The organism is Pseudomonas sp. (assembly GCF_035512415.1).
Classification (GTDB): domain Bacteria; phylum Pseudomonadota; class Gammaproteobacteria; order Pseudomonadales; family Pseudomonadaceae; genus Aquipseudomonas.
Genome location: NZ_DATKDZ010000025.1, coordinates 1 through 113,888 on the forward strand (window position 1 = coordinate 1; position 113,888 = coordinate 113,888).

Below are 113,888 nucleotides of genomic sequence, written 5' to 3' on the forward strand. Positions count from 1 at the left end.
TGGTGGATGAGGCGGTGCAGATCTACAACATGGAACGGCCCCACATGGCCCTGAAAAACAAAACGCCCGATGCTGTGCATCGGGCGTTTTGAGGTCTGTCGAGCTATCTGGAAAGGTGTAAACCTATTTCAGGACTAGACATCATCCCTGGCGACAGCCCTTCGGGGCATCGCTGCACAACCTCAGAAACGGCTCCCTGCCATTTCTCCTTACTTGACCACCTTCAGACTGGGTCGGCCACTTGGTCGCGGCGGCTCGCCATCCGGTGGGCTCCCATCATCGGGCTCTTCCAGCTCATCCTCCTCGGCCAACGACGCCTCCACCTCGAAGACCATGCCCTGGCCATTCTCCCGGGCATAGATCGCCAGCACCGCCGCGGAAGGGATATACAGGCTCTGAGGCACGCCGCCGAAGCGGCCCTCGAAGCTCACCGCATCGTTATCCATATGCAGATGGCGCACCGCACTGGGCGAGACATTCAGCACGATCTGCCCATCACTGGCAAAACCCGCAGGCACCTGTACCCCGGCAAACTCGGCATTGACCAGCAAGTGCGGGGTGCAGTCGTTATCAACAATCCACTCGTACAGAGCACGAACCAGATAGGGACGACTCGACTTCATCACTACTTCCTCGGTTAACGCATATCCCGTTCAACTGGCGACAGACTGAGCTGGAACGCCTCACGGACAAACTGACGGTCCATATAGTCAAGCAAAGGCTTGGCCGGCTTTGGCAACTCTATCCCCAGAATCGGCAAACGCCAAAGAATCGGCAGCAGGCAGCAATCCACCAGGCTCAATTCCTCACTGAGAAAATACGCCTTGTCGGCAAACAGCGGTGATACGCCCGTCAGGCTCTCACGCAGCTCCTTGCGCGCCAAGGCGCGGGCCGGCTCCTTGCTGCGCGGGTCGAGAATCAGATCGACCTGGGCACACCAGTCGCGCTGGATACGGTGGATCAGCAAACGGCTATTGGCCCTGGCCACCGGATACACCGGCAACAGCGGCGGGTGCGGGTAACGCTCGTCCAGGTACTCCATCACCACAGTCGACTCATACAGAGCCAGATCACGGTCGACCAGGGTCGGCAGGCTGGCGTAGGGGTTAACCTCCAGCAGCTTGGCCGGATAGCGGCCCTTTTCGACACTGATGATCTCGGCGAGCACACCCTTCTCGGCGAGCACGATACGTACGCGGTGGGAATAGTGGTCGGCGGGGTCGGAGTAACAGGCCAACCGATTGGTCACGCCCATGGCGGTCCTCCTCGCTTATAAAGTTATGTGAAGCAGAAAAAATTGCACGGAGCAATTTTTGACGTCGCTTGCAACGGCCCCGCAGGGGTAACCGCCAGGAATGAGGCGCAAAACCTGCGCGCCCAAAAGGGCGCGCAGGTCAACAGCGGAGACACTCGGTATTAATGCACGTCCTTCCAGTATTCGCGCTTGAGCAGGTAGGCGAACACGAAGAAGAAGGCAAGATACAGCAGAACGTAGGTGCCGATACGCTGGCTTTTCAATTTGACCGGATTGGCCGAGTACGCCAGGAAGGTCACCAGGTTCTTGATCTTCTCATCAAACTCTTCTTCGCTCAGCTTGCCCGTGTTCGGCTCAATGGCCAACTGGTCGCAGGCCTCGTGGGTGATCGGCGTGCCGGACAGCGGATCGAACAGCTTCTTGCCGTCCTCAACCACCTGTACCTGTTTGCAACCAATCACCTGCTTGCCCTGCAAGGCCACCAACACGTTCGGCATACCGACGTTGGGGAAGACCTTGTTGTTGGCACCCAGCGGACGCGCTGGATCGTCGTAGAAGGTACGCAGGTAGGTATACAGCCAGTCGTTACCACGTACACGTGCGACCAGGGTCAGATCAGGCGGCGCAGCACCGAACCACTGCTTGGCCTCACCAGCGGTCATGCCGATCTTCATGTGCTCACCGATATTGACGCCGGTGAACACCAGATTATCGAGCATCACCTCATGAGGGATACCGAGGTCATCGGCCACCCGCTCATAGCGCTGATACTGGGTCGCATGGCAACCCATGCAGTAATTGGCGAAGGTCCGCGCACCATCCTGCATCGCTGCTTTGTCGGACAGATCGATATCCACTTTATCCAGCGGATAGTTGCTGGCGGCACCCAAGGCCAAGGCCGGCATTGCGGCGATTACGAGTGCAGCAAATAGTTTTTTCATCAGCCAGTCACCCTTTCCGGAACCGGTTTGGTCTTCTCAAGCTTGGTATAGAACGGCATCAGCAGGAAATACGCGAAGTACAGGAAGGTACACACCTGCGACAGCAACGTACGACCCGGAGTCGGCGACAACACACCCAGCACACCCAGAATCACGAAGGACACGCAGAACACCAGCAGCCAGATCTTGCTCATCCAGCCCTTGTAGCGCATCGATTTGACCGGACTACGATCCAGCCAGGGCAGCACGAAGAGCACCGCAATAGCCGCGCCCATGGCGATTACGCCGAGGAGCTTGTCCGGCACCGCGCGCAGAATCGCGTAGAACGGCGTGAAGTACCAGACCGGAGCGATATGCTCAGGGGTCTTGAACGGGTTGGCCGCTTCGAAGTTCGGCTTCTCGAGGAAATAACCGCCCATTTCCGGGAAGAAGAACAGCACGAAGCAGAAGACAAACAGGAACACCACGACACCGACGATATCTTTCACGGTGTAGTACGGATGGAACGCAATGCCGTCGAGCGGAATGCCGTTCTCATCTTTCTTCTTCTTGATGTCCACGCCGTCGGGGTTGTTCGAACCGACTTCGTGCAGCGCCAGGATGTGCAGCACCACCAGACCGAGAATCACGATCGGCAGGGCCACAACGTGCAGGGCGAAGAAGCGGTTCAGGGTAATCCCGGAAATCAGGTAGTCACCACGAATCCACTGAGTCAGGTCCGCCCCGATCACCGGAATGGCACCGAATAGCGAGATGATCACCTGGGCACCCCAGTAGGACATCTGGCCCCACGGCAGCAGGTAGCCCATAAAGGCTTCGGCCATCAGCATCAGGTAGATCAGCATGCCGAAGATCCACACCAGCTCGCGTGGCTTCTGGTAGGAACCGTAGAGCAGACCGCGGAACATGTGCAGGTAGACCACCACGAAGAACGCCGAAGCGCCGGTGGAGTGCAGGTAGCGCAGGATCCAGCCGTACTCGACATCACGCATGATGTATTCGACCGAGGCGAACGCCTCTTCGGCCGAAGGCGTGTAGCTCATGGTCAGCCAGACGCCGGTGACGATCTGATTGACCAGAACCAGCAGGGCCAGGGAACCGAAAAAGTAGAAGAAGTTGAAGTTCTTTGGCGCGTAGTACTTGGACAGATGGTCTTCCCACATCTTGGTCGCGGGGAAGCGTGCATCGACCCATTCCATGAATTTACTCATCATGCTTGCTCCTGATCCACACCGACGATGATCACGTCATCCGACTCGTATGTGTGCGGTGGCACCGGCAAGTTCAAGGGTGCAGGCTGCGCCTTGTACACGCGGCCAGCGAGGTCATAGCGCGAGCCGTGGCAGGCACAGAAGTAACCCCCGACCCACTCCGTACCCAGATCAGCCGGTGCCACTTCCGGACGGAAGGAAGGCGAGCAGCCGAGGTGAGTGCACAGACCGACCAGCAGCAGAACTTCCGGCTTGATCGAACGGGTTTTCGGATCGACATAGCTTGGCTGATCGGAGGACTGGGAATCGAAATCCGCCAGCTGCGCTTCGATCTTGCCGAGGTTGCTGAGAATTTCCTCGGTACGGCGCACGATAAACACCGGCTGCCCCCGCCATTCGGCAACCATCTGCTGGCCTGGCTCGATCTTGCTGACGTTCACCTTCACAGGTGCCCCGGCAGCCTTAGCCTTGGCGCTTGGGAACCAGGACCCTACGAACGGGACCGCGGCACCCACCGCTCCTGCAGCGCCCACCACAGAGGTGGCCGCTACCAGAAAGCGACGCCGGCCTGCATTCACGCCGTCATTGCTCATTCAGTCGTCTCCCATCAGCTTTATGGCCTTTTAAGCAGGCCTATACTCGGTAAGTTTCAGATCGCACAAAAAGTTGCCGAATGGTAAAGAAAAGCCCCTTTACTGACAAGGTAATTACCCAGTCATAACAGACGCAACGCCTTGCAAATCACGGCACTCACCGCTGCGGCATGATGCCGCAGACTAAATCATCGCCCATAAAAAACGCCCAGCTCCGAAAGGAAACTGGGCGTTTTTGAACGCAGGTCGCGAATTAACGCTTGGAGTACTGCGGACGCTTACGCGCTTTACGCAGACCAACCTTCTTACGTTCAACTTCACGGGCGTCGCGAGTCACGAAGCCAGCTTTACGCAGCGCAGGACGCAACGCTTCGTCGTAGTCCATCAGGGCGCGGGTGATGCCGTGGCGGATTGCGCCAGCCTGGCCACTTACGCCGCCACCGATAACGGTAACGAAGATATCAAACTTCTCGGTCATCTCAACCAGTTCCAGCGGCTGACGAACTACCATGCGGGCAGTTTCGCGACCGAAGAAGCCGTCGAGGGTACGATTGTTGATGGAGATCTTGCCAGTACCAGCACGCAGGAAAACGCGAGCGGTAGCGGTCTTGCGACGGCCAGTGCCGTAATTTTGAGTCGCCGACATAATGAACTATTCCGTTAAAACTTCAGTTCTTGGGGCTGCTGAGCAGTGTGGGGGTGAGCAGCGCCCGCATACACTTTCAGCTTACGATACATGTCGCGACCCAGCGGGTTCTTAGGCAGCATGCCTTTAACCGCGGTCTCGATCACGCGCTCAGGGGCTTTAGCGATCAGCTTCTCGAAGTTGATCGACTTGATGCCGCCCGGGAAACCGGAGTGGGAGTAGTACATTTTGTCGGTGGTCTTGGCACCAGTTACACGGATCTGCTCAGCATTGATTACGACGATGTAGTCGCCGGTATCAACGTGCGGAGTGTACTCTGGCTTGTGCTTGCCACGCAGACGGCTCGCGATTTCGGTGGCCAGACGACCCAGGGTCTGACCAGCAGCGTCGACGACAAACCAGTCGCGCTTTACTGTTTCCGGTTTAGCAGTAAAAGTTTTCATTCTTTATAGCCTCAGGGGCCGCCCTGATAAATAAGACGGCGGATCTTACTGAATAGTGCTTACTTTGACAAGTCAAAGGCAGCCGAAAACAGGCGCTATCGGGGGCTCGGGTCAGCGCGTCCGTAATACGGCAAGATTCTTCGGCAGACGGCGCATCACTTCCACTGCAGAAAGAGGTGCGCAATTATGCAGATTGCCCAGATAATTTCAACCAGATTATGCCAATGAGTTTTTAAGGAGCACGTTATGGATTACCGCCAACTCGGCCGAACGGATCTCAAGGTCAGCGCCCTCTGCCTGGGCAGCATGACTTGGGGCGAGCAGAACAGCGCCAGCGAAGCCCACGCCCAGATCGAACGGGCCAAGGCCTATGGGGTGAATTTTCTCGACACGGCAGAGATGTACCCGGTACCGCCGCGGGCCGAAACCTATAGCAAGACTGAGCAGATCATCGGCGACTACTTCAAACAGCGCGGCGATCGCGCCGACTGGGTACTGGCCAGCAAGATCGCCGGCCCCGGCAATGGCATCGACTATATCCGCGGCGGCCAACCCAAGCACAACCGCGCCCATATAGTCGCGGCGCTGGATGCCAGCCTGAAACGCCTGCAGACCGACTGGATCGACCTCTACCAGCTGCACTGGCCGGAGCGCCCGACCAATTTCTTCGGCCAGCTCGGCTACCGCCACCGGGACAGTGAGTTCACCCCACTGGAAGACACCCTGGAAGTGCTCGACGAACAGGTCAAGGCCGGCAAGATCCGCCATATCGGCCTGTCCAACGAGACACCCTGGGGCACCATGAAATTCCTCCAACTGGCCGAACAGCGCGGCTGGCCGCGCATGGCCTCGATCCAGAACCCCTACAACCTGCTCAACCGCAGCTTCGAAGTGGGCCTGGCGGAAATCGCCATCCGCGAACAATGCGGGCTGCTGGCTTACTCACCCCTGGCCTTCGGCATGCTCAGCGGCAAGTACGAGAACGGCGCGCGCCCGGCCGGGGCCCGTATCAGCCTGTTCAGCCGCTTCGCGCGCTACACCAACCCGGAGTCGGAGTCGGCCTGCGCACGCTACGTCGCCCTGACCCGCGAGCACGGCCTCGACCCGGCGCAGATGGCCTTAGCCTTTGTCACCGCGCAACCCTTCGTCACCAGTAACATCATCGGCGCGACCAGCCTGGAGCAACTGGACAGCAACCTGGCCAGCAGCGAACTGAAACTGAGCGCAGAAGTGCTGGCCGGCATCGAAGCCATTCACCGCGAGCAACCCAACCCGGCCCCATAAGTTTCAGTCGAACAGGTCCGGCGTACTCGCCCTGGGTGCCGGCATATCGCCGCGGCGCGAAGCCAACCGATCCGCCAGACGGGTCGGCTCGGGCAAGCGGTAGCCGCGGCAGCAGGCCATCACCAGGTCAGCGGCACTGGCCAGGCTCACCCGATGCCCTGGCGAGACGATCAGCGGCCTGACCTTATCCTTGCTGCGCAGCACCCAGCCAACCTGCTCGCCCGCATGCAGGAGTGGAACCCGCGCGCCCTGCGTCGCGGGCAGCTCTTCATGCGTGCCCACGAGGATATTTTTGGCCACGCCAATGGTCGGTAGACCGGTCACCACGCCCAGATGCGAGGCAATGCCCAGCCGGCGCGGATGGGCGATACCCAAACCGTCGCAATAAATCAGATCCGGCACCTGCGGCAGATCACGCAATGCCTGGAACAAGGCCGGCAGTTCGCGAAAGGACAGCAGACCCGGCACATAGGGCATGCTGGTGGGAATGCGCGCCACACTGTGGGCGAGCAACTGCAGTGTATCGGCATCGAGCAACACGGCAGCCGCCAGGGTGATGCTGCCCTGCTCTTCGAAGCCGACATCGACACCGGCAATCAGACGCAGCGGCGCGAAGTCATCCTCCAGCACCACCTGCTGGGCCAGCGTGCGTTGCAGCAAGCGCGCCTGTTGCGCGGTTCCGTCCCAATCGGCAAATGGCGAAGTGTGCATCGGCGGCTCCAACCCAGATAGGGATCGGTAGACCGCCGCACAGAGTGACTGGTTCGCCGGAGCGCGCGCAGGCGAACCAGGAGAGGCTTACAGCGAGCGAGCGATGATCTCTTTCATGATTTCATTGGTGCCCGCATAGATGCGCTGCACCCGCGCATCGGCCCAGGCCCGGGCCACCGGGTATTCCCACATATAGCCGTAGCCACCGTGCAGCTGCACGCACTCATCCAGCACCTTGCATTGCAAGTCGGTACCCCAGTACTTGAGCATGGCCGCAGTCGGCACATCCAGTTTGCCCTGCAGATGCAGCTCCAGGCAGCGATCGAGAAAGACTCGGCCGATCTGAATTTCGGTGGCCATTTCCGCCAGCTTGAAGCGAGTGTTTTGGAAGTCCGCCACCGCCTTGCCGAACGCCTTGCGCTCGCGGGTGTAGTCCAGGGTCCACTTGAGCGCAGCCTCGGCAGAGGCCAACGCGCCAATACCGACGGTCAGACGCTCCTGGGGCAGCTCCTGCATCAGGTAGGCGAAGCCCATGCCAGCCTGGCCCAGCAGGTTTTCCTTGGGTACCCGCACATCCTGGAAGAACAGCTCGGAGGTGTCCTGGGCCTTCATGCCGACCTTCTCCAGGCGCTTGCCCTTGGCGAAGCCTGGCGTATTGGCCTCCACCAGAAACAGACTGGTGCCCTTGGCCCCGGCTTTCGGGTCGGTCTTGGCCACCACGATCACCAAGTCAGCGAGAAAGCCATTGGTAATAAAGGTCTTCGAGCCATTGATCACATACTCGTCACCATCCAGCACCGCGGTGGTTTTCACCCCCTGCAGGTCGGAGCCTGCGCCCGGCTCGGTCATGGCAATGGCAGTGACCATCTCGCCGCTGACCAGCTTGGGCAGGTAATGCTGCTTCTGCGCTTCGCTGCCGTAGTGGAGGATGTAGGGCGCGACGATGTCCGAGTGCAGGGAGAAGCCGATGCCGGTCAGCCCCAGGCGACCGACTTCCTCGATCACCACGGTGCTATAGAGAAAGTCCGCCGCCATGCCGCCGTATTCTTCCGGGAGATGCGAACAGAGCATGCCGGCCTCCCCCGCCTTGTTCCACAGGGCGCGATCGATATGGCCGTCCTTTTCCCACTGGGCATGAAAAGGCACGGCCTCCTGCTCGAGAAAGCGGCGCACGCTGTCGCGAAACTGTTCGTGTTCGGAGCTGAAAATCGTTCTGGGAATCATGTCGACACCTGCCTGCTTGGGCGATTTGAAAGTGGCCTCGACTTTAGCCAAGCAAACGCTTGGTCACACTGGACACAAGCGCCAATAAATAAGACGATCCAGCCAGCCCATGACCACTTAGCCTTTAATAAGAACAATAGCCATGCCTATTCAGTCAACCGCCCCCTTGCGCCGCGTCAGCATTCTCGCCACCGACGGCGTATTCGCCTCCACCCTGATGCAGGCCAAGGACTTCTTCCATATGGCCAGCCTGCGCTATGGCAAACAACAGGGCCTGGGCCTGACGCCGACCTTCGAGATCCACCTGGTCAGCCCCGACGGCCTGCCGGTAAACAGCTTCAGCAATGTGCGCATGCCAGTGGACGGCCCGCTGGACAGCGCCGACATCATCATCCTGCCGGCCTTCTGGGATGACTTCGACGCCCTCTGCCAGCGCCACCCTCAGGTACTCAGCTGGCTGCGGGAGCGCCACGCCGCCGGCAGCGCGATCTGCGGCGAAGCCACCGGGGTGTTCTGGATGGCCCAGGCCGGCCTGCTCGACGGCAAGGAGGCGACCACCTACTGGCGCTTCTTCAACGAATTTGCCGAGCGCTTCCCCAAGGTGCTGCTCAACCAGGAAAAACACCTGTCCGACGCCGACAACCTGTATTGCGCCGGCGGCACCACCTCGGCCTGCGACCTGTATATCTACCTGATCGAGCGCTTCTGCGGAGCCAGCGTGGCCCAGGGCGTGGCCCGCGACATCCTGTATGAAGTGCAGCGCAACTACGCCCCGGGGCGTATCGGCTTTGGCGGGCAGAAGCTGCACCACGACATGACCATCCTGCAGATCCAGCAATGGCTGGAAGATCACTTCGCCGACAAATTCCGCTTCGAGGATGTCGCCCGCGAGCACGGCATGAGCATCCGCAACTTTATGCGCCGGTTCCAGACCGCCACCGGCGACAAACCGCTGCACTACCTGCAGCGCCTGCGCATCGAAACCGCCAAGGGCCTGCTCAGCGCCACCCGCAAGAGCATCAAGACCATCAGCTATGAAGTGGGTTACGACGACGCCAGTTTCTTTGCCCGATTGTTTCGTCAGCACACGGAACTGTCACCCAACCAGTACCGTCGGCAGTTCCAGCACAAGGACGGCCATGCTTAAGGTGGGCCGAGGAGTCTGTCGGACTTAACACTGTCCTACTGCGGGAAAGCCGGACTTGGCCATTTTTGCTGCTCTTTCTCGTTAAATAGCTCGCTATTCGCCTCAAAAGACCAACAAAACTGACTCAACCCGGACTTCCCCTCGCTACGAACGGTCAAGCCCGACAGGCTCCCAGGGGTAACACTGGCCACACCTGCGGCGGCGCAACTCATCCTTGGATGGGTGGGTCGCAGCCGCCAGCGCTCTATGATCGCGGCAACCCTTGCGGGAATTCCTACAACAACAATCAGGTCATTGCCATGCGCCGCACGCTTATTGCCCTACTCGCCGCCTGCAGCTTCAGCGCTGTAGCCGCCGATAACTGGAAGCCCTTCCCCTACGACCAGAGCGCCTACGACTACTCGGGCGACAAACTGCGCCAGGCCTGGCCGCAGCTGACCCGCGGCTTTGGCAACGACTATCCCTTCCCGGACGCTGACTGGGTAGCCACCATGGCCACCCGCTACCCAGAGGTCCTGGAGAAAACCGTTGCGGCCAACACCGGTTTTACCGGCAAGCCGGAAGATGCGCAGCTCTATGCCGACAAACTGCAGGACGTCTGGCGACTGGTGTTCCGCGGCGACTTCGCCCAGGCCAAGCAACAGGGCCTGGCCCTAGGAAGCGGTGGACAGGTCCCGGCAATGTTCGCCCAGGTGATCTACGCCATGTTCCTGGTCCCCGAGCAGGAAGAAAAACACCGCCTGCTGGAAGAGGTCATCGACTACACCGACCAGGCCGGTGATCTGGCCAATGCCGATGTAGCCGCCCAGTTCGGCCGCATCTACGCCAAGGCTCGCCTGGGCGAAGAGCTCTCGGTGCCGGTGGTACTCAAACGCGGCTACACCACGCAGATCCCCAACGAACTGAAAGCCCTGCTGGCCAAGCAGCCGAAGCTGCCCTTCGCCCTGGCCCTGTATGGCGGCTACGAAGCGGGGGTCATCCGCAAGGTCGGCAAGCTCGTCGGGCGCATGACCTACGGGGTCAGTGCCGACAATATGGAGAAGTATTTCAGCCGCAGCTTCCAATCCCAGGACGACCTGCCCATCGGCCACTACGAGTATGCCAACGCCCTGACCTACGTATACGGCGACGAGCAACAAGCCAAGGCCCTGCAACACCTTGAGCGCGCCGTGGCGATCAAGCCGATCAGCGCCATGGAGGCCCTGGAAGTGATGCACGCGCAGAAGATGCTTATCCAGCACGAACAGAAACTGGCGCGGAACTGAGCCGGGCTAAAACGCTAAAAACCTCTACAGACCAAAACGCAAAAAGGCTGCCCGCGGGCAGCCTTTTTTGCTTAACACCGGCGCATCAGGGTTTGTGCGGGCGCGAGAGGAACTCGTGGGACTGCATCTCCAGCAGACGGCTAAGAGTGCGCTGGAATTCGAAAGTCAGGCGGCCGCCGGTGTAGAGGTCTTTCAGCTCTACTTCGGCGGAGATGATCAGCTTGACGTTGCGGTCGTAGAACTCGTCCACCAGATTGATAAAGCGCCGCGCCATATCTTCCTTGGCGGTGCTCATCTGCTCGACGTTGGCCAGCAGTACGGCGTGGAAGATCTTGCCCAGCTCGATATAGTCGTTCTGGCTACGCGGGCCGTCGCACAGCTCGCGGAACTCGAACCAGGCCACGTCGTCCCCCACCTTGCGCGCGGTGATGGCGCGGTTCTCGATCATCAGCGCCTCGTTCTCCTGCACCGTGCAATGCTCGGGCAGCAGGCTGCTGAAGCTCTTCTGCAGGCTTTCCTCGGCTGCCGCATCCAGCGGCCAGTGGAACAGCTCGGCCTGCTCCAGGGCGCGCAGGCGGTAGTCGATACCGCTGTCGACGTTGACGATCTCGGTGTGCGCTTTCAACAAGGCGATGGCGGGGAGAAAACGCGCGCGCTGCAGGCCGTCCTTGTACAAACCGTCCGGCACGATATTGGAGGTCGCCACCAGGCTGACGCCATTTTTGAACAGCTCTTCCAGCAGGGTGGCGAGAATCATCGCGTCGGTAATATCGCTGACGAAGAACTCGTCGAAGCAGATCACCCGCGCCTCATCGGCGAAACGCTTGCCGATAATGGTCAGGGGATTCTTTTCGCCCTTGAGGGTGCGCATTTCTTCGTGCACGCGCTTCATAAAGCGGTGGAAGTGAGTGCGCACCTTGCGCTCGAACGGCAGCGAATCAAAGAAGGTGTCCACCAGGTAGGTTTTGCCACGCCCTACCCCGCCCCAGAAATACAGGCCCTTGACCGGCCCCTGCGGCTTTCTGGCGAACAGCTTGCCAAACACGCCGGTCGTGCCCTTGTCCGCGGCAACCAGATCGTCGTACAGGCGCTGCAGATGACGCACGGCAGTTTCCTGAGCGGCATCATGGAAGAATTCGGGGCGTTTGAGGTCAGCCTGGTAGCGTTCTAAGGGGGTCATATTCGTTAGCCGGGCAAGTAAAACGGGGGCGTCACTTTAGCGACGCCCCCGCAGCTTGGCAATCGGCCAGCACGGCTGGCGGGCGGAAATCCGATTAATGCGCAGAGTCGTATCCCGGATGCAACCCGGGAAGCTTTAGCCAGACCGCCCCGGATTTCATCCGGGCTACATCACTCTTGCGGAGCTAGCGCCTCACGCAGGCGCTGGATTGCCGCCTGACAGGCGTTGCTGTCGGCGAATGCCGGGCTTTGCGCCACACACTCGTCATCCAGCCACACGCCAAAACCACCGTCCTGCTCGCGCACATCCAGCGCTTCGCCGAATTGCAGACGCTTGTTGACCATGCCGGCGGCCTTGCCATCGGCAAAGGATTTGGACAGCAGCAGCTGCTCGCCGGCCGCATCCAGCAGGCGGAAGCGGAAGCTGCCGTCGTCGTCACGGAAGCTGACAAAGCGCGCGCTTTTGCCGGCTTTCTTCTTCTCACCCGCCGTGTTGACGGCCTGGCTGCGAAAGGAGCGCAGGCCGACGGCCTCACGCAGCTCACCGAGAAAAGGCGTGGCGGTCTTGCGCGCCTTGGCGGCACCGGCCAGCAGGATGTCTTCCAGGTCCGCCGGCTTTTCGATCAGCGCGTGATAACGCTCGCGGGCCTCGCCCAGCTCGGCTTCCAGCAGGTTGCACAGCGCCTGCTTGGCTTCGCCCCAGGCCATACCGCCCTCCAGCGCAGCGCGGAAGTCCGCCTGCTGGGTGGGCGCGGCAAAGGCTTGATAAAGAGTGAACAGGTGCGAGTTGTCCGGGTCTTTCGGCTCGCCCGGCAGCTTGGAGTCGGTGACGATACGGGCGATGGCGTCCTTGAGCTGCTTGGCGCTGCCGAACAACGGGATGGTGTTGTCGTAGCTCTTGCTCATCTTGCGGCCATCAAGGCCGGGCAGAGTCGCCACATCTTCCTCGATTACCGCTTCGGGCAGGGTGAACAGCTCGCGGCCACTGCCGAACAGGTGGTTAAAACGCTGAGCGATGTCGCGGGCCATTTCCACGTGCTGGATCTGGTCGCGACCGACCGGCACCTTGTGCGCGTTGAACATCAGAATGTCCGCGGCCATCAGCACCGGGTAGCTGAACAGGCCCATGGTGATGCCGGCATCCGGGTCTTCGCCCTGCTCGACGTTCTTGTCCACCGAGGCCTTGTAGGCGTGGGCGCGGTTAAGCAGGCCCTTGCCGGCGACGCAGGTGAGCAGCCAGCACAGCTCAGGAATCTCGGGGATATCCGACTGGCGGTAGAAGGTCGCCTTGTCCACATCCAGACCGCAGGCCAGCCAGGTGGCGGCGATTTCCAGACGCGAACGCTGAATCCGCGCCGGCTCGTCGCACTTGATCAGCGCGTGGTAGTCGGCGAGGAAGTAGAACGAATCCGCATCGGCCGCGCGGCTGGCAACAATGGCCGGGCGAATCGCGCCCGCGTAGTTGCCCAGGTGCGGCGTGCCGGTGGTGGTGATGCCGGTAAGGATACGAGTGGTCATGGCTATCGCTTAAATCAGTTCGAAAGGCGCGGCAGCAGCAGATCTTTGAGGTCTGTTAACTTGCCGTGAAAAAAGTGCCCGCATTCTGCCACTTTCAACAGCTCATGGGCACGCCCGAGGTCCGCGGACCAGGCATAAACCGCCTGCGGGTCGATTACTTCGTCATCTTCGGGCTGAATCAGGATCAGCGGGCAGTTGCTGGCCGGGGGATTTTCTTCGGTCAGGCGATACACGGCCGGGGCCAGCATAAACAGTTTCTCTAGCCTCACGCCCTGGGCCTCCAGACGCCCGCCCAGGGCTGCGGCGACAAAACCGCCAAAGGAGAAACCCAGCAAGGTCAGCGGCAATTCGGGGTGCTGCGCACGCAGCCAGTTGGCCACGGCTTCGGCATCATCCACCTCACCGCTGGCCATATCATGGCTGCCAGCGCTGGTGCCGACGCCGCGGTAATTAAAACGCAACGTGGCCAGGCCACTGTCACGGGCAGTACGCTGCACGGTGGAGACCACCTTGTTGAGCATGGTGCCGCCCTGTACCGGGTTGGGGTGGCAGATCAGCGCCACGCTACGGGCGTCGGGGGTGTCCAGCCAAAGGGCTTCCAGTTGGCCGCAAGGGCCGTCGATAAATAGAGGGGTTTCGCGGGTGAGCAACAGTGAACTCCGTGACCTCGCAGTGGGTCGACTCGTCTAGCTGACAGCCTGCGCCGCACACATCGCCGCATCGCCACACACATCTCGGCATTGCATTGCGGTATACAGCGCAGGTTCGAGCCGTTAACGTAAAGCAAAGCCGTTTAGAGAGGAAGGACTCGTGGAACAGACGCTCACCGCCTGGTTGCTACCCGCCATTACCCTGGTAGCCGGGATCGCCATTGGCTTCCTGATTGCTCGCCTTGCGCCCAATGCTGCTCCAGGCCGCACCCAGCGCCAACTGGATGAAATCCAAGAACGCTTCGATGCCTACCAAAGCGAAGTGGTCACCCATTTCAACACCACCGCCAACCTGGTGAAGAAGCTCAGCCAGAGCCATCAGGACGTGCAGGCACACCTGTCCGAAGGTGCCAACAAGCTTGCCCTCGACGAACTGACCCGCCAACGCCTGCTCGCCTCGCTGCATGCAGAAGAAGGCAGCGAACGCCGCGAACGCCTGAAGCCGCCCGCCCACCAGGAAATGCCCAAGGACTACGCGCCGAAAAGCGCCGATGTACCGGGCATGCTGGATGAAAGCTACGGTTTGAAGAACAAGTAACAGCGCCGCGTTCGACTGCTCAGCCGAGCACACAACAAAAGCCCCGCCTCGTGCGGGGCTTTTGTTATTTACGCAGGCGATATATGCCGGCTGTAGGAGCCTCGCGGGCATGGCCCGCTCCTACGATCGATAATTTATTCTCAATAAAAAGCCCCGCACATGACGAGCATGGCGGGGCTTTTTAGTGCGCAGCAGATTTAGATCGCGCCGCGCTCGCGCAGCATGGCCAGCACCTGCTTGACGCCCTCTTCCACCGACAGGCTCTGGGTGTCGATCACCAGATCGGCATTCAGCGGCACGTCGTAGGGGAAGGAATCGCCCGGGATATTGTCGCCACCAGCTGCGTACAGGCCCTGCGGGTCACGCTCGGCGCAGACCTGCGGGGACGCCTGCACATACACGGTGAGCAGACGCTCGGCACCAATCAGCGCTTTGGCCTGCTCGCGACCTTCGGCATCCGGGGCAACGAAGGCCGCCAGGGTCAGCAAGCCGGCCTCGTTGAACTGCCGCGCGACATGGGCGGCGCGACGCCAGTTCTCGGTACGCCCGGAGCGATCCTGGGCCAGGCCCTTGTTCAGGTCATGACGCAGGTTCTGCCCATCCAGCACATAGACCGCACGGCCCATATCGAACAGCTTGCGTTCCACGGCATAGGCCAGGGTGCTCTTGCCCGCGCCGGACAGGCCGCTGAACAGCACGGTGGCCGGCTGCTGACCGAAGCGCGCTGCACGCTCTTCGGTGGACACGTGGGCCAGCTTGCCGTGATGGCCGTCGCCGCCCTGCGCACCCACTGGCTCGGCAATGATCATGCCTGCACCAACGGTGCCGTTGGTCAGGCGGTCGACGACGATAAAGGAGCCGGTGGTGCGGTTGTGCGCATAACCGTCCAGCGCAATCGGTGTATCCAGGGCGATACGCACCTGGCCGATTTCGTTGAGCTGCAGGCTGCTCGCCGGACCATGCTCCAGGGTGTTCACATCGACCCGGTGGGTGATGCTGGCAATCGAGCCTGGCACATAGCTGGTGGCGCGTTTGATGTCGTACTTCTTGCCCGGCAGCATCGGCTCTTCAGCCATCCACACCAGCATGGCGTCAAAGCTGTCGCTGATCTGCGGACGGTTGTCGGCGTGTACCAGCATGTCGCCGCGGGACACGTCGATCTCGTCTTCCAGGGTCAGGGTGATCGCCTGGCCCGGGCCGGCATGTTCCAGCTCGCCTTCATAGGTGACGATGGACTTGACCTTGCTGCCCTTGCCCGACGGCAAGGCAATCACTTCGTCGCCCTTGCGCACGATGCCGCTGGCCAGGGTGCCGGCGAAGCCGCGGAAGTTCAGGTTGGGACGGTTGACGTACTGTACCGGGAACCGCAGGTCGGTGAAGTTGCGGTCGCCGGCCACTTCCACGGTCTCGAGGATTTCCATCAGCGACTGGCCGGTGTACCAGGGCGAGCGCTCGCTGTGATTGACCACGTTGTCGCCCTTGAGCGCCGACATCGGCACGAAGTGCAGCGAGCTCGGCTTGAGCGCGATACCTTCGGCGAACTTCAGGTAATCGGCCTTGATCTGCTCGAATACGCCCTGATCGAAGTCCTTCAGGTCCATCTTGTTGATGGCCACAACGATGTGTTTGATGCCCAGCAGGCTGGCGATAAAGCTGTGGCGTTTGGTCTGGGTCTGCACGCCGTAACGGGCGTCGATCAAAATGATCGCTAGGTCACAGGTGGAGGCACCGGTGGCCATATTGCGGGTGTACTGCTCATGGCCGGGAGTATCGGCAATGATAAATTTGCGCTTGGCGGTGCTGAAATAGCGGTAGGCCACGTCGATGGTGATGCCTTGCTCGCGCTCGGCCTGCAGACCATCGACCAGCAGCGCCAGATCCACCTCTTCGCCGGTGGTACCGGACTTCTTCGAGTCACGGGTGATGGCTTCCAGATGATCTTCGTAGATCATCTTGGAGTCGTGCAGCAGGCGGCCAATCAGGGTGCTTTTGCCGTCGTCGACGTTGCCGCACGTCAGAAAGCGCAGCAGCTCTTTACGCTCGTGCTGGGCCAGGTAAGCGAGGATGTCTTCGCTGATCAGATCGGATTGGTGCGACATATTAAAAGTACCCCTGACGTTTTTTCTCTTCCATGGAACCTGCAGCATCATGGTCGATGACACGTCCCTGACGCTCGGACGTTCGAGTCAGCAGCATTTCCTGAATGATGTCAGTGAGGTTGGTGGCCGTGGACTCCACAGCACCGGTCAGCGGGTAGCAGCCGAGGGTACGGAAACGCACCATCTTCTTGGTGATACGGGCTTTTTCTTCGTCGGACAGGTGCTCGAGGATGCGATCGTCGTCGATCATGATCAACGTGCCGTTCTTCTCAATCACTTCACGCTCGGCAGCGAAGTACAGCGGCACGATCGGGATCTGCTCGAGATAGATGTACTGCCAGATGTCCAGCTCGGTCCAGTTGGACAGCGGGAACACACGGATCGACTCGCCCTTCTTGACCTTGCCGTTGTACACATTCCACAGCTCGGGACGCTGGTTCTTCGGGTCCCAGCGGTGCTTGCTGTCGCGGAACGAGTACACACGCTCCTTGGCACGGGATTTCTCTTCGTCGCGGCGCGCGCCACCAAAGGCGGCGTCGAAGCCGTACTTGTCCAGCGCCTGCTTGAGACCCTCGGTCTTCATCACGTCGGTGTGCTTGGCACTGCCGTAGGTGAAGGGGTTCATGTCCTGCGCCACGCCATCGGGGTTGATGTGGGTGATCAGGTCCAGGCCGTATTCTTTGACCATCTTCTCGCGGAAGCTGTACATCTCCTGAAACTTCCAGCGCGTGTCGACGTGCATCACCGGGAACGGCAGCTTGCCGGGAAAGAACGCCTTGCGTGCCAGATGCAGCATCACGGCGGAGTCTTTACCGATGGAATAGAGCATTACCGGGTTGTCGAATTCGGCGGCCACTTCACGAATGATGTGGATACTTTCCGCCTCCAGCTGTTTCAGGTGGGTCAGTTTATCGAGCATGGTTACTCACGGTTTGCAGTGTAATTGGGCCGGCAGGCCGTGGACGATGGCGCACTCTAGCACAGCGCTCCCTTCTATTCAGGAGCCCAGTTAGATCGAAAAGATCTAGCTTTATACCGGCAAAACAGGCCGAAGTGCCCCCTCAGATGGGGTTATCGCAGTCGATAAAGTGATGTTCCAGGGCGAAGTGACGCGCCAGATATTCACCCAGCGCCTGCACCCCATAACGCTCGGTGGCGTGGTGGCCGGCGGCGATAAAGCTGATGCCGTTCTCGCGAGCGCTGTGAAAGGTCTGTTCGGAGGCCTCGCCAGTCAGGTACAGATCGACACCGGCGGCGATGGCCTGATCGATATAGCCCTGGCCACCACCTGTGCACCAGCCGACGCGGCGGATCAGCCCTTCACCGGCGACCAGCAACGGCTCGCGGCCCAGCACCTGCTGCACACGGCCAGCAAAATCCTCGGCACTGACGGCCTCATCGAGGGAACCGATCAGGCCGACGGTGCGCGGGTTTTCCGGCTCCAGCGGACCTTCGACGGTGATGCCGAGCTGGCGCGCCAGCTGCACGTTGTTGCCAACATCCGGGTGCACATCCAGCGGCAGGTGATAGGCCAGCAGGCTGATGTCGTTGGCCAGCAGGGCCTGTAGACGGCGACGCTTCATCCCGGTAACGCAGGGATTTTCGCCTTTCCAGAAGTAACCGTGATGCACCAGCAGCACATCGGCCTCAGCCTCGACGGCCGCATCGACCAGCGCCTGGCTGGCGGTCACGCCACTGACGATACGCCGCACCTGCGGGCGGCCCTCGACCTGCAGGCCATTGGGGCAGTAATCGCTGATACGCGCTGCATTCAGATAACGGTCGGCTTCTGCCACCAGGGTTGCCAGAGCAATGGCCATATGAATTCCTTCTTGCGCGGATTAGGGGATCGCTGCTTTATTACCGACCACCCCCCTATAATGGCGCACCTTAAGGGGCCGGCCCGGCCCTCGCAACCCTCAGGATTCGATAGATGTTCAAGGCCCTGCGTTTTCTTGGCTGGCCCCTGCTGGCTGGCGTGCTTCTGGCGCTGCTGATCATGCAGTACTACCCGCAATGGGTGGGCCTGCCGAGCCAGGATGTGCACGTGCGCCAGGCCCCGATCTATAGCCGCATGCAGGAAGGCCCGGTGTCCTATGCCGAAGCCGTGGACATTGCCTCGCCCGCAGTGGCCAACCTCTACAGCACCAAATTCACTAACAAACCTGCCCTGCCACTGTTCGACGACCCACAGTTTCGCAAGTTCTTCGGCGATAACCTGCCCAAGCAGCGGCGCATGGAGTCCAGCCTGGGTTCGGCGGTGATCATGAGCCCGGAAGGCTACCTGCTGACCAACAACCACGTGGTGGCCGATGCCGACCAGATCGTGGTGGCGCTCAAGGATGGCCGCGAGACCCTGGCCCGGGTGATCGGTAACGACCCGGAAACCGATCTCGCGGTGCTCAAGATCGACCTGCCGCAGCTGCCGTCCATGACCCTGGGCCGCTCGGATAGCGTCAGAATCGGCGATGTCACCCTGGCCATCGGTAACCCCTTCGGCGTCGGCCAGACCGTGACCATGGGCATTATCAGCGCCACCGGACGCAACCAGCTGGGCCTCAATACCTACGAAGACTTTATCCAGACTGATGCGGCGATCAACCCCGGCAACTCCGGCGGTGCGCTGGTGGATGCCTACGGCAACCTGGTCGGCATCAACACCGCAATCTTCTCCAAATCCGGCGGCTCGCAAGGCATCGGCTTTGCCATTCCGGTAAAACTGGCGATGGATGTGATGCAGGCGATTATCGCGCACGGCCAGGTGATTCGTGGCTGGCTGGGCATCGAGGTGCAGCCGCTGACCCCGGAACTGGCCGAATCCTTCGGTCTGGTAGGCCGCCCCGGCATCGTCGTGGCCGGTATCTACCGCGATGGCCCGGCGCAGAAATCCGGCCTGCAACCGGGCGATCTGATCCTCAATATCGATGGCGAACCCGCCGGCGACGGCCGTCGCTCGATGAACCAGGTAGCCCGAACCAAGCCTGGCGAGAAGATTCGCATCGAGATCATGCGCAACGGCGAGCTGATGGAACTCACGGCCGAGATCGGCGTGCGCCCACCACCCGCCAACGGCAACTAATTCCCCCACACAAGCCGCTTAACGATAACTCTTCTCAATTTTAATGTTATGTTATTACATTGAAATCAATCGAGAGGAGTTCCGTCTTGCGCTCAGCCCTTGCACTCGCCGCCAGCCTGCTTGCCCCCAGCGCGCTGGCCGACACCCCGGTCCAGCTCACCGACAGCGTTATCACCGCACCGACCGAGGTTGCTGATGGCCCGGTACAGGGCTACCGCGCCACCCGCTCGGCCAGTGCCAGCAAGACCGACACGCCACTTCGCCAAATCCCCCAAGCCATCAGCGTGATACCCGCTGCCGTGCTGGAAGACCTTGGCAGCAGCGATGTCGAGCGCGCCCTGGATTTTGCCGGCGGGGTATCCAAACAAAATGACTTCGGCGGCCTGACCCTCTACGAATACAGCGTGCGCGGCTTCACCACCTCGGAGTTCTACAAGGACGGCTTCAGCGCCAACCGCGGCTACCCGAGCACCCCGGACGCCGCCAGCATCGAACGCATCGAGGTGCTCAAGGGCCCCGCCGCCAGCCTTTATGGCCGCGGCGATCCGGGCGGCACGGTGAATATCGTCAGCAAGAAGCCCCAGGCCGACAGCTTCGCCCGCCTGCAAACCAGCGCCGGCAGCTGGGACCGCTACCGCTCCAGCCTGGACCTCAACAGCCCGCTGGACGAACAAGGTGACCTGCTCGCTCGCCTCAACCTGGCCGTCGAAGACAACAACAGCTTCCGCGACCACGTCAGCAGCGAGCGCCTGTTCGCCGCGCCCTCGCTCAGTTGGCAGCTCAGCCCTGATACTCGCCTGCTGCTGGAAGCCGAAGTGGTGCGCCACCGTTCGGTATTCGACCGCGGCATAGTCGCACCGAACGACCGGCTGGGTAGCGTGTCGCGCTCGACCTTCCTCGGCGAGCCGAGCGACGGTGATATCACCAACGACAACAACCTGCTCCAGGCCAGCCTCGAGCATGCCCTCAACGATACCTGGCAACTGCGCCTGGCCAGCCACTTCAAGGAAGGCACGCTGGCCGGCGATGCCTCGGAAAACCAGGCCCTGGCGGACGATGGACGCACCCTGACGCGGCGTTTTCGCGAGCGCGAAACCACCTGGCACGACAGCATCACTCAGGTCGAACTGCGCGGCGACGTGCAGTTCGCCGGGTTGCAGCACCAGTTGCTGATCGGCAGCGAGTACGAAAACTACCGCAAGAACGAGCGGGTCACCGAAGTGCGCCCGCGTAGCGCCATCGATATCTACGACCCGGTCTATGGCCGCCCGCGCCCCACGGGTGCGCGTTCCGGCAGCGACAACCATGAGCAGGTGGAAAGCCATGCGCTCAACCTGCAGGACCAGATCGTCTTCACCGAGCGCCTGCGCGGCCTGATCGGCGTGCGATTCGAGCACTTCGACCAGTCGATCGACAACCGACTCAATGATGCACGCAGCGATCAGCGCCACGATGCGCTCACCCAGCGCGTTGGCCTGCTCTATCAGCTAACGCCTGCGGTCGGCCTGTTCGCCAATGCCTCCACCTCGTTCAGGCCGAACAACGGCCTGGATCGCAACAGCCGGCCGTTCGACCCGGAGCAAGGCGTCGGCTACGAGGCGGGCCTCAAGCTCGACCTGCTCGACGACCGCCTCAGCGCCACCCTGGCCGCCTTTCACCTGACCAAGGAAAACGTGCTGACCGCTGACCCTACCGATGCCAGTTATCAAACCGCCGCCGGGGAAGCACGCAGCCAGGGTTTCGATCTGCAGGTCAGCGGCCAGTTGACCGATGCGCTGCGGATGATCGGAGCCTTTGCCTTTATCGACGCCGAGGTCACCCAGGGCGACGACGCACTGCCTGCCGGCAGCCGCCTGCTCGGGGTAGCCCGGCAAAGCGGCAGCCTGCTCGGCGTTTATGAGTTTCAGGACGGCTGGCTGCGTGGCGCGGACCTGGGCGCGGCCTTCAGCTATGTCGGCGACCGTTCAGGCCAGGCGGGCAGCAATTTTGAGCTGCCGGCCTACCACACCGTCGACCTGCTCGCCCATTACGCCTTTAGCCCACGGGTAAAGGTCGGGGCCCACCTCAACAACCTGTTCGACGAGAAGTACTACGAGCGCTCCTACAGCAACCTCTGGGTCATGCCTGGCGAGCCGCGCAACCTGAGCTTCAACCTGACTGTCGACCTCTGATTTCCCTCAACCCAAGGATCCGCCATGAAGAAAGTCTTTCCGTTACTCGCCGCAGCCCTGTTTATCGGCCAGGTCGATGCCCACGGCCTGTGGACCGAACAACGCCGCGGCAATATCGAAACCATCTACGGCCATGGGGCCGAGGACAACGCCTTCAAGGCCGAGAAAATCAGCGGTGCCTGGGCCTACGACAGCCACAGCAGGATGATCCCGGTCACGGTCAAACGACTCGACGACCACGCTCGCCTGGAGCCCCTGAAATCGCCAGCGATTGTGGCTGTAGCCCTGGACAACGGCCCCTGGTCGTTGACCCCGGACAAGCAGTGGATCAACCAGGGCCGCAGTAAAGTGCCGAACTCGACCGAGTCGCTGCACACCTTCAAGTACAGCCTGGCGATTTACCGGGAAGGCGCGAAGCTGCCGGCGCTGGATCAGTTGAAGATGGTTATCCTGCCGGAAATCGACCCACTCCAGGTTGGCCCCGGCAAGCCACTACCGGTACGCGTGCTGATCGACGGCAAGCCAGCGGCGGGCATCGAGCTTGTAGGCGACTACCGCGGCGCACCGCACCAGGTCAGCGCCACCACCGACACCGAAGGCCGCGCCCAGGTGGTGGTGCGCAATGAAGGCCTGAATATCATCGCCGCCGAGGCCAGCTTGCCGGTGGTCAACGATGCGGATATCGAAACCCGCGGCCTGTTTACCTCGCTGACCTTTCTCGGCGAAGCGCACAGCGAGTAAAACGCGCAATAAAAAGCCAGCGCTGCTTACACAGCGCTGGCTTTTGCGTAGCCCGGATGCAATCCGGGGCAGATATTAGATTTCCGGATTGCATCCGGGGCTACGGCTACAGCCCTTGCAGAGCATCCAGCAGCGCCTGATTCTGCTCCGGCGTACCGATGGTGATGCGCAGGAACTGGGCAATGCGCGCCTGCTTGAAGTGGCGCACGATCACGCCCTGCTCACGCAAACCGGCCGCCAGGGTCGCCGCATCCTTGCCCGGATGGCGGGCGAATACGAAGTTTGCAGCAGACGGCAGCACCTCAAAGCCCAGCGTTTCCAGCCCAGCCACCACAGCCTCGCGGCTTTCGATCACCCGTTGGCAGGTCTGCTCGAAGTAGGCCTTGTCCTCGAACGCCGCCGCCGCGCCAGCAATTGCCATGCGATCAAGCGGGTAGGAGTTGAAGCTGTTCTTGATCCGCTCTAGCGCTTCGATCAGATCCGGGTGACCCACCGCGATACCAACCCGCAGCCCGGCAAGCGAGCGCGACTTGGACAGGGTCTGGCTGACCAGCAGATTGGGGTATTTATCCACCAGGCTGATCGCCGTCTCGCCGCCGAAATCGATATAGGCCTCGTCGACCAGTACCACGGTATCCGGGTTGGCCTTGAGCATGCGCTCGATGGCCTCAAGGGCCAGGGGACAGCCGGTCGGCGCATTGGGGTTGGGAAAGACGATGCCGCCGTTAGGCCGCGCGTAATCCTCGACGCGAATCTGGAACTGCTCGTCCAGGGCGATCTGCTCGCTGGCGATACCATAGAGGCCGCAGTACACCGGGTAGAAGCTGTAGCTGATATCCGGAAACAGCAGCGGTTGGTCATGCTGGAACAGGCCGTGGAAGGCGTGCGCCAGCACCTCGTCGGAGCCGTTGCCGACAAATACCTGGGCAGTCTGCACGCCGTAATAATCGGCCACCGCCTGCTTTAGGCGGTCGCTATTGGGGTCCGGGTACAGGCGCAGGTTGTCGCCCAACTCGGCCTGCATCGCGGCGATCGCCTTGGGCGAAGGACCATAGGGGTTTTCATTGGTGTTGAGCTTGACCATCTTGGCCAGTTTCGGCTGCTCACCCGGTACATAAGGCACCAGGTCTTTAACGAAGGGGCTCCAGAATTTGCTCATCTGCCCTTCTCTCCTCGAATTTGATCTTGGGTGAGGCGCGCGGGGCGCGCCCTGAAAATTCAGTTCTTGATGCGGTATTCGGCGCTGCGGGCGTGGGCGGTCAGCGACTCGCCGCGGGCCAGCACGCTGGCGACCTTACCCAACTCCGACGCACCTTCAGCCGAGCAATGGATGATCGACGAGCGTTTCTGGAAGTCATACACCCCCAGCGGCGAGGAATAGCGCGCAGTGCCGGAGGTCGGCAGCACATGGTTGGGACCTGCGCAGTAGTCGCCCAACGCCTCGGCGGTGTAACGGCCCATAAAGATCGCACCGGCGTGACGGATCAGCGGCAGGTACTGCTCGGGATTTTCCACCGACAGCTCCAGGTGTTCCGGAGCGATACGGTTGGCCACCTCAATGGCCTGGGCCATATCGGCGACCTGAATCAGCGCGCCGCGGGCTTCCAGGGAGGCGCGAATGATCTCGGCGCGTTCCATGGTCGGCAGCAACTTGGCAATGCTCTCGGCAACGCGATCGAGGAAGGCGGCATCCGGGCTAAGCAGAATCGACTGGGCGTCCTCGTCGTGCTCGGCCTGGGAGAACAGGTCCATGGCGATCCAGTCCGGATCGGTCTGACCATCGCACACCACCAGAATCTCTGAAGGCCCGGCGATCATATCGATGCCAACCTTGCCGAATACGTGGCGCTTGGCGGTGGCGACATAGATATTGCCGGGGCCGACGATCTTGTCCACCGGCGGCACGCTCTCGGTGCCGTAGGCCAATGCGGCCACGGCCTGGGCCCCACCGATGGTGAATACGCGGTCAACGCCGGCGATGCAGGCGGCAGCCAGCACCAGCTCGTTGATTTCGCCGCGCGGAGTCGGCACCACCATTACCACTTCGGGTACGCCGGCGACCTTGGCCGGGATGGCGTTCATCAGCACCGAAGACGGATAAGAGGCCTTGCCGCCCGGCACATAGAGGCCGGCGCGGTCTAGCGGCGTGACTTTCTGCCCCAGCACCGTGCCGTCGGCTTCGGTGTAGGTCCAGGAATCCTGCTTCTGCTTCTCGTGGTAGCTGCGCACGCGCTCGGCGGCCACTTCCAGGGCCTGGCGCTGCTCGGGGGTGATGCGAGTCAGGGCCAGTTCCAGGCGCTCGCGCGGCAGAATCAGGTCCGCCATGCAGGCGACATCCAGGCCATCAAACTGCTTGGTGAACTCGACCAGGGCGGCATCGCCGCGCTCGCGCACGGCCTTGATAATGTCCAGCACGCGATGATTGACCGCATCGTCCGAGACACTTTCCCAGCTCAGCAGATGATCCAGATGACGAGCAAAGTCCTGGTCGGCGGCGTCGAGTCGGCGGATAGCGATGGGAGCGGTCATAGCGGGCCTCTTAAATTGGCGAATGCTCAAGCGCCCGTAGAGTAACAACCACTCCGCGCGGGCACCTGAGAATTTTGGCTATAACGCGGATAGGCTAGGCCGCACAGGGGCGGCCATCAGACTCAGAGTGGGTGTCGCGACTCAACCGCTTCGCGCAGGGTGTCGATCAGCTCTTGGATGCGTGCGTGCTGCATCTTCATCGAGGCCTTGTTAACGATCAGCCGCGAACTGATATGGGCGATCAGCTCCTGGGCTTCCAGGCCGTTGGCGCGCAAGGTGTTACCGGTGTCGACCACATCGATGATCTTGTCGGACAGACCCACCAATGGCCCCAGTTCCATTGAGCCGTACAGCTTGATGATATCGACCTGACGGCCCTGCTCGGCGTAGTAACGCTTGGCCACGTTGACGAACTTGGTAGCCACGCGCAGGCGGCCTTTCGGCTCGGGCGCGCCGACCGCACCGGCGGTCATCAGCTTGCAGCGGGCAATACGCAGGTCCAGCGGCTCATACAGGCCCTGGCCGCCGTACTCCATCAGCACATCCTTGCCAGCCACGCCGAGGTCGGCCGCGCCGTGCTCGACATAGGTCGGCACGTCGGTGGCGCGCACGATCAGTAGACGCACGTCATCCAGAGTGGTGGGAATGATCAGCTTGCGGCTTTTATCCGGGTTCTCGGTCGGCACGATACCTGCCGCGGCAAGCAGCGGCAGGGTGTCGTCGAGAATGCGGCCTTTGGACAGCGCGATAGTCAGCATGGCATCAACCCGGAATACGGCGGATTTTGGCACCCAGCATCTGCAGTTTTTCTTCGATGCACTCGTAACCACGGTCGATGTGGTAAATGCGATCAATCAAGGTATCGCCCTCGGCCACCAGCGCCGAAATCACCAGGCTGGCCGAAGCACGCAGGTCGGTGGCCATGACTGGCGCGCCTTTGAGGGTCTCGACGCCAGTGACGATGGCGGTGTTGCCTTCGACCTGAATCTGCGCGCCCATGCGGATCATTTCATGCACGTGCATAAAGCGGTTTTCGAACACGGTTTCGATCACCGTGCCGGTGCCCTCGGCAATCGCATTGAGGGCGATAAACTGCGCCTGCATATCGGTGGGGAACGCCGGGTACGGAGCAGTACGCAGGTTGACGGCTTTCGGCCGCTTGCCGTGCATATTCAGCTCGATCCAGTCGTTGCCACAGGTGATTTCTGCACCGGCTTCCTGCAGTTTGGACAGCACCGCTTCCAGGGTGGTCGGATCGGTGTCCTTGACCTTGACCCGGCCGCCTGTAACAGCAGCAGCCACCAGGTAGGTGCCGGTTTCGATACGGTCAGGCATCACGCTGAAGCGCGCGCCGTGCAGGCGCTCAACGCCATCGATGGTGATGGTGTCGGTGCCGGCACCGCTGATTTTCGCGCCCATGGCGATCAGGCAGTTGGCCAGGTCGACCACTTCCGGCTCGCGCGCGGCGTTTTCCAGCACGCTGCGGCCTTTGGCCAGAGTCGCCGCCATCATGATGTTTTCGGTACCGGTCACACTGACGGTATCGAAGAAGAAGTGTGCGCCACGCAGACCGCCTTCCGGGGCCTTGGCCTTGATATAGCCGGCTTCGACATCGATGATCGCGCCCATGGCTTCGAGGCCACGGATGTGCAGGTCAACCGGACGCGAACCGATGGCGCAACCACCCGGCAGGGCCACTTCGGCATAACCGAAGCGCGCCACCATCGGGCCGAGCACCAGGATCGAGGCGCGCATGGTTTTCACCAGCTCATAGGGCGCAATCAGGGTCTTGATCGCCCGCGCATCGACTTCCACGCTGAGCTTTTCGTCGATCACCGGCTCAATGCCCATGCGCCCGAACAGCTCGATCATGGTGGTGATGTCGTGCAGGTGCGGCAGGTTGCAGATGGTGACGGGCGCATCACCCAGCAGGGTGGCGGCGAGAATCGGCAGAGCGGAGTTCTTCGCCCCGGAAATGCGGATTTCGCCGTCGAGGCGCACACCGCCGGTAATAATCAGTTTGTCCATGATTCTCTCGGTTTAGGAGCGCGCAGCCCAATCGGCACGGCTGAAAAATTTCATGCTCACGGCGTGGATACTGCCATCGGCAATCCAGGCGTTGAGGTGAGCGTAGATCTGCTGTTGACGTTTGACCGGGCTAAGGCCGGCCAACTCGTCGCTGATCAGGTTCAATTGGAAGTTGCAGCCTTCGCCTTCAACTTCCACCTGGGTATCCGGCAATTTAGCCTCCAGGAGGCTCTTCACTTCTAAGGCCTGCATGCTCAACCTCGATCAACGCATGGATTAACGACAGCAAAGCATGGGGCAGCCTGTCGAACGGATAGCGTGCACCGGGCAAAAGCCGGACTTTACCTCGCTCGCAGCGATCAAGTCCGACGGCAGCCAAGGCTCGCGGGTCGAGCATCATACAAAAAAGCCCATCCACTGCGAACCCCGAGCCGACCGAAACCCGCTCGCGCGGCCTCAGGATTCCAGCGGCAACACCTCAAGCAGGCCGCAAACACCGGCTATCTGCCGCATATCCTCGGACAGGCCGCGCACCACCAGGTTTTTGCCCGCGGCCTCGGCGTCGCGCATAAAGGCCAGCAACAGAGACAGGCCGACGCTGCTGGATTGGCTTACCGAGGCGCAGTCGATCACACAGCTTGCGCCCTGGCTCGCACCGATCAGGCGCGCACCCTGCTCACGCAGCGCCGGGGCGCTCTGGTAATCGAGCACGCCGTCGAGCCGCAGCACGCCGGGGCTCAACTCGCCAATAGCGGCCTGACTCACGACTCACCCGTGCCCTGACGGGCCTTGGCGACGGTATCGCTCCAGGTGTCGATGACCTTGTCCAGGTCATTGCCGTTGTTCTGCATGGACTGGGCGAACTGATCGCGGAACAGCTTGCCGACGTTGATGCCGTTGATGATCACGTTACGCATCTTCCAGGTGCCGTCCTGGCTGACCATGGTGTAGGACAGCGGGTAAACCGCGCCATTGCCGTCCTTGATCTCCATGTTCACCGCGGTACGCTGCGGATCCTGTTTGCCGCTGACCGGCAGCACGCGGATGTCCTGGTTGTTATATTCGAGCAGGGCATTGCCATAGAACTGCATCAGGCTGCGCTTGAAGTTTTCCTCGAAACGCAGCATCTGCTCGGGACTGGCCTGGCGCGAGAAGCGCACAGTCATCACGCCGCGGGAAATACCCTCGACATCCACCACCGGGCCGAGAATGCTGTTCAGGGCGTCGTAGAACGCCGCCGGATCGGTGCGGTATTGCTCCTTGTTGTCCTTGAGGTCGGCAAGCAGCTTGGTGGTGGTTTGCTGCACCACTTCATGGGCCGCCGGGGCCGCCAGGACGGACAGCGACATCAGGGTCAGACACAGGAACAGGCTGTTACGCAGTAACTTGATCATATTCACTACCTTTATCAATTGGCCTGATCTTTATTGACCGAGTTGAGCAGAAACTTGCCAATCAGGTCTTCCAATACAAGGGACGACTGGGTGTCGTGAATGGTTCCACCATCGCGCAGCAGCTCCTCTTCGCCCCCCACGCTGATGCCGATGTACTTCTCGCCGAGCAAGCCGGCGGTAAGGATCGAGGCCGTGGAGTCCAGCGGCAGGTTGTCCACATCCTCATCGAGCACCATGGTCACGCGCCCGGTGTAGCTCTCGCGATCCAGGTCGATGGCCGTTACCTTGCCAATGGTCACACCGGCCATGGTCACTTTCGACCTGACCGTAAGACCGGCAATATTCTCGAAGTTCGCATAGACCTTATAGGTGCCATCGCTGCTACCCACGGTCAGGCCACTGACGCGCAGGGCCAACAGTAACAAGGCCAACAACCCGGCCAACAGGAACAAGCCGACACCAACTTCCAGCGTGCGGTTCTGCATCAGAAATCTCCAAACATCAAAGCGGTCAGAATAAAGTCCAGCCCCAACACGGCCAGCGAGGCATACACCACGGTTTTGGTGGTGGCGCGGCTGATGCCTTCCGAAGTCGGCTCGCAGTCATAGCCCTGGAACACGGCAATCCAGGTCACGACAAAGGCGAAGACCATGCTCTTGATCACGCCATTGAGCACGTCTTCACGAAATGAAACGCTGCTTTGCATATTGGCCCAGAACGAGCCTTCGTATACCCCGAGCCAGTCGATGGCGACCATGGCCCCACCCCAGATACCAACCACGCTGAAAATCATCGCCAGCAAGGGCATCGAGATAAAACCGGCCCACAAGCGCGGCGCGACGATGTATTTGAGCGGGTCGACCCCGATCATCGCCAGGCTGGAGAGCTGCTCGGTGGATTTCATATTGCCGATTTCCGCAGTCAGGGCCGAACCGGCGCGCCCGGCGAACAGCAAGGCGGTGACCACCGGCCCCAGTTCCCGCAGCAGGGTCAGGGCAACCATCTGCCCCACTGCCTGCTCCGAACCGTATTTGGTCAGAATACTGAAGCCCTGCAGCGACAGCACCATGCCGATAAACAGCCCCGAGACGACGATGATCGCCAGGGACATCACCCCTACCGAATAGAGCTGTTTGACCAGCAACTGGAAGCCATTGCGCGAGCCGCCACCGAACAGCGCCCGCAGCAGGAACAGGGTGGAACGGCCCAGCGTGGCCACCACATCGATACCGGCCCGGCCGAACAGGCGAACCCGCTCGAGCACAGATGTCTTGCGCATCAGCGCCCCCCCAATAAATCGTCGCGGTAGTTGGCCGCCGGAAAGTGGAAGGGTACCGGCCCATCGGGGATACCCTGCATAAACTGGCGCACCCGCGGGTCATCGGAATTCATCAGCTCGTCCGGGGTGCCCTGCCCCAGCACCTGGGTGTCGCCCACTACATAGATGTAATCGGCAATGCTGGCGGTTTCCGCCAGATCGTGGGACACCACGATGCTGGTAATCCCCAGGGCATCGCTGAGCAGGCGGATCAGTCGCACCAGCACGCCCATGGCAATGGGGTCCTGGCCGACAAAGGGTTCGTCGTACATCAGAATCTGCGGATCCAGGGCGATGGCGCGGGCCAGGGCCACGCGACGCTTCATGCCGCCTGACAGCTCGTCCGGCATCAGGTCCAGAGCACCGCGCAGGCCTACCGCCTGCAGCTTCATCAAAACGATGTCACGGATCATTTCTTCGGGCAGCTGGGTATGCACCCGTAGCGGAAAGGCCACGTTCTCGAACACATCCAGGTCGGTGAACAGCGCGCCGCTCTGGAATAGCACGCCCATCTGCTTGCGCATATCGAACAGCTCGCTGCGCGACAGCGTGGGCAGGTTCACGCCATTGACCCAGACCTCGCCATCGCTCGGCCGCAGTTCGGCGGCAATCAGGCGCAGCAGGGTGGTCTTGCCACAACCGGACGGCCCCATGATGCCGACCACCTTGCCGCGCGGAATGCGAATATCGATATTGGTAAAAATATCCCGCTCGCCGCGCTTGAAGCTCAGGCTCTTCAGCTCTACGGCGTAAGGGTTCTCGGCGCTCATCTGGACTCCTTGCTCAACGCTTGCCTGACAGACGCAGCATCCCGGGAAAAGGGCACTACATCCGCCGAACGGACCGAAAATGGGCGCGAACTATACCACTAGGCTTTTCACCGCCCAAGATTGAACATGTGACGCCAGATAACAGTTTGCACAATCGCTTGAGCAGTTAGTCGCGCTGGAAGTGCTGGGCAGGCGCACCTTTCCCGCTATAATCCTCGACTTTTACTCAGCCGCCCTTAGAGACGCCATGAGCCAGCCCAACGAATTGATCCAATCCGCGCAGCGCACCATTCGCCTCGAACTCGAAGCGATCGAGGACCTGCTGCAGCGCATCAACGGCGATTTTGTCCGCGCCTGCGAGCTGATTCTGGGCAGCAAGGGCCGCGTAGTTGTGGTTGGCATGGGCAAATCCGGGCATGTCGGCAACAAGATTGCCGCCACCCTGGCCAGCACCGGCACCACCGCTTTCTTTGTCCATCCGGCCGAGGCCAGCCACGGCGATATGGGCATGATCACCCGCGACGACGTGGTGCTGGCCCTGTCCAACTCCGGCTCCACTGCGGAAATCGTCACCCTGCTGCCACTGATCAAACGCCTTGGCATCCGCCTGATCAGCATGACCGGCAACCCGGAATCGCCACTGGCCAAGGCCGCCGAAGTCAACCTGGACGCCCGCGTATCCCAGGAAGCCTGCCCGCTGAACCTGGCCCCGACGTCTTCCACGACAGTTTCTCTGGTCCTGGGCGACGCCCTGGCCATCGCCCTGCTGGAAGCCCGCGGCTTTACCGCCGAAGATTTTGCCTTTTCCCACCCCGGCGGTGCCTTGGGCCGCCGTCTGCTGCTGAAAGTGGAAAACGTGATGCACGCTGGCAGCGCCCTGCCCCGCGTGCAGCGCGGCACCTCGCTGCGTGACGCCCTGCTGGAAATGACCCAGAAAGGCCTGGGCATGACCGTGGTGGTGGAAAGCGACGGCCGCCTGGCCGGGGTCTTCACCGACGGCGACCTGCGCCGCACCCTGGATCGCGGCATCGACGTACGCCAGGCCCTGATCGACGAGGTGATGACCGCCCACGGCAAGACCGCCCGCGCCGAGATGCTCGCCGCCGAAGCCCTGAAAATCATGGAAGACCACAAGATCAGCGGCCTGGTGGTGGTCGACAGCAACGACCAGCCCGTCGGTGCGCTGAATATGCACGACCTGCTGCGCGCCGGAGTAATGTGATGACCGCCGAGATGCTAAACCCTGACCTGCAGCACCGCGCCCAAGGCGTGAAACTGGCAATTTTCGATGTCGACGGTGTGCTCACCGACGGCAAACTGTATTTCCTGGTCGACGGCAGTGAGTTCAAGACCTTCAATACCCTCGACGGTCACGGCATCAAGATGCTGATCAACTCCGGCGTGCGCACCGCCATCATCAGCGGGCGCAAGACCCCGGTGGTCGAACGCCGCGCGCAGAATCTGGGCATCCAGCATCTGTACCAGGGCCGCGAAGACAAGCTGGTGGTACTCGACGAGTTGCTCGGCGAACTCGGCCTGAGCTATGAACAAGTGGCCTACCTGGGCGATGACCTGCCGGACCTGCCGGTGATCCGCCGGGTCGGCCTGGGCATGGCTGTGGCCAGCGCCGACGCCTTCGTCCGTCAGCATGCCCATGGCGTAACCCAGGCACGGGGCGGCGAAGGTGCCGCACGCGAGTTCTGCGAACTGATCATGCGCGCCCAGGGCAGCCTCGAAGCCGCCCAAGCCGCCTACTTATAGAGCCCATCATGCCGCGTAAACTGCTCAACATTGCCCTGCTCGCCTGCGCCGCCGCGCTTCTGGCGGCGCTCGGCTACTGGAATATCAACCCCGCAAGCTTCTCCGACGGGGACAAACCGGGCACCGCGCAGAACACCATTGATTTCTACGCGACCAATATCACCACCGTGCAGTACATGCCCGACGGTTCGCTGCACTATGAGGTCACCGCGGACAAGACCGAGCATATCCTCAGCACCGACATCACCCTGCTCGACAACCCCAACATGCAGCTGTACCGCGGCGACGAGTTGCCGTGGAACATCAGCAGCGAGCGTGGCGAAGTCGCCCCCGCCGGCAAGGAAGTCGAATTGATCGACAAGGTGCGCATCGCCCGCACCGACGCCAAGGGCCGCCCGACCATTCTCACCACCAGCCGCCTGACCGTATTCCCCGATAAGGAATATGCGCAGACCGAGCAAGCCGTTAGAATCGACGCCGCCAATGGGGTGACCACGGCACAAGGAATGAAAGCGTACTTGAATGACGGCAGGATGCTCCTGCTGTCCAATGTAAGAGGTCAGCATGAGGCTCGTTAAAACCCTCCCCCTTCTTTTCGGTCTCAGCGCCGCGCTCGGAAGCATCAGCGCCTGGGCCCTGCCATCGGATCGCGAACAACCGATCCGGATTCAGGCCGACAGCGCCGAACTTGACGACAAGCAAGGTGTGGCCGTGTATCGCGGCACCGTGGTTATCACCCAGGGCACGCTGAAGATCACAGGCGACACCGTGACCATCACCCAGACTCCGGCGGGCGATATCGACGTGTTCACCGCCGTAGGCAAGCCTGCTTATTACGAGCAGCTGCCGGCCACCGACAAGCAGATCGTCAAGGCCTACGGCCTGACCATCCAGTACTTCGCCGCCAACGAGCGCATCGTGCTGATCGACCAGGCCAAGGTGATCCAGGAAGGCAACACCTTCGAAGGCGAGAAGATTGTCTATGACACTAAACGCCAGATCGTCAACGCCGGCCGCGCCACAGGTACCAATGTCACCGCGCCACGTCCGCGCATCGACATGGTGATCCAGCCCAAGAACAAACCAGCCGACCAGCAGGCGCAGTAACCATGGCCACATTGAAAGCCCAGCACCTGGCCAAGAGCTACAAAGGCCGCCAAGTCGTGCGCGACGTCAGCCTGAGCATCGACAGCGGGCAGATCGTTGGCCTGCTTGGCCCCAATGGCGCGGGCAAGACCACCTGCTTCTACATGATCGTTGGCCTGGTCCAGGCCGACCAGGGCCGCATCCTGATCGACGACCTCGATGTCAGCCACCAGCCCATGCACGGCCGCGCCCGCGCCGGCATCGGCTACCTGCCGCAGGAAGCCTCGATCTTCCGCAAGCTCAGCGTGGCCGACAACATCATGGCCATTCTTGAGACGCGAAAAGATCTAGATGGCAGCGCGCGGCGCAAGGAACTGGAAAGCCTGCTGCAGGAATTCCATATCAGCCATATCCGCGACAACCTCGGCATGAGCCTGTCCGGCGGCGAACGCCGGCGCGTGGAAATCGCCCGCGCCCTGGCGACCTCCCCCAAGTTCATCCTGCTCGACGAACCCTTTGCCGGCGTTGACCCGATCTCGGTCGGCGATATCAAACAGATCATCTACCACCTCAAGGCCAAGGGCATTGGCGTGCTGATCACCGATCACAACGTGCGCGAGACCCTGGACATCTGCGAAACCGCCTACATTGTCAGTGACGGCCAACTGATCGCCGAAGGCGATTCCGCCGCCATCCTGGCCAACCAGACGGTCAAAGAGGTGTACCTGGGGCATGAGTTCCGCCTGTAACAGGGGCTTTTCTCACGCAAACAAGCACCACCCCTAGGCAAACCCCTTAGAGTCAGGCATATAATTTGCTTCCTTGTGGCGCTTCCGCGCCCTGTAGTGGATTGCGCACAGACGCCGGTAAATAAGGTCTGCAATGAAACCATCGCTAGTCCTGAAGATGGGCCAGCAGCTGACGATGACACCGCAGCTGCAACAGGCCATTCGCCTACTCCAACTGTCGACCCTGGATCTGCAACAAGAGATCCAGGAGGCACTGGAATCCAATCCGATGCTCGAACGCCAGGAAGACGGCGAAGATTTCGACAACTCGGACCCCATGGCCGATGGCGCAGAAAGCGCCACTTCCAGCGAACAGCAAGAGTCCACTTTCCAGGAGCCCAACTACCAGGAAACCACGCAGACCGTGGACAACCTGGAAGAAGGCGATTGGGGCGAGCGCATTCCCAATGAGCTGCCCGTCGACACCGCCTGGGAAGACATCTACCAGACCAGCGCCAGCAGCCTGCCGAGCAACAGCAACGACGATGACGAGTGGGACTTCACCACCCGCACCTCCAGCGGCGAAAGCCTGCAGAGCCATATGCTCTGGCAGCTCAACCTTTCGCCCATGTCCGATAAGGACCGCCTGATCGCGGTGACCCTGATCGACTGCATCAACGAGCAGGGCTATCTGGAAGAAACCCTGGAAGAAGTGGTTGAAGCCTTCGACCCGGAGCTGGATATCGAGCTCGACGAAGTCGAGGCCGTGCTGCACCGCATCCAGCAGTTCGAGCCCGCCGGCATTGCCGCGCGCAACCTCGGCGAATGCCTGCTTCTGCAACTGCGCCAACTACCGGCCAAGACCCCGTGGCTGAGCGAAGCCCAGCGCCTGGCCAGCGACTACCTCGACCTGCTCGGCAGCCGCGACTACAGCCAGCTGATGCGCCGCATGAAGCTCAAGGAAGACGAGCTGCGCCAGGTCATCGAACTGATCCAGAGCCTCAACCCGCGCCCCGGCTCGCAGATCGAGTCGAGCGAGCCGGAATACGTGGTGCCCGACGTGATCGTGCGCAAGCACAACGAGCGCTGGCTGGTGGAGCTGAACCAGGAAGCCATGCCGCGCCTGCGGGTCAACGCGCAGTACGCCGGCTTCGTCAAACGCGCCGACTCCAGCGCCGACAACACCTTTATGCGCAACCAGCTGCAGGAAGCGCGCTGGTTTATCAAGAGCCTGCAAAGCCGCAACGAAACCCTGATGAAGGTCGCCACGCAGATCGTCGAGCACCAGCGCGGCTTCCTCGACTACGGCGACGAGGCGATGAAACCTCTGGTGCTGCACGATATCGCCGAGGCGGTGGGCATGCACGAGTCGACCATCTCGCGGGTTACCACACAGAAATTCATGCACACCCCGCGTGGCATTTACGAGCTGAAATACTTCTTCTCCAGCCACGTCAGCACCTCCGAGGGCGGCGAATGCTCGTCCACCGCGATCCGCGCCATCATCAAAAAACTGGTCGCCGCGGAAAATGCAAAAAAGCCGTTGAGTGACAGCAAGATCGCTGGTTTACTGGAGGCACAGGGCATTCAAGTAGCCCGCCGTACAGTCGCAAAGTACCGTGAATCCCTCGGGATAGCGCCATCTAGCGAGCGCAAGCGATTGATCTAGGCGGTATAAGAAGGAAGACCGTTCACACTGCACACAACAACACCCGGCCTCGCCTTTTCGCGCAAGCAGCCTCGCTGCAATACGCGGACGGCGACAGTGCCAGACTCGTTCTGCCAGGGTCTTCCACGCCACAGTGTTCCGGCGGCAGGCCTATTGCCTGCCTCTTACACACGGCAACAAGGAGAATGCGGTATGCAAGTCAACATCAGTGGACACCAGCTGGATGTGACCGACGCCCTGCGCGACTACATCGCCGAAAAACTCGGTCGATTAGAGCGCCACTTCGACAAAATCACCAATGTGCAAGTCACCATGGAGGTCGAGAAGCTCAAGCAGAAAATCGAAGCGACCCTGCACATTGCCGGCGGCGAAGTTGTCGCCAATGCGGTACACGAAGACATGTATGCAGCAATCGATTTACTCACCGACAAACTCGATCGCCAACTCATCAAGCACAAGGAAAAACAGCTCGACCGTCAACAGGGCGCACTGGCCCGCTGACCTCGTCTATCTCCTATGATCCGACTTGAAACTATCCTGACCCCCGGCCGTTCCCTCGTGAACGTGCCGGGCGGCAGCAAAAAACGTGTTCTCGAACAGATTGCCAACCTGGTGGCGCGCGAGCTGCCTGACCTGGACGGCCAAGACATCTTCGAAAGCCTGGTCGCCCGCGAAAAACTCGGCTCGACCGGTTTCGGTAATGGCATCGCCATTCCGCACTGTCGCCTGCCCGGCTGCAACGCGCCGATCAGCGCCTTGCTGAGGCTCAATGCCGCGGTGGACTTCGATGCCATCGACGGTGCCCCGGTCGATCTGCTGTTTGTTCTGCTGGTTCCCGAAGCCGCGACCGACGCCCACCTGGAGCTGCTGCGGCAGATCGCCAGCATGCTCGACCGCAGCGACGTGCGTGACCGCCTGCGCCAGGCTCAGAGCAATGAGTCCCTGTACCAGGTAGTGGTCGACGTGCAAAGCCAACTCAGTCGAGACTGAGCATGCGCCTGATCATCGTCAGCGGTCGCTCCGGCTCCGGCAAAAGCACCGCCCTCGATGTACTTGAGGACAACGGCTTCTATTGCATCGACAACCTGCCTGCCGGCCTGCTCCCGGAGCTGGCCGAGCGCGCCCTGCTACATACCGAGCTACTGCACCCGCAGGTGGCCGTGTCGATCGATGCGCGCAACCTGCCCAGCCACCTCAAGCGCTTCCCCGAGCTGCTCGAGGAAGTGCGTGCACGGCATATCAAATGCGATGTGATTTACCTGGATGCCGATGAAGAGACCCTGCTCAAGCGTTTCTCCGAGACCCGTCGACGCCACCCGCTGACCAACGAAAGCCGTTCGCTGGCCGAGGCGATTGCCGACGAAAGCCTGCTGCTGGGCCCGATCATCGACTTGGCCGACCTGAAGATCGACACCACCCACCTCAACCTCTACCAGTTGCGTGACAGCCTCAAACTACGTCTGCTCAACCAGCCGGAGCCAGGTACCGCCTTTCTTATCGAGTCCTTCGGCTTCAAGCGCGGCATGCCGGTGGATGCCGATCTGGTATTCGACGTGCGCTGCCTACCCAACCCCTACTGGAAGCCGGATCTGCGCGACTACTCCGGCCTTGATCAGCCGGTAGCCGACTACCTCTCGGCCCAGGCCGATGTCGAAGACATGTTCCAGGACATCCTCGCCTACCTGGTCAAGTGGCTGCCGCGCTTTGCCGCCAGCAACCGCGCCTACGTCACGGTGGCGATCGGCTGCACCGGTGGCCATCACCGCTCGGTGTATCTGGCCAACCGCCTCGGCGAAACCCTCAAACCCATTCTGAAGAACGTCCAGACTCGCCACCGCGACCTCAGTTAAGGAATTGCCGCGATGCCCGCCTGCGAAATCATCATCATCAACAAGCTTGGCCTGCATGCCCGTGCGGCGGCCAAGTTTGTTGGCGTCGCCGGCCGCTTCCCCTGCCAGGTCAAGATCGGCCGCGCGCCGGACAGCCTGGTGGACGGCAAAAGCATCATGGCCGTGATGATGCTCGCCGCCGGCAAAGGCACGCCCGTGCACCTGCATACCGAAGGAGAACAGGACGGCGAAGCACTTAACGCCCTGAGCGAGTTGATCAACAACTACTTCGACGAAGGCGAATAGTTCGAGACTGCAGGGTGGACATGGTGCAGCCTTGTCCACCCTGGCGGACAAAGATGCCCGCCCTACACCGATTAGCTACCCGCCACCGTCATCCGCTCGATCAGCACCGAGCCGGTACGGATATTACTGCGCAGCTCCAGATCATTACCCACCGCGACAATCTGCCTGAACATATCGCGCAGGTTGCCGGCGATGGTGACTTCCTGCACCGGGAACTGGATCTCTCCGTTCTCCACCCAGTAGCCGCCAGCGCCGCGGGAATAGTCGCCGGTGACCATATTCAGGCCTTGGCCCATCAACTCGGTGACCAGCAGGCCACGGCCCATACGCTTGAGCAGGGCCTTCTGATCTTCATCGCCATGGCTGACAAACAGGTTGTGCACGCCGCCGGCGTTGGCCGTACTGGGCATGCCCAGCTTGCGCCCGGAATAGGTGCCCAGCACATAGGAGAGCAACTCGCCGCGCTCGACAAAAGACTTGGCATAAGTCGCCAGGCCGTCGCCATCGAAGGCGGCGCTGCCCAGAGCACGCGGAATATGCGGACGCTCGTCGAGCTTTAGCCACTCGGGAAACAGCTGCTGCCCCAGGCTGTCTTCGAGGAAGGACGATTTGCGGTACAGGTTGCCGCCGGAAATCGCCGCCAGAAAGCTGCCAAACAGGCCGGTGGCCAGCTCGGCGGCAAACAGCACCGGCACTTCACAGGTGGGCACCGGGCGCGCGCCCAGGCGGCTCACCGCACGCTCGGCGGCACGCCGGCCGATGCTGGCGGCGTCGGCCAGCAGTTCGCCCTGGCGGTTGACGTCATACCAGTAGTCACGCTGCATCTGCCCGCCGTCTTCGGCAATCATCACGCAGCTCAGGCTGTGCCGGGTGCTGGCATAGCCACTGACAAAGCCATGGCTGTTGCCATAGACCCGGCAACCCTGGTGAGTATTGAGCGTGGTGCCGTCGGCATTCTTGATCCGCCCATCCGCAGCAAAAGCCGCCGCTTCGCAACTCAGGGCCTGCTCGATGGCCTGCTCCGGCGTAATCGACCAGGCGTGGTACAGATCCAGCTGCGGCAGTTCGCGAGCCATCAGCCCGGCATCGGCCAGACCGGCGCATTCGTCTTCGGAGGCATGCTTGGCAATCGCCAGGGCCGCCGCGACGGTTTCCCGGATCGCCGCCTCACCGCTGGCCGAGGTGCTGGCCGAACCCTTGCGCTGACCGACATAGAGGGTGATGCCGAAACCCTGATCGCGGTTGAACTCGACCGTTTCCACCTCACCCTGACGCACCGTGGTGGACAGGCCCTGCTCCACCGATACGGCCACTTCGCAGGCACTGGCCCCCTGCTTGCGGGCCTCGGCAATAATCTGCTCGACCTGGGCCTGCAATTGCGGCACGGCCTGGGGGCCAACGATATCTACTGCACTCATAAACACTCCTGAACGATAAGCTGCAGGCGCGGCCAGACAAGCCAGACGCTTACAGCTGGAAACTTGCTGCTATCATGTCGGCGTTTTCCACTGGACCGCCACCATGTCTGAATACCTTGACGACTTCTCCGGCGAGAAGAGCAAAACCCAGGTCAAGCGCGAGTTTCATGCGCTACAAGATCTGGGGCAACGCCTGACTACCCTGAAACTCGATCTGCTGAACAAGCTGCCATTGACTGACGAACTGCGCCGCGCGCTGGCCGAAGCGCCCAAGCACACCGCCAATGCAGCGAAAAAACGCCATGTGCAGTTTATCGGCCGGCTGATGCGTGATCAGGACATCGAATCCATCCTGACCTTGCTCGACCAGCTGGATGCCTCCACCCGCCAGTACAACGAACGCTTTCATAACCTGGAGCGCTGGCGCGACCGCTTGCTCAACGGCGACGACGACACCCTGGAAAAATTTGTCGGCGAATACCCCGACGCCGACCGCCAGCACCTGCGTCAGCTGATCCGCCAGGGCCAGCACGAACTGGCGCAGAACAAAGCGCCAGCCGCCTCACGCAAAATCTTCAAATACATCCGCGAACTGGATGAAACCCAGCGCGGCTTGCGCTAGGCAGCTACATCGCCGGGGCTGGAGCCCAACAGCTCCAGCCCGCAGCACCGCAGCCCCTCCGAGTTCAGCAACTCCACGCCACGCCTAGGCGTGATGCAGCCAGTACACAAAACCGCCCAGCACAGCAGTCAAAATCTCTACGAAACCCAGGGTGCCCAACCAGCGCACACTGCGTACGGTCCTGCGTGGGCGAACCCGCCCAAACGTAACCGCGATTACTGTCCAGCGCCCCAGCAAATAGCACAGCCACCCGAAGAGCCAATCTGACAACGCCCCCAGCAGTTCATCCACAATCTCAGCTACCCGTCCCACCCACCGTAATCGCATCGATCTTCAGGGTCGGCTGACCGACGCCGACCGGCACCGATTGGCCGTCCTTGCCGCAGGTGCCGACGCCGCTGTCCAGCGCCAGGTCGTTGCCGACCATCGACACCTTGCTCATGGCTTCCGGGCCATTGCCGATCAGGGTTGCGCCCTTGACCGGGGCGGTGATCTTGCCGTCCTCGATCAGGTAGGCCTCGCTGGTAGAAAAGACGAACTTGCCGCTGGTGATATCGACCTGACCGCCGCCGAGGTTGGCGCAGTAGATGCCCTTCTTCACCGAACGGATGATTTCTTCCGGATCGCTTTCGCCAGACAGCATGTAGGTGTTGGTCATACGCGGCATCGGCAGGTGCGCGTAGGACTCACGGCGACCGTTACCAGTGCAGGCCACGCCCATCAGGCGGGCATTCAGCTTGTCCTGCATATAACCCTTGAGCACGCCGTTTTCGATCAGCGTGGTGCACTGGGTCTGGGTGCCTTCATCGTCCATGCTCAGGGAACCGCGACGCTCGGCCAGGGTGCCGTCATCGACGATGGTGCACAGGCTGGAGGCCACCTGCTCGCCCATCCGCCCGCTGTAGGCCGAACTGCCCTTGCGGTTGAAGTCGCCTTCCAGGCCATGGCCAACCGCTTCGTGCAGCAGCACGCCGGACCAGCCTGCGCCCATCACCACCGGCATAGTGCCTGCCGGGGCCGGAATCGCTTCGAGGTTGACCAGCGCCTGGCGCAGGGCCTCACGGGCATAGCCCATGGCGCGCTCTTCGTTATTGCTGGTCTGTTCGAGGAAGTAGCGGTAGTCGGTACGCCCGCCGCCGCCATGGCTACCGCGCTCGCGGCGGCCGTTCTGCTCGACGATCACGCTGACATTGAAACGCACCAGCGGGCGGATATCCGCGCCCAGGCTGCCGTCAGTGGCGGCAACCAGCACCCGGTCCCAGACGCCGGCCAGGCTGACCGTGACCTGCTTGATCCGTGGATCGAGGGCGCGGGTGGCGACGTCGATACGCTTGAGCAGCTCGACCTTCTCCGCGCGGCCCATTACATCCAGCGGGTTGTCCTGGGCATAGAGCGGTTTGACCAGCTGACTGTTGAACGCTTGCACGCGGCCATGCTGCCCCGCCCGGGCAATCGAACGGGCGGCCTGCGCCGCCTGGCTCAGGGCCGTGGCGGTAATCGCATTGCTGTAGGCAAAACCGGTTTTCTCACCCGACTGGGCACGCACGCCCACGCCCTGATCCAGGTTGAAGCTGCCTTCCTTGACGATGCCATCCTCCAGCGCCCAGGTTTCCGAGACCTGGCTCTGGAAATACAGGTCGGCGGCATCGATACCCGGACCAGCCAGTTCGGCCAATACCCCGGGCAGCTGCTCAAGGGTCAAACCACCCGGACCCAACAGATGTTCACTGACGGACACCAACATCTCGCTCATAACGGCTTCATCTCGTTCATGACTGCTCCACGCCAGGCAGCCGGGGTTCGGCTGTGGCAAAAAATCGTTTGTGCCGGGCCACCGGCATGCGCCGGCGGATGGCGGCCTGTTCCGCGGCATCGCGCTCGGCCACGAGCACTGCCTGGCCCGCATCCTGCTCGGCCAGCACCCGGCCCCAGGGGTCGATGATCGCGGAATGGCCAAAGGTTTCCCGACCGCCCGGATGGCTGCCACCCTGCCCGGCCGCCAGCACATAGCACTGGGTTTCGATGGCGCGTGCGCGGGTCAGCACCTGCCAGTGCGCCGCCCCGGTCACCGCGGTAAAGGCCGCCGGTAGGCTGATCAACTCGGCCCCCGCCTCGCGCAGGGCGCTAAAGAGTTCGGGAAAGCGCAGGTCGTAACACACCGTCAGCCCCAGACGCCCCAGCGGCGTGTCCGCCACGACCACCTGCTCACCGTAAGCGAAGTCATCCGACTCACGGTAACAGCCATGACTGTCGCCGACCTCCACATCGAACAGGTGCAGCTTGTCGTAACGCGCCACCCGTTGGCCGTATTCGTCGATCAGCAGCGAACAGGCGCGGGGCTTGGCCGCAGGCTGGGCGTCCGGCGGCAGCGGCAGAGTCCCCGCCACAATCCACAGGCCCAGGTCGCGGGCGGTCTGATACAACCAGGGCAGTATCGGCCCCTCGCCCACCGCTTCACGGCGGCCAAGCTCGGCCAGGTCACTGCGCCCCATGGCGGCGAAGTTTTCCGGCAACACCGCCAGCCGTGCGCCTTTGGCCGCGGCCTGTTGCAATAACAGCCGGGCCTGGGCCAGGTTGGCCAGCACATCGGCCTGACTGACCATTTGAATGACGGCGAGACTCATAGCGCAGGGCTTCCGTAGACGGCTCGAGCCATCAGCTTACAAGCCATGGCCACAGACTGCACAGCCACACGACCAAAAACGCGCACTCACTGCGGCTTTTCAAAGGGTTTGTCGAAGCTGATCTGCGGGTCCTGCCAGGGGCCCTTGACGTCGTACTGCACGCTGGCAAAGCGCGCCACCCGGTCGCCCAGCAGCTTGTCGGCAATAAACAGCGCGCCGCCAATAGCCGGGGCCCCGACGATCAGGGCGGCCAGGGGCAGGTTATTGCTTACCGGCAGGGTAACCAGCAACTTGGCATCGACCCGTTCCTGGCGCATATCCAGGGTACCGTCCAGCTCCAGGTTGCTCGAAGGCCCGGTCAGGGTCAGCGGCTCGCGGGTGACAAACACCCCCTCGCTGGCGACCAGCAGCCCCTTGACCCGGTCATAGCTCAGGCCCTTGCCCAGCAGGTCGGAGAAATCCAGGCGCAGGCGGCGGCCAATCGAGTTGAAGTTGAGCAGACCGAATACCCGCAGCGCCGAGGCCGGGCCCTGCACTTCGGAAAACTGGCCCTTGCGCATGGCTACATCCATGCTGCCGGAGAAACGCTTCAGGCCGAACCAGGCCGGCGAACCCGGCCAGTTGCCGTCGACCTCCAGGCGAAAACTCTCGCTGCTGGCGGTCGGGGCATAGCCCCAGGCGATCAGTACATCGGCCAGATCCGCGCCGCCCAGACGGCCGTTGTACCAGCTTCTGCTGGCCCCCGGTGCGCCCTGCCAGCCACCCTGGCCGGTGAGATGCAGGCCTTTGAGATTGAGATCGAGGTCGCTGAACTTGACCCCCTCCCCGCTCGGACGAATTTTCAGCGACCAGGCACCCAGGGCCTCGATCCCCTGATAAACCGTGGCGATGCGCAGGTCGATCGGCGGGATCTGGCGCGGGTCGACGCCGGCCAGCGGGTCGGGCTTGTCTACCGTCACACTGGTTTCGGCCTTGGGCTCGGCGGCGGGCAGACGCAGGTAGTCGAGGTTGAGGGCCATCGGCACTGCGGCATCATCCGCCACATCGATCCGCCCCTTGATCCGCTCGCTGTCCAGGCTCACCACCCAGCTCTGGGCGACCCGCTGCAAGCGCAGCGCCAGAGAGTCGAGCTCGGTGCCGAAGCCGCTGAAGCGGCCAATCTGCAGCTGCGCATCGTTGAACAGCTGCTGCGCCTCTGCGGTCGGCAAGCGTTTGTAGGGCTGCAACACCGCCTGCCAGGCGTCCCAGTCCAGCTCCGTGACGCGGCCGCGCAAACGCACGCCCTTGCCACCCGGCAGGCTCGCCGGGCCGTCCGCCAGACGCAATTCACCACGCCCTTCGCTGATCTGCCCGAGCGGTGCGGCGAAAGACAGACTGGCCAGCTCGGCATAATCCAACCAGTAGCGCCGCTCGGGGCCACTGAGGGTCATCCGCCAATCGGCGTAGCTGGCCGCGCCAGCGGCCTTGCCGAAGGGCGCGGGCAGCTCGATGGCCAGGCCCTGCAGGTTGGAGTCGACCCGCAGCTGGCTGTCGGCTCCATCCAGGGACAGGCGCAAGCGATAAGGCAGGCTGCCGCTCAGCGGCACCGGCTGGGTCACGCCCAGCCAGGTGCTGAGCTCACTAACGCCGACCCGGCCCGCGGCCTCAATACGCGTCAGGGCACGGCCACCGCGGCCGTCGGCCAGGGCCTTGCCACGCACCGCATGGCCCAGCACCTGGGCGCGAATATCCGGGGCACTGAGGCCGCGAGCCGTGTCGTAGCGGAAGGCTCCCTGCACCTGGCTAAGCTGCAGCAGCGGGTTGCTCAGGTTGAGCTCGGCATTGCTGCTGGCAAAATCAACCACCACCGCGGGCTGCAGCCCTTTGCGCAGCGGCAGATCGAGCTGGAGCTTGCCGCTCAGATCGCCCGCGCCACTCCAGCCGGCGAAGATTTCGGCGGTGCCCAGCGGTGCCTCCTGGAGGATTTTCAGGGCGTCATCGACATTGCTGCTCAGCTCGCTGTTAAGCAGCAAGCGTATTGGCTGCCCGGGCAAGGCCGTGGCAATCAGGGCCTGGGCATTGCTCACCCGGCTATTGAGAATGCGCCCCTCGGCCAGCTCGACGCGCACCCCGCTGTCCTCGATATAGACTTCCCCGCGCCCTTCCCGCAGCGCCGGCCAGCCGGGCTGATAGGCCAGTTCGGCGTCGCGCACGGCAAAGAACAGACTGAGGCTGCGCGCGGCACGGTCCGCGCCCTTGTTCAGCGAGCCCTGGTACTGGAAGAAGCCTTCATCCACCCGGCCGCTGCGAATCGCGCTTTTCAGCCAGGTGTTCAGCTCGGGGCTCAGGCCTGGGGATCGGCTCGGCAGGTATTTCTCGGTAAAGCGCGCATCGCCATCACGCAGACCGACGCGCAGATCCATATAGTCTTCGGCCAAAGGATCGCGCATCAGGCGGATCAGGAAGTCGCCGGCAATCGCACCCTCTTCGCCCACCACTTGCAGATAGGGGCTGCGCAGGGTGAATGCCTGCTCATCGAGCTGCCAGGTGAGCCGCGCATTGGCGGTGCTGTAGCGCCAGGGCTGGGGGAACAGGGTTTCCAGATGCAGGGAGAAGTTTTCCGTGGCCATCCGCAGCTCGCCCTGGGCGAGGTCACCGCTGATGCTGCCATTGACGTTTTCCGCCGCCGGTGACGCCAGGTAGGCGGCAAAGCCGATACCTTCGAGATTGGCCGAGAACTGCAGACGGCCAGGCCCCTCGACCTGCGGCCGGTAATCAAGTTGCAGGTTACGTACCGCGCCCTTGGGATTGAGCTGCGCCAGCACGGCCAGGGCCTTTTCCGGCAGAGGGGCCAGCGCCGCCACCAGCGGCTGCAGGGGAGCCAGGTCGAGGTGGTCGGCACTGAGCAGCCATTGTTCTTGCAGCTCCGCACTGCTCGCCTGCTGGCTGAGGGCCACGCGCACCTCGCCCCAACGCTGCTCGCCCTGGCTGAAGGCGAGGTCATCGAACAGCACCTCGGAGCCCTCGGCGGTGCGGGTGAAGTAGGCGTTCAGGCTCAGGTTGTTCAGCGCCACCGACTCACGCGAGCCATAGCCCCCCTGCAACTGCGGCGCGTGCAGACGACTGACCGCACGCTGTACCGCCCCCTCGGCCCAGGACAACCAGACCTCGCCGCCGGCCTGCAAGCGCTCGAGCCGCCACTGCGCCAGCAGGCTGGCAGGCACCCAGGCCGCCCAGTCGCTCTGCGGCAGGCTCAGATACAGCTCGGCCTGGGCCTCGCGCCAGCGTTCAGGCTGCAGCCGGGTGCGGATCTGCAGAGCCAGCGGCTGGCCATCGGGCAGCAGCAGGCGACCGTCCAGGCGCTGGCTAAAGCTGCCGTTGCGCAGCGTCAGGTTGACGTAGGTCAGGGTGCGCGCCGGCTGCTCGAACGCCTGCAAGGTCACCTGGCTATTGAGCAGCGACAGCCGTTTGACCGCCTGCAGCTGGCGCAATAGCTGGGCTACGTCCAAGGGTACGGCCGTCTCGCGCGGAGCCAGGCCCTGCAGCTCCCAGCCACCCTCGGCATCCTGCTGGACCAGCAGTTTCAACCCCTCCAGCTCCAGACGCGCCACCCGCAGTTGCCGCGCCGCCAGGCTGGCCAGCACATCGGGCACCACCCGCACCTGATCGAGCTGCAGGGCTCCCTGGCCTTCGCCGACCTGCAGGTCATGGGCGATCAGCACCGGCGCAAAGCCCTGCCAGCGGCCTTCCAGGGTGCCGATGCGCACCGGCATGGCCAGCGCCGCGGAGGCCTTGTCTTCCACCTCCAGGCGGTATTCGGCGGCCAGGGGCAACAGCTCCCGGCCGAGACTGACATACAGCGCCGCCAGCACCAGGCCGAGCGCACAGAGCCCCAGCGTCCAGCGCAACAGGGTCATGGTCCAGCGAGCCAAGGCCTCCATTCAGCTTATACCCGGCCTAACAGATGAGGGTTCAGAGCAGCACCACATCGTATTGCTCCTGGGAGTACATGGTCTCGACCTGAAACTTGATGGTGCGACCGATAAAGGCCTCCAGATCGGCGACATTGCCCGACTCCTCGTCGAGCAGGCGGTCGACCACCTTCTGGTTGGCCAGCACCCGGTAGCCCTCGGCCTGGTAGGCCCGAGCTTCGCGCAGGATCTCGCGGAAGATTTCGTAGCAGATGGTTTCCGCGGTCTTCAGCTTGCCGCGGCCCTGGCAGGCACTGCAGGGCTCGCAGAGCACCTGCTCGATGCTTTCGCGGGTGCGCTTGCGGGTCATCTGTACCAGGCCCAGCTCGGTGATGCCGATGATATTGGTCTTGGCGTGGTCGCGTTCCAGCTGCTTTTCCAGGGTGCGCAGTACCTGGCGCTGGTGCTCCTCATCTTCCATGTCGATAAAGTCGATGATGATGATCCCACCCAGATTGCGCAGGCGCAGCTGGCGGGCGATGGCCGTGGCCGCCTCCAGATTGGTCTTGAAGATGGTTTCTTCCAGCGTACGGTGGCCGACGAAGGCCCCGGTGTTGACGTCGATAGTGCTCATCGCCTCGGCCGGATCGATGATCAGATAGCCGCCGGACTTGAGCGGCACCTTGCGTTCCAGGGCGCGCTGGATCTCGTCCTCGACGCCGTACAGGTCGAAGATCGGCCGCTCGCCGGGGTAGTGCTCGAGGCGGTCAGCGATTTCCGGCATCAGCTCAGCGACGAACTGGGTGATTTTCTGGAAGGTCTCCCGGGAGTCGACGCGGATCTTCTCGATCTTCGGGTTGACCAGGTCGCGCAGGGTGCGCAGCGCCAGGGACAGATCCTCGTAGATCACCAGCGGCGTCGGGCCGACCTTCATCTGCGTGGCGATCTGCTCCCACAGGCGGCGCAGGTAGCGGATATCGGCGAGGATCTCCTCGGCCCGAGCCCCATCGGCAGCGGTACGCAGGATAAAGCCGCCGGCTTCCTCGATGCCTTCGGCAGCCACACAGTCGGCCACCACCTGCTTGAGGCGCTCGCGCTCGGCTTCGTCCTCGATCTTCAGCGAGATGCCGACATGGGCGGTGCGCGGCATATACACCAGGTAGCGCGAGGGAATCGACAGCTGGGTGGTCAGGCGCGCGCCCTTGGTGCCGATCGGGTCCTTGGTCACCTGCACCACCAGGCTCTGGCCTTCGTGGACCAGGGCGCTGATGCTTTCCACCGCGCTGCCTTCACGGCTGGAGATTTCCGCGGCATGAATAAAAGCCGCGCGCTCCAGGCCGATATCGACGAAGGCCGCCTGCATCCCCGGCAATACCCGCACCACCTTGCCCTTGTAGATATTGCCGACGATGCCACGCTTCTGCGTACGCTCGACGTGCACTTCCTGCAGCACGCCGTTTTCCACCAGCGCCACACGCGATTCCATCGGCGTGATATTGATCAGAATTTCTTCGCTCATGGCTCTATCTCTTGTCCGGCGAAGCAGCAAGCCGGGGAACGCATACCTTCAGCACTCACCCGCGACCCGCAACCTCTTGACTGTGAACCGGCAACGACTGCCAGCACGGAATGGCAAATTCTTCGAGCAGCTCGGCGGTTTCGCAGAGGGGCAAGCCCACTACTGCCGAATAACTGCCCTGCAACTGGCTGACGAACACTGCCGCCAGCCCTTGAATCGCGTAACTGCCAGCCTTGTCCTGGGGCTCGCCGCTGGCCCAGTAGGCGGCAATTTCCTCGGCGCGCAACGGCCGAAAGCTCACCTGACTGCTGACCACCCGCACGGCAACCCGCGCAGGGCTAACCAGAGCCACGGCCGTCAGCACCTGATGGCTGCGCCCGGACAGAGCCCGCAGCGTCGCCTGGGCCTCGGCCGCATCGGCGGGCTTGCCCAGAATACGCCCATCCAGCACCACGGCCGTATCGGCACCGAGCACCACGGCATCCAGTGGCTGGCTCAACGCGGCCAGACCGGCCTGCGCTTTCGCCCGCGCCAGACGCTCTACATAGGCGACTGGCAGCTCATCTGGCAATGGATTTTCATCAATGGGGACGATTTGGCTGAGAAAGGGCACGCCAATCTGCGTCAACAATTCACGTCGACGCGGCGAACCGGATGCCAGATAGAGCGTGGCCATGCAGACTTCTCCCTGTCGGATAAGCGCAAGGCCCGCAGGCCCTGCTCAATTGACGCCAATGCGTCGCTGCAACCCCCGCAGGATCGCGCAGACCCAGGGCCAGAGCAACGCACTGACCAGTGCGGGGAATACGAATTCGAGGGTCGGCTGACGGTTGCCGGTCAGGGCATGCAGCCACAGTTGCACCAGTTGCGCCAGGCCGAATACCACCAGCAGCACCATGCTTTGCTGCCACATGGGGAACATGCGCAAGCGCTGATGCAGGGTCAGTACCAGAAAGGTGATCAGGGTCAGCACCAGGGCATTCTGCCCGAGTAGCGAACCATTCAGCACATCGGCCAGCAGCCCCAGGCACCAGGCCGTGGTCATCCCCACGCGATGGGGCAAGGCCAGCACCCAGAAGGTCAGAAACAGCGCCAGCCACAGCGGCCGCCCCATTTCCATAAAGCGCGGCATGCTGGAAACACTGAGCAGCAGGGCAAAGCCCAGGGTCAGCCAGACCACCCACAGATTGCTCGCCCGCGTCGACCTCATTGCTCAGCCTCCACTGCAGGGGCCGGCTCAGAGACCGGGGCCGCGGCTGGCGGCGTACCCGCCTGCTGGAGAATTTCCCGGTCCAGGGCTTCCTGGGCCTGCGCCGACTCGGTGGCGCGATCCTCCGGCGAACGCGGATCGGTAAACACCAGCAGCATATAGCGGCTGCGGTTGAGGCTGGCGGTGGGCATGGCGCGCACAATGGCGAAGGGCTGACCGGAATCGTGGATCACCTCGGTCACGGTGGCCACCGGATAACCCGCCGGAAAGCGCTGACCTAGGCCCGAGCTGACCAGCAGGTCGCCTTCCTTGATATCCGCGGTATCGGCCACGTGGCGCAGTTCCAGGCGTTCCGGGTTGCCGGTGCCGCTGGCAATGGCGCGCAAACCGTTGCGGTTGACCTGCACCGGAATGCTGTGGGTGGTGTCGGTAAGCAGCAGCACCCGCGAACTGTAGGGCAGCACTTCCACCACCTGACCCATCAGGCCACGGGCATCCAGCACCGGCTGGCCGAGCAGCACGCCGTCCTGCGCACCCTTGTCGATCAGGATGCGGTGGGTGAAGGGATTGGGGTCGATACCGATCAATTCGGTGGCCAGCACCTCGTCGTCGACCAGGGCGGAGGAGTTGAGCAGCTCGCGCAGACGCACGTTCTGCTCGGTCAGCGCGGCGAGCTTCTGCAGGCGGCGCTGCAGCCTCAGCTGCTCGGTCTTGAGTCGCTCGTTCTCGGCGGTCAGTTCGCTACGCGAACTCAGGCCCTGGGTAGCACTTTCCCACAGGGTTACCGGCAGACGGCCGAGCCAGTACACCGGCTCTACGATCAGGCCGAGCTGGGTACGCAAGGGTTTGAGCACGGCAAAGCGGGCATCCACCACCATCAGCGCAACCGCTAACACGGTGAACACCAGCAGGCGTACGCCGAGCGAAGGACCTTTGGTGAATAGCGGTTTGATGGCGAGTTCCTCGTAGCCACAAGCTTCAAGTTGCTGGCGACAAACCAAAGCCGAGCCGGGGTGTATTCAGCTTGCAGCTTGTCGCCTGGGGCTTACTCGCTGGACAGCAGGTCCATGGTGTGGCGATCCATCATTTCCAGAGCCTTGCCGCCACCACGGGCCACACAGGTCAGCGGGTCTTCGGCAACGATCACCGGCAAACCGGTTTCCTGGGCCAGCAGCTTGTCCAGGTCACGCAGCAATGCGCCACCGCCGGTCAGCACCAGGCCACGCTCGGCAATGTCGGACGCCAGTTCTGGCGGCGATTGCTCCAGGGCGCTTTTCACCGCCTGGACGATGGTCGCCAGGGATTCCTGCAGCGCTTCGAGCACTTCGTTGGAGTTCAGGGTAAAGCTGCGCGGTACGCCTTCGGCCAGATTACGGCCACGTACGTCGACTTCACGCAGTTCGCCACCGGCGTAAGCGGTGCCGATTTCCTGCTTGATCCGCTCAGCGGTGGATTCACCGATCAGCGAACCGTAGTTGCGGCGCACGTAGGTGATGATCGCTTCGTCGAAACGGTCGCCGCCAACCCGTACGGATTCTGCGTAAACCACACCGTTCAGGGAGATCAGCGCGATTTCAGTGGTACCACCACCGATATCGACGACCATCGAACCGCGTGCTTCTTCCACCGGCAGGCCGGCACCGATGGCAGCAGCCATTGGCTCTTCGATCAGGAACACTTCACGGGCACCGGCACCAAGGGCCGATTCGCGGATGGCGCGACGCTCCACCTGAGTGGATTTGCACGGCACGCAGATCAGCACGCGCGGCGACGGCTGCAGGAAGCTGTTTTCGTGAACCTTGTTGATAAAGTACTGAAGCATTTTCTCGCAGACGCTGAAGTCGGCGATTACACCGTCCTTCATCGGGCGGATAGCGGCGATGTTACCTGGGGTACGACCGAGCATGCGCTTGGCCTCGGTACCGACCGCCACCACGCTCTTCTGGTTGCCGTGGGTACGGATAGCGACGACCGACGGCTCGTTCAGCACGATGCCGCGTTCGCGAACATAAATCAGGGTATTGGCAGTGCCCAGATCGATCGAAAGATCACTGGAAAACATGCCACGCAGTTTTTTGAACATGGGATAAGGACCCTAGGCAACGCGTGGGTAAAAAAGTGCGGCAAACTCTAACAACGACAGGGATTTTGAGCAAGGCACCAATATGTTAGATTGGCTGTTTTTCCGGGCTTTAAGGCCCATCATCGCGGCCTTTGACTGCCAGCTTCCATTATCCGTTCCCTGCACCCGCATGCAGGTCAACTCGTGCAAATTTCCATAGGCAGCCACCCGATTGCGCTGCTTTGTAGAGGGAGAAACCTGATGGCGCTTGAACGCTCCGAAGTGGAAAAGATCGCCCATCTGGCCCGACTGGGCCTGAATGAGGCCGATATTCCGAGTACTACCGAGACGCTCAACACGATTCTCGGCCTGATTGACCAGATGCAAGCGGTCAATACCGATGGCATCGAACCCCTGGCTCACCCGCTGGAAGCCACCCAGCGCCTGCGCGCCGACCAGGTCACCGAAGTCAATCAGCGCGAGGCTTACCAGGCCATCGCCCCGGCCGTCGAGAACGGCCTGTATCTGGTTCCGAAAGTCATCGAGTAAGGGAAACCGCCTAGCCATGTATCAATTGACCCTGGCCGAGATCGCCCGCGGACTCGCCGACAAGCAATTTTCCGCCGAAGAACTGACCCGCGGCCTGCTGGCACGCATTCAGCAACTCGACCCGCAGCTCAACAGCTTTATCACCGTCACCGAAGCGTCCGCCATTGAGCAGGCCAAAGCCGCTGACGCCCGCCGCGCCAGTGGCGAGAGCGGTGCCCTGCTCGGCGCGCCCATCGGCCACAAGGACCTGTTCTGCACCCAGAACGTGCTGACCAGCTGCGGTTCGAAGATCCTCACCGGCTTTAACGCCCCGTATAACGCCACCGTGGTGGAGAAACTCGCCGCCGCCGGTGCCGTGACCTTGGGCAAGCTGAACATGGACGAGTTCGCCATGGGCTCGGCCAACGAGTCCAGCCACTACGGCCCGGTCAAGAACCCCTGGGATCTGACCCGCGTCCCCGGCGGCTCCTCCGGCGGTTCGGCCGCAGCCGTGGCAGCGCGCCTGCTGCCAGCGGCAACCGGCACCGACACTGGCGGCTCGATTCGCCAACCCGCTGCACTGACCAACCTCACCGGGATCAAGCCGACCTACGGCCGCGTGTCGCGCTGGGGCATGATCGCCTACGCCTCCAGCCTCGATCAGGGCGGCCCACTGGCCCGCACCGCCGAAGACTGCGCGCTAATGCTGCAGGCCATGGCCGGTTTCGATGCCAAGGACTCGACCTGCGTCGATCAGCCGGTCGATGACTACCTGGCCGCACTCAGCCGGCCGTTGAACGGCCTGCGCATCGGCCTACCGAAGGAATACTTCGGCGCGGGTCTGGACGCACGCATCGGTGAGAAGGTGATGGCTGTTGTAGAGGAGCTGAAAAAACTCGGCGCCACAGTTAAAGAAATCTCGCTGCCGAATATGCAGCACGCGATTCCCGCCTACTACGTAATCGCCCCGGCAGAAGCCAGCTCCAACCTGTCGCGCTTCGACGGTGTGCGCTTTGGCTACCGCTGCGAAAACCCGGTGAATCTGGAAGACCTGTACAAGCGCTCCCGCGGTGAAGGCTTTGGTGCCGAGGTTAAACGCCGCATTATGGTCGGCACCTACGCGCTGTCTGCCGGTTACTACGACGCCTACTACCTCAAGGCGCAGAAAATCCGCCGGCTGATCAAGAACGACTTCGTCGCTGCCTTCAATGACGTCGACGTGATTCTCGGCCCAACCACGCCAAACCTGGCCTGGAAACTGGGCGAGAAGAACAACGATCCGGTCGCCGCCTACCTGGAAGACATCTACACCATCACCGCCAACCTCGCCGGCATCCCCGGCCTGTCGATGCCTGCCGGCTTCGTCGATGGCTTGCCGGTCGGTGTGCAGCTGCTCGCTCCTTACTTCCAGGAAGGCCGCCTGCTCAACGTCGCCCACCAGTACCAACAGGTCACTGACTGGCACACACAAGCTCCGGCTGGATTCTGAGGACGACTGACATGCAATGGGAAACCGTGAACCGTGGTCTGCCTGGAAATTCACGCCCAGTTCAGCGCCAGCAAGTCACTGACTGGCATCAACCAGTCCTGAGCGGATTCTAAGGAGCACTGATATGCAATGGGAAACCGTAATCGGGCTGGAAATCCACGCCCAGCTCAGCACCCAATCGAAGATTTTCTCCTCCAGCGCCATCGCCTTCGGTGCCGAGCCCAACACCCAGGCCAGCCTGGTTGACCTCGGTATGCCCGGCACCCTGCCGGTGCTCAACGCCGAAGCCGTGCGCATGGCCTGCAAGTTCGGCCTGGCAATTGACGCCGAGATCGCGCCGAGTAACGTCTTCGCCCGTAAGAACTACTTCTACCCGGACCTGCCCAAGGGCTACCAGACCAGCCAGATGGATCACCCCATCGTCGGCAAGGGCTTCCTCGACATCACCCTGGAAGACGGCACCAGCAAGCGCATCGGCATCACCCGCGCCCATCTGGAAGAAGACGCCGGCAAGAGCCTGCACGAAGACTTCCACGGCATGAGCGGCATCGACCTTAACCGCGCCGGCACGCCGCTGCTGGAAATCGTCTCCGAGCCGGATATCCGTTCGGCCAAGGAAGCGGTGGCCTATGTCAAAGCCATCCACGCCCTGGTGCGTTATCTGGGCATCTGCGACGGCAACATGGCCGAAGGCTCGCTGCGCTGCGACTGCAACGTCTCGGTACGGCCAAAAGGCCAGGCCGAGTTCGGCACCCGCGCCGAGATCAAGAACGTCAACTCGTTTCGCTTTATCGAAAAAGCCATCAACCACGAAGTGCAGCGGCAGATCGAGCTGATTGAAGACGGCGGCAAGGTGGTGCAGGAAACCCGCCTGTACGACCCGAACAAGGACCAGACGCGCTCCATGCGCAGCAAGGAAGAAGCCAACGACTACCGTTACTTCCCCTGCCCGGATCTACTACCGGTGGTGATCGAGCAAAGCTTCCTCGATGAAATCCGCGCCAGCCTGCCGGAGCTGCCGGTCGAAAAGCGCGCGCGTTTTGAGCGTGAGTTCGGCCTGTCCACCTATGACGCCGACGTACTGGCCGCCAGCCGTGAGATGGCCAATTACTTCGAGGCGGTCAATGCCGTGTGTGGCGACGCCAAGCTGGCCGCCAACTGGGTGATGGGCGAGCTGTCCAGCCTGCTCAACAAGGACAACCTGGACATCGACCAGTCGCCGGTTTCCGCCGAGCAGTTGGGCGGGATGATCCTGCGCATCAAGGACAACACCATCAGCGGCAAGATCGCCAAGATGGTCTTCGAGGCCCTGGCCGCGGGTGAAGGCGCGACTGCTGACGAAGTGATCGAGAAGAAAGGCCTCAAGCAGGTCACCGACTCCGGTGCCATCGAAAGCATGCTGGACGAAGTGCTGGCAGCCAACGCCGAGCAGGTCGAACAGTACCGCGCCAGCGATGAAGCCAAGCGCGGCAAGATGTTCGGCTTCTTTGTCGGCCAGGCCATGAAGGCCTCTAAAGGCAAGGCCAACCCCGGCCAGGTGAACGAATTGCTGAAGAAGAAACTCGAAGGCTGAGCCTTCAAATAGCAACCAATCGACGCCGGGCTTGCCCGGCGTTCGTCGATCAGGAGGAACTACGAATGCCTACTCGTAGCCCGGATGCAATCCGGGAACCCTTGCCGCCCCGGATTGCATCCGGGCTACGGACACGCTCGCTGCTGCGCAACGGCCTGATCTTCAGCGCGCTGGCCTTGCTCGCCGGCTGCGCCAGCCCGAGCCGGGTCGACACCCAGGGTTACAGCGCCGAGGGCAAAGCGTCCTACTACGGTGCCAGACATCACGGCAGAAAGACCGCCAGCGGCGAACGTTTCAACCAGCATGGCCTGACCGCTGCCCATCGCAGCCTGCCCTTTGGCACCCGGGTGCGGGTGACCAACCTGCACAACGACAAACAGGTGGTGGTGCGCATCAACGACCGCGGCCCCCACGCCAGGGGGCGAATTATCGACCTGTCGCAAAAGGCCGCAGAGCAACTCGACATGCTCCGCGCTGGCGTAGTGCCGGTGCGGGTGCAACAACTGGCGGACTGACCCAGGACAACCGTTGGCACAAATAAACATACAGCCCCCACTGGCAGCCCAACTGGGGGTGATTAAACTAGCGCCACTTTTATGGAGCCCCTTGCAATGACCCTGATGACCTTTGTTTATCTGATCGCAGGCCTGGTGCTGCTGGTCGCCGGTGCCGAGGTTTTGGTGCGCGGTGCCGCCAAGCTGGCCGCCCAGTTTGGCATTCCACCGCTGATCATCGGCCTGACCGTGGTGGCCTTCGGCACCAGCGCGCCGGAAACCGCCGTCAGCGTACAAGCTGCATTGAACGGCAGCGGCGACCTGGCCATCGGCAACGTGATCGGCAGCAATATCGCCAACGTCCTGCTGATTCTCGGCCTGACCGCTGTGGTGGCACCGCTGATCGTCTCGCGCCAGCTGATCCGCCTGGATGTGCCAATCATGATCGGTGCCAGCCTGGTGGTGTATGCCCTGGCCTGGGACGGCAGCCTTAGCCGCCTCGACGGCGCGCTGCTGTTTGCCGGCGTGCTTGCCTACACCAGCTTCCTGATTATCAGCTCGCGCCGCGACAAGACCGCCAGCGAGGACGACGAATTCGCCAAGGAGTTCGGCCTTAATGAGCCGGCCAAACCCTACGCCTGGGTAATCAATCTGGGGCTGATCATTGCCGGCCTGGTGCTGCTGGTCAGCGGCTCCAACTTCCTGGTTGAGAGCGCCGTCACCATGGCCCGCGCACTGGGCATCTCAGAGCTGGTGATCGGCCTGACCGTGGTCGCGATCGGCACCTCGCTGCCGGAACTGGCCACCTCGATCATGGCTGCCATCAAAGGCGAGCGTGATATCGCCGTGGGCAATATCGTCGGCAGCAACATTTTCAACCTGCTCTGCGTACTGGGCCTGGCCTCGATGATCTCCCCGCAAGCCATCAGCGTGGCCGCCAACGCACTGGCCTTCGACTTCCCGGTAATGATCGCGGTGGCCGTGGCCTGCCTGCCGATCTTCTTCGCCGGCTACCGCATCAACCGCTGGGAAGGCCTGCTGTTCCTCGCCTATTACGTGGCCTACACGGTCTACCTGGTACTGTCGTCGACCGGCCGACCGTTCGCCGAAGTCTTTGGTGACGCCATGCTCGGCTACGCCCTGCCGCTGACCGCCGTGACCCTGGTAATCATCGCCGGCCGCGCCTGGCACAAGCAGCGTGGCCAGGAGGTTTAGCCTGTGAGTGACAGCCACGAGCAGGGCCTGAAAGTCCGCCGCGAAGTAATGGGCGATGCCTTTGTCGACCGCGCCCTGGGTAACGCCACCGACTTTACCCAGCCGCTGCAGGACTTCGTTAACGAGCACGCCTGGGGCGGCGTGTGGACCCGCGAAGGACTGGATCGCAAGACCCGCAGCCTGATCACCCTATCGGCGCTTACTGCGCTGAAATGCCCGCAGGAGCTGAAAGGCCATGTGCGTGGCGCGTTGAACAATGGCTGCAGCGTAGAAGAAATTCGCGAAACCCTGCTGCACTGCGCGGTGTATGCCGGCGTGCCGGCGGCCATCGATGCCTTTCGCGCGGCGCAGGAAGTGATCGACGACTACCAGCAAGCCTGAAGGCAACAAAATGAAGCCGGGCACTGCCCGGCTTTTTTATGCCCGCGGGATGGCTATATCCAGCCGCCCCACTGCAACAGCAATAGCCCAAGGTTGGTGGTAACCACCGCTACCAGGGTGGTGATCACGATGATCGCCGCCGCCAGTTCATGATTGGCACCCACCGCGCGGGCCATGACGAAGCTGGCCGCCGCCGTGGGGCTGGCGAAATACAGGAAGAGGATCGCCAGATCCGCCTCGCGAAAACCGTACAGCCAGGCACCAGAAGTGGCCAGTAGCGGCAACCAGACCATCTTCATCAGGCTCGCGCTAAGCGCCGTGCCGCTGCTCTGGCGCAACGAGGCCAGGCTGAGGGTGCCGCCGATGCAGATCAGCGCCAGCGGCAGGGTCATCTGCGCAAAGTACTCGGCCGAGGTCATCAGCCAGCCCGGCAACGGAATCCGCCAGTAGGCGAAGGGAATCGCCAGCAACACACCAATAATCAGCGGATTGACCAGGATGCTCTTGCCGATGGCCAGCGGCCCGGTCTTGGCACCGGGGCTGTAGATGGCCAGGACAATGGCCGAAAGCACGTTGTAGCAAAGGATCACCACCCCACCGAGCACAGCGCCCAAAGACAGGCCGTAGTCGCCATACAGACTGGTGGCCAGCGCCAGGCCGATGATGCCGTTGTTACCGCGAAACGCGCCCTGGGTGTAAATGCCGCGATCCTCGCGGGGGATGCGCCAGATCGCCCAGCCCCAGGCCAGGGTGAAGCAGACCAGGGTGGCAACCACAAAGAACAGCAGCAGCGCCGGTTGCAACGCCGCGCTCAGGTCTGCTTTGACGATGCCGAGAAACAGCAGGGTCGGCATGGTGCCGCGAAACACCAGGCTCGAGGCCGTGTTGATAAAAGCGGTGTCGATCCAGTGCAGGCGCTTGAGCACCACGCCGAGAAACAGCATGGCGAATACCGGTGCAGTGATGGCGAGGGTTTGCTGGACGACGGCAAGCATGGCAGCCCCTGGGCAGACGATTTGCTTAGGGGGCTAATAATAGCAAGAGAAGAGGTACGACAACCTAGCACTATCCGCGCGTAGCCGGATCTTCGTCGGAGATACGATTTCGGCTGCTGCGTAGGAGATGCCCCGTCGTCCAGACGCCGCGCTGTCGCGCAGCAAACTGGGGGCAATTGCGTCTTTCGGCTTGTAGGTATCTGTAGGAGCGGGCCATGCCCGCGATGCGTTTCGCGGGCATGGGCTAGGTGCCCCCGCCGCTCCTACATCCGCTACCGGCCTCAGCGGCGTACCGGGCGCTTCTGCAATTTGCGCTGCAGGGTGCGCCGGTGCATGCCCAGGGCGCGGGCCGTGGCGGAGATATTGCCTTCATGCTCGCTGAGCACGCGCTGGATATGCTCCCATTGCAAGCGGTCCACCGACATCGGGTTTTCCGGCACCAGGGTATCCAGGTCGGCATGCTGGGTCAGCAGCGCGGCCAGCACATCGTCGGCATCGGCCGGCTTGCACAGGTAGTTGCAGGCCCCGCGCTTGATCGCCTCCACCGCGGTGGCGATGCTCGAGTAGCCGGTGAGGATCACCACGCGCATCTCGGCGTCCAGCTCCAGCAGCTTGGGCAGCAGCACCAGGCCGGAGTCGCCTTCCATCTTCAGGTCCAGTACGGCGTAGTCCGGCATATCCTGCTCAGCCAGGGCCAGGCCTTCCTCGGCGGAGCTGGCGGTGGACACCCGCAGGCCGCGGCGGCTCATGGCGCGAGCCATGACGCGGGTAAAGGTCGGATCATCATCGACCAGCAGCAAATGCGGTTGTTCTTCGCCTTCGAACAGCACTTCATCGCTCATTCGGGTAGTTCCTTACGCTCGGCCATAGGCACGCGGCAACTTCAGCTCGGTGAGCGTGCCGCCTTCTTCGTGGTTATACAGTTTAACCGTGCCGCCGGCACGGGTGACGCTGGCCTGACTGAGAAACAGGCCCAGGCCGAAGCCCTTGCCCTTGGTGGTAAAAAACGGCCGCCCCAGCTGCTCGGCAATCGCCAGTGGCACGCCCGCACCGAAGTCGCGAATGCTCAGGCGCAGCCACTGGTGATCCCAGTCCAGGCGAATATCCAGCTTGTCCGGGCAGGCATCGGCGGCGTTGTTCAGCAGGTTGAGCAGCGCCTGGCTCAGGTCGGCCGGCGGCATCATCCGCGGCGGCGCGCCACGGCCCAGGCATTGATAGCGATAGCTGGCCTCGGGACGCATCAGGTGCCAGCGATTGAGGGTGGTTTCCAGCCACTCCACAGAAGACATGTCGACCACCGCCTGACGACGATCCGCCTCGGCGGCGCGTACCAGGTGTTGCAGGGTTTCCTTGCACAGCTTGACCTGCTCCTGCAGCACCGCCAGGTCCTCCTGCAGGGTCGGCTCCTGATGCTCGCGGCGCAGCTCCTTGATCAGCACGCTCATGGTCGCCAGCGGCGTGCCCAGCTCGTGGGCGGCACCGGCGGCCTGGGTCGCCACGGCGAGCAACTGCTGGTCGCGCAAGCCTTCCTCGCGGCGCTCGGCGCGCAGCTCTTCCTGATGGCGCAACTCCTCGGCCATCTTCGCGACGAAGAAGGTGATCAAGCCGGCGGCCAGGGCAAAGCTCAGCCACATGCCGTAGATCAGCAGAATTTCCCGCGGCCCCGCGGGTAGGTCCAGGGGGTGCGACCAGACCAGCAGAAAGGTGTAACCACCCAGCGCCAGGCCGGACAGGGTGATGGTGTACAGCCAGGGCAGAGTCGCCGCAGCGATGGTCAGGGGCACCAGGTAATAGGACACGAAGGGGTTGGTCGAGCCGCCCGAGTAGTACAACAGCAGGCTATGAATGATCAGGTCACAGGCCAGTTGCCCAGCGTATTCCAGCTCCGTCACCGGCCAGGGGCCACGCAGACGCACCGCCGTAAGGAGGCACACCACCAGGGAAATACCGAGGGTGACGCTCAGCTCCAGCCAGGGCAATGGCAGCGCCCCGGACTTGTAGGCCAGGCCCACGGAGCCGGCCTGGGCGGCCAGCACCAGAATACGGATCAGGGTCAGACGCCAGAGATTTTGCCGACTGGCCGACAGCAACTGCACAGGTGCGAGCATGGGCTCTCCAAAAAACGCTCAGTCAACAAGCCGCAGGAGTATAACCAAGCCACTGTGCGCCCAACTGCGGCAACACGCCGCAGCGGGGTAATCTGAAAAATAGGGGAACCCGCTTTAACCCGTTTAATCAGATAGCACCGTCTACCCTCTGGAAAGCCGCGCATAACCCATGCGCTCATCACATAAAGGAATCGTCATGCTGCCATTGTCCCGCCTCGCCACCGCCCTGCTGCTCAGCGCCACCACCCTGTTGAGCGCCACGGCCATGGCCGAAGAGGCCCGCTACAACCAGGTTTCCCTGCGCGCCGAGGTCAATCAGGAAATCGCCCACGACCTGATGCACGTCACCCTCTACAGCGAAGCCCAGGACAGCGACCCGGCCGCCCTCGCCGCCCAGATCAGCAAGACCCTCAACGCCAGCATCGCCCAGGCGCGCAAGGTCGAGGGTGTCAGCGTCACCTCCGGCAGCCGCCACAGCTATCCGGTCTACGACGACAAGGGCCAAAAAATCACTGCCTGGCGCGAACGCGCCGAACTGCGCCTGGAAAGCGCCGATTTCAGCGCCCTGTCCAAGCTCACCGGGGAAATGCTGCAGACCCTGAAAATGGGCGGGATGAACTTCAGCATCGCCACCCCAACCCGCAAGACCCACGAAGACGCCCTGCTCAAGGACGCCGTGGCAGCCTTTAAAGCTCGCGCCCAACTGGCCGCCGAAGCTCTCGGCGGCAATGGCTACAAGCTGGTCAGCCTGAGCCTCAACAGCGGCGGTTTCCAGCCACCGATGCCGATGCGCATGGAGCGAATGAAAGGCGCGGCGATGATGGATGCGGCGGTCACTCCCGAGATCGAAGCCGGCACCAGCCAGGTCACTATCAACGCCGATGGCGTAATCGAAGTGCAGATGCCCTGAGGACCAGCGCAACGTTTGCTGCGCGTCGGCCCCAGAGAGAAGCATCACCTGCTACAAACAGAAGCAGCGCCGTTATCCGACGATAGCGGCGCTTTGCCATATTTTCCCCGCATATTTATAGAAATGCGACAACAACATACGACTGCCTCGCCATTCCTGCTCTCTCCGCGCCATGCCCCTTGCCTACGGCATACACCCTGCATAGTTTCTCCCAAGGTCTCCACAAGAGACCCCTCAGGATCAAAACCACAATAACCATGAGGTCACTATGCGTAAGAACGCCGTCATCCAGGCTTTACTCACCGCTGGGCTGATCGCCAGCACCCCACTTGCCAGCGCCGCCGGCAATCTGGTGTTCTGCTCCGAAGGCAGCCCCGCCGGGTTCGACCCTGGCCTGTACACCACCGGCACCGATTTCGATGCAGCAGCAGAAACCGTATTCAACCGCCTGAGCCAGTTCGAGCGTGGCGGCACCGCAGTGATCCCCGGCCTCGCCGAAAAATGGGACATCAGCGAAGACGGCCTGAGCTACACCTTCCACCTGCGCCCAAAGGTGAAATTCCACACCACCGAATACTTCACGCCAAGCCGCGACTTCAACGCTGATGACGTGCTGTTCACCTTCCAGCGCATGCTCGATAAAGAGCACCCCTTCCGCAAAGCCTACCCGTCGGAGTTCCCCTATTTCACCGACATGGGCATGGACGCCAATATCGCCAAGGTCGAAAAACTCGACGACATGACAGTCCGGTTCAGCCTCAACGAGATCGACGCCGCCTTTATCCAGAACCTGGCGATGAGCTTTGCCTCGATCCAGTCCGCCGAGTACGCCGATAGCCTGCTCAAGGCCGGCAAGGCCGCCGATATCAACCAGAAGCCCATCGGCACCGGGCCGTTCGTGTTCAGCCGTTACCAGAAAGACGCGGTGATCCGCTTCAAGGGCAACAAGGAATATTGGCAACCGGATGAGGTGAAAATCGACAACCTGATCTTCGCCATCAACACCGACGCCTCGGTGCGCATGCAGAAGCTCAAGGCCGGCGAATGCCAGGTCACCCTGTTCCCGCGCCCGGCGGATCTGGACTCGCTGAAAAAAGACCCGAACCTCGACATGCCCGAGCAGGCCGGGTTCAACGTCGGCTATATCGCCTACAACGTCACCCACCCGCCGTTCGACCAGCTGGAAGTGCGCCAGGCGCTGGACATGGCGGTAAACAAGCAAGGGATCATCGACGCGGTGTACCAGAGCGCCGGTCAGCTGGCGGTCAACGGCATGCCGCCGACCCAGTGGTCCTATGACAACAGCATCAAGGACCCCGCCTACAACCCGGAAAAAGCCAAGGAACTGCTCAAGGCCGCCGGTATCAAGGAAGGCACCGAGATCACCCTGTGGGCCATGCCGGTACAACGCCCCTACAACCCCAACGCCAAGCTGATGGCCGAAATGCTGCAAAGCGACTGGGCCAAGGTCGGCATCAAGGCCAAGATCGTCAGCTACGAATGGGGCGAGTACCTCAAGCGCGCCAAGGCCGGCGAACACGACGCCATGCTGATCGGCTGGAGCGGCGACAACGGTGACCCGGACAACTGGCTGGGCACCCTCTACGGCTGCGACGCGGTGGACGGCAACAACTTCTCCAAGTGGTGCCATGCCGACTACGACAAGCTGGTGAAAGCCGCCAAGCGCGTCACCGACACCGCCGAGCGCACCGAGCTGTACAAGCAGGCTCAGGTGATTCTCAAGCGCGAAGTGCCGATCACCCCGATCGCCCACTCCACGGTCTACCAGCCGATGAGCAAGAAGGTCGAAGACTTCCGCATCAGCCCGTTCGCGCTGAACTCCTTCTACGGCGTCGGCGTCAAGTAACAGCGCGCCGCACTCCGCTTGGCGGCCGCTGTCCTGGCCCGCCAAGCGGACACCACCCGCATAACAGCGCCCGGCCATTGCAGCCGAGTGCACACGGGAGCACCCATTCCTATGCTGTCCTTTATCGCCCGCCGTTTGGGGCTGCTGATCCCCACCTTTTTCGGTGTCACTCTGCTGACCTTTGCGCTGATCCGCATGATCCCCGGCGACCCGGTGGAAGTGATGATGGGTGAGCGCCGCGTCGACCCGGTGATGCACGCCGAGGCCATGGAGCGCCTGGGCCTGAACAAGCCGCTCTACGCCCAGTATTTCGACTATATCGGCCAACTCGCCCAGGGTGACCTGGGCCAATCGCTGCGTACCCGCGAAAGCGTATGGAGCGAGTTCACCACCCTGTTCCCCGCCACCCTGGAATTGTCCCTCGCCGCCCTGCTGTTCGCCGGCACCCTGGGGCTGATCGCCGGGGTGATCGCCGCACTGAAACGGGGCTCGCTGTTCGACCATGGGGTGATGGGCATCTCGCTGGCCGGCTACTCTATGCCGATTTTCTGGTGGGGCCTGCTGCTGATCATGTTCTTCTCGGTATGGCTGGGCTGGACGCCAGTGTCCGGGCGTATCGACCTGCTCTACGACATCCCGTCTGTCACCGGTTTTATGCTGATCGACACCCTGCTCAGCGGCGAAGAGGGCGCATTTGTCGACGCCCTGCGCCATCTGATCCTGCCGGCCATCGTGCTCGGCACCATTCCACTCGCGGTCATCGCACGGATGACCCGCTCGGCAATGCTCGAAGTGCTACGCGAGGACTATGTGCGCACTGCCCGCGCCAAGGGCCTGTCGCCGGCCCGCGTGGTGTTTGTGCATGGCCTGCGCAATGCACTGATCCCGGTGCTCACGGTGTTCGGCCTGCAGGTCGGCGCACTGCTGGCGGGCGCGGTACTGACCGAAACCATCTTCTCCTGGCCGGGTATCGGCAAATGGCTGATCGAGTCGATCGGCGCGCGTGACTACCCGGTGGTGCAGAACGGCATTTTGCTGATCGCCTGCCTGGTGATCCTGGTCAACTTCGTGGTGGACATCCTTTATGGATTAGCCAACCCACGCATTCGCCATCAGCGCTAAGGAAGATCTTATGCAACCAGTTTCCTACGTAGGATGGGTGGCAACCCATCACGCGCAACGATGGGTTATCACCCATCCTACGGCCCTGACTCGCATGATCCCGAGCAGGTTCTACGGAGCCCACTATGACAACTGAAACCCTAAGCACCACACTCGACCAATCGCTGTTCTACCCCTCACCGCTCAAGGAGTTCTGGCAGGCCTTTGCCCACAACAAGGGCGCAGTCGCCGGGCTGGCGTTTATGATCCTGCTGGTGATCTGCGCGCTGTTTGCGCCGTGGATCGCGCCGCACGACCCCAGCGAGCAATACCGCGAATTTCTGCTCACCCCACCGGCCTGGCTGGAAGGCGGTCAGCTGCAATTTCTGCTGGGCACCGATGAAGTGGGCCGCGACCTGCTGTCGCGGTTGATTCATGGCGCGCGGCTGTCGCTGCTGATCGGTCTGGCCTCGGTGCTGATGTCGTTGATTCCCGGCATCCTCCTGGGGCTGGTCGCCGGATTCTTTCCGCGCCTGCTCGGCCCGTCGATCATGCGCCTGATGGATATCATGCTGGCCCTGCCCTCGCTGCTGCTGGCGGTGGCCATCGTCGCCATCCTCGGCCCAGGGCTGATCAACACCATCTTCGCCATCGCCATTGTCTCGCTGCCGTCCTACGTGCGCCTGACCCGCGCCGCAGTGATGGGCGAGCTGAACCGCGACTACGTCACTGCCGCACGCCTGGCCGGTGCCAGCCTGCCGCGGCTGATGTTTATCACCGTGCTGCCCAACTGCATGGCCCCGCTGATCGTGCAGGCCACCCTGAGCTTTTCCTCGGCGATTCTCGACGCCGCCGCCCTGGGCTTTCTCGGCCTCGGCGTACAACCGCCAACGCCTGAGTGGGGCACTATGCTGGCCTCGGCGCGCGACTATATCGAGCGCGCCTGGTGGGTGGTCAGCCTGCCGGGCCTGACCATTCTGCTCAGCGTGCTGGCGATCAATCTGATGGGCGACGGGCTGCGCGATGCACTCGACCCGAAACTCAAGAATGCGCAGTGAGGAACCCCGAATGCACATGACTACCGTTGTAGGATGGGTGGAGCGCAGCGATACCCATCATTGCCGCTCGACCCTCTCGATGGGTATCGCCCTGCTCAACCCATCCTACGGATCGGAGCTGCGTCCATGAGCCTGCTCGATATCAAAAACCTTAGCGTCCGCTTCGGCGACGCCACGGCCATCCCGGTAGTCGACGGCCTCGACCTCAGCGTCGACAAGGGCGAAGTGCTGGCGATTGTCGGCGAATCCGGCTCCGGCAAATCAGTGACCATGATGGCGCTGATGGGCCTGATCGACGCCCCCGGCATCGTCACGGCCGACAGCCTGCAGTTCGACGGCACCGACATGCTGCGCCTCAAGGGTCGCCAGCGTCGGCATATCGTCGGCAAGGACCTGTCGATGGTCTTTCAGGACCCGATGACCTCACTCAACCCCAGCTTTACCGTAGGTTTCCAGATTGAAGAAGTGCTGCGCCAGCACCTGAATCTCAAAGGCCAGGCCGCTCGCCAGCGCGCGCTGCAACTGCTCGATCGGGTGGAAATTCCCGCCGCCGCCAGCCGCCTGAATGCCTACCCGCACCAGCTGTCCGGCGGTATGAGCCAACGGGTGGCGATTGCCATGGCGATTGCCGCCGAGCCAAAACTGCTGATCGCCGACGAACCGACCACGGCGCTGGATGTAACCATTCAGGCGCAGATCATGGACCTGCTGGTGGGCCTGCAACGCGAACAGAACATGGGCCTGGTGCTGATCACCCACGACCTGGCCGTGGTGGCCGAAACCGCGCAACGGGTCTGCGTGATGTATGCCGGGCAAGCGGTGGAGATCGGCAACGTGCCGCAGCTGTTCAGCGCCCCCAGCCATCCCTACACCGAAGCGCTGCTCAAGGCGATTCCCGAGCACAGCCAGGGCCAGCGCCGCCTGACCACCCTGCCCGGCATCGTTCCGGGCCGCTATGACCGGCCGGTGGGCTGCCTGCTGTCGCCGCGCTGCCCCTACGCCCAGGTGCACTGCCGTGAACAACGGCCGAGCCTGGATGCCCATGAACGCGGCGCAGCGCGCTGCTTCTACCCGCTCAATCTGACTGCGGAGGTGGCCTGATGAGCGCCGTCCTGACTGCTCGCGACCTCACCCGTCACTACGAAATTTCCCGAGGCCTGTTTCAGCCGAACGCTCAGGTGCAGGCGCTGAATGGCGTGTCCTTTGAATTACAGGCGGGCAAGACCCTGGCGGTGGTCGGCGAGTCCGGCTGCGGCAAATCCACCCTGGCCCGCGCCCTGACGCTGATCGAGGAACCCAGCTCGGGCTCGCTGCAGATCGCCGGGCAGGAAGTAACCGGTGCCAACAAGGCCCAGCGCAAACAGCTGCGTCGTGATGTGCAGATGGTTTTTCAGAACCCCTACGCCTCGCTCAACCCGCGGCAGAAGGTCGGCGATCAATTGGGCGAGCCGCTGCTGATCAACACCGGCCTGTCGCGCCTGGAACGGCGCGAGCGGGTGCAGGCGATGATGCAGCAGGTCGGCCTGCGCCCTGAGCATTACCAGCGCTACCCGCATATGTTCTCCGGCGGTCAGCGCCAGCGCATTGCCCTGGCCCGCGCCATGATGCTGCAACCCAAGGTGCTGGTGGCGGATGAGCCGACTTCGGCGCTGGACGTGTCGATCCAGGCCCAGGTGCTTAACCTGTTTATGGACCTGCAGGAAGAGTTCAACACCGGCTACGTGTTTATCTCGCACAACCTCTCGGTGGTGCGCCATGTGGCCGACGATGTACTGGTGATGTACCTCGGCCGCCCGGTGGAAATGGGCCCCAGCGAGCTGATCTACAACCGCCCACTGCACCCTTACACCCAGGCGCTGCTGTCGGCGACGCCGACTATCCATCCTGATCCGAGCAAACCGAAGATCAAGATCAGCGGCGAGCTGCCCAACCCGCTGTCGCCACCCAACGGTTGCGCCTTCCACCAGCGCTGCCCGCACGCGACCGAGCGCTGCCAGGTTGAACAGCCTGCGCTGCGACTGCTCGATGCAAGGCAGGTGGCTTGCCACCATGCGGAGACGATCAACGGCTAGACAGTCCAGCCAAGCGCCACCGACCTGTAGGAGCGGGCCATGCCCGCGATCCAGCATTACTGAGCGCACCTATGACTCCGGAGCAGTTTCAGCCAAACGACTCCAAGTCATGGTCGTTAGCTCGAGCAAATAGGTGCCGTCATTTGCCGTTTCCTCGCCCTCCCCAGCAACGATTTCACCCGCGCTGATACGGATTGCCGATTGGCCTAGCGCACAAGCCTTGTGCCTATAAATCCAACCAGGGTTCTGGCCTTGGGTTTCTATTTTCTCCATGACCAAGGTGTCGCAATGCAGACGGAAAACCGGTGTGTATCCCGCTATCCGATCTGCGGAATAGCCCAGACAACCGATGATGTAGATGTAATCGCCGACCACAGTGGCAGTATGGAAATCAGTGGGCGGGAATATATCGCGCGGATAGCCGTAGATTCGGATACCGCCATGCCCATCGTGGACGACTACATCGTTGTAGATGCAGAAATCCGGGTCATAAAAGTCCTCATGCTCGCCAGCAATCTCGATATAGCGGCCATCCGCCAAGCGGCTGACCGAACAGCCGAAGCGCTCGAAACACCAGATGGCCTCACTCTCCTCATCTCTTTCTTTGCCTTCGAATTTAAGCCGTGGCTCCCAGGCTCCGGCTCGGCAATCCACCATTTCCAGCCAGAATGGCTCATCAAACAGTTCTGGATTACTGCTGCCAAAGCGCCGGTGCTTGGCCGCGCGGTAAACGGCTTCATCGACACGCACCCGTTTGTCCCCGCGGCAACCGATGATCTGGCTGCGGAGGATGAAGTCGAAACCCTCCAGCCCGGCGCCGTGCTCCAGCAATAGGCTGGCCATTTCACGCGAGCGGGCGCTAGCAATGATCGCCTGATCCAACTGTGCGCCTGCCTGCAACAGCACCTTGGTTGCCGCAACCTCCGAGCAGCTCACGGCTTCCGCTAAAACGGTTGTGTCGAATTCATCCTTGGCTTCGAGATCGAAGCCCTGCTCGATGAGCCAAAACAATATGCCGGTGTCTTCGCCGAGTGCGTACATCAGCGGCTGCTTACCGCATCGCCCTTGATCCGAGCGATCCGCTCCCGAATTCAGCATCAGCTCAGCTTTCGCCACGTTTGCGGTTTGCAACGAGAGCAACCAAGGCGTGCGCTGCCAAAAGTCCCGCGCAGTCAGGTCGGCACCCGCGTCCAGCAGGGCCTGCACATCCGCTACGCTGCCCCAGGCGATAGCCTGCATCAGTGGCGTCCATGCCAAAGGTTGAGGATCGGCCCCCGCGGCCAGCAACAGACGGATCACGTCGAAGTGAGCGTTTCTCGCAGCGGAAAGCAGAGGAGAAGGGCCGACGGCGGTATGGTTTACCGTCGCTATATCGGCCCCGCGCGCAAGCAGAAATTCGACCATCGGCAAATCAGCGCGCCAGTTGAATACGGCGTAGGCCAGCGCCTCGCTAATATCGGCACCGGCATCGAGTAGCACGGCGACCTTGTCGATACTACCGGCACGCACCGCATGCATCAGCGCAGGCAGTACGCGTCTTTTGCCTGCTTGCCGTACATCCGCCCCCCGCTCAAGCAAAAAGTCTATGGCGGCAACACTTGCAGCGGGCGATGCAGCGGCACGCATCAGCGCACTGAAACCATCACGATCCGTTGCATTTATTCGAGCGCCCTGATCCAGCTCACGGCTCATACCGGCAATATCGCCAGCCTGGGCACATTCTTGCAGCTTCATATTTTTCGTCTTCCCTGATGAGAGTTTGCTGAAAAATAATGCTATTAGGCCCGCCGCCTCAACGCCGAAAAAACCGATAAAACTCACGCAACTCGGCCTGGGCATCGCTGACGCTGACCGGGGTAAAGCGCACCTCCTGATGCGCCGGGCATTGCGCCAGGCGGCTCTGGTCCAGCGGGTGCAGCCAACCCAGCAGCGGGTAGCCGCCCATGGTCTGGTGATCGGCTTGGAGAATAATCGGCTGACCATCCGGGGGTATCTGGATGGCCCCGCGGCCGACGCCCAGAGACCATTCGCGCGCCGGCACCTGCAGCGGCTCGCCCAGTAGCCGCGCGCCCATCCGGTCGGAATGCGGGCTGAGCTGCCAGGCCAGGGCGAAAAAGCCCTGCAACTGATCCTCATCGAAGCTTGCCGCATCGCCACCGGTAATCACCCGCAGCAGGGGCTTGCCGCGGTAGTCCGGGCGATAGGGCCAGGGCACGCTGGCCGGGTGGCTGAATACGCCGCGGTTACCACACGGCAGCCGATCCCCCACCTGCAGCGGCGAACCCTGGCCGTCCAGGCCGCCGAGCCCTTCGCGTTGCTGGGCACTGACGCTGCCCAGTACCGGCGTGGCGCGAAAGCCACCGGCCACCGCCAGGTAGGCGCGCTGGCCGCTGCGGGCGAAGCCCAGCTGCAGGCACGCCCCGGCGCGCACGGGGAAACGCGACCAGAGCGGTAACACCTGGCCATCCAGGCTTAGCGGCATATCCGCACCACAGACCGCCAGCCAGGTGTCGCGCTCGGCCTGCAGATCGACACCGCCCAGGGCGATTTCCAGCAGCGGCGTGCCCCAGGGGTTGTGCAGCAGGCGGTTGGCCCAGGCCGCCGCATGCAGATCCTGCGGCCCGGCCGGCGATACGCCGAGGTGCTGCCAGCCCTGGCGGCCGCCATCCTGCAACAGGCTCAGCGGCCCGGGTTTCAACACGCGCAGGCCCTTCACGGCTGTCCGCCCTCGCTGATAAAGCTGCGTTCGTCGATTGCCCGGAAACGCACTCGGTCGCCCAGAGCCAGGGGGCATGGCGGCTCGTGGGCGGCATCGAAGAGGGTCCAGGGGCAACGCCCGAGCAGATGCCAACCGCCAGGCGAGCGCTGCGGGTAGATGGCCGTCAGCCGCTCGGCGATGGCCAGGCTGCCGGCCGGCACGGCCAGCCGCGGGGTGGCACGGCGCGGCAAGACCAGACGCGGATGCAGCTCGCCCAGGTAGGCGAAGCCGGGAGCAAAGCCGATGGCTCCGACGCGGTACTCGGTCGCGCCATGCAGCTCGATCACCTGCTGAACATCCAGGAGACACAGACGCGCCACTTCGGGCAGGTCTTCGCCGTTGTAACAGACGGGGATTTCGTGCAAACGCCCCGCCCGCTCGCTCAAGGGCTGGTCGATCCAGCGCTCCAGCAGCGGCTTGAGCTTCTCGGCCAGTTGCAGGTGATCGGTGCGGGTCAGGTCGTAGTGCAGCAACAGGCTGGTCCAGCCGGGTACCAGGTCGGTCAGCAGGGGGCCGAGTTCGCCGCGGATACGCTCGGCCAGCAAGGCCAGGCGCTGCGCTAGGTGCGCGTCCGGCTGCTCGGCCAGCACCAGCAGCAGCGCTTCGGCACCGGCTGGCTCGATGCGGATCACGAGGCGTCCAGCATGGCCCGCAAACGCCGTAGTACGGCCAGTGAATCGGCGTTGTCGCCATGCACGCAGAGGCTGTCGGCGCGCAGCTGCAAGGGCTTGCCGTCGATATCGGCGAAGGGCTCGCCGCGGGCAATCGCCAGGCCCTGTTCGAGAATCCGCTGCGGATCGCGATGCACCGCGCCAGACAACCGCCGCGGGGCCAGCTGCCCATCGGCCAGGTAGGCGCGGTCGGCGAAGGCCTCGAACAGCAGCGGCACATCGGCTTCATCGGCCAGGCGCAGCTCGCGGGTGTTGTCGGTCAGGGCCAGGGTCATCAGCGCCAGACCCTGGCGATAACTGGCGCAGGCCTCCAGCACCGCCGAGAACAAGGCATCGTCGCGCACCAGGTCGTTGTACAGCGCGCCATGGGGTTTGACGTAGGCCAGGCGGGTGCCGGCGGCGCGGCAGAAGGCATCCAGCGCACCGACCTGGTAAAGCACCAGAGCGGTCACCTCGTAGGGCGAGCAGGCCATATGCCGACGACCGAAACCAACCATATCGGGATAGGCCGGATGCGCGCCGATACTCACCCCATGCTGCACCGCCAGCTCGACGGTGCGCAGCATGGTCATGGGGTCGGAGGCATGGAAGCCGCAAGCCAGGTTGGCCTGATCGATCAACGGCATGGCATGGGCATCGTCGCCCATATTCCAGACGCCGAAGCTTTCGCCCATATCGCAGTTCAGCAGGATTCTTTTCATGGCCCCAAGCTTAGAGCCACAGGCAGAACGGCACCAGTCCGAATGCACTCCGCCGCATTGCGATTATCCGCTTGCGGGTACCTGTAGGAACGACGGGGAGCCAGCCCCATGGCAGCGATGCGTTTCGCGGGCATGGCCCGCTCCTACAGGTCTTTGTGCAGATTTAATTTCTATATAAAACAACTAATTATTTTTAGTTCACCAAGAACGACGGGGACTCCTAGCTCATGTCCGCGCTGCTTTCGGTAGCCTGGATAAGCGCAGCGCAATCCGGGAATGCCATCCCGGATTGCGCCAAGGCTTATCCAGGCTACGAATCAATAGACATCGCGGCGGTAGCGCCCCTGCTCGACCAACTCGGCCACGGCTGCCGCGCCCAGCAATTCGCGCAGCACCTGATCCACCCCACTCGCCATGCCTTCGAGGCTGCCACAAACATAGATCGCCGCGCCTTCGGCCAGCCATTCGCGCAGCGGCTCGGCAGCTTCACGCAGACGGTCCTGCACATAGATCTTGGCGGCCTGATCGCGGGAAAAAGCCAGGTCCAGCTGCGCCAGGTCGCCGGTGGCCAGCCAGCCCTGCAGCTGCGCCTGGCAATAGAAGTCATGCGCGGCATTGCGCTCACCGAATAGCAGCCAGTTAGCCGTATGCCCAGCAACGATCCGCGCCTTGAGCAGGCTGCGCAGCCCGGCCAGGCCGGTGCCATTGCCAATCAGGATCAGCGGCCGCGCATCGTCCGGTGCATGGAAGGCGCTGTTACGCCGCACCCGCGCCAGCAACTGGCCATGCAGCGCTGCGCCGTCCGTCAGCCAGCCGGAGCCGAGGCCCAGTGAGCCATCGGCATGCCTTTCCTGCCGTACGATCAGGTCCAGCTCGCCGTCGCTGGGCAAGGAGGCGATGGAGTATTCGCGGGCAGCCAGCGGCACCAGCGCCTCCAGCAAGGCCTGCGCATGCAGACCAACCAGATGGCTGAACTGCTCGGGCAGCTGTTTGCCACGCAGGGCCTGCTGCAGCGACTGGGTCAGACCATCGAGATTGACTGCCTGACTGCCATCCAGCGCATGGGCCTGCAACCAGGCCTGCACGGTGGCGGCGCTGTGACGCGGCGGCACTTCGAGAATATCGCCGGCACGCCAGCTAGTCGGCTGCTCGGCACGCAGCGCCAGCAGATAGGTCGGCGCGCCCTGGCTGCCGGGGTTGAGCAGTTCGCGACGCGTCAGCGTCCACAGGCCATAGGGTGTTTCGCCCTGGTGCAGCGGCTGGGCGCCGGTCAGTTCGCCGAGCTGACGCTGCCAGCTGGCCAACGCAGTGGTATCGGCGGCGTCCACCTGCACCGCATCGAACAGGCTGCGCGCGCCCTGCCGCGCCAGCCAGTCCTGCACCCGCAGGGCAAAACCGCAAAAGTGCTGATACTGGCGATCACCGAGGGCCAACATGGCGTAACGCAGCTGCGGTAGATCCAGGGCCTGGCCGAGCAGCTTGCGCTCGAAGCCGCGGGCGCTGTCCGGTGCCTCGCCGTCGCCAAAGGTGCTAAGCACGAACAGTGCGTTGTGCGCCTGGCGCAGCATCTGCTCGTTGAGTTTGGCCAAGGGCTGCACGCTGACGGCCAGGCCAGCTGCCTGCAGCTGCCCAGCGGTCTGCCAGGCCAGCTGCTCGGCAAAGCCGCTCTGGCTGGCAAAACCAATCAACCAACCATCGCCCTGCCCTGCACTCGGTTGCAACGCACCGCGCGCCTGCAGCATTGCGCGCTTCTTGCGTCGGCGGTCGAGGTACAGCAGCCAGCCGGTGATGGCGAACAGCGGCATGCTCAGGCTGGTAAGCATCATCAGGATGCGCCCGGGCAGGCCAAAGTAGCTGCCCACGTGCAGGGCATAGATGCTGGTCAGCAGCTGGTCGCCAAATGCCTGCTGGTCGTAGCGTTTGTGCTGTTTTACCGCGCCGCTTTGCGCATCCAGGCTGAGCTGGTTGAAGGCGCGTTCATGGGGCGCGTCTTCACGCATATAGAACACCGTCACCGGCTGCTTGGCGGCGGCCGGCAGACGCAGGCTGTAGCCGCTCAGCTGCGGCCCGGCAGCCTGCTGCAGGCCGGCCCAGAGCGCCGGGTAATTCACCACGGGCACGGCCCCGGCAGCTGGCCGGCCGCCACGCTTGCGCTGCTCACCCGCGGGTTCGCTGCTAAGCAGGCCGGTCAGTCCTTCGCGATACCAGTCATAGGACCAATACAGCCCGGTCAGCGCCGCACACAGGTAGAACACCAGGCACCAGGTGCCGGCCACCGCATGCAGATCCCAGTTGAACGCGCGGCCGCGCTTGGCCCAGTCCAGGGTCAACCAGGCGCGCCAGTTCAAGGCCTGACGCGGCCAGCGCAGATAGAGGCCGGAGAGGCAGAAGAAGATCAGCGCCAGGGTGCTGGCGGCGGTGATCTGCTTGCCGTACTCGCCCATGGCAAGAAAGCGGTGCAGCTCCAGCATCAGGTCGAAAAAACCCTGACCGCTGGGCTCGCCCAACAGCTCGGCGCTGTAGGGATCGAAATAGCGCGCCTCACCACGGCGCTCGCCCGCTGGTGGCGCAAACATGACCCGCCCGGCGCGGTCGGCAGCCGCCTCAAGGTTCAGGCGCACCACACGCTGTTGAGTGGCCGCCTCGATACGCGGCACCAGCACGTCAGGTGTCAGCACCCCGCCGGCCTGCACTTCAACCTGCAACACCTCGGGGTTAAGCGCGCGCAGCAATTCGTCCTGAAACGAATAGGCCGCGCCGGTCAGGCCCATCAGCGCCAGTACCAGCCCTGCGCTGATGCCGAGCAGCCAGTGCAGTTGGAAGAGAATTTTCTTGAACACGAGAAGCTACCTGACAGTCGTGACGGCCACCGCGGTTATCACTGCGGCGCGATTCTATTTGAGAAGAAGTTGCATTTGCTTTCGGCAACCAGGGCTTTACCGCAAATTTACATAGCCAGCGCTCACCCCTTGAGCGCTTGCAGCGCGTCCGCGCCGATGCAGGACAACTCGCGACAGCCGCTCAGGGCCATACTCACTTCCAGCTCCTCGCGCAGCAGCTTGAGCAGGTGCGCCACGCCCAGTGCGCCGGCCGTGGCCAGGGCATGGATATAGGGCCGGCCAATCAGCACGGCGTCGGCCCCCAGCGCCAGGGCCTTGAACACATCGGTGCCACGGCGAATGCCGCCATCCAGCAGAATCAGCGCATCCGCGCCCAGCTCCGCACGGATGCCGGGCAAGGCCCTGAGCGCCGGCCACTGCGAGTCCAGCACCCGGCCGCCGTGGTTGGAGACGATGACCCCCGCCGCACCCACGTCCACGCCCAGGCGCGCATCGCCTGGATGCAGAATGCCCTTAAGCAGCACCGGCAAACGTGTCTGCCGACAGAGCCAGCGCACATCGTCCCAGGTCGGCGCGAGGGCCAGCATGCCGTCGAATACCGCGCTGCCGCCGGGCGGTACCTGAGGCACAACGGGCGGATTGCCGATATTCACCGCGGCGATGCCGGCCGGCAGAGTAAAACCCCCGCGCTGTTCGCGATTGCGCAGCCCCGACACCGGCGCATCTACCGTCAGCACCAGGGCGCGATAGCCCGCCGCCTCGGCGCGTTGTGCCAGCGCCAGGGTCGCAGGACCGTCGCCCTGCCAGTAGAGCTGGAACCACAGCGGGCCGGGCGCTGCCTCGGCAACCTCTTCCAGCGGTGTGGAGGCGAACGAGCTCAGCACCGCAGCACCGCCCATCACCCCGGCAGCCAGGGCGCTGGCCAACTCGCCCTCAGGGTGAAACAGCTGCTGGTAGGCCACCGGCGCGAGCAATATAGGGTGCTGCAGCTCAACGCCAAGCAACTGGCAACGGGTATGGCCGCCGCGCAGGTCGCGCAGCAGGCGCGGCACTATCGCCCACTCCCGCCAGGCATCCAGATTGGCCTGGCAGGTCAGCTCATCCGCCGCGCCGCCTTGCAGGTAGGCCAGGGCATTGGCATCCAGGCGCTGCAGGGCATAGCGCTGATAATCGCAGGCCGCGACCAGATCGGCCGGGATCGCGCTCAAGGGTTCGCTCAAGGCCATCTCAGTCCGCCCACTGGCGCAGCAGGTTGTGATAGGTGCCGGTCAGGCTCACCACCTCATCGCTGTCGCCCAGGTCATGGCGCAGCTTGAGGATGGTCATGTCCAGATCGAAGAGCATCTTGCGTTGCCAGGCGTCGCGCACCCGACTTTGCGTCCAGAGAAAGGAGGCGATACGCGCGCCACGGGTCACTGGCTCGACGCGGTGCAGGCTGGTGGCGGGATAGATGATGGCATCGCCCGCTTCCAGCTTGATCTCGTGTTCGCCGTAGGTGTCCTCGACGATCAGCTCGCCGCCGTCGTACTCGTCCGGCTCACTGAGAAATACCGTGGTGGAGACATCGGTGCGCACCTGATCATTGCTGAAGCGATCACGCTGCAGGGCGTTGTCGACATGGTTGCCGTAACGACCGCCACCGCCGTAGCAGTTGAACATCGGCGGCAGCATATGCCGCGGCAACACTGCGGACACAAACAGCGGGTGGCGCGCCAGCGCATCGGCCACGCGCTGCGCCAGCCCGGCAAAGGCCGGCGAATCCGCCGGAAATTGCAGATTCTGCTTAAGGCTTGCCGCCTGCGCGCCGGACGTCTGCACACCATCGACCCAGGCATGGGCCGCCAGTTCAGCGCGCAGGGCAGCGACTTCAGGTTTACTCAGCACCTGGGGGATATGCAGCAGCATCGACATCTTCTCCACAAATACACAACGCAAGAAGCCCGCGCTTGCGCGCGGGCTCCGATTACGGCGGGTCGCTCTATCAGAAGCTGAGCTCGGTAGTAAACATCGCCGAGCGCGGCGCGCCTAGGCGGGCACGCGAGCCGCCATTGTTCAGTGTTTCGATGTATTCCTCGTCGAACAGGTTGTACAGATTCACCCGCAGGTTGACGTTGTCATTGACGCGGTAGGCGGCCATGGCGTCCGCTACCCAGTAGGACGGGATAGACGGCATGTTCTGGGTTGCCAGGTTGGTGCCAGAGGTGACCACCCGATCCTGCTCAGACACATAGCGCGCGCCGCCGCCCAGAGTCAGATCGCCGAGGGTGTAGGACGTCCACAGGGTTGCGGTCAGGTCGGGCGACCAGCGCACGCCACTGTTCTCGCTGACCACACCCGAGTTATTGCGGCTGACCTGGTCGATCTGCTTGGTGTTCATATGGGCGATACCAGCAGAAACCTGCCAGAAGTTGCTGAGCTGGCCGACCAGGCCCAGTTCGACGCCATCGACGCGGGTCTTGCCTTCCTGGAAGTAACGCGCGGCGAAGGAGTCGTAGCTGACCTGCTTGTCGTTCTCGGTGCGGTAAGCCGCCAGGGTCAGCGCCAGGCGCTCATCCAGCAGATCCCACTTGGTGCCCAGCTCGAGGTGTTCGGTTTCCTGCGGATCCAGACCTTGCTGCTCGTTAGACGAGGAAGTCGCAGAGTTGGCGGCCAGGTTGAAGTTACCGCTGCCCGGCGGGGTCAGCGAGTTGGCGTAGGACAGATAGATGCTGCCGTTCGGCAACGGCTTGAACACCACACCGGCGTTCCAGCTGGTCAGATCGCCCGACTCGTAGGCACTGCCCGGCACCAGCGCGTTACTGGATACGGCGGCGCTGTCGGTCTCGGTGCGGAAGTGTTCGAAACGCACACCGCCATTGAGCGCCCACTGCTGGTTCAGGTGCAGGGTGTCGAAGACGTAGAGCGCCGCGGTCTTGGTCTCGCCGTCGGTGTAGGCACCGGTCTTGTAGGGATCGCCGAGGCCGTCGTGAGCGCTCGGGTCGTACAGGTTGGCGGGCGGGACGGGAACCGCCGCATAAGGCACACCATCAATGGTCTGCGCGGAGACGTCGTAACCGCGGTTAAGCTGCTTCTCGCTCATCAGCTCGAGGCCGGCGGCCAGTTCGTTGCGCAGGCCGAAGGTGTCGAACGAGGCGCTCAGGCTGGTCTGGTTGGCAAGAATTTCGTTCTCTTGGTCGACCACCTGACGTCGGCGATCCACGGTCCAGGTCGAGGGGTCGGCCGTGGGCGCGGTCAGCCCGTTGACGCCGGTGAGAATGCGATCGTTGTTGCTGCGGCCCCAGCGCGACAAGTTGCGCAGTGTCAGGGCGTCATTGAAGTCGTGCTCGAACTTGACGGTGAACATGTCGCCGTCGATACGCTCGGAGTCGCCCTTGGCACCGTAGTAGTTCTCGGTATCGACCTTACGGCCGGCATTCAGCGCGGCATCGGCGTTATAGAAGCCGTCCATCCCGATGGTGGGTATGCCTCCATCTGGGGTGTTGTCCTGGCGTACGTGCTGGGAATAGACATAAACGCGGGTGGCAGTGTCCAAACCGAAGGCGATGGAAGGTGCCACGCCATAGCTGCTGGTGTCGACGTAATCGCGACCGTCTACGTCGCCGTCGCGACGCATCAGGTTCAGGCGAAAGGCCGAATTATCGCCCAGCTGCTGGTTGATATCGGCGGTGAGGTTGCTCTTGTCCGCCGTGCCGTAGCCGACGGTAGCGAAGACCTCGTCGGTCAGGGTCGGCAACTTGGAGATCAGGTTGATATAACCCGAGGCCGCGCCGCGACCGATATCGGAACCGGCTGCGCCCTTGACCACTTCGACCTGCTCAAGGTTGAACACATCACGGCTTACCGCGCCGAGGTCACGCACACCGTCGACGAAGGTCGAGCTCTGCGTGGAGAAGCCGCGCATCATAAAGGTGTCACCGGCGGCGGTATTGCCGTTTTCGCCCAGCTGCATGGTGATGCCGGGGGTGTTGCGCAGCGCCTCCATCAGGTTGTTGGCACCCTGCTCGCGGAGCATTTCCTTCTTGATCACCTGCACGGTCTTCGGTGTGTCGAGCAGTGGCTGAGTCAGTTTACTGTTGGCGCTTTTGCTGGCCTTGTACGGCACCTCGGTTTTCGAGGTCACGACCATCTCCGGCAGGTTCAGCTCGCCCCCCGCCTCTTCTGTTTGGGCAAATGCCATACCCGGGATAGCGGCTGCGATCAGTGCTGCCAAATGACTGACTTTTTGGTGCTTGCGACTACGAATGGTCATGCTTATCCCCAACAGAAAAAGGCCTCCCTTGCAGCGCACATAGCGGCCAAGAGGAGGAGCGCGGCAGGTGACTGAAACGGCGCGCATGATAATCACTGCCAATTGCAAATACAATTGATTGGCATTAAATATTATGGCGATCTGCCATGCATCACAGTTTCAGCCCAACAGCGCCTCACGCCGCCTCGCAAGCCCTGCACCCGGACGTAGTAAGCACAATGCAAAACGCCGTGAGTGTTCACGGCGTTTTTTACTCCCATCTCGGCCTGCCGAGCGCTCTACTGCACGGCTAGAAGCTGACCCGATAACCCAGGGTCACGGTGCGCCCGCGGCCCATAAACATCTGATCGTCACGCTTGCTGGCGGCCTGGGCGTAGTAGCTCAGGTATTCCTTGTTCAGTAGGTTCTCGATACCCAGGCTGGCTTCGCCCACCGGCAGGCGATAGCCGAGCGAGGCGTCGACCAGGCTGTAGCCGTCGAACTCCAGAGCCGGGTCGTCGAAGCCGCGGCTGGCGTAATGGTTGGCCTGCAGGCGGGTGTTCAGCTTGTCGGTCCAGTTGGCCTGCCAGCTGACGCCGTAGCGATCCGGGGAGATGTTGGCACCGTCCAGATCAGTATCGACCTTGCCGTCACCGTCGGTGTCGGACTGACCATTGACCTGGGCATAGGTGGCCTGCAGCCGATGCACGGGGTTGATCTGCCAGCCGGCCGTGGCCTCGATGCCGTCGATTTCGCTGCGTTCGCGACGAATCTGGAACGCCCCGCCGACATTCTCCAGGCGCGCGCCCAGGTCGGCATTGGATTCGAAGTAGCCGATTTCCGCATCGAACGGACCATGGTTGAAGCGCAGGCCAACCTCGCGGTTGTCAGTGACGATCGGCTGCAGGTCGAGAAAGCTGTCGACGCTCATGCCCGGCTGGCTGATGCCGCGCAGCACGCGGCCAACATCCGGCATGCCAAAACCTTCGGAGTAGTTGGCGTAGAGCTGCGCCCAGTCCGTGAGCTGAAACACCAGGCCGGTGTTGAACAGGGTTTCCTCGAACGTCGGGCTACCGCCCTCGACGCTGACCCCACCGCGTGGCGTGGTGGTCGAGGCGATGGTGTGGAAGCTGCCAACCTCCAGCTCGGCATACTCGTGGCGCACCCCGGCGTGTAGGGTCAGGCGCTCGTGGGCGCGGATTTCCGCCTGGATAAAGGGTGCCAAATTGCGAAATTGCGTTTCCGGCACCCATTCGCGGCCGGTGGCAATCAGCATCTGGCGGGTGGTGTCCTGCAGCACATCGAGGCCGCCGGTGAGCATCAGATGGTTATCAAACAGGCCATCGCGGCTCAGGGTGAACTTGCCGCCGTATTTGTCCGACTCATTCTGCGACTGGTCGAACAGGGTGCCGACCGGCGCAAGCGCGGGGTCCTGGAAAGACGCCAGGGTATTACCGCCAAACCGGGCGCGAAAACGCTGGCTGTAGAGCTGCGCGCTCAGGCGGTTGCCGTACAGGTCGTCATGCTTGTAGCTCAGGCTGGTGGCCAGCACCTCGTTCTGCGGTGCTTCGCCCGGCGGGCTGCCCTTGCGCGAGGTGGCCGGAGTACCCGCCGCGCGGTCACCCGGCACATTGACGTACTCATGCTCGCCTTCGATCTGGAAGCGATTGACCATCAATTCCAGGTTCTGCTCGCTGTCGAACCAGTAACCGAGCTTGAGCAGCAGGTCGCTGCTAACCGAATTCATGATGTCGCCCTGGGTGTCGTCCACGCCGATCAGCGTACCGTTGGCATCGTAGGACATGCCGCGGGTCTGCCAGCTGGCGGCGGCCAGGTAGTCCCAGCTGCCCTCGTTGCCTTCAACCCGGTAATCCAGCTTGTAGCCCAGGCCGGCGGACTCATAGTCGCTCGGCGCTTCCAGGCTGACCCCGGCGTGCTGTTTGAGCGTACCGCCCTTAGGCCTGCGGGTGACGTAGTTGATGATCCCGCCGGTAGCGCCCAGGCCATGTTCGGCGCTGGCCCCGTGGATCACTTCGATGCGCTCGACCATGGACATATCGATGGTGTAGCCATCGCGGGCGCTATCACGCAGCGGCGTGGACTGCGGCACGCCATCGATCAGCACCAGCGCCGAACGGCCACGAAAGGTCTCGCCGGCGCTGCTCATCTTCTGCCGGCTCGGCGAATAGGACGGAATCAGGTTGCTGAGGATCTGGCCGTGATCGGAAGTGATCGCCAGCTGCTGTTCGATCTGCTCGCGAGTGATCACCGTGATCTTCTGCGGCGTCTTGCCCGCCTCGCTCTTGGCGCGGGTAGCACTGATGGTCACAGCCTCCAGTTCGACCGCCTCTTCGGCATAAACGGGGACACCCGCAAGGGCCATACAAGCCAGGGAAATGCTTAGACAAAGACGGGAACGACAGAACACAGGGGCGGCCTCCAGGGGAATTACGCAGTGAAAGCGTCAGGGCCGCGCACCATACATTAGTTGCAAATCACTTGCATTAGCATCCGCATCTTAATCCGAACATCCTCCGCCTGCGCCCCATGGACCGAGCCAGGCTAGACGAACCCAGCGGACAGAAAAAAAGGCACGGGGATCAGCCCGTGCCTTTTTGCCCAGCGCTTGGCCAGGTGTTACAGGAAGAACGACTTCAGCGGCGGGAAGCCGTTGAACTCCACCGCGCTGTAGCTGGTGGTGTAGGCACCGGTGGACAGCCAGTAGAGGCGGTCGCCGATGGCCAGGTTAAGCGGCAGGCCGTACTTGTAGTTCTCGTACATGATGTCGGCGCTGTCGCAGGTCGGGCCGGCGATCACCACCTCTTCCATCTCGCCCTTCTTCTCGGTCCAGATCGGGAACTTGATGGCTTCGTCCATGGTTTCGATCAGGCCGCTGAACTTGCCCACGTCCACGTAAACCCAGCGCTCCACGGCGGTACGCGACTTGCGCGCCACCAGTACCACTTCGCTGACCAGGATGCCGGCGTTGGAGATCAACGAACGGCCCGGCTCGAGGATGATTTCCGGCAGGTCGTCGCCGAAGTCGTCCTTGAGGAAGCGGATGATTTCCTCGGCGTAGGTTTCCAGGCTGTTGGTGCGGGTGATGTAGTTGGCCGGGAAGCCACCGCCCATATTGATCAGCTTGAGGTGGATGCCGTCTTCTTCTTTCAGACGCTCGAAGATCACCTTGACCTTGGCGATGGCGGCGTCCCACACAGAGATATCGCGCTGCTGCGAGCCGACGTGGAAGGAGATGCCGTATGGCACCAGGCCCAGGTCGCGGGCGAGGATCAGCAGGTCCATGGCCATATCGGTCTGGCAGCCGAATTTGCGCGACAGCGGCCAGTCGGCTGTGGTCGAGCCTTCGGTAAGGATGCGCACATAGATTTTCGATCCCGGCGCGGCCTTGGCGATATTGCGCAGGTCGGCTTCCGAGTCGGTAGAGAACAGACGCACGCCCTTCTCATAGAAGTAGCGGATGTCCTTGGATTTCTTGATGGTGTTGCCGTAGCTGATACGGTCAGCACTGACGCCGCGGCTCATCACCTTGTCCAGCTCGTAAATCGAGGCGATATCGAAGCTCGAACCCTTGTCCTTGAGCAGGTCGATGATCTCGACCGCAGGGTTGGCCTTGACCGCGTAGTAGATCTTGGCGAACTCGAAACCGGCGCGCAGGTCGTCATAGGCCTGGCTGATGATCGAGGTGTCGATCACCACGAACGGGGTTTCGTGCTGATCGGCGAACGCTTTCATGCGTTGAAAAGTGGCGGGTGCGTAATAGTCTTCGACCTTGATCGGCATGCTAGGACTCCAGTTGGCAGAACCAGTTAAAACATTTCAGTCAAGTAACCCTAGCACTCGCTAGCCATTACTCAGCCTTGAGGGATGCCCGGCGGCTTAGCCGCACAAGCAGAACGTCTAATCAGTATCCCCACTTTGGTTCGCCTACTTCCCAAGGCATGTCGCCGAGTACCCTGCGGGGTCTCTCGTCGTCAGTACTTGAGCCGGATGGATCGTTGCCAGCATGGACGTTCGGGCGCGAACTTTAGGGCCATGGGGGGCTGAGAGCAATCAATAATTAGCGCAGTTTCGTCACCAGCCTTGTCTTGTCGATTGCTCGTTTTATATTCAAAACAAAACGCTAGGGAATGCTGCACAAATGGGCGAAATACCAGGAATTCACGGTCTGACTACAGGTCGCCGCGCGAACGGGCGTTTACCGTTATAATCGCCGCCTTTTTTGACAGACCGACTATCAGTCGACGGGTTCCCGCAAAATGACCATCCAGGCCGCCGAAGTCGCCAAACGCCGCACGTTCGCGATCATCTCCCACCCCGACGCCGGTAAGACCACCATTACCGAAAAGCTGCTGCTGATGGGCAAGGCCATTGCCGTGGCCGGCACGGTGAAGTCGCGCAAGTCCGATCGTCATGCCACCTCCGACTGGATGGAAATGGAAAAGCAGCGCGGTATCTCCATCACCACCTCGGTGATGCAGTTCCCCTACCGCGATCATATGATCAACCTGCTCGACACCCCCGGCCACGAAGACTTCTCCGAAGACACCTACCGCACCCTGACTGCGGTGGACAGCGCGCTGATGGTGCTCGACGGCGGTAAGGGTGTAGAGCCACGCACCATCGCCCTGATGGATGTGTGCCGCCTACGCGATACGCCGATTGTCAGCTTCGTCAACAAGCTCGACCGCGATATCCGCGACCCGATTGAGCTGCTCGACGAAATCGAAGCGGTACTCAAGATCAAGGCCGCGCCCATCACCTGGCCGATTGGCTGCTACCGCGACTTCAAGGGCGTGTACCACCTGGCTGACGACTACATCATCGTCTACACCGCCGGTCACGGCCACGAACGTACCGATGTGAAAATCATCGAAAAACTCGACTCCGATGAGGCCCGCGCCCACCTGGGTGACGAGTACGAGCGCTTTATCGAGCAGCTGGAGCTGGTGCAGGGTGCCTGCCATGAATTCGATCAGGACGAATTTATGAACGGCCAGCTGACCCCGGTGTTCTTCGGCACCGCCCTGGGCAACTTCGGCGTCGACCATGTGCTCGATGCGGTGGTCGACTGGGCACCCAAGCCGCTGGCGCGCGTCGCCAACGAGCGCACCGTGGAGCCGGTGGAAGATAAATTCAGCGGCTTCGTGTTCAAGATCCAGGCGAACATGGACCCCAAGCACCGCGACCGCATTGCCTTTATGCGCATCTGCTCGGGCAAATACAGCCAGGGCATGAAGATGCGCCACGTGCGCCTGGGCAAGGACGTACGCATCGGCGACGCCCTGACCTTCTTCTCCAGCGAGCGCGAAATGCTGGTCGAGGCCTATGCCGGCGACATCATCGGCCTGCACAACCACGGCACCATCCAGATCGGCGACACCTTCACCGAAGGCGAAGCGCTGGGCTTCACCGGCATCCCGCACTTCGCCCCGGAACTGTTCCGCCGCGTGCGCTTGAAGGATCCGTTGAAATCCAAGCAACTGCGCCAGGGCCTGCAACAGCTGGCCGAAGAAGGCGCAACCCAAGTGTTCTTCCCCGAACGCAGCAACGACATCATCCTCGGCGCGGTCGGCGTGCTGCAGTTCGACGTGGTCGCCAGCCGCCTGAAAGAGGAATACAAGGTGGAATGCGCCTACGAGCCCATCACCGTGTGGTCGGCGCGCTGGATCGAGTGCAGTGATAAGAAGAAGCTTGAGGAGTTCTCCAACAAGGCGGTGGAAAACCTCGCGCTGGATGGCGGCGGCCACCTCACCTACCTGGCCCCCACCCGGGTCAACCTGGCGCTGATGGAAGAACGCTGGCCGGACGTGAAATTCAGGGCTACGCGCGAGCATCATTGATGGGTGGTCGGTGATCGGTGGTAAAAGCCGACCCTCACCCCTAGCCGGGCGCCCCCGCCCTCTCCCTAAAAGGGAGAGGGGGCTGATCGGTGGCGGCTAAAAGGTCATGGTCAGCAATTCGAAACCGTGGCGCTTATCGCAGCCAACAGAACGACTGCTAATTACGCATCAACACAATCGACTCCCTCTACCCTCCGGGGAGAGGGCTGGGGTGAGGGGCAGCAATCTCAGCCTGACGCAAAATCCCCGCTAACAATCAGCCAACCCTCAAAGCCGCCCCCCCCCCCATTACCGCGCAGCATCCTCATCAAGAGTCCAGGCCACCAGCGAGTCGCCCATGCGCGTGCCGAACGAGCCGTGTCCACCGGCCATCACCACCACATACTGCTTGCCGGTCTTCTCTGACACATAGCTGATCGGCGTGGCCTGCCCGCCCGCTGGCAAACGGTCTTTCCACAGCTCCTCACCAGTGCTCAGGTCATAAGCCCGCAGGTAGTAATCCAGGGTACCGCTAAGAAAGCCCAGGCCACCGGCAGTGATCAGCGGGCCACCCAGGGCCGGCACGCCGACGCTAAAGGGAATGCCCAACGGCGCACTGTCGCGGCTGGTGCCGTTCTTGTGCTGCCAGACTTTCTCCATGCTGCGCAGGTCCACGGCGGTCACGTAACCCCAGGGCGGCGACTGGCAAGGTAGGCCCAGCGGCGACAGAAAAGGCTCCAGGCGGACCATATAAGGCGCACCCAGGTTGGGTTGCAGGCCCAGCTCGCCGCCGCCCATGCGGGCGTCTTCGGGGACCTCGTCACGCTTGACCAGGCGCGAGACAAACGCCAGGTAGTTCGGCGCGCCGAAGAGTATCTGCCGCACCGGATCGACCGCCACCGACGGCCAGTTGAACACCCCAACATTGCCCGGATAGATCAGCGAACCCTGCTCCGACGGTGGAGTGAAATCCCCGTCGTAACGCAGCTGGTGGAACTGGATGCGGCACATCAGCTGGTCGAACGGCGTACCGCCCCACATGTCGCGCTCGCGCAGCGGCTGCTCGGGGGCATAGCTGAGCGCCGAGACCGGCTGGGTCGGCGCGGTGAAATCGCCCGCCACCGTGCCCTGGGGCACCGGGTGCTCGCTGACCGGCACTATGGGTTCGCCAGTGCGCCGATCAAGCACGTAGAGATCGCCGCGCTTGGTCGGCTGGATAATCGCCGGCAGCGGTCCCTGGGGGCTGTCGATATCAACCAGGGTGGGCTGGGACGGCAGATCACGGTCCCAGAGGTCGTGGTGCACGGTGCGGAATTCCCAGCGCACCTGGCCGGTGGCCAGATCCAAAGCCACCAGCGTAGCGGTAAAGCGCTCGGCCTCGGGGCTGCGCGGCACGGCCCACTGATCCGGCGTCTGGTTGCCAGTGGGGATATACACCAGCCCAAGGGCCTCGTCCGCCGTGGCGATGGTCCAGGAGTTGGGCGTGCTGCGTACATAGGTCTCGCCAGCCGGCAACGGCTGGGTGGCATCCGGACGACCGGGGTCGAAGTTCCACACCAGTTCACCCGTGCGTACGTCATAGGCGCGGATCACCCCGCCAGGGGAATCCACCGAGCCATTGTCGGTCACCGAACCGCCGACGATCACCAGCTTCTCGGTCACCACCGGCGGTGAGGTCGGCAGGTAGACGCCCAGGGCGTCATCGCCTAGGCCAATCTTGAGGTCGACCCTGCCGCCTTCGCCAAACGCCTCGCAGGGCTGGCCATCGTGCAGATCGAGGGCGTACAGGGTCGCGTCGTTGGTCGGTAGAAACAGCCGCTGCGTGCAGCGCTCGGCCGGTTGCGCGGGTGCCCGCGGGGTACGTTGCAGGGCGTCGCTCGGCACGATGCTCGGCTCGCGCGCCTGCGTCGTCATGACCGGCACCGCGGGCTCGGCGTAGGCCGCCGCATCGTGATAGGCCAGGCCGCGGCAGGTCATATGCTGGTAATACTCAGCCTCACGGTTGATGGCCGGATCGAAGCGCCAGCGCTCCTTGCCGGTATCGGCATCCACAGCAATGGCGATGCTGTGCGGGGTGCAGATAAACAGATTGTCGCCGACCTTCAGCGGCGTGACCTGGTTAGTCACCTCGCCTGGGTCGCCTTCGCCCGGCAGATCGCCGGTGTGAAATACCCAGGCCTTTTTCAACTGGCCGACGTTATCCGGGTTAATCAGATCGGCCGTGGCGTAGCGGTCGCCACGGTCCGAGCCGCCATAGGCGGTCCACTCACTGGCCGAGCGACCGGCCTGCGCCGCCGGGTTACCACCGGCCAGCCGGGCGCTGTCGAAGGAGCCGCCCAGGCGGTGGTAATTCTGAGTCAGCGAGTAGCCCGCCATCGCCGCACCGAGCAGCAAGCCAAGCCCCAGCAGGCCCGTTGCGCCGTCGCGCCAATAGAGTTGCGGACCGATATGCCGGTTGATAAACGGCAGAAACAGCCACAGACCGAGCACACACCAGAGGTCGATGCGCGGTGCCAGTTGCCACCAGTCGAAGCGCACCTCGAACACCGTCCAGGCCAGACTCGCCAACAGCAGCACGGCGTACAACCAGAGCCCCGCCCGCTGACGCTGACGGATCAGCACGCCCACCAACAGCAAACCCGTGCCCGCCAACAGGTAGTACCAGGAGCCACCCAGCCAGGCCAGATAAGCCCCACCCAGGGCCAACAACCCACCCATCACCCCCGCCGCCCAGGCGGTCAGCACCACACGCATCGGTTGTGCTACGTATCCGTCCGTCATCGTTCACTCCGTTTTTTGCCAGCCCGCCGACGACGGACACCTGTTTAATGGATTCGGAGCGGCCGGCAGAGTTCAGGGAGTTGGTAGTCAGGGCAGCGCGGTTCTAGGAGGTATGGGCGAATACACCCGTTTAACGCGGGTCAACCTGAACAGGATGGAATGGAGCTGAGCCGGATAGGGCAATTTAGGGCCACGTAGGAACATCGTTGATCGGTGATCGCTGGTCAAAGCCAACCCTCACCCCCGCCCTCTCCCTAGAAGGGAGAGGGGGCCGATCAGTGGCGGTTGGATGTCCGCAGCAAACAGGTACTACGCAGCCGACGCGCGCCCCTGGCAGCGGTGGAGCTGGCTACGAACCAACAGACAGACTGCAATTATCGATTTCACACAATCGGCTCCCTCGCCCCTCCGGGGAGACGACTGCATGGATGCAGGAGGTAGGGCGACGCAGGACGCTAAAGCCGAGGGCTGGGGTGAGGGGCTGCCATCTCAGCCTGCCGCAAAATCTCCGCCAGCACCTCCGGCATCTGCGCCAATACCTCCCGGTTGCTAAAGCGAATCACCCGAACGCCACGGCTACCCAGATAGCGGCTGCGTTCGACATCGCGGTGCAAAGCCTCATCGCCGAAGTGCTGCCCACCATCCAGCTCGACCGCCAGCTCCAGCTCTGCGCAGTAGAAATCCAGTACATAAGGAGGCAGAGGATATTGCCGGCGAAATTTGAAACCGCTGAGCTGACGATTGCGCAAATGCTGCCAGAGCAACTGCTCGCAATCGGTCAGCTCATGACGCAGTTGCTTGGCAAATTCGCGTTGCTCGGCTGTAGGCCGTTGAATGCCTTTGGGCATGCTTCACCTCCGTGTGAAGTTGCAGAATTACCCCTCACCCTAACCCTCTCCCCGAGGGGGAGAGGGAACTGATCTGTGCGCGCCCAGTAGATCTTAGCCCGTCGCACCTAATGCAACGATTAAAGCTCGGTTGGTTAGTAGCGACTGGATGATTGTGGCCGCGAGCGCTACGCCGATCGGCTCCCTCGCCCCTCCGGGGAGAGGGATGGGGCACCCGGCTAGGGGTGATGGGCAGTCATCTCAGCCTGCCGCAAAATCCTCGCCAACAACCAACTGCTGCCCCCCCTACACCGTCTCCCCCGCCGTCACCAGCTCCACCGCCTCGCCTTTTTTGATTACGGCATACACCACCCCGGTCAGCAGGCTGCCGGCGACTATGGCCAGCAAATAAAGCAGCGCGTGGTTGATGGCGTTGGGGATCAGCAGTACGAACAGGCCACCATGGGGTGCCATCAGTTTGCAGCCGAAGTACATCGACAGTGCGCCGGTCAGGGCACCGCCGGCGATGCTGGCCGGGATCACCCGCAGCGGGTCCTTGGCGGCGAAGGGGATTGCCCCTTCGGAGATAAAGCACAGCCCCAGCACCCCGGCGGCCTTGCCGGCTTCGCGTTCGCTCTGGGCGAATTTGTGGCGGGCGATCAGGGTGGCGATGGCCATGCCGATTGGCGGCACCATACCGGCGGCCATTACCGCGGCCATGGGCGCGTAGCTCTGTGAGGCCAGCAGGCCGACCGAGAAGGCGTAGGCGGCCTTGTTGATTGGCCCACCGAGGTCGACGCACATCATGCTGCCCAGCAGCAGGCCGAGCAGGATCGCGTTGGTGCTGCCCATGCTGTCGAGAAAGCTGGTCAGCGCGACGAGCATGCCCGCCACCGGCTTGCCAACCACATAGATCATCACCAGGCCGGTGAACAGACTGGCCAGCAGCGGGATAATCAGGATCGGCTTGAGCGCCTCGACACTGGCCGGCAACTGCACCCAGCGAGCAATGGCCTTGGCCGCATAACCGGCGAGGAAACCGGCGATGATGCCGCCGATAAAACCCGCGCCCAGGCTGCTGGCCAGCAGGCCGCCGATCATCCCAGGGGCCAGACCGGGACGGTCGGCGATGGAGTAGGCGATATAACCAGCCAGCAACGGCACCATCAGCTTGAATGCGGTCTCGCCGCCAATCTGCATCAGCGCGGCGGCCAGGCTGCCCTCTTCCTTGAATGCCTCGATGCCGAAAACGAACGACAGGGCGATCAGCAGGCCGCCGGCCACCACCATCGGCAACATATAGGACACGCCGGTGAGCAGATGCTTGTAGGGCCCGGCCTGGCTCGGCGCAGCCGTCTCGCCGCGGCTTGCGGCTGCCAGCGGCACGGCTTCGGCCAGGGCGCGCTGCAGGGTCTGGGTCGGCTGTTTAAGGGCCACTCCGGTGCCGCAGCGGAACACCTTCTTGCCGGCGAAGCGAGCGGTTTCCACCTCAATATCGGTGGCCAGCAGCACCACGTCGGCGGCGGCGATGGCGGCTTCATCGAGTACGTTACGCGCGCCCACCGAGCCGCGGGTTTCCACCTGCAGCTCGTAGCCCAGTTTCGCGGCGGCCTGTTGCAGGGCCTCGGCGGCCATAAAGGTGTGTGCTACCCCGGTCGGGCAGGCGGTGATCGCCACCAGCCGCGGCCGTGCGCTGACGGTTGCGCTCGCCGCGTCGAATGCCTGCAGCGTCACGGCATCGGCCGCCGCCGCGCGGAGAAAGCCCTCGGGGTCGGCCAGGGCCTCGGCCGGGGTGGATTGCACCAGGCGCTTGCCGACAAAGCGCTGCAGGGGCAGCTCGCCGGTCTTGACCACCACCACCAGTTCGGCGGCGGCGATGTCCGCCTCGCTCAGTGGCGAGCCGATGGCCTTGGGGTCGTGCACTTCGACCTGGCTCGACCAACCCAGGCGCTGGGCAGCGGCTTGCAACAAGCGTGAACAGAGCACGCTGGTAACCATGCCATTGGGGCACGCGGTGACGATCAGCAGATTCATGGAGACAACCTCTTTTATTATTTTTTAATTCAGGGGGGCGACGGTCACGCCGGCTTCCAGGCGCGCCAGCTGTTCCCTGTCGTGAATACCAAAACCGATCTGGGTCACCGCCTGGGCGGCGATGGCCGTGGCCAGGCGCAGGCTACGCTCGGCCGGCCAACCGGCCAGCAGGCCGTGCAGGGTGGCGGCGAGCAGCGAGTCACCCGCACCCACCGTGCTGACCACCTCGACCCGCGGCGGCTGCGCCTGCAGCGCAATGTCCGGGCCGAACCAGCTGACGCCCTCGGCCCCGCGTGACAGCAGCACATGCTCGACGCCCTGCTGACGCAGGCGTAGCGCCGCGGCATGCAGTTCGGCCCCGGTCTCGGACGGCAACTCACAGGCCTCGGCCAGCTCTTCGGCATTCGGTTTGATCAGCCAGGGCCCCACCGCCAGACCGGCACGCAACGCCGCGCCACTGCTGTCCAGCACCAGCGGCAAGCCCAGGGCCTTGAGCCGGCGCAACAGCCCGGCGAACCATTCGGGGCTTACCCCCTGAGGCAGACTGCCGGCCACCACCACAGCGTCGTGGCCGGCGGCGATCTGCTCCAACCGTTCGAGCAACTCGGCCTGGTGCCGCGCCTTGACCTGCGGGCCCGGGCCGTTGAGGTCGGTGATGCGCCCGTCCTGTTCCGCCAGTTTGATATTGCTGCGGGTCTCCCCGGGCACGCGGATAAAGGCATCAATAAAGCCGCGCCGGGCGAACAGGGCCTCGAAGGGGCCGGCATTAGCCGCACCGAGAAAGCCGCCGACCGTAACCTTATGGCCCAGGTCAGCCAGCACCTGGGCCACATTCAGGCCCTTGCCGGCGGCGTGGCTGCTCTGCCCCAGGCTGCGGTTGAGCGCGCCGGGCTGCAGGCTCTGCAGGCGCACGGTCAGGTCCAGCGCCGGGTTCAAGGTCAGGGTCAGGATGCGTGCCATCAGTCGCTCTCCTCCATCAGTGCGCGCACCGCCGCCGCGCTCTCCAGGCCCAGGGCCTGTTGCGCCAGCGCCTGGCTGTGGCGGTAATCGAGCTCGCGCACCCGCGCCTTGACCAGGGCGATGCTACGCGCCGAAACGCTCAGCTCATCGACCCCCAGGCCCACCAGCAAAGGCACCGCGAGCATGTCGCCGGCCAGTTCGCCGCACACCCCGACCCACTTGCCATGGGCGTGGGCGGCTTCCACCGTCATGCTGATCAGGCGCAGCACCGCCGGGTGCAGGCCGTCTGCCTGGGCTGACAGAGTCGGATGGTCGCGGTCGATGGCCAGGGTGTATTGGGTCAGGTCATTGGTGCCGATGCTGAAGAAGTCCACCTCGCGGGCCAGCACCGGGGCCAGCAACGCCGCAGAAGGCACCTCGACCATAATCCCCAGTTGCAGGTCGTCCAGGAGGATTTCCTCGCGCAGACGCAGGGCCATATCCCGCGCCACGCGCCACTCCTCGACGCCGTAGACCATGGGAAACATGATCCGCAACGGCCGCCCGGCCGCCGCGCTCAACAACGCACGCAGCTGGGTTTCAAGCATATCCGGGCGCTGCAGGCTGAGGCGGATGCCGCGCACACCGAGAAAGGGGTTGGTCTCCGCCGGCATCGGCAAGTAGGGCAAGGGTTTGTCGCCACCGACATCCAGGGTGCGCACCACCAGCGGCCGGCCGTCCAGGGCATCGAGCACGCGGCGGTATTCGAGCTCCTGGGTGGCCTGATCCGGGGCCTGGCTGTGGTCCATAAACACCAGCTCGGTGCGCAGCAGGCCGACGCCTTCGCCGCCCGCCTCCACTGCCGCCGCGGCCTCGGCGCTGGCCCCGATATTGGCCGCCACTTCCAGACGCTGGCCGTCGCGGGTGATCGCCGGCTGCAGACGCTCGGCGTGGGCGCGCTGGCGGCGCAGTTCGCCCTGCTCACGCTGATGCCGAGCCTGCTCCAGGGTCTGCTCGTTGGGGGCTATACGGAGCAGGCCATGCTCGCCATCCAGCAGCAGCGGCGTGCCCTGAGCCAGGCTTAGCACCGCCTCGCCGGCACCCACCACCGCCGGGATGCCCAAGGCCCGGGCGATGATTGCGCTATGGGCGGTGGCACCGCCGCGGGCAGTGAGGATGCCCGCCACGCGCTCGCGGTTGAGGCTGGCGACATCCGAGGGAGCCACCTCGTCCATCACCAGAATATAGGGCTCATCCGGTTCGCGCGGAGCCTCGACACCGCACAAGCGGGCCAGCACACGCCGACCGATATCGCGCAGGTCAGCGGCGCGCTCGGCCAGCAGGGCATCGTGCAGGGCTTCCTGCTGCGCCGCCGCGGCCTCGATCTCGGCATGCCAGGCCGCCTCGGCGCTGGCCCCCTGAAGCAGGCGCGCCGCGACATCCTCGGCCAGCGCCGGGTCGCGCAGCATGGCCTGATGGGTGATAAATATTTCGCGGATATTGGCCTCTGCGCGGGTTTCGACCAGGCGCTGAATATCCTCATCGACCTGCGCGAGCGCCGCATTCAGGCGCTCGCGCTCAGCCGCCACGCCCTGCCCTTGCGCCGGGTAGTCGAAACACAACGGCACCCGCACCAGTGCCGGACCGATGGCGATCCCCGGCGCGGCGGCAACTCCCTGAATACGCGCCCCGGCAACCGGTGCGGGCAGCTTGACCACGGCATTTGTTGGCGGCACGACAACAGGTGCTGCGGCCTGCGTCGGCAAGGGCTCGACACTTTCGCCCAGGCCGGCCTGCACCGCGGCCTCAATCGCCGCCAGGGCGTCGTTGGCAATAGCCGGTTCGGCGCTGAACTCCAGGGCCTGACCGCGGCGGGCACCGAGGCTCAGCAACTTGCTCAGACTTTTCGCCGAAACCCCAAGGCCGGGCTCACCAGCCAGGCGCACGCGCACTTCGCCGGTAAAGGCCTGGGCCACTTCGCAGAGCATCTTCGCCGGGCGCGCATGCAGACCATGGGCGTTGGCCAGGATGATATTCAGCACAGGCCAGTCGGCCGGCACCTCGCCGCCCAGGGCTTCGAGCACACTGCGGCTGGAAGTTGCCTGGCTGAAGGCCGCAGCGCGCCCCTCGATCAACAGATCGCACAGGCGCTCAAGCAACTGACGATGGGCCTCGCCCAGGCTGGCCAGACAGAACAGGCCGCGCAACGGTTGATCCCGATACTCAAGCGCCTGCGCCGGGGTAACAAAGGCCAGGCCCGGACGCAGTACCGCCTGGTCGCTGTGCAGCCACCACAGGCCATTGCCCAGCGGCAGCGGCTCGCCCTGGGCCAGTTGGTTGGCGAACGCCGGCTCGGCGCAGCCGGCCTTTTTCAACAGCCGCGCGCCCTGCCAGAGCAGTTCGTCGAAATCCTCGACCGCCAGGCCCAGGCCAATCAGCTGGCTATCCAACGCCAGCTCCTGGGGGGCGCCCTGCAGCAGCGCGACTATCGCCTCGGGCTCACGCGCCTCACGCAGGGCCTGGCTGAGATCGCCCTCGCCCAAGGCCCGGGTCAGCAGTTGCAGCAGATGCAGGTGTTCGTCGGAACGGGCAGCAACGGCAATCGCCAGGTAGACCATTTGGCCATTGCCCCAGTCCACCCCATCGGGGAACTGGATCAGGCGTACGCCGGTGCAGTGCACCTGGTCGCGGGTTTGCGGCGTGCCATGGGGAATCGCAATGCCCTGGCCCAGGTAGGTCGAGCCCTGCGCCTCGCGGGCCTGCATGCCGACCAGGTAGCCAGGCGCGACCAACCCGCCGGCGCTCAGGACCTCGGCCAGCAGCGCCAGCGCCGCCTGTTTGTCCGGGGCGCTATGGCCCATCTGGATTTGCGTGACATTCAGTTCGAGCATTTTATTGTTCTCCTCGGGCCGGTGAGACTGGCTGTGCAGGCGCACCGCGCTACCCACAGGATAGTCAGACGCCCCGCCTGCTGAATCGTTTCACCTAATGACTGGCACGTTAACCCATAATCAGCGATCCTTGAAGCCCGGCTGTCACCTCCGCGTATTGCGACAAGGTTCAACGCGAGTAGGAGCACGCCATGCGTGCGAATCGTCGGCATGGCGGAGTGCCGCCCAGCCGCTCCTACAACCCGAGGGCTAACAGCGCATGGGACTCCACGACCAACGACCTGTAACGCGACACTAGGACTACGCCTTGAAACTCAGCGATATCGCCCGCCTGGCCCAAGTCTCGGTCACCACCGCCAGCTATGTGATCAACGGTCAGGCCGACAAGCGGCGGATCAGCGCCGCCACCGTGGCGCGGGTGCTGGAGGTGGTCGAGCGCCACGGCTATCGTCCCGACCAACAGGCCGCCGGGCTGCGCCGCGGGCAGAGCCGTTGCCTGGGATTTATCCTGCCGGACCTGGAAAACCCCAGCTACGCGCGCCTGGCCAAGCTGCTCGAACAACGCGCCCGCGCCGCTGGCTACCAGTTGCTGATCGCCAGCTCCGATGACGACCCGGAGTGTGAGCGCCAGTTGCTCGAACTGTTTCGCTCGCGACGCTGCGACGCCCTGATCGTCGCCAGTTGCCTACCTCAGGACGACCCGATCTACCCACGCCTGGTGGCCGGCGGCGTACCGGTGATTGCCGTCGACCGCGCCCTTGACCCCGAACGCATCTGCTCGGTGGTCAGCGACGACCAGCAGGCCGGCAGCCTGCTCACCGCCACGCTGCTCAGCCCGCCACCCCGGCATATCGCCCTGATCGGCGCGCGTAGCGAACTGCCGATCAGCCAGGCCCGCGAACGCGGTTTTCGCCAGGCCCTGGACGGCTTCGCCGGTCGCATCAGCGTCTGCCATGCCGAGCAGTTCAGCCGCGCCAGCGGATGCCAGCAAATGCACGCCCTGCTGAATCACCCGGCCGGGGCACCGGATGCCCTGATCACCACCGCCTACGTGCTGCTCGAAGGGGTGCTGGATGCCCTGCAGGCGCACAACACAGAGGACTTCGCCGAGCTACGCCTGGCCACCTTCGGCGACACTCAACTGCTGGACTTTCTGCCGCTGCGGGTCAACGCCATCTCCCAGCAGCACGAGCGAATTGCCGAGCGGGTGCTGACGCTGGCCATCGATGCCATCGAGCAGAACCACTACCAGCCCGGGATTGAGGCCATCCCACGCATCCTCAAGGTGCGCCGGCCGTTGTAGGAAAAACCGGGCGGCGTATGATTCGCCCATGCGCCTGATCGATACCCACACCCACCTGGATTTTCCCGACTTCGACGCCGACCGCAGCGAACTGCTGGCCCGCAGCCGGGCTCTGGGCGTGGAACGGCTGGTGGTGCTCGGCGTGTATCAGGCCAACTGGCACCGGCTGTGGGATCTGGTACAAAGCGATGCAGGCCTGTACGCCGCTTTTGGCCTGCACCCGGTCTATCTGGACAGCCATCACCCCGCCCACCTGGGCGAGCTGCGCGACTGGCTGCAGCGCCTGGCCGACCATCCGCAACTCTGCGCCGTGGGCGAATTCGGCCTGGATTATTTTCTTGAGCAGCTGGACCGCGAACAGCAGCAACGGCTGTTCGAGGCACAGCTCAAGCTGGCCATCGAATTCGAACTACCCGCCCTGCTCCACGTACGCCGCGCCCATGCGGCGACCATCGCCACGCTGAAACGCCTCAAGCCAGCGCGTGGCGGCATCATCCACGCCTTCGCCGGCAGCATTGAAGAAGCCCGCGAATACCTCAAACTCGGTTTCAAACTCGGCCTCGGCGGCGCGCCCACCTGGCCGCAGGCACTACGTCTACGCAAGGTGGTGGCGCAACTGCCGCTGGAAGCCATAGTGCTGGAAACCGACGCCCCGGACATGGCCCCCGCCATGCACCCCAACCAGCGCAACAGCCCGGAATACCTGCCGGATATCTGCACAGACCTGGCCGAACTGCGCGGCATCAGCGCCGACGAGCTGGCCAGTGCCAGCAGCCGCAATGCCGCTGCGCTGTTTGGCTGGAATACCGAAGCTGCTTGGTAGGATGGGTGACAACCCATCAATCGCAGCGATGGGTTGCCACCCATCCTACGGCCTGAAGCACCACCGTAGCCCGGATGCAATCCGGGGATATCTAACGGCTGACACCGCTCCCGGATTTCATCCGGGCTACGAGGTGCGCTTTTGTCGGGTGGACATGGCGGAGCCTTGTCCACCGTTGGCACCCAGATGGCGGACAAACCTTCGGCATGTCCACCCTACGAGATTGCAGGCCTCGCACATAAACATGGGGCCTACAAAAATGCCGTTCACTTAACCTAAGTGAACGGCATTGCGCCTATGGCGAATTAGCTAGACACAGCAGCGGCGGTCAGACGCGGAACGCACCGATCAACTGCTTCAAGCGCGCCACCAGCCCAGACAGCTCGCGGCTGGCTTGTTCGGTATGGCTGGCACCCTCGGCGGTGCGTTCGCCGGCCTGGCTGATTTCGACGATATTCTGGTCGATGTCGTGAGCCACCGCGGTCTGCTCTTCGGCGGCCGTGGCGATCTGCTGGTTCTGGTCGACGATCATGCCCACCGCACCGAGGATATTCTCCAAGGCTTGCTGCACCTTGCCCGACTCGCTGACGGTTGTGTCGGCCATCTGGTGGCTGGCACCCATCGCCTTCACCGCAGCGCCCACGCCGCCCTGCAGCTTGCTGATCATCGCCTCGATCTGCTCGGTGGATTGTTGGGTGCGTTTGGCCAGGTTGCGCACCTCGTCGGCCACCACGGCAAAACCACGACCCTGCTCGCCGGCACGCGCCGCCTCGATGGCGGCATTGAGCGCCAGCAGGTTGGTCTGCTCGGCGATACCCTTGATCACGTCCAGCACCTGGCTGATCGAGGCGCTGTCGCTGGCCAGCTGATTGATCACCGCCACCGATTGGTCGATCTCACCGGCCAGGCGCTGAATGCTGCCGACCTGGGACTCGACCAGGGCGCGGCCGCTAACCGTTTCATCATTCACACTTTGCGCGCTGCCCACCGCAGCCGCGGCGCTGCGTGCCACCTCCTGGGCGGTGGCCGACATCTGGTTCATCGCCGTGGCGACCTGCTCGATCTGGCTGCGCTGCCCGGCCACGGCGTGATTGCTCTCGCCCGAAACCTGCTGCACGCGATCAGCCTGGCGCTCGACCTCAACCACGGTCTGGCCGACGCGCTCGATCAACTGATGGATCTTGACCACGGTTTCATTGAATACCTGGCCCAACTCGCCCAGCTCGTCCTGGCTCTGAGCCTTGAAACTCACGGTCATATCGCCGGCGGCCACCTGGTTCATCACCTGGCCCAGGCTCTTCAGAGTGGCGCGGATCGAGACGTAGAACCCGCTGTAGAGGTAGACGATCAGCAGGAACACCACAACCAGGGCCGCCACCAGGAAGATCATCTGGCTGCGGTTATCCTGCAGGCGCGCCTGCAACTGCCCGTCGAGGAAAGCCAGGACGGCGTCGTTAAGTGCATAGGTCTTGCCCATGGCGCTGCTGATTTCTTCGTAGAACTGCAGCCAGGGGGTGTCGAGGGAGTCGGCAATAACCACCTGATCCTCGAATACCACCGCACTGCTTTTCAGGCTTTCCAGGCTCTCGGCGGCCAGGCTGGCCAGCGCCGCCCGGGCCTCAGGGCTGCTATTGAGGGACTCCTGCAGGTTCAGGTCGTACTCGCCGTGCAGCTTCTCCAGCTCAAGGAGCAGTTCATCGAACTGGGTACTGGCGGATGAATTGAGAAATCCCTGGCCCAGGGAGTATGCCCCCAGGGCACGCCCCTCGCTCAGGGCACCGCTGACCCTGGGGGTTACCACGGCCACCAGCTCGACCATCTGCCGCACCGCGCCTTCACGGTCCTGGCTCAGGCCTGCCTGGCTGGCGACCAGCTTGATAAATACCTGGGAGCTGCCCAGCAGCTTCTCGGCCAGGGCGATCTTGCCCTGCAGCGAGGTCTCCCGCTGAACCGCCTCCAGCTCGGCGTTCAATTCGTCGCGCTTGGCGTTGAATTCCGCGATCTGCTCGGCATCACGGGCGACTGGTGCCAGTGCCTGCAGGCTTTGCGCAATCAGGCCCTGCTGCTTGTTAAGGCGACTTTCCAGGTCGCCCGCCTGCCCGGACTGGCCGATCATCGCGTTGATTTCGATCAGGTCGACGTAGTCTTCCAGGCTGCGCCGCAGGACCATGGCCTCGCCGAGCAGATCGATGCTTTCCAATGCCGCCTGGGTGCTGATGAACTGGCGATAGGAATCGCGTACCAGATAGAAGTTGGTGACCAGCATGGGCAGAAAGAACAGGACACTGATCAAACTGAACTTCATGCCGAAGCTGAGGCGATTCATTAGCGCGATGGCCGGATACAGCACGGTCTTCACAGGACGTCTCCAGTTCTAATTATTGTCATGGTGATGGCAAGATCAGCCGCCCGGCGGTCCATATGGCGGCTTGTGCGTCCCTTGCGGCTCGGGCTGTAACACGGGGAATCAACCGGCAAACACGGGCAGGCCAGAGGTGATCCGCATCACAAAATACGCCTGAGCATGCCGCCATATATACCTCTTATCGACGTCAACCTCTGTAACTTAAGGTTAATGGTGCGCGAACCCTCCGAGCCCGGTATTGACCTGTGTGGCACCTGGGTCAAGATCATTGCCAACGGAAGATCACGCCAAGTCACTAGCCCTGATAGCCAGCCTAGACGACTCCCGCGAACTACGGCTGGCGCACGGCCAATCTATTGGTTGTTTGTACGATCAGAGAGATAGCCCGGACTGGCTATGCGACGCCGCGGCATGCTTCCCGGATTGCGCCGGGGCTTATCCGGGCTACCGAGAGCGGCGCAAGGTGGATGACGCCTTTCTCATCTATCGCCGCAATCTGGTGGATGGATAAAGCGTCATCCACCCTACGAAATAGCAGGCCTTGGAGATAAACAGAGGGGCCACGCTCGAGCTGTAGCCCGAACAAGCGCAGCGCAGTCCGGGTTCACGGTGGATGCTGGACCCGCTAGGCGCGGCAGGTGATGGGAATATCGGCGTTTAGATAAGCAGCGTCCACACGGCAAACAGGGCATACCAGAGCACCGCGGCGCGTACCAGCAGCTGCCATAGCCCGTCCAGGCTGCTGACGCCCACCTCACCAATCACCGGCTCGGGGGTTTCGCTGGCGGCTCGCCCGGTGTTGATCACCAGCTGCGCCGCACTGATGTCCCAACTAAGCAACTCATGCAGCAAGGCGCGGGTCACCGCGGCAAAGTTGCCCACCAGGGCGAAGCTGGCTGCCAGTACCCGCACCGGCAGCCAGTCGAAGCCATGGCGCACCTGCACCGCACGCTCGCGCAGGGCCGGTTGCTCGGCATGCTCGGCGCTCAGGGCGAGCAACCGATAGGCCAGCGCGGCCAGCGGGCCGAGCAGCGCATACCAGAAGATCACAGCAAAGAAACTCTGGTAGGCCTGCCACACCAGATGGCCCTGCACACTCTTCAGCAGCGCTCCTGCCTCTTCGACTTCCAGCCCCAGGTCACGGCGCGCCACCAGATAAGCCGCCTCGGCATCACCGCGCCGCCAGCTATCACGGAACGGCCCCAGTGCAGCCTGCAGATCGCCGCGACCCAGGCTGTAAATCACCACCAGCAGGTGCACCGGCAGCGCCAGCCAGCCATAGGCCAAAGGCTTGAGCGCGATCAGTATCAGGGCCAGCACCGCCAACGGCAGCAGGACCACCAGCGCTAGCGCCAGCCAGGGGCGCGCCGCCCACTCGGCCTTGTGCTCCACCCGGGCCAGCAAGCGCAGCCAGGGACCGTCCTGTTGAATATTGCTGCGCCAGGCCGAGAACTTCTCAACCCAGAGCACCAGCAGCAGCACCAGAAAACTCATGACCTCTCCTTATTTAGTCAGCAGTGCATTGCGCAGACGCGGCCAGTCGAAAGCCGGCCCCGGGTCGGTCTTGCGCACCGGCGCAATATCACTGTGGCCACAGATACGCTCCAGACTGAGCGTCGGATAGCTTTGTTGCAATACGCCAATCAGCTCGACCAGAGCCGCATACTGCGCCTCGGCATAGGGCAACTCATCGGTGCCCTCGAGTTCGATGCCGAGGGAAAAGTCGTTACAATTTTCCCGCTCGGCATAGCACGACTGGCCGGCATGCCACGCGCGCTCATTGCAGGAGACAAACTGGGTGATTGCGCCGTCACGCTCGATAAAGAAATGCGCGGACACCTGCAGGTCGGCAATGGTGGCGAAGTAGGGATGCTCGGCCACCGGCAGACGATTCTGGAAGAACGCCTGGACCATGCCCGTACCGAACTGGCCCGGGGGCAGGCTGATGTTATGCAGCACCAGCAGCGACACCTCGGCCTGCGGGCGTGCATTGAAATTGGGGGACGGGCAGTGGCGAATACCGTGGCACCAGCCACTGGCGGAATCCAGTTGCATAAGGGCTCCTTGAACGAGCCACCACTTTAGCAGCCTGTCGGGCCAAACGCTGCCCGCAAGGAACCTCGCAGCCCATTACTTGCCCAGGCGGGCTAGGAGCGCACGGTATTAAAGGCCATAACCGGTAGGGTGCGCCGTGCGCACCAGCCCTCCCACGCCGCAAGAGATGTGCACAACCTCCCGACTGCCACAAGGTTATTGAGCCAGGAAAATCCCCGCAGGAGCCAGCTTGCTGCGGTCCGGCGTCTCGGCGATCTTTCAGGTCAAAAGCATCGCCAGCAAGCTGGCTCCTACACCGTTTGCGGCGCAATAGCGCGGCGTCTGGACAACGGGAATCTCCCACCCAACCGCCTTGCCCCTGCGAACTAGCGTCTCAGGTGTTTTTCAGGCGGCGCAGATTGCCGATCACCGACTCTAGGGCCCGGTCGAACAGCAAGGCATCGTCGAGCAAACGGATCGCGCCGCGGCGAAACTCGACAGCCAGGCCCATGCGGGTCTTTTCCAGCACCTTCATGCCGGTACGGTTAACGAACACATACTTGCCGGTGGGTTTGATCACCGCCGCCAGCTTGCAACGCAGCTTGTGCTCTTCGTCTTCCTGAAACTCGACCCAACTGCCGACCCGCAGATTATCCACCTGCAGCAGCGCCTCATCGTCGTCCGGCAGGCTTACCTCCGGCTCGACCAGGCGATTCTCGCCCGGGACCAGCAGAACGATTTCCTCGACCACGGCGACCATGGCCGGCTCGTCGTCAACCACCTCCGGCGGCAGTTCCAGCAGCGGCATGTCCTGTTCGGCCAGCACAGGCTGCTCATCGGAGTCATCGGCCACAGGCGCTTCGGCTTCCACATCGTCGTCCGGCAGCGACCGCTTGAAACGCTGGAAGGCCTGCACATGCAGAGCCTCCAGTTGGTTAAAGAAGTCCCCAGTGGAGAACGGGTCGAAGGCCGCGCTGGCCATGCCCTCGCGCAGCGCCTTGAGCAGGCCCGGCACCACTTCCAGCAAGCGCATACGCGCATCCGGATCCTCGTGCGGCTCAACGCTCCAGACCAGCTCATCCATGGTCGCCAAGGCCGCCTGCCATTCAGCAGACGCTACGCCATGCTTGAGGCAGGTGAGCATCAGCACCTTGCTCCAGGCCTCCTGCAGCAAACGCACCACCACCTCGGGCAGGGTCTTGCCGAGCAGCCGCTCATTCAACGCCTGCTCCACCTCGCGGCGAGCCAGCGCCGCCTTGGCACTGCCCTCCTCGGCGTCCCGGGTGCGCTGCTCCAGCAGCTCGCTGCGGCGACGCTCATCACCGGTAAAGGCCAGAAAGTCGGAGAGCAGCTCCGAGAAAATCGCCGGGTCGTCGACAAAATCATTCAGTAGACGCTGCACCACCTGCTCGATTTTCTGGTACAGGCTGTCGCGCTGGGTATCGTCCTGGTCGCCCCAGCCCAAAGCAGCGGAAGCGATCTCATTGAGCAACCGCCGCGCCGGATGGCTACCACGGCTAAAGAAGGTCTTGTCGATCACCGCGACTTTCAGCATGGGGATCTGCAGTCGCGCGATCAAAGCCTTGAGCGAATCCGGCAGGGTGCGGTCATCGAGAATAAACTCGAAAAGCATCGACACCAGGTTGATGACATCTTCATCCACCTCGCCGACCACACGGGTCTTGCCGGTTTTTACGCTGGCGCGCACCAGCAGGCTCTCAAGCTGCTCGCGCAGGTCGAAGTCGTCACTCGCCTGGGTCGGCACGCCTTGCTGCATATGCGACAGCAAGCGCATCAGGTCATTGCTGGAAATCGGCCGGGCATCGGCGGGCCGGTTGCGCTGTGGCACCACAGTACCCCGGGCTTGCGACAGCAACTCCTGCAGCGCGCCAAAGACCTCCTTGACGCCCTCATCGGCATAGCCGCTGTTCGCTACGCCTGCGGATTCGGTCATCGTGCTGTCGGCTGCTGTAGCGGGCCGCGAAGGGTTGCGCCGCTGCGCAGCCGGAGCCGTCTTCAACTCGGGTAATACGCCCGCCGCTACCAAGGTTTGATTGGCCTCGGCATACAGCTGATCGAGATCCGCCAAAACGTACTTCTCGAACAGCTTGAGAATGATCAGCTTGACCTTGATCTCCACCCCGAGACTGCTGCATGCGTCGAGGAAGAACTCGCACAGCAAACTGGGCCCGAGCGGGTTGGTCTTATCGTCCAGCTTCTTGCTGACCATCGCATTCAGGCGCGTGGTCAGATGGTTCAAGGCAACGCCTTCATGGTTCATGACTTTGGCCACCATGGCCTCCAGCGCCACGGCCTCTTCCAGCTCGTCGTTCTGCACCAGAGTCAGGGTGTCGAACGAAACGGCCTCCAGCGGAGCAGCTCGACCGATTTCGTACTGATTGAGGGCGGCGAAGGCATCGAAAACCTTGTGCAGGAAACCACGCTCGATATTTTTGCGCTTCAGGCGCAAGTCGCGCATGGTCTCGAAAAACGCATTTTGCTCGGTATTGCTGGTGGCCCGATCGGCCATTTCGAACAGCGTATCGTCGGCATTGTCGAAGAGCGACTGCAGCGCCTTGCGCAGCTGCTGCGCTGCTTTGTCACGCACATTGGTTAGCGCCACGGGCAGTCTTCCTACCGGCGAGGGGGACGATTGCTCAGCGGCCACTTGGGTAAGGTGCACCACTTTCGCGTCAGTTTTCATTGCAAGTCTCCTGCAGGCGACCCCTCTTGGGCGAACATGCCTGCACAGCGATCAACTGAGCGTCATCCTTAACGTCAAAGCCCTGGCGTCAATATTTACCCCGGAAAGTAAAAGCATTATAGGGATGCACTCACGCATACCAAGCCAATATTTCCTCCAGACATGACCCAAGTCACAGATGCAACGCTGCAGCCTCCCAACGGTTACCTACGCACGACCAACGCACCCGATTGACGCCACCCAGCCGGCCGCCCAAAGCAACTTCATCCAGATAGCATAGCCTTATAAAGATCGACGACCATTACCGCTGGTAGAGACAAAATCGGCAATCGCACTGCACGGGTGCGCCCCAATCCCTATAATCGGCGCACTCAGCCAATGGAGCCTGCCATGCCCAACCTCACACTCGACGACCTCAGCAGCGAAATCGAGGCCAATGTGCGCCGCGCCCTGGCAGAAGACATCGGCAGCGGCGACATCACCGCGCAACTGATTCCCGCCGAGCGCCTGGCCCAGGCCACCATCATCACCCGCGAAGCCGCCGTGATCGCCGGCACCGCCTGGGTCGACGCGGTATTCCGCCAGCTTGATCCGCGCGTCGCCGTCCACTGGCAGGTGCGCGATGGCGAACGGGTCAGCCCTAACCAGCCGCTGTTTCACCTGGAAGGCCCGGCCCGCGCCCTGCTCAGCGGCGAACGTAGCGCCCTGAACTTCCTGCAAACCCTGTCCGCCGTGGCCACCCGCTGCCAGCACTACGCCGACCTGGTGCAAGGCACCGCGGTTAAACTGCTCGACACTCGCAAAACCCTGCCCGGCCTGCGCCTGGCGCAAAAGTATGCGGTGATCTGCGGCGGCTGCCACAACCACCGCATCGGCCTGTTTGATGCCTTCCTTATAAAGGAAAACCATATCGCCGCCTGCGGTGGTATCGCCGCCGCCGTACAAACCGCCCACAAGATCGCCCCCGGCAAGCCGGTGGAAGTCGAAGTGGAAAGCCTGACGGAACTGCAGGAAGCGCTTGAGGCCGGTGCCGATATCATCATGCTCGACGAGCTGAACCTGGATGAAATGCGCCAGGCCGTGGCCATCAACCAGGGCCGAGCCAAACTCGAAGCCTCCGGTGGCATCAACGAAAGCACCCTGCGCGCAGTGGCCGAAACCGGTGTGGACTATATCTCCATCGGCACCCTGACCAAGGACATCAAGGCGGTGGATTTGTCGATGCGGTTGAGCCTGTAAGCCGACTCCGCCGTTTGGCCGTCGTGCATTGACGTGGCTGGTCCTGGCCTATGCCCGACAACAGCCAGCCAGCTTTCAGGGCGACGAAACCCGCCCAATCATGTGCTAACTTGTACACATGCAAGCACAAGAGAAAAACGCCATGTCCACCACAATGACCATCCGCCTAGAAGAAGACACCAAGGCTCGCCTTGATGCCCTGGCCGAATCGACCAACAGGAGCAGGTCTTTTTTGGCTGCAGAGGCTATTCGCGAGTACATCGCATTGAATGAGTGGCAGATCGGGGAAATCCAGGCTGCCCTCGGGGAGGCCGACAAAGGCGACTTCGCAAGCCCCACAGAGGTCCAAGCGCTGCGTAACAAATGGAGCGTAAATGCAAATTAGATGGCTACGGACAGCCCTGCGTAACCTGGACGAAGAAATCGCCTTTATAGCTGCCGAAGACCCACAGGCAGCCAAACGAACCCTCTCGCGAATCCTTGAAGCCATAGCCCTGCTTGAAACACAGCCCGGACTTGGCCACCCCGGCCGGGTTCCCGGCACCCGCGAACTGGTGGCGGCAAACTCCCGCTACCTGATTCCCTATCGCGTTAACCGCCAAACAATAGAAATCCTGCGGGTATTCCACACCTCACGCCAAAACCCACAACGCTGGTAAACGCCAAACGCCAGCCTGACTTCTTTTGTGGGGCGGCCCGGGCGGCGATCCGCTCGGAGCGCAGCGACAACCCGCCGGGACTTACGCGGCACTGGCGAACATCGGCACATTGCCTGCAGCGAGTGACACCCTACGTGGTGGTCAAGCGGGTTGTTTCTCGGCGGCCTCGCCCAGAATTTTGAAAAATACGGTTTCCAGCGATACGGCGGGTTTTACCGTTAGCAAGTGGCCGCCGGCCTGTATCAGGCGGGTGATAAAGGCCGGTAATGCCGCCTGGCTCAGCTCGCACTCGAACTCGCCCTCGCGCAGCTGGCGCGCGCCGGCCTCGATGGAGTGCGAAGCATTGAAACGCACCAACATCTGATCGGCCCGCTCTGCCGCCAGCTCCCGGGGCGAGCGTACGGTCAATAACTCGCCCTTGTTGATAAAGCCGAAGCGGTCGGCAATGCGCTCGACGTCATGCAATACATGGGAGGTAAAGAAGATCGCCCCGCCCTGCTGCTTGAACTCGGTCAGGATATCCACCACGTCCTTGCGCCCCACCGGGTCGAGGCCGGACAACGGCTCATCCAGAACCAGCAGCCTGGGCTCTACCGCCATGGCATGGGCCAAAGCCACTCGCTGCACCGTGCCCTTGGACAACTCGCGAATGCGCCGCTTAGCCGATGCGGCAATGGAGAAACGTTCCAGCCACTGCATGCACCAGGCATCGGCATCCTTGCGCCGGATGCCGTACATGGACAGGCCCATACGGAGGATTTCCAGCGGGGTGAATTGTTCGTAGAGAGCAGGCGCTTCCGGCACATAGGCCAGCGGGCGACGCGCCTCGGCATTGCGCGCATCCACACCATAGATACGCACCTGCCCCTGGTAGTCATTGATAATGTCGAGCATCACCTTGATGGTGGTGGACTTACCTGCCCCATTGGGGCCGACAAAACCAAACACCTCGCCCTCGGCCAGGCTGAAGTCGACGTCACGCAGGGCACGCACTTCCTTGCCCTTGACGCGAAAAATCTGGCTAACGCGATAAAACTCCAGGGCCGCACTCACGACTGATCCTCCATGCCGGCGATCTTCATCTTCTTCAATATGATTTGCCCCTCGCGCAACTCGTAGCCGAGCCTGAGGGGATCGTCCGGCAGGGCCGGCAACAGGCCGAATTCGACCAGCTGTTCAAGACTGGTCAGCGCGCCATTGCTCGCCTCGAACAGTCGCTGCGCCTGACGCAGAGCGACCAGGCCCTGCAGACGGATGACGCGCTTATCGAGCATGGCGTGCAGCTTGGGGTCGCTGGCGGCGTCGCGTTGTTGAATCAGGTATTTCAGGGCCAGCTCCTCATCGGCGAAGGTATCCGCTTGCAGCATGATGGCCAGCTTGCGAAAGCCCGCGGCATTTCCGGTAGAGCGCTGCGCGGCCAATTCCAGCGCACGACCGGCCTCGGCAATATCCTTGTTGAAGAACGCCTGGTTAAATCCATAGAAAAACGCCGGCAGCTCATCCCAGAAGCGACACTGCATGGCCAGGCGCAACACCTCGGTGCCTTCACGGTCCGCCCCGCCCCAGGTGAGCAGGCCATTGGCCAGGTAATAGTTGTCTTCATGGCAGGGATTGAGCTCGGCTACCTCTTGCTGGGCACGGATAAGATAACCGGTATCCGCCTGCCCCCAGTCCACGCCCGTGGCAGCCAGGCGCATGGTTTCCAGGTTGGCCGCAAGAAAGCGGTCGCCGCCGAACAGCACCAGCAACACTGGCGCAGCGATAACCACACGACCTTCTACAACAGGGCTTTCAGTCTGAGGGGTATGGGCGCGCCACTGCGAGGTTGCGGTAAATACAGCAAAACCCAGTAGCGCCAACAGCAAGGTACGGTATGCCTGGCTACGCATAATCAGGCGAAACGCTTGCGTTGCAGCGCCCAGACTGCCAGCGCCAGCAGGGCGCATGCGTAGGCCAGGTTACTTAGCAGCAACCAGGGCCAGTCAACGGGGAGAAACTCCGGCTTGCCATAAAGCGCCAGCATACGAATATCTAGCGCGCCGAGATCCGGCAACAGATACCCCAGCACACCGAGACCTGCACGGTAGCCCTCGGTATTACTCACCAACCCGGCATCACCACTAAGCAAATCAACGATCGCACCATAGGAGCGCGCCATCAGCATAAAGCCAAAGGTGCCGATCAGGACAAAGCTTGGGGTCGAGGCAACTACCGCCAGCAATGTCGCCAGCGCCGCCAGCACCAGTAGGTCGAGGGCCATAAAGACCATCACAATCAGATAAGGCTGCCCAATAGCCACCGGGGTCGCCTGGGGGTATACGCCACCAATTAAGCCCACCAGCATAATCTGCAGCAGACCCAAAGCCAGCAGCAACCCCAACAGCAGCACCAGCAACGCGGCAAAACGTTCTAGTAGCAGACTGCGTCGCCCACGCGGATAGGTCAACGAGTTGAGGTAGTAACGCTTATCGAATTCGTGAGACAACAACTCCTGCACCAGCAACACGATCAACAGTGGCACCAGCAACCGCATGGTGGAAAACCCCACATCAAGCGCCACAGTTACCGACTGTCGGCCACCAAAGTAGGCAGACAAAATAGTAGCCAGCGCTACCACGACCAGAGTACCAGCCGCCATCCAAACGAATTTGGCCTTGAGCGCCAATCGCAGTGCAATCAGAAAATGACGAAGAATTGGCATCGACTAAATAAAACCTGAATCAAATACAAACTGGCGTAATCCAAGCGAATTTCCGCCAAAAAAATTAAAACAAAATGAACCAGCACTTCAATTCAAAAACGCTACTCTTGATTAACCGAATAGAACCACTTAAAGGCAGCGCATAAAATAGACATACTTAGGTAAAGGTAAACATCACCATTAGAACGCCCACTAAAACACTCATAAAAAAGGGGGACTTAATCCCCCTTCGATAAAGCCGCGATCAGTTCACACTAGCCGCAAAAGTATCAGGCACAGATGCCGCCGAGCAAGTGCCACCGCCGGTGCTGTAAGAATTAGTAACAGTACCACGAGTAGTCGATGCATTCGCAATCGCCGGCCCAGTTACCGGTGTTCCCGCACAAGCAGGATCGGCAGTACCGATGGAGCAACTAACTGTCACAGTAGTTGGGTTACCCTGCGCATCGTCAGGACCCGGAATAGTTTTGGTACCGACGGTGCGTGATTTAATCATGCCTGCGGTGTGGCAAGTAGCAATAGCAACTCGAGCAGTTGTGCAACTCACGCCAGCAACAACACCAGCGGTAAGGTTGATTGTAACGTCTTCGTTTAGGTTGGCACAGTTCCCCTGACGAAGCGGGCCCGACTGAGCGAACGGTTCAGCCAAAACCACACCAGAGACCATCAGACCAGCGAGCAAACAAGTAATTTTTTTCATTTCTACAATCTCCTTAAATACAGCCATTTCAACGAAGAGAAGAGATAATTGCAGTAATACCATTTTTGGCATCAGCTACTGCAGAAGTGTCATTCGCACGCTGACGATATTCGTTGAATTGCGGAATTGCGATAGCCGCCAGAATACCGATGATGGCAATTACGATCATCAGTTCGATCAGAGTAAAACCTTTTTGCTTCTTGAGAGACTTCATGGATAAGCTCCTGTTGTGGTTAAGGTCAGTGACCTGCGCAGTACCAAAGCATATGGCGTGCCAACAAACAAAAGCCCCTACCAACTGGGTCTGTAGACACAGAAGCAAAGACTTGCCACACACTGCTGGGCAGCATCTGCCATTTTTTGTCACTCACAAGAACGTCGCTTGGGCTGCATCGTAATTTGGGCTATAAGACAACCACAATATTCGGCCAGAAGCATTGCACATATCATGAGCGAAACCCCCAACCTTACCGGCCTGGCCCGGCAGCTGGTAAACGCCGAGCTGTTGAGCGAGCAGGTTGCCGCCCAGGCCCAGGCCCAGGCGCTGCGCAACAAGATCCCGCTGGTTTCCTATCTGGTTCAGAACAAGCTGACCACCAGCAAGGCAGTTGCCGAGGTCGCCTCCGAGCAGTTTGGCGTACCCTTCTGCGACCTGAGCGCCATCGACAAGGAAAGCCAGCCCAGGGATGTAATTAGCGAAAAGCTGATTCGCCAGCACCGGGTTATTCCGCTGTTTCGCCGTGGTAACAAGCTGTTTGTGGGGGTGTCCGACCCCACCAACCACCAGGCCGTTACCGATGTGCAGTTCTCCACCGGCCTGACCACCGAACCCCTTCTGGTTGAAGACGACAAGCTAAGTGACGCCATCGAGAAGTTTTTCGATAGTGCCAGCAGCGGCATGGAAGAGCTGGGCGATGTCGACCTGGACGGCGTGGATATCCAGGCCGTCGACGACGACAAGCAGGACGCAGCCGACGGCAACTCGGCGGACGACGCCCCGGTTGTGCGCTTTGTCCACAAAATGCTGCTGGACGCCATCAAGAAAGGCTCATCCGACCTGCACTTCGAGCCCTATGAAAAGACCTACCGGGTGCGCTTCCGTACCGACGGCATACTGCAGGAAATCGCCCGCCCGCCCATCCAGCTGGCACCGCGTATCTCGGCGCGCCTGAAGGTAATGGCCGGGTTGGATATTTCCGAGCGGCGCAAGCCGCAGGATGGCCGGATCAAGATGCGCATTTCCAAGAGCAAATCCATCGACTTCCGTGTCAGCACTTGCCCCACCCTGTGGGGCGAGAAGATCGTGATGCGGATTCTCGACGCAACCAGTGCACAGATGGGTATCGACGCACTGGGCTACGAGCCCGAGCAAAAAGACCTGTATATGGCGGCGCTCAAGCAGCCCCAGGGTATGATTCTGGTCACCGGCCCGACCGGCTCGGGCAAGACCGTCTCCCTGTATACCGGCCTGAATATCCTCAACACCGTGGATGTGAATATCTCCACGGCCGAAGACCCGGTGGAAATCAACCTGGAAGGCATCAACCAGGTCAACGTCAACCCCAAACAGGGCATGGACTTTACCGCCGCGCTAAAAGCCTTCCTGCGTCAGGACCCGGACATCATCATGGTCGGCGAGATCCGCGACCTGGACACCGCCTCCATTGCGGTCAAGGCCGCGCAAACCGGGCATATGGTGATGTCGACCCTGCACACCAACAGTGCCGCGGAAACTCTGACCCGCCTGCGCAATATGGGCGTGCCCTCCTTCAACATCGCCACCTCGGTCAACCTGATTATTGCCCAGCGCCTGGCCCGCAAGCTGTGCAACAGCTGCAAGAAAGAGGTGAAGATCCCCCGCGAGGCATTGCGCGAAGAAGGCTTCCCGGAAGACAAGCTCGACAGCATCAGGCTTTTTGGCCCGGTTGGCTGCGAAAACTGCAATGGCGGTTATAAAGGCCGTGTCGGAATATATGAAGTGGTTAAAAACACGCCTGCTCTGCAACGGATTATCATGGAGGAAGGCAATTCCATCGATATTTCAGTGCAAATGCGCAAAGACGGATTTAACGACCTGCGCACTTCAGCTTTACTCAAGGCAATGCAGGGCATTACCAGCCTTGAAGAAGTCAACCGAGTGACCAAGGACTAACCCATGGCGGCCAAAGCTCCAACCATCGACACCTTTGCCTGGGAAGGCACCGATAAAAAAGGCGCAAAGATCAAGGGTGAAATCAACGGCCAGAATCCGGCCTTGGTCAAAGCACAACTACGCAAACAGGGCATTAACCCGCTCAGGGTAAAGAAAAAGCCCAAGCCGCTATTCAGCCCTGGAAAAAAGATCAAACCCATGGATATCGCCCTGTTTACCCGGCAGATGGCGACCATGATGAAAGCCGGCGTGCCACTGCTGCAGTCCTTCGACATCATTGGCGAGGGCTTCGACAACCCGAGAATGCGCACCCTGATCAATGACGTCAAACAAGAGGTGGCGGCCGGTAATAGCTTCGCAGCCTCGCTGCGCACCAGGCCGTTATACTTCGACGACCTGTATTGCAACCTGGTGGACTCCGGCGAGCAATCCGGCGCACTAGAAACCTTGCTGGACCGGATTGCCACCTACAAGGAAAAGACCGAGGCACTGAAAGCCAAGATCAAGAAGGCCATGACCTACCCTATCGCGGTATTGGTGGTGGCGGTAATAGTCACGGCCATTCTGCTGATCAAAGTGGTACCGCAATTCGAGAGCGTATTCCATGGCTTTGGTGCCGAGCTGCCGGCCTTTACCCAAATGGTCGTGAATATGTCCCGCGGCCTGCAGGAGTGGTGGTTTCTCTTTATCCTCGCCTTTTTTATCAGCGCCTTCACCTTCAAGGAGGCGCACAAGCGCTCGGAAAAGTTCCGCGATTTCCTCGACCGCGCCTTGCTTAAAGCCCCCATTTTTGGCGATATTCTCTACAAGGCAGTGGTCGCACGCTTTGCCCGCACCCTGGCAACCACTTTCGCAGCAGGCGTGCCGCTGGTAGACGGCCTGCAGTCGGTTGAAGGGGCCGCCGGCAATGTTGTATTCCGCCATGCGATTGCAAAAATCCGCAATGATGTATCCGCAGGCACCCAGCTGAACTTCTCCATGCGTACCACCGGGGTATTTCCCAGCATGGCAGTGCAAATGACCGCCATTGGCGAGGAGTCCGGCTCACTGGATGAAATGCTCGACAAAACAGCCGAGTATTACGAAGCCGAAGTGGACAACGCCGTCGATAATCTGACCACCCTGATGGAACCCATGATCATGGCTGTACTGGGGGTGCTGGTCGGCGGCCTGATTGTTGCCATGTACCTGCCGATCTTCCAGCTCGGTGCGGTGGTTGGTTAAAACATGATGCTAGAGATGCTGGCCGGCAACTTGTCGGCCCTGATTGTTACCTGCCTGGTACTGGGCCTGTTGATCGGCAGCTTCCTTAACGTAGTGGTCTATCGCCTGCCGCTGATGATGCAACGCGACTGGCGCGAGCAGGCTCGCGAAGTGCTGGAGTTGCCGGCGGAGGCTCGTGGGGCGACCTTTAATCTGGTGCTGCCCAACTCGAAATGCCCGCAGTGCGGTCACGAGATCAAGCCGTGGGAAAATATCCCAGTTATCAGCTATCTGTTTCTGCGCGGCAAATGTTCCAGCTGCAAGACACCGATCAGCAAGCGCTACCCCCTGGTTGAACTGGCCTGCGGCCTGCTCTCGGCCTATATCGCCTGGCACTTCGGCTTTACCTGGCAGACCGGCGGCATGCTGCTGCTGACCTGGGGACTGCTGGCGATGAGCCTGATCGACGCCGATCATCAGTTGCTGCCGGATGCTCTGGTGCTGCCACTGCTGTGGCTGGGCTTGATCTTCAACCATTTCGGCCTGTTTACCAGCCTGGAAGACGCACTCTGGGGCGCGGTGGTCGGTTATTTGAGCCTGTGGTCGGTGTACTGGTTGTTCAAGCTGATCACCGGCAAGGAAGGCATGGGTTATGGCGATTTCAAACTGCTGGCCATGCTCGGAGCCTGGGGCGGCTGGCAGGTATTGCCGCTGACCATCCTGCTGTCCTCGCTGGTCGGCGCGGTACTGGGGTTGATCATGCTGCGCCTGCGCAACGCCGAAACCAGCACACCGATCCCCTTCGGCCCCTACCTGGCCATAGCCGGCTGGATTGCCCTGCTCTGGGGTGAGCAGATCACCAGTGGTTATCTGCAGATTGCCGGGTTTCGCTAGCACCGCCGGTGCCGAGGGCTTGTCGTAGGGTGCGCCGTGCGCACCAGCCCTACCACCACCGCCGAATGCAGACCATATAAATGCCGTGCGACGCCGCACGGCCACACCGCCCCTGGCAAACAGCATGCAGTTCGCCAGCCCCCGGCCAGGTGCTCTACAATCCGCACTCTTCCACGGCATAAGATGTACGGACTATGAAACCCTGGATTCTTGGCCTAACCGGCGGCATTGGCAGCGGCAAGACCGCGGTGGCGCAACACTTTATCGACCTGGGCGTGCACCTGGTCGACGCCGACCACGCCGCACGCTGGGTGGTCGAGCCGGGCCGCCCGGCGCTGGACAAGATAGTCGAGCACTTTGGCGGCGATGTATTGCAAGCCGACGGCCAGCTCGATCGCAGCGCCCTGCGCGCACGCATCTTTGCCGACAGCGATGAACGACGCTGGCTGGAGGCGCTGCTGCATCCGCTGATTGGCCAGGAAATCATGGCCTATCTGGCCCGCGCCGAATCGCCCTATGCGATCCTGGTTTCGCCCTTGCTGATCGAGTCCGGGCAACATCGGCTGACCCAGCGCGTGCTGCTGGTGGATGCCCCCGAGCAGTTGCAGATCCAGCGCACCATTGCCCGCGACCAGAGTTCGGCGGAGCAGGTGCAGGCCATTCTTAACGCCCAGGCCAGCCGCAGCGAACGCCTGCAGCATGCCCACGACGTGCTGGTTAACGATCGCGACCTGCACTGGCTGCAAACCGAGGTCGAACGCCTGCACAATTTTTACCTGACCCTACGCGGAGGCCAAGCATGAGCACCCCCACCACCATTGCCTGCCCGACCTGCGGTGCCCCCGTCGAATGGGGCCCGCAAAGCCCTAACCGACCCTTTTGCTCGGAACGCTGCAAGCTGATCGACCTCGGGGCCTGGGCCTCGGAAGACCACGCCATACCCGGCAACCCGCTGGAAGACGATCTGTTTTCCGGAGAGCTGCCACCGCGCGAGCATTAATCGCAGCCAGAGCGGCCTCATACGACGAGAGATGCGGGTGGCCTTGGTGCGCACGGCGCACCCTACAAAAGCCGTTTAGCCGTGCACGGATCCGCGTCTAGGGGCGCATAAAGCCATAGTCGCGCTCGTCGTCCAGGTTATCGGCCAGAAATTGCAGCTCGGCGGCCAGATCGGCAGGGTCACGCTGCAAACGGCTGCGTTCGACCACCGCACTGAGCAGCGCTCGCAGGCTCAGTGCGCTATCAAAGCCCTGCTCGTGAGCACGCTGCAGGCTCTGCTCAAGCTCCTCTCT

104 protein-coding genes and 1 pseudogene (1 of these 105 running past the window's edge) are annotated in these 113,888 nt (G+C 62.3%); 42 read left to right on the plus strand and 63 right to left on the minus strand.

The features are described from left to right. A partial coding sequence (locus tag VMP31_RS11850) for an integrase core domain-containing protein (RefSeq protein ID WP_325507584.1) occupies positions 1-92 on the plus strand: 92 nt, incomplete at its 5' end. A 117-nt stretch (positions 93-209) separates the two neighbouring features. On the opposite strand, the gene VMP31_RS11855 is transcribed toward VMP31_RS11850, so the two are convergent. From VMP31_RS11855 to rplM, 7 genes are all read right to left on the minus strand, one after another. Beyond that, positions 210-623: a ClpXP protease specificity-enhancing factor gene (locus VMP31_RS11855; RefSeq protein WP_325507322.1), complete on the minus strand. Its 414-nt coding sequence runs from the start codon at positions 621-623 to the stop codon at positions 210-212. A gap of 14 nt (positions 624-637) precedes the next feature. Continuing rightward, complete coding sequence (locus tag VMP31_RS11860; RefSeq protein ID WP_325507324.1) at positions 638-1,255, minus strand: glutathione S-transferase N-terminal domain-containing protein; 618 nt, start codon at positions 1,253-1,255, stop codon at positions 638-640. A 161-nt stretch (positions 1,256-1,416) separates the two neighbouring features. Further along, complete coding sequence (locus tag VMP31_RS11865; protein ID WP_325507326.1) at positions 1,417-2,196, minus strand: cytochrome c1; 780 nt, start codon at positions 2,194-2,196, stop codon at positions 1,417-1,419. After that, entirely contained in the window at positions 2,196-3,407 is a 1,212-nt protein-coding gene (locus VMP31_RS11870) for a cytochrome bc complex cytochrome b subunit (RefSeq protein WP_325507586.1), read from the minus strand. Before VMP31_RS11870 ends, VMP31_RS11865 begins: the two co-directional genes overlap by 1 nt. Then, positions 3,407-4,000 carry a ubiquinol-cytochrome c reductase iron-sulfur subunit gene (petA, locus tag VMP31_RS11875; RefSeq protein ID WP_325507328.1) on the minus strand — a complete coding sequence of 198 codons (594 nt, stop codon included), beginning with the start codon at positions 3,998-4,000 and terminating at the stop codon, positions 3,407-3,409. The genes VMP31_RS11870 and petA overlap by 1 nt, the downstream gene beginning before the upstream one ends. A 253-nt stretch (positions 4,001-4,253) precedes the next feature. Beyond that, complete coding sequence (rpsI, locus tag VMP31_RS11880; protein WP_090249150.1) at positions 4,254-4,646, minus strand: 30S ribosomal protein S9; 393 nt, start codon at positions 4,644-4,646, stop codon at positions 4,254-4,256. 14 nt (positions 4,647-4,660) lie between these two features. Continuing rightward, positions 4,661-5,089, minus strand: coding sequence for a 50S ribosomal protein L13 (rplM, locus tag VMP31_RS11885; protein ID WP_007917032.1), 429 nt, complete (start codon positions 5,087-5,089; stop codon positions 4,661-4,663). A gap of 246 nt (positions 5,090-5,335) precedes the next feature. Between rplM and VMP31_RS11890 the strand changes: the two genes are divergently transcribed. After that, positions 5,336-6,373 (plus strand): NADP(H)-dependent aldo-keto reductase, encoded by a 1,038-nt coding sequence (locus VMP31_RS11890; protein WP_325507331.1) that lies wholly within the window; start codon positions 5,336-5,338, stop codon positions 6,371-6,373. 3 nt (positions 6,374-6,376) lie between these two features. On the opposite strand, the gene nfi is transcribed toward VMP31_RS11890, so the two are convergent. Further along, positions 6,377-7,084: a deoxyribonuclease V gene (gene nfi / locus VMP31_RS11895; RefSeq protein ID WP_325507333.1), complete on the minus strand. Its 708-nt coding sequence runs from the start codon at positions 7,082-7,084 to the stop codon at positions 6,377-6,379. An 87-nt stretch (positions 7,085-7,171) separates the two neighbouring features. Continuing rightward, a complete protein-coding gene (locus VMP31_RS11900) occupies positions 7,172-8,308 on the minus strand; it encodes an acyl-CoA dehydrogenase family protein (protein WP_325507335.1) in 1,137 nt (378 codons plus the stop codon). 241 nt (positions 8,309-8,549) lie between these two features. Here VMP31_RS11900 and VMP31_RS11905 point away from each other — a divergent pair, with 241 nt between their 5' ends. Both VMP31_RS11905 and VMP31_RS11910 read left to right on the plus strand, forming a co-directional pair. Continuing rightward, positions 8,550-9,455, plus strand: coding sequence for a GlxA family transcriptional regulator (locus tag VMP31_RS11905; RefSeq protein ID WP_325507588.1), 906 nt, complete (start codon positions 8,550-8,552; stop codon positions 9,453-9,455). 299 nt (positions 9,456-9,754) lie between these two features. Continuing rightward, positions 9,755-10,720, plus strand: a complete 966-nt coding sequence (locus VMP31_RS11910; protein ID WP_325507337.1) for a hypothetical protein — start codon at positions 9,755-9,757, stop codon at positions 10,718-10,720. Positions 10,721-10,805: 85 nt separating this feature from the next. Here the strand turns inward: VMP31_RS11910 and zapE are convergent, their stop codons facing one another. The 3 genes from zapE to VMP31_RS11925 form a co-directional block, all read right to left on the minus strand. Further along, positions 10,806-11,900: a cell division protein ZapE gene (gene zapE, locus VMP31_RS11915; protein WP_325507339.1), complete on the minus strand. Its 1,095-nt coding sequence runs from the start codon at positions 11,898-11,900 to the stop codon at positions 10,806-10,808. Between the two features lie 170 nt (positions 11,901-12,070). Continuing rightward, a complete protein-coding gene (locus VMP31_RS11920) occupies positions 12,071-13,417 on the minus strand; it encodes a tryptophan--tRNA ligase (RefSeq protein WP_325507340.1) in 1,347 nt (448 codons plus the stop codon). A 14-nt stretch (positions 13,418-13,431) separates the two neighbouring features. Then, complete coding sequence (locus VMP31_RS11925) at positions 13,432-14,067, minus strand: alpha/beta hydrolase (protein ID WP_325507341.1); 636 nt, start codon at positions 14,065-14,067, stop codon at positions 13,432-13,434. Between the two features lie 160 nt (positions 14,068-14,227). On the opposite strand from VMP31_RS11925, the gene VMP31_RS11930 reads away from it, so the two are divergent. Then, on the plus strand, positions 14,228-14,665 hold the full coding sequence (locus VMP31_RS11930; RefSeq protein WP_325507342.1) for a YhcB family protein: 438 nt from the start codon (positions 14,228-14,230) through the stop codon (positions 14,663-14,665). Positions 14,666-14,862: 197 nt separating this feature from the next. Here VMP31_RS11930 and cysN read toward each other — a convergent pair whose 3' ends face one another. From cysN to VMP31_RS11945, 3 genes are all read right to left on the minus strand, one after another. Further along, the gene (cysN, locus tag VMP31_RS11935; RefSeq protein WP_325507344.1) at positions 14,863-16,764 is read right to left on the minus strand and encodes a sulfate adenylyltransferase subunit CysN; all 1,902 of its coding nucleotides are present in this window, start codon (positions 16,762-16,764) and stop codon (positions 14,863-14,865) included. A gap of 1 nt (position 16,765) precedes the next feature. Beyond that, a complete protein-coding gene (gene cysD / locus VMP31_RS11940) occupies positions 16,766-17,683 on the minus strand; it encodes a sulfate adenylyltransferase subunit CysD (RefSeq protein WP_325507346.1) in 918 nt (305 codons plus the stop codon). A 142-nt stretch (positions 17,684-17,825) separates the two neighbouring features. Next, positions 17,826-18,584, minus strand: a complete 759-nt coding sequence (locus tag VMP31_RS11945) for a Nif3-like dinuclear metal center hexameric protein (RefSeq protein ID WP_325507348.1) — start codon at positions 18,582-18,584, stop codon at positions 17,826-17,828. Positions 18,585-18,697: 113 nt separating this feature from the next. Here VMP31_RS11945 and algW point away from each other — a divergent pair, with 113 nt between their 5' ends. The 3 genes from algW (at position 18,698) to VMP31_RS11960 (ending at position 22,755) form a co-directional block, all read left to right on the plus strand. Further along, a complete protein-coding gene (algW, locus tag VMP31_RS11950; protein ID WP_325507350.1) occupies positions 18,698-19,843 on the plus strand; it encodes a Do family serine endopeptidase AlgW in 1,146 nt (381 codons plus the stop codon). Between the two features lie 86 nt (positions 19,844-19,929). After that, on the plus strand, positions 19,930-22,014 hold the full coding sequence (locus tag VMP31_RS11955; RefSeq protein ID WP_325507352.1) for a TonB-dependent siderophore receptor: 2,085 nt from the start codon (positions 19,930-19,932) through the stop codon (positions 22,012-22,014). A gap of 24 nt (positions 22,015-22,038) precedes the next feature. Beyond that, complete coding sequence (locus VMP31_RS11960; protein WP_325507354.1) at positions 22,039-22,755, plus strand: DUF4198 domain-containing protein; 717 nt, start codon at positions 22,039-22,041, stop codon at positions 22,753-22,755. 106 nt (positions 22,756-22,861) lie between these two features. On the opposite strand, the gene hisC is transcribed toward VMP31_RS11960, so the two are convergent. The 10 genes from hisC to VMP31_RS12010 all read right to left on the minus strand — a co-directional run bounded on the left by hisC (position 22,862) and on the right by VMP31_RS12010 (position 30,794). After that, a complete protein-coding gene (hisC, locus tag VMP31_RS11965; RefSeq protein ID WP_325507356.1) occupies positions 22,862-23,914 on the minus strand; it encodes a histidinol-phosphate transaminase in 1,053 nt (350 codons plus the stop codon). A 59-nt stretch (positions 23,915-23,973) separates the two neighbouring features. Then, complete coding sequence (gene hisD, locus VMP31_RS11970) at positions 23,974-25,284, minus strand: histidinol dehydrogenase (RefSeq protein WP_325507358.1); 1,311 nt, start codon at positions 25,282-25,284, stop codon at positions 23,974-23,976. Positions 25,285-25,406: 122 nt separating this feature from the next. Then, a complete protein-coding gene (gene hisG, locus VMP31_RS11975; protein WP_325507360.1) occupies positions 25,407-26,042 on the minus strand; it encodes an ATP phosphoribosyltransferase in 636 nt (211 codons plus the stop codon). A gap of 4 nt (positions 26,043-26,046) precedes the next feature. Further along, positions 26,047-27,312, minus strand: coding sequence for a UDP-N-acetylglucosamine 1-carboxyvinyltransferase (gene murA, locus VMP31_RS11980; protein WP_325507362.1), 1,266 nt, complete (start codon positions 27,310-27,312; stop codon positions 26,047-26,049). 12 nt (positions 27,313-27,324) lie between these two features. After that, positions 27,325-27,564, minus strand: a complete 240-nt coding sequence (locus VMP31_RS11985; RefSeq protein ID WP_325507364.1) for a BolA family protein — start codon at positions 27,562-27,564, stop codon at positions 27,325-27,327. Positions 27,565-27,768: 204 nt separating this feature from the next. Further along, positions 27,769-28,077: an STAS domain-containing protein gene (locus tag VMP31_RS11990; RefSeq protein ID WP_325507366.1), complete on the minus strand. Its 309-nt coding sequence runs from the start codon at positions 28,075-28,077 to the stop codon at positions 27,769-27,771. Beyond that, positions 28,074-28,706: an ABC transporter substrate-binding protein gene (locus tag VMP31_RS11995; RefSeq protein ID WP_325507367.1), complete on the minus strand. Its 633-nt coding sequence runs from the start codon at positions 28,704-28,706 to the stop codon at positions 28,074-28,076. The genes VMP31_RS11990 and VMP31_RS11995 overlap by 4 nt, the downstream gene beginning before the upstream one ends. A gap of 14 nt (positions 28,707-28,720) precedes the next feature. Beyond that, the gene (mlaD, locus tag VMP31_RS12000) at positions 28,721-29,191 is read right to left on the minus strand and encodes an outer membrane lipid asymmetry maintenance protein MlaD (RefSeq protein WP_325507369.1); all 471 of its coding nucleotides are present in this window, start codon (positions 29,189-29,191) and stop codon (positions 28,721-28,723) included. Beyond that, positions 29,191-29,985, minus strand: coding sequence for a lipid asymmetry maintenance ABC transporter permease subunit MlaE (gene mlaE / locus VMP31_RS12005; RefSeq protein ID WP_325507371.1), 795 nt, complete (start codon positions 29,983-29,985; stop codon positions 29,191-29,193). Before mlaE ends, mlaD begins: the two co-directional genes overlap by 1 nt. Then, positions 29,985-30,794 carry an ATP-binding cassette domain-containing protein gene (locus VMP31_RS12010; RefSeq protein WP_325507373.1) on the minus strand — a complete coding sequence of 270 codons (810 nt, stop codon included), beginning with the start codon at positions 30,792-30,794 and terminating at the stop codon, positions 29,985-29,987. Before VMP31_RS12010 ends, mlaE begins: the two co-directional genes overlap by 1 nt. A gap of 247 nt (positions 30,795-31,041) precedes the next feature. On the opposite strand from VMP31_RS12010, the gene VMP31_RS12015 reads away from it, so the two are divergent. From VMP31_RS12015 to VMP31_RS12060, 10 genes are all read left to right on the plus strand, one after another. After that, positions 31,042-32,016, plus strand: a complete 975-nt coding sequence (locus VMP31_RS12015) for a KpsF/GutQ family sugar-phosphate isomerase (RefSeq protein ID WP_325507375.1) — start codon at positions 31,042-31,044, stop codon at positions 32,014-32,016. After that, a complete protein-coding gene (locus VMP31_RS12020; protein WP_325507377.1) occupies positions 32,016-32,555 on the plus strand; it encodes an HAD family hydrolase in 540 nt (179 codons plus the stop codon). Before VMP31_RS12015 ends, VMP31_RS12020 begins: the two co-directional genes overlap by 1 nt. Positions 32,556-32,563: 8 nt before the next feature. After that, positions 32,564-33,133, plus strand: a complete 570-nt coding sequence (gene lptC, locus VMP31_RS12025) for an LPS export ABC transporter periplasmic protein LptC (RefSeq protein WP_325507379.1) — start codon at positions 32,564-32,566, stop codon at positions 33,131-33,133. Further along, on the plus strand, positions 33,120-33,662 hold the full coding sequence (gene lptA, locus VMP31_RS12030; protein WP_325507381.1) for a lipopolysaccharide transport periplasmic protein LptA: 543 nt from the start codon (positions 33,120-33,122) through the stop codon (positions 33,660-33,662). Before lptC ends, lptA begins: the two co-directional genes overlap by 14 nt. Before the next feature lie 2 nt (positions 33,663-33,664). Beyond that, on the plus strand, positions 33,665-34,390 hold the full coding sequence (lptB, locus tag VMP31_RS12035; protein WP_325507383.1) for an LPS export ABC transporter ATP-binding protein: 726 nt from the start codon (positions 33,665-33,667) through the stop codon (positions 34,388-34,390). 133 nt (positions 34,391-34,523) lie between these two features. After that, on the plus strand, positions 34,524-36,038 hold the full coding sequence (locus VMP31_RS12040; protein ID WP_325507385.1) for an RNA polymerase factor sigma-54: 1,515 nt from the start codon (positions 34,524-34,526) through the stop codon (positions 36,036-36,038). Positions 36,039-36,230: 192 nt separating this feature from the next. Continuing rightward, on the plus strand, positions 36,231-36,539 hold the full coding sequence (gene hpf, locus VMP31_RS12045) for a ribosome hibernation-promoting factor, HPF/YfiA family (protein WP_325507387.1): 309 nt from the start codon (positions 36,231-36,233) through the stop codon (positions 36,537-36,539). Between the two features lie 15 nt (positions 36,540-36,554). After that, entirely contained in the window at positions 36,555-37,028 is a 474-nt protein-coding gene (ptsN, locus tag VMP31_RS12050; RefSeq protein ID WP_325507389.1) for a PTS IIA-like nitrogen regulatory protein PtsN, read from the plus strand. A 2-nt stretch (positions 37,029-37,030) separates the two neighbouring features. Then, the gene (gene rapZ / locus VMP31_RS12055; protein ID WP_325507391.1) at positions 37,031-37,888 is read left to right on the plus strand and encodes an RNase adapter RapZ; all 858 of its coding nucleotides are present in this window, start codon (positions 37,031-37,033) and stop codon (positions 37,886-37,888) included. Between the two features lie 12 nt (positions 37,889-37,900). After that, positions 37,901-38,173: an HPr family phosphocarrier protein gene (locus VMP31_RS12060; protein WP_325507393.1), complete on the plus strand. Its 273-nt coding sequence runs from the start codon at positions 37,901-37,903 to the stop codon at positions 38,171-38,173. A gap of 71 nt (positions 38,174-38,244) precedes the next feature. Here VMP31_RS12060 and pmbA read toward each other — a convergent pair whose 3' ends face one another. Continuing rightward, positions 38,245-39,591: a metalloprotease PmbA gene (pmbA, locus tag VMP31_RS12065; RefSeq protein WP_325507395.1), complete on the minus strand. Its 1,347-nt coding sequence runs from the start codon at positions 39,589-39,591 to the stop codon at positions 38,245-38,247. A gap of 103 nt (positions 39,592-39,694) precedes the next feature. On the opposite strand from pmbA, the gene yjgA reads away from it, so the two are divergent. Next, entirely contained in the window at positions 39,695-40,213 is a 519-nt protein-coding gene (gene yjgA, locus VMP31_RS12070; RefSeq protein ID WP_325507397.1) for a ribosome biogenesis factor YjgA, read from the plus strand. Positions 40,214-40,508: 295 nt separating this feature from the next. Here yjgA and tldD read toward each other — a convergent pair whose 3' ends face one another. The 8 genes from tldD to mreB all read right to left on the minus strand — a co-directional run bounded on the left by tldD (position 40,509) and on the right by mreB (position 51,539). After that, on the minus strand, positions 40,509-41,966 hold the full coding sequence (gene tldD / locus VMP31_RS12075; protein ID WP_325507399.1) for a metalloprotease TldD: 1,458 nt from the start codon (positions 41,964-41,966) through the stop codon (positions 40,509-40,511). A gap of 16 nt (positions 41,967-41,982) precedes the next feature. Further along, complete coding sequence (locus VMP31_RS12080; RefSeq protein ID WP_325507401.1) at positions 41,983-42,837, minus strand: carbon-nitrogen hydrolase family protein; 855 nt, start codon at positions 42,835-42,837, stop codon at positions 41,983-41,985. Between the two features lie 86 nt (positions 42,838-42,923). Next, positions 42,924-46,757, minus strand: a complete 3,834-nt coding sequence (locus VMP31_RS12085) for a YhdP family protein (protein ID WP_325507403.1) — start codon at positions 46,755-46,757, stop codon at positions 42,924-42,926. Between the two features lie 31 nt (positions 46,758-46,788). Further along, entirely contained in the window at positions 46,789-48,246 is a 1,458-nt protein-coding gene (gene rng / locus VMP31_RS12090; RefSeq protein WP_325507405.1) for a ribonuclease G, read from the minus strand. 55 nt (positions 48,247-48,301) lie between these two features. Then, the gene (locus tag VMP31_RS12095; RefSeq protein WP_325507407.1) at positions 48,302-48,922 is read right to left on the minus strand and encodes a Maf family protein; all 621 of its coding nucleotides are present in this window, start codon (positions 48,920-48,922) and stop codon (positions 48,302-48,304) included. Between the two features lie 45 nt (positions 48,923-48,967). After that, the gene (gene mreD, locus VMP31_RS12100) at positions 48,968-49,456 is read right to left on the minus strand and encodes a rod shape-determining protein MreD (RefSeq protein WP_325507409.1); all 489 of its coding nucleotides are present in this window, start codon (positions 49,454-49,456) and stop codon (positions 48,968-48,970) included. Then, positions 49,453-50,409 carry a rod shape-determining protein MreC gene (mreC, locus tag VMP31_RS12105; protein WP_325507590.1) on the minus strand — a complete coding sequence of 319 codons (957 nt, stop codon included), beginning with the start codon at positions 50,407-50,409 and terminating at the stop codon, positions 49,453-49,455. The genes mreD and mreC overlap by 4 nt, the downstream gene beginning before the upstream one ends. A 92-nt stretch (positions 50,410-50,501) precedes the next feature. Next, positions 50,502-51,539: a rod shape-determining protein MreB gene (mreB, locus tag VMP31_RS12110; RefSeq protein ID WP_108096189.1), complete on the minus strand. Its 1,038-nt coding sequence runs from the start codon at positions 51,537-51,539 to the stop codon at positions 50,502-50,504. A 240-nt stretch (positions 51,540-51,779) separates the two neighbouring features. Here mreB and gatC point away from each other — a divergent pair, with 240 nt between their 5' ends. The 6 genes from gatC (at position 51,780) to pcaC (ending at position 57,198) form a co-directional block, all read left to right on the plus strand. After that, on the plus strand, positions 51,780-52,067 hold the full coding sequence (gene gatC, locus VMP31_RS12115; RefSeq protein ID WP_325507413.1) for an Asp-tRNA(Asn)/Glu-tRNA(Gln) amidotransferase subunit GatC: 288 nt from the start codon (positions 51,780-51,782) through the stop codon (positions 52,065-52,067). A gap of 16 nt (positions 52,068-52,083) precedes the next feature. Beyond that, a complete protein-coding gene (gatA, locus tag VMP31_RS12120) occupies positions 52,084-53,535 on the plus strand; it encodes an Asp-tRNA(Asn)/Glu-tRNA(Gln) amidotransferase subunit GatA (protein ID WP_325507415.1) in 1,452 nt (483 codons plus the stop codon). A 106-nt stretch (positions 53,536-53,641) separates the two neighbouring features. Next, positions 53,642-55,108 (plus strand): Asp-tRNA(Asn)/Glu-tRNA(Gln) amidotransferase subunit GatB, encoded by a 1,467-nt coding sequence (gatB, locus tag VMP31_RS12125; RefSeq protein WP_325507592.1) that lies wholly within the window; start codon positions 53,642-53,644, stop codon positions 55,106-55,108. Between the two features lie 65 nt (positions 55,109-55,173). Continuing rightward, on the plus strand, positions 55,174-55,623 hold the full coding sequence (locus VMP31_RS12130) for a septal ring lytic transglycosylase RlpA family protein (protein ID WP_325507417.1): 450 nt from the start codon (positions 55,174-55,176) through the stop codon (positions 55,621-55,623). Between the two features lie 96 nt (positions 55,624-55,719). Then, a complete protein-coding gene (locus tag VMP31_RS12135; protein ID WP_325507419.1) occupies positions 55,720-56,817 on the plus strand; it encodes a calcium/sodium antiporter in 1,098 nt (365 codons plus the stop codon). 3 nt (positions 56,818-56,820) lie between these two features. Continuing rightward, entirely contained in the window at positions 56,821-57,198 is a 378-nt protein-coding gene (pcaC, locus tag VMP31_RS12140; protein WP_325507421.1) for a 4-carboxymuconolactone decarboxylase, read from the plus strand. 53 nt (positions 57,199-57,251) lie between these two features. Here pcaC and VMP31_RS12145 read toward each other — a convergent pair whose 3' ends face one another. From VMP31_RS12145 to VMP31_RS12155, 3 genes are all read right to left on the minus strand, one after another. Further along, positions 57,252-58,193 carry an AEC family transporter gene (locus VMP31_RS12145; protein ID WP_325507423.1) on the minus strand — a complete coding sequence of 314 codons (942 nt, stop codon included), beginning with the start codon at positions 58,191-58,193 and terminating at the stop codon, positions 57,252-57,254. A 281-nt stretch (positions 58,194-58,474) separates the two neighbouring features. Next, entirely contained in the window at positions 58,475-59,035 is a 561-nt protein-coding gene (locus tag VMP31_RS12150; protein WP_325507425.1) for a response regulator transcription factor, read from the minus strand. A 12-nt stretch (positions 59,036-59,047) separates the two neighbouring features. After that, entirely contained in the window at positions 59,048-60,301 is a 1,254-nt protein-coding gene (locus VMP31_RS12155) for an ATP-binding protein (protein WP_325507427.1), read from the minus strand. 196 nt (positions 60,302-60,497) lie between these two features. Here VMP31_RS12155 and VMP31_RS12160 point away from each other — a divergent pair, with 196 nt between their 5' ends. The 6 genes from VMP31_RS12160 (at position 60,498) to VMP31_RS12185 (ending at position 67,309) form a co-directional block, all read left to right on the plus strand. Continuing rightward, complete coding sequence (locus VMP31_RS12160; protein WP_325507429.1) at positions 60,498-61,211, plus strand: SIMPL domain-containing protein; 714 nt, start codon at positions 60,498-60,500, stop codon at positions 61,209-61,211. A gap of 268 nt (positions 61,212-61,479) precedes the next feature. Beyond that, positions 61,480-63,078: an ABC transporter substrate-binding protein gene (locus VMP31_RS12165; protein ID WP_325507431.1), complete on the plus strand. Its 1,599-nt coding sequence runs from the start codon at positions 61,480-61,482 to the stop codon at positions 63,076-63,078. A 111-nt stretch (positions 63,079-63,189) separates the two neighbouring features. Then, positions 63,190-64,200, plus strand: a complete 1,011-nt coding sequence (locus VMP31_RS12170; protein WP_325507433.1) for an ABC transporter permease subunit — start codon at positions 63,190-63,192, stop codon at positions 64,198-64,200. Positions 64,201-64,325: 125 nt separating this feature from the next. Further along, entirely contained in the window at positions 64,326-65,237 is a 912-nt protein-coding gene (locus tag VMP31_RS12175; RefSeq protein ID WP_325507435.1) for an ABC transporter permease subunit, read from the plus strand. A gap of 126 nt (positions 65,238-65,363) precedes the next feature. Then, positions 65,364-66,338 (plus strand): ABC transporter ATP-binding protein, encoded by a 975-nt coding sequence (locus tag VMP31_RS12180; RefSeq protein ID WP_325507437.1) that lies wholly within the window; start codon positions 65,364-65,366, stop codon positions 66,336-66,338. After that, complete coding sequence (locus tag VMP31_RS12185) at positions 66,338-67,309, plus strand: peptide ABC transporter ATP-binding protein (RefSeq protein ID WP_325507438.1); 972 nt, start codon at positions 66,338-66,340, stop codon at positions 67,307-67,309. Before VMP31_RS12180 ends, VMP31_RS12185 begins: the two co-directional genes overlap by 1 nt. A gap of 69 nt (positions 67,310-67,378) precedes the next feature. On the opposite strand, the gene VMP31_RS12190 is transcribed toward VMP31_RS12185, so the two are convergent. The 10 genes from VMP31_RS12190 to VMP31_RS12235 all read right to left on the minus strand — a co-directional run bounded on the left by VMP31_RS12190 (position 67,379) and on the right by VMP31_RS12235 (position 82,308). After that, on the minus strand, positions 67,379-69,130 hold the full coding sequence (locus VMP31_RS12190) for an ankyrin repeat domain-containing protein (protein WP_325507440.1): 1,752 nt from the start codon (positions 69,128-69,130) through the stop codon (positions 67,379-67,381). Next, positions 69,102-70,025 carry a biotin-dependent carboxyltransferase family protein gene (locus VMP31_RS12195; RefSeq protein ID WP_325507442.1) on the minus strand — a complete coding sequence of 308 codons (924 nt, stop codon included), beginning with the start codon at positions 70,023-70,025 and terminating at the stop codon, positions 69,102-69,104. The genes VMP31_RS12190 and VMP31_RS12195 overlap by 29 nt, the downstream gene beginning before the upstream one ends. Next, entirely contained in the window at positions 70,022-70,699 is a 678-nt protein-coding gene (pxpB, locus tag VMP31_RS12200) for a 5-oxoprolinase subunit PxpB (RefSeq protein ID WP_325507444.1), read from the minus strand. Before pxpB ends, VMP31_RS12195 begins: the two co-directional genes overlap by 4 nt. Then, positions 70,696-71,439, minus strand: coding sequence for a 5-oxoprolinase subunit PxpA (locus tag VMP31_RS12205; protein WP_325507446.1), 744 nt, complete (start codon positions 71,437-71,439; stop codon positions 70,696-70,698). Before VMP31_RS12205 ends, pxpB begins: the two co-directional genes overlap by 4 nt. 317 nt (positions 71,440-71,756) lie before the next feature. Then, on the minus strand, positions 71,757-74,279 hold the full coding sequence (locus tag VMP31_RS12210; RefSeq protein ID WP_325507448.1) for a sulfite reductase flavoprotein subunit alpha: 2,523 nt from the start codon (positions 74,277-74,279) through the stop codon (positions 71,757-71,759). Between the two features lie 122 nt (positions 74,280-74,401). Further along, positions 74,402-75,505, minus strand: a complete 1,104-nt coding sequence (locus VMP31_RS12215) for an alpha-hydroxy acid oxidase (RefSeq protein ID WP_325507449.1) — start codon at positions 75,503-75,505, stop codon at positions 74,402-74,404. A 1-nt stretch (position 75,506) separates the two neighbouring features. Continuing rightward, positions 75,507-76,184, minus strand: coding sequence for a Fe2+-dependent dioxygenase (locus VMP31_RS12220; RefSeq protein WP_325507594.1), 678 nt, complete (start codon positions 76,182-76,184; stop codon positions 75,507-75,509). Between the two features lie 76 nt (positions 76,185-76,260). After that, positions 76,261-78,528 carry a catecholate siderophore receptor Fiu gene (locus VMP31_RS12225; RefSeq protein WP_325507450.1) on the minus strand — a complete coding sequence of 756 codons (2,268 nt, stop codon included), beginning with the start codon at positions 78,526-78,528 and terminating at the stop codon, positions 76,261-76,263. A 289-nt stretch (positions 78,529-78,817) separates the two neighbouring features. After that, positions 78,818-80,935, minus strand: coding sequence for a TonB-dependent receptor (locus tag VMP31_RS12230; protein ID WP_325507452.1), 2,118 nt, complete (start codon positions 80,933-80,935; stop codon positions 78,818-78,820). A gap of 209 nt (positions 80,936-81,144) precedes the next feature. Next, on the minus strand, positions 81,145-82,308 hold the full coding sequence (locus VMP31_RS12235; protein WP_325507454.1) for a type III PLP-dependent enzyme: 1,164 nt from the start codon (positions 82,306-82,308) through the stop codon (positions 81,145-81,147). A 476-nt stretch (positions 82,309-82,784) separates the two neighbouring features. Between VMP31_RS12235 and VMP31_RS12240 the strand changes: the two genes are divergently transcribed. Further along, entirely contained in the window at positions 82,785-84,368 is a 1,584-nt protein-coding gene (locus tag VMP31_RS12240; protein WP_325507456.1) for a peptide chain release factor 3, read from the plus strand. Between the two features lie 288 nt (positions 84,369-84,656). Here the strand turns inward: VMP31_RS12240 and VMP31_RS12245 are convergent, their stop codons facing one another. The 5 genes from VMP31_RS12245 to ptsP all read right to left on the minus strand — a co-directional run bounded on the left by VMP31_RS12245 (position 84,657) and on the right by ptsP (position 93,819). After that, a complete protein-coding gene (locus VMP31_RS12245; protein WP_325507458.1) occupies positions 84,657-87,128 on the minus strand; it encodes a membrane-bound PQQ-dependent dehydrogenase, glucose/quinate/shikimate family in 2,472 nt (823 codons plus the stop codon). 455 nt (positions 87,129-87,583) lie between these two features. Then, positions 87,584-87,976: an endonuclease domain-containing protein gene (locus VMP31_RS12250; RefSeq protein WP_325507460.1), complete on the minus strand. Its 393-nt coding sequence runs from the start codon at positions 87,974-87,976 to the stop codon at positions 87,584-87,586. Between the two features lie 285 nt (positions 87,977-88,261). Then, positions 88,262-89,989, minus strand: a complete 1,728-nt coding sequence (locus tag VMP31_RS12255) for a fructose-specific PTS transporter subunit EIIC (protein ID WP_325507462.1) — start codon at positions 89,987-89,989, stop codon at positions 88,262-88,264. Between the two features lie 24 nt (positions 89,990-90,013). Next, positions 90,014-90,949: a 1-phosphofructokinase gene (gene pfkB, locus VMP31_RS12260; RefSeq protein ID WP_325507464.1), complete on the minus strand. Its 936-nt coding sequence runs from the start codon at positions 90,947-90,949 to the stop codon at positions 90,014-90,016. Next, positions 90,949-93,819, minus strand: a complete 2,871-nt coding sequence (gene ptsP / locus VMP31_RS12265) for a phosphoenolpyruvate--protein phosphotransferase (RefSeq protein ID WP_325507466.1) — start codon at positions 93,817-93,819, stop codon at positions 90,949-90,951. Before ptsP ends, pfkB begins: the two co-directional genes overlap by 1 nt. 307 nt (positions 93,820-94,126) lie before the next feature. On the opposite strand from ptsP, the gene cra reads away from it, so the two are divergent. Both cra and VMP31_RS12275 read left to right on the plus strand, forming a co-directional pair. Beyond that, on the plus strand, positions 94,127-95,122 hold the full coding sequence (cra, locus tag VMP31_RS12270) for a catabolite repressor/activator (protein WP_325507468.1): 996 nt from the start codon (positions 94,127-94,129) through the stop codon (positions 95,120-95,122). Positions 95,123-95,150: 28 nt separating this feature from the next. Continuing rightward, positions 95,151-95,945 carry a TatD family hydrolase gene (locus VMP31_RS12275; RefSeq protein ID WP_325507469.1) on the plus strand — a complete coding sequence of 265 codons (795 nt, stop codon included), beginning with the start codon at positions 95,151-95,153 and terminating at the stop codon, positions 95,943-95,945. A 328-nt stretch (positions 95,946-96,273) separates the two neighbouring features. Here VMP31_RS12275 and VMP31_RS23390 read toward each other — a convergent pair whose 3' ends face one another. The 5 genes and pseudogenes from VMP31_RS23390 to VMP31_RS12295 all read right to left on the minus strand — a co-directional run bounded on the left by VMP31_RS23390 (position 96,274) and on the right by VMP31_RS12295 (position 103,048). Further along, the gene (locus tag VMP31_RS23390; protein ID WP_414705456.1) at positions 96,274-96,987 is read right to left on the minus strand and encodes a methyl-accepting chemotaxis protein; all 714 of its coding nucleotides are present in this window, start codon (positions 96,985-96,987) and stop codon (positions 96,274-96,276) included. 144 nt (positions 96,988-97,131) lie between these two features. Then, positions 97,132-98,271 (minus strand): annotated as a pseudogene (locus tag VMP31_RS23395) (HAMP domain-containing protein); the annotation flags it as partial. 696 nt (positions 98,272-98,967) lie between these two features. Further along, the gene (gene ampE / locus VMP31_RS12285; protein ID WP_325507473.1) at positions 98,968-99,804 is read right to left on the minus strand and encodes a regulatory signaling modulator protein AmpE; all 837 of its coding nucleotides are present in this window, start codon (positions 99,802-99,804) and stop codon (positions 98,968-98,970) included. 9 nt (positions 99,805-99,813) lie between these two features. Then, positions 99,814-100,365 (minus strand): 1,6-anhydro-N-acetylmuramyl-L-alanine amidase AmpD, encoded by a 552-nt coding sequence (gene ampD, locus VMP31_RS12290; RefSeq protein WP_325507475.1) that lies wholly within the window; start codon positions 100,363-100,365, stop codon positions 99,814-99,816. Positions 100,366-100,738: 373 nt separating this feature from the next. Continuing rightward, a complete protein-coding gene (locus VMP31_RS12295; protein ID WP_325507477.1) occupies positions 100,739-103,048 on the minus strand; it encodes a DUF1631 domain-containing protein in 2,310 nt (769 codons plus the stop codon). A 390-nt stretch (positions 103,049-103,438) separates the two neighbouring features. Between VMP31_RS12295 and nadC the strand changes: the two genes are divergently transcribed. From nadC to VMP31_RS12310, 3 genes are all read left to right on the plus strand, one after another. Continuing rightward, entirely contained in the window at positions 103,439-104,287 is an 849-nt protein-coding gene (gene nadC / locus VMP31_RS12300; protein WP_325507479.1) for a carboxylating nicotinate-nucleotide diphosphorylase, read from the plus strand. A 142-nt stretch (positions 104,288-104,429) separates the two neighbouring features. After that, positions 104,430-104,672 carry a CopG family ribbon-helix-helix protein gene (locus VMP31_RS12305; RefSeq protein ID WP_325507481.1) on the plus strand — a complete coding sequence of 81 codons (243 nt, stop codon included), beginning with the start codon at positions 104,430-104,432 and terminating at the stop codon, positions 104,670-104,672. Further along, complete coding sequence (locus tag VMP31_RS12310; protein ID WP_325507483.1) at positions 104,662-104,946, plus strand: type II toxin-antitoxin system RelE/ParE family toxin; 285 nt, start codon at positions 104,662-104,664, stop codon at positions 104,944-104,946. The genes VMP31_RS12305 and VMP31_RS12310 overlap by 11 nt, the downstream gene beginning before the upstream one ends. 141 nt (positions 104,947-105,087) lie before the next feature. Here VMP31_RS12310 and VMP31_RS12315 read toward each other — a convergent pair whose 3' ends face one another. The 5 genes from VMP31_RS12315 to VMP31_RS12335 all read right to left on the minus strand — a co-directional run bounded on the left by VMP31_RS12315 (position 105,088) and on the right by VMP31_RS12335 (position 108,561). Next, positions 105,088-105,999 carry an ABC transporter ATP-binding protein gene (locus tag VMP31_RS12315; RefSeq protein ID WP_325507485.1) on the minus strand — a complete coding sequence of 304 codons (912 nt, stop codon included), beginning with the start codon at positions 105,997-105,999 and terminating at the stop codon, positions 105,088-105,090. After that, positions 105,996-106,835 carry a hypothetical protein gene (locus VMP31_RS12320; RefSeq protein ID WP_325507487.1) on the minus strand — a complete coding sequence of 280 codons (840 nt, stop codon included), beginning with the start codon at positions 106,833-106,835 and terminating at the stop codon, positions 105,996-105,998. Before VMP31_RS12320 ends, VMP31_RS12315 begins: the two co-directional genes overlap by 4 nt. Positions 106,836-106,837: 2 nt before the next feature. After that, positions 106,838-107,611: an ABC transporter permease gene (locus VMP31_RS12325; RefSeq protein WP_325507489.1), complete on the minus strand. Its 774-nt coding sequence runs from the start codon at positions 107,609-107,611 to the stop codon at positions 106,838-106,840. Positions 107,612-107,891: 280 nt separating this feature from the next. Beyond that, entirely contained in the window at positions 107,892-108,419 is a 528-nt protein-coding gene (locus VMP31_RS12330; protein WP_325507490.1) for a hypothetical protein, read from the minus strand. Then, positions 108,376-108,561 (minus strand): prepilin-type N-terminal cleavage/methylation domain-containing protein, encoded by a 186-nt coding sequence (locus tag VMP31_RS12335; RefSeq protein ID WP_172143916.1) that lies wholly within the window; start codon positions 108,559-108,561, stop codon positions 108,376-108,378. The genes VMP31_RS12330 and VMP31_RS12335 overlap by 44 nt, the downstream gene beginning before the upstream one ends. A 234-nt stretch (positions 108,562-108,795) precedes the next feature. On the opposite strand from VMP31_RS12335, the gene pilB reads away from it, so the two are divergent. The 5 genes from pilB to yacG all read left to right on the plus strand — a co-directional run bounded on the left by pilB (position 108,796) and on the right by yacG (position 113,596). Beyond that, positions 108,796-110,499: a type IV-A pilus assembly ATPase PilB gene (gene pilB / locus VMP31_RS12340; RefSeq protein WP_325507493.1), complete on the plus strand. Its 1,704-nt coding sequence runs from the start codon at positions 108,796-108,798 to the stop codon at positions 110,497-110,499. Positions 110,500-110,502: 3 nt separating this feature from the next. Continuing rightward, positions 110,503-111,723 carry a type II secretion system F family protein gene (locus VMP31_RS12345; RefSeq protein ID WP_325507495.1) on the plus strand — a complete coding sequence of 407 codons (1,221 nt, stop codon included), beginning with the start codon at positions 110,503-110,505 and terminating at the stop codon, positions 111,721-111,723. A gap of 3 nt (positions 111,724-111,726) precedes the next feature. Further along, positions 111,727-112,596 (plus strand): A24 family peptidase, encoded by an 870-nt coding sequence (locus tag VMP31_RS12350; RefSeq protein ID WP_325507497.1) that lies wholly within the window; start codon positions 111,727-111,729, stop codon positions 112,594-112,596. 194 nt (positions 112,597-112,790) lie between these two features. Further along, complete coding sequence (gene coaE, locus VMP31_RS12355; protein ID WP_325507499.1) at positions 112,791-113,399, plus strand: dephospho-CoA kinase; 609 nt, start codon at positions 112,791-112,793, stop codon at positions 113,397-113,399. Next, positions 113,396-113,596 carry a DNA gyrase inhibitor YacG gene (gene yacG, locus VMP31_RS12360; RefSeq protein WP_325507501.1) on the plus strand — a complete coding sequence of 67 codons (201 nt, stop codon included), beginning with the start codon at positions 113,396-113,398 and terminating at the stop codon, positions 113,594-113,596. Before coaE ends, yacG begins: the two co-directional genes overlap by 4 nt. A gap of 97 nt (positions 113,597-113,693) precedes the next feature. Here the strand turns inward: yacG and VMP31_RS12365 are convergent, their stop codons facing one another. Then, positions 113,694-113,888 carry the 3' portion of a hypothetical protein gene (locus VMP31_RS12365; protein ID WP_325507503.1) on the minus strand. The gene runs 21 nt beyond the window's last position, so the window shows 195 of its 216 coding nt (coding positions 22-216); the start codon falls outside the window, past its right edge; the stop codon is at positions 113,694-113,696.

What these genes read in the sequence shown, in the direction of transcription:
- VMP31_RS11855 (WP_325507322.1), bottom strand. Translation starts at nt 623, where the DNA reads ATGAAGTCGAGTCGTCCCTATCTGGTTCGTGCTCTGTACGAGTGGATT.
- VMP31_RS11860 (WP_325507324.1), bottom strand. Translation starts at nt 1,255, where the DNA reads ATGGGCGTGACCAATCGGTTGGCCTGTTACTCCGACCCCGCCGACCAC.
- VMP31_RS11865 (WP_325507326.1), bottom strand. Translation starts at nt 2,196, where the DNA reads ATGAAAAAACTATTTGCTGCACTCGTAATCGCCGCAATGCCGGCCTTG.
- VMP31_RS11870 (WP_325507586.1), bottom strand. Translation starts at nt 3,407, where the DNA reads ATGAGTAAATTCATGGAATGGGTCGATGCACGCTTCCCCGCGACCAAG.
- petA (WP_325507328.1), bottom strand. Translation starts at nt 4,000, where the DNA reads ATGAGCAATGACGGCGTGAATGCAGGCCGGCGTCGCTTTCTGGTAGCG.
- rpsI (WP_090249150.1), bottom strand. Translation starts at nt 4,646, where the DNA reads ATGTCGGCGACTCAAAATTACGGCACTGGCCGTCGCAAGACCGCTACC.
- rplM (WP_007917032.1), bottom strand. Translation starts at nt 5,089, where the DNA reads ATGAAAACTTTTACTGCTAAACCGGAAACAGTAAAGCGCGACTGGTTT.
- VMP31_RS11890 (WP_325507331.1), top strand. Translation starts at nt 5,336, where the DNA reads ATGGATTACCGCCAACTCGGCCGAACGGATCTCAAGGTCAGCGCCCTC.
- nfi (WP_325507333.1), bottom strand. Translation starts at nt 7,084, where the DNA reads ATGCACACTTCGCCATTTGCCGATTGGGACGGAACCGCGCAACAGGCG.
- VMP31_RS11900 (WP_325507335.1), bottom strand. Translation starts at nt 8,308, where the DNA reads ATGATTCCCAGAACGATTTTCAGCTCCGAACACGAACAGTTTCGCGAC.
- VMP31_RS11905 (WP_325507588.1), top strand. Translation starts at nt 8,550, where the DNA reads ATGGCCAGCCTGCGCTATGGCAAACAACAGGGCCTGGGCCTGACGCCG.
- VMP31_RS11910 (WP_325507337.1), top strand. Translation starts at nt 9,755, where the DNA reads ATGCGCCGCACGCTTATTGCCCTACTCGCCGCCTGCAGCTTCAGCGCT.
- zapE (WP_325507339.1), bottom strand. Translation starts at nt 11,900, where the DNA reads ATGACCCCCTTAGAACGCTACCAGGCTGACCTCAAACGCCCCGAATTC.
- VMP31_RS11920 (WP_325507340.1), bottom strand. Translation starts at nt 13,417, where the DNA reads ATGACCACTCGTATCCTTACCGGCATCACCACCACCGGCACGCCGCAC.
- cysN (WP_325507344.1), bottom strand. Translation starts at nt 16,764, where the DNA reads ATGTCGCACCAATCCGATCTGATCAGCGAAGACATCCTCGCTTACCTG.
- cysD (WP_325507346.1), bottom strand. Translation starts at nt 17,683, where the DNA reads ATGCTCGATAAACTGACCCACCTGAAACAGCTGGAGGCGGAAAGTATC.
- VMP31_RS11945 (WP_325507348.1), bottom strand. Translation starts at nt 18,584, where the DNA reads ATGGCCATTGCTCTGGCAACCCTGGTGGCAGAAGCCGACCGTTATCTG.
- algW (WP_325507350.1), top strand. Translation starts at nt 18,698, where the DNA reads ATGTTCAAGGCCCTGCGTTTTCTTGGCTGGCCCCTGCTGGCTGGCGTG.
- VMP31_RS11960 (WP_325507354.1), top strand. Translation starts at nt 22,039, where the DNA reads ATGAAGAAAGTCTTTCCGTTACTCGCCGCAGCCCTGTTTATCGGCCAG.
- hisC (WP_325507356.1), bottom strand. Translation starts at nt 23,914, where the DNA reads ATGAGCAAATTCTGGAGCCCCTTCGTTAAAGACCTGGTGCCTTATGTA.
- hisD (WP_325507358.1), bottom strand. Translation starts at nt 25,284, where the DNA reads ATGACCGCTCCCATCGCTATCCGCCGACTCGACGCCGCCGACCAGGAC.
- hisG (WP_325507360.1), bottom strand. Translation starts at nt 26,042, where the DNA reads ATGCTGACTATCGCGCTGTCCAAAGGCCGCATTCTCGACGACACCCTG.
- murA (WP_325507362.1), bottom strand. Translation starts at nt 27,312, where the DNA reads ATGGACAAACTGATTATTACCGGCGGTGTGCGCCTCGACGGCGAAATC.
- VMP31_RS11985 (WP_325507364.1), bottom strand. Translation starts at nt 27,564, where the DNA reads ATGCAGGCCTTAGAAGTGAAGAGCCTCCTGGAGGCTAAATTGCCGGAT.
- VMP31_RS11995 (WP_325507367.1), bottom strand. Translation starts at nt 28,706, where the DNA reads ATGATCAAGTTACTGCGTAACAGCCTGTTCCTGTGTCTGACCCTGATG.
- mlaD (WP_325507369.1), bottom strand. Translation starts at nt 29,191, where the DNA reads ATGCAGAACCGCACGCTGGAAGTTGGTGTCGGCTTGTTCCTGTTGGCC.
- mlaE (WP_325507371.1), bottom strand. Translation starts at nt 29,985, where the DNA reads ATGCGCAAGACATCTGTGCTCGAGCGGGTTCGCCTGTTCGGCCGGGCC.
- VMP31_RS12010 (WP_325507373.1), bottom strand. Translation starts at nt 30,794, where the DNA reads ATGAGCGCCGAGAACCCTTACGCCGTAGAGCTGAAGAGCCTGAGCTTC.
- VMP31_RS12015 (WP_325507375.1), top strand. Translation starts at nt 31,042, where the DNA reads ATGAGCCAGCCCAACGAATTGATCCAATCCGCGCAGCGCACCATTCGC.
- VMP31_RS12020 (WP_325507377.1), top strand. Translation starts at nt 32,016, where the DNA reads ATGACCGCCGAGATGCTAAACCCTGACCTGCAGCACCGCGCCCAAGGC.
- lptC (WP_325507379.1), top strand. Translation starts at nt 32,564, where the DNA reads ATGCCGCGTAAACTGCTCAACATTGCCCTGCTCGCCTGCGCCGCCGCG.
- lptA (WP_325507381.1), top strand. Translation starts at nt 33,120, where the DNA reads ATGAGGCTCGTTAAAACCCTCCCCCTTCTTTTCGGTCTCAGCGCCGCG.
- lptB (WP_325507383.1), top strand. Translation starts at nt 33,665, where the DNA reads ATGGCCACATTGAAAGCCCAGCACCTGGCCAAGAGCTACAAAGGCCGC.
- VMP31_RS12040 (WP_325507385.1), top strand. Translation starts at nt 34,524, where the DNA reads ATGAAACCATCGCTAGTCCTGAAGATGGGCCAGCAGCTGACGATGACA.
- hpf (WP_325507387.1), top strand. Translation starts at nt 36,231, where the DNA reads ATGCAAGTCAACATCAGTGGACACCAGCTGGATGTGACCGACGCCCTG.
- ptsN (WP_325507389.1), top strand. Translation starts at nt 36,555, where the DNA reads ATGATCCGACTTGAAACTATCCTGACCCCCGGCCGTTCCCTCGTGAAC.
- rapZ (WP_325507391.1), top strand. Translation starts at nt 37,031, where the DNA reads ATGCGCCTGATCATCGTCAGCGGTCGCTCCGGCTCCGGCAAAAGCACC.
- VMP31_RS12060 (WP_325507393.1), top strand. Translation starts at nt 37,901, where the DNA reads ATGCCCGCCTGCGAAATCATCATCATCAACAAGCTTGGCCTGCATGCC.
- pmbA (WP_325507395.1), bottom strand. Translation starts at nt 39,591, where the DNA reads ATGAGTGCAGTAGATATCGTTGGCCCCCAGGCCGTGCCGCAATTGCAG.
- yjgA (WP_325507397.1), top strand. Translation starts at nt 39,695, where the DNA reads ATGTCTGAATACCTTGACGACTTCTCCGGCGAGAAGAGCAAAACCCAG.
- tldD (WP_325507399.1), bottom strand. Translation starts at nt 41,966, where the DNA reads ATGAGCGAGATGTTGGTGTCCGTCAGTGAACATCTGTTGGGTCCGGGT.
- VMP31_RS12080 (WP_325507401.1), bottom strand. Translation starts at nt 42,837, where the DNA reads ATGAGTCTCGCCGTCATTCAAATGGTCAGTCAGGCCGATGTGCTGGCC.
- VMP31_RS12085 (WP_325507403.1), bottom strand. Translation starts at nt 46,757, where the DNA reads ATGGAGGCCTTGGCTCGCTGGACCATGACCCTGTTGCGCTGGACGCTG.
- rng (WP_325507405.1), bottom strand. Translation starts at nt 48,246, where the DNA reads ATGAGCGAAGAAATTCTGATCAATATCACGCCGATGGAATCGCGTGTG.
- VMP31_RS12095 (WP_325507407.1), bottom strand. Translation starts at nt 48,922, where the DNA reads ATGGCCACGCTCTATCTGGCATCCGGTTCGCCGCGTCGACGTGAATTG.
- mreD (WP_325507409.1), bottom strand. Translation starts at nt 49,456, where the DNA reads ATGAGGTCGACGCGGGCGAGCAATCTGTGGGTGGTCTGGCTGACCCTG.
- mreB (WP_108096189.1), bottom strand. Translation starts at nt 51,539, where the DNA reads ATGTTCAAAAAACTGCGTGGCATGTTTTCCAGTGATCTTTCGATCGAT.
- gatC (WP_325507413.1), top strand. Translation starts at nt 51,780, where the DNA reads ATGGCGCTTGAACGCTCCGAAGTGGAAAAGATCGCCCATCTGGCCCGA.
- gatA (WP_325507415.1), top strand. Translation starts at nt 52,084, where the DNA reads ATGTATCAATTGACCCTGGCCGAGATCGCCCGCGGACTCGCCGACAAG.
- VMP31_RS12130 (WP_325507417.1), top strand. Translation starts at nt 55,174, where the DNA reads ATGCCTACTCGTAGCCCGGATGCAATCCGGGAACCCTTGCCGCCCCGG.
- VMP31_RS12135 (WP_325507419.1), top strand. Translation starts at nt 55,720, where the DNA reads ATGACCCTGATGACCTTTGTTTATCTGATCGCAGGCCTGGTGCTGCTG.
- VMP31_RS12145 (WP_325507423.1), bottom strand. Translation starts at nt 58,193, where the DNA reads ATGCTTGCCGTCGTCCAGCAAACCCTCGCCATCACTGCACCGGTATTC.
- VMP31_RS12150 (WP_325507425.1), bottom strand. Translation starts at nt 59,035, where the DNA reads ATGAGCGATGAAGTGCTGTTCGAAGGCGAAGAACAACCGCATTTGCTG.
- VMP31_RS12155 (WP_325507427.1), bottom strand. Translation starts at nt 60,301, where the DNA reads ATGCTCGCACCTGTGCAGTTGCTGTCGGCCAGTCGGCAAAATCTCTGG.
- VMP31_RS12160 (WP_325507429.1), top strand. Translation starts at nt 60,498, where the DNA reads ATGCTGCCATTGTCCCGCCTCGCCACCGCCCTGCTGCTCAGCGCCACC.
- VMP31_RS12165 (WP_325507431.1), top strand. Translation starts at nt 61,480, where the DNA reads ATGCGTAAGAACGCCGTCATCCAGGCTTTACTCACCGCTGGGCTGATC.
- VMP31_RS12170 (WP_325507433.1), top strand. Translation starts at nt 63,190, where the DNA reads ATGCTGTCCTTTATCGCCCGCCGTTTGGGGCTGCTGATCCCCACCTTT.
- VMP31_RS12175 (WP_325507435.1), top strand. Translation starts at nt 64,326, where the DNA reads ATGACAACTGAAACCCTAAGCACCACACTCGACCAATCGCTGTTCTAC.
- VMP31_RS12180 (WP_325507437.1), top strand. Translation starts at nt 65,364, where the DNA reads ATGAGCCTGCTCGATATCAAAAACCTTAGCGTCCGCTTCGGCGACGCC.
- VMP31_RS12185 (WP_325507438.1), top strand. Translation starts at nt 66,338, where the DNA reads ATGAGCGCCGTCCTGACTGCTCGCGACCTCACCCGTCACTACGAAATT.
- VMP31_RS12205 (WP_325507446.1), bottom strand. Translation starts at nt 71,439, where the DNA reads ATGAAAAGAATCCTGCTGAACTGCGATATGGGCGAAAGCTTCGGCGTC.
- VMP31_RS12215 (WP_325507449.1), bottom strand. Translation starts at nt 75,505, where the DNA reads ATGGCCTTGAGCGAACCCTTGAGCGCGATCCCGGCCGATCTGGTCGCG.
- VMP31_RS12220 (WP_325507594.1), bottom strand. Translation starts at nt 76,184, where the DNA reads ATGCTGCTGCATATCCCCCAGGTGCTGAGTAAACCTGAAGTCGCTGCC.
- VMP31_RS12225 (WP_325507450.1), bottom strand. Translation starts at nt 78,528, where the DNA reads ATGACCATTCGTAGTCGCAAGCACCAAAAAGTCAGTCATTTGGCAGCA.
- VMP31_RS12235 (WP_325507454.1), bottom strand. Translation starts at nt 82,308, where the DNA reads ATGCCGATCAAGGTCGAAGACTATTACGCACCCGCCACTTTTCAACGC.
- VMP31_RS12240 (WP_325507456.1), top strand. Translation starts at nt 82,785, where the DNA reads ATGACCATCCAGGCCGCCGAAGTCGCCAAACGCCGCACGTTCGCGATC.
- VMP31_RS12245 (WP_325507458.1), bottom strand. Translation starts at nt 87,128, where the DNA reads ATGACGGACGGATACGTAGCACAACCGATGCGTGTGGTGCTGACCGCC.
- VMP31_RS12250 (WP_325507460.1), bottom strand. Translation starts at nt 87,976, where the DNA reads ATGCCCAAAGGCATTCAACGGCCTACAGCCGAGCAACGCGAATTTGCC.
- VMP31_RS12255 (WP_325507462.1), bottom strand. Translation starts at nt 89,989, where the DNA reads ATGAATCTGCTGATCGTCACCGCGTGCCCCAATGGCATGGTTACCAGC.
- pfkB (WP_325507464.1), bottom strand. Translation starts at nt 90,949, where the DNA reads ATGGCACGCATCCTGACCCTGACCTTGAACCCGGCGCTGGACCTGACC.
- ptsP (WP_325507466.1), bottom strand. Translation starts at nt 93,819, where the DNA reads ATGCTCGAACTGAATGTCACGCAAATCCAGATGGGCCATAGCGCCCCG.
- VMP31_RS12275 (WP_325507469.1), top strand. Translation starts at nt 95,151, where the DNA reads ATGCGCCTGATCGATACCCACACCCACCTGGATTTTCCCGACTTCGAC.
- VMP31_RS23390 (WP_414705456.1), bottom strand. Translation starts at nt 96,987, where the DNA reads ATGAACCAGATGTCGGCCACCGCCCAGGAGGTGGCACGCAGCGCCGCG.
- ampE (WP_325507473.1), bottom strand. Translation starts at nt 99,804, where the DNA reads ATGAGTTTTCTGGTGCTGCTGCTGGTGCTCTGGGTTGAGAAGTTCTCG.
- ampD (WP_325507475.1), bottom strand. Translation starts at nt 100,365, where the DNA reads ATGCAACTGGATTCCGCCAGTGGCTGGTGCCACGGTATTCGCCACTGC.
- VMP31_RS12295 (WP_325507477.1), bottom strand. Translation starts at nt 103,048, where the DNA reads ATGAAAACTGACGCGAAAGTGGTGCACCTTACCCAAGTGGCCGCTGAG.
- nadC (WP_325507479.1), top strand. Translation starts at nt 103,439, where the DNA reads ATGCCCAACCTCACACTCGACGACCTCAGCAGCGAAATCGAGGCCAAT.
- VMP31_RS12305 (WP_325507481.1), top strand. Translation starts at nt 104,430, where the DNA reads ATGTCCACCACAATGACCATCCGCCTAGAAGAAGACACCAAGGCTCGC.
- VMP31_RS12310 (WP_325507483.1), top strand. Translation starts at nt 104,662, where the DNA reads ATGCAAATTAGATGGCTACGGACAGCCCTGCGTAACCTGGACGAAGAA.
- VMP31_RS12320 (WP_325507487.1), bottom strand. Translation starts at nt 106,835, where the DNA reads ATGCGTAGCCAGGCATACCGTACCTTGCTGTTGGCGCTACTGGGTTTT.
- VMP31_RS12330 (WP_325507490.1), bottom strand. Translation starts at nt 108,419, where the DNA reads ATGCCAAAAATGGTATTACTGCAATTATCTCTTCTCTTCGTTGAAATG.
- VMP31_RS12335 (WP_172143916.1), bottom strand. Translation starts at nt 108,561, where the DNA reads ATGAAGTCTCTCAAGAAGCAAAAAGGTTTTACTCTGATCGAACTGATG.
- pilB (WP_325507493.1), top strand. Translation starts at nt 108,796, where the DNA reads ATGAGCGAAACCCCCAACCTTACCGGCCTGGCCCGGCAGCTGGTAAAC.
- VMP31_RS12345 (WP_325507495.1), top strand. Translation starts at nt 110,503, where the DNA reads ATGGCGGCCAAAGCTCCAACCATCGACACCTTTGCCTGGGAAGGCACC.
- VMP31_RS12350 (WP_325507497.1), top strand. Translation starts at nt 111,727, where the DNA reads ATGATGCTAGAGATGCTGGCCGGCAACTTGTCGGCCCTGATTGTTACC.
- coaE (WP_325507499.1), top strand. Translation starts at nt 112,791, where the DNA reads ATGAAACCCTGGATTCTTGGCCTAACCGGCGGCATTGGCAGCGGCAAG.
- yacG (WP_325507501.1), top strand. Translation starts at nt 113,396, where the DNA reads ATGAGCACCCCCACCACCATTGCCTGCCCGACCTGCGGTGCCCCCGTC.